Annotated in this window: 71 protein-coding genes and 2 pseudogenes (1 of these 73 only partly in view); 42 read left to right on the forward strand and 31 right to left on the reverse strand. The window is 63.5% G+C overall.

The window, feature by feature from the left end; genetic code table 11:
* From BHD07_RS28795 to lpdA, 15 genes and pseudogenes are all read left to right on the forward strand, one after another.
* On the forward strand, positions 1-785 hold the 3' portion of the coding sequence (locus BHD07_RS28795; protein WP_100672789.1) for a carbohydrate ABC transporter permease. Its footprint begins 154 nt before the window's first position; the window shows 785 of its 939 coding nt (coding positions 155-939); its start codon lies beyond the left edge, outside the window; its stop codon occupies positions 783-785.
* Complete coding sequence (locus BHD07_RS28800; protein WP_018097295.1) at positions 778-1,626, forward strand: carbohydrate ABC transporter permease; 849 nt, start codon at positions 778-780, stop codon at positions 1,624-1,626. Before BHD07_RS28795 ends, BHD07_RS28800 begins: the two co-directional genes overlap by 8 nt.
* A gap of 36 nt (positions 1,627-1,662) precedes the next feature.
* Positions 1,663-2,733, forward strand: a complete 1,071-nt coding sequence (locus BHD07_RS28805) for an ABC transporter ATP-binding protein (RefSeq protein ID WP_100672790.1) — start codon at positions 1,663-1,665, stop codon at positions 2,731-2,733.
* A 194-nt stretch (positions 2,734-2,927) separates the two neighbouring features.
* Complete coding sequence (locus BHD07_RS28810; RefSeq protein ID WP_018097293.1) at positions 2,928-3,467, forward strand: protease inhibitor Inh/omp19 family protein; 540 nt, start codon at positions 2,928-2,930, stop codon at positions 3,465-3,467.
* Between the two features lie 62 nt (positions 3,468-3,529).
* Positions 3,530-3,673 (forward strand): annotated as a pseudogene (locus BHD07_RS28815) (helix-turn-helix transcriptional regulator); the annotation flags it as partial.
* Between the two features lie 41 nt (positions 3,674-3,714).
* Positions 3,715-4,869: a cell division protein ZapE gene (gene zapE / locus BHD07_RS28820; RefSeq protein WP_100672791.1), complete on the forward strand. Its 1,155-nt coding sequence runs from the start codon at positions 3,715-3,717 to the stop codon at positions 4,867-4,869.
* Between the two features lie 183 nt (positions 4,870-5,052).
* The gene (gene mdh, locus BHD07_RS28825) at positions 5,053-6,015 is read left to right on the forward strand and encodes a malate dehydrogenase (protein WP_018097290.1); all 963 of its coding nucleotides are present in this window, start codon (positions 5,053-5,055) and stop codon (positions 6,013-6,015) included.
* Positions 6,016-6,048: 33 nt separating this feature from the next.
* A complete protein-coding gene (gene sucC, locus BHD07_RS28830; protein ID WP_018097289.1) occupies positions 6,049-7,245 on the forward strand; it encodes an ADP-forming succinate--CoA ligase subunit beta in 1,197 nt (398 codons plus the stop codon).
* A 6-nt stretch (positions 7,246-7,251) separates the two neighbouring features.
* Positions 7,252-8,154, forward strand: a complete 903-nt coding sequence (gene sucD, locus BHD07_RS28835; protein WP_003530262.1) for a succinate--CoA ligase subunit alpha — start codon at positions 7,252-7,254, stop codon at positions 8,152-8,154.
* A 279-nt stretch (positions 8,155-8,433) separates the two neighbouring features.
* On the forward strand, positions 8,434-11,430 hold the full coding sequence (locus BHD07_RS28840; protein ID WP_018097288.1) for a 2-oxoglutarate dehydrogenase E1 component: 2,997 nt from the start codon (positions 8,434-8,436) through the stop codon (positions 11,428-11,430).
* Positions 11,431-11,545: 115 nt separating this feature from the next.
* Positions 11,546-12,802, forward strand: coding sequence for a 2-oxoglutarate dehydrogenase complex dihydrolipoyllysine-residue succinyltransferase (gene odhB / locus BHD07_RS28845; RefSeq protein WP_338284020.1), 1,257 nt, complete (start codon positions 11,546-11,548; stop codon positions 12,800-12,802).
* A gap of 189 nt (positions 12,803-12,991) precedes the next feature.
* Positions 12,992-13,636, forward strand: coding sequence for a LysE family transporter (locus BHD07_RS28850; protein WP_018097286.1), 645 nt, complete (start codon positions 12,992-12,994; stop codon positions 13,634-13,636).
* Positions 13,636-14,136, forward strand: coding sequence for a hypothetical protein (locus tag BHD07_RS28855; RefSeq protein ID WP_100672792.1), 501 nt, complete (start codon positions 13,636-13,638; stop codon positions 14,134-14,136). The genes BHD07_RS28850 and BHD07_RS28855 overlap by 1 nt, the downstream gene beginning before the upstream one ends.
* Entirely contained in the window at positions 14,133-14,885 is a 753-nt protein-coding gene (locus tag BHD07_RS28860) for an SDR family oxidoreductase (RefSeq protein ID WP_100672793.1), read from the forward strand. The genes BHD07_RS28855 and BHD07_RS28860 overlap by 4 nt, the downstream gene beginning before the upstream one ends.
* 36 nt (positions 14,886-14,921) lie before the next feature.
* The gene (lpdA, locus tag BHD07_RS28865; RefSeq protein WP_100672794.1) at positions 14,922-16,328 is read left to right on the forward strand and encodes a dihydrolipoyl dehydrogenase; all 1,407 of its coding nucleotides are present in this window, start codon (positions 14,922-14,924) and stop codon (positions 16,326-16,328) included.
* A 42-nt stretch (positions 16,329-16,370) separates the two neighbouring features.
* On the opposite strand, the gene BHD07_RS28870 is transcribed toward lpdA, so the two are convergent.
* Together BHD07_RS28870 and BHD07_RS28875 are read right to left on the reverse strand one after the other, a co-directional pair.
* Entirely contained in the window at positions 16,371-17,447 is a 1,077-nt protein-coding gene (locus BHD07_RS28870; protein WP_338284021.1) for a TraB/GumN family protein, read from the reverse strand.
* A gap of 86 nt (positions 17,448-17,533) precedes the next feature.
* A complete protein-coding gene (locus BHD07_RS28875; RefSeq protein ID WP_164866960.1) occupies positions 17,534-18,469 on the reverse strand; it encodes a tyrosine recombinase XerC in 936 nt (311 codons plus the stop codon).
* 177 nt (positions 18,470-18,646) lie between these two features.
* Here BHD07_RS28875 and BHD07_RS28880 point away from each other — a divergent pair, with 177 nt between their 5' ends.
* Together BHD07_RS28880 and BHD07_RS28885 are read left to right on the forward strand one after the other, a co-directional pair.
* Positions 18,647-19,570, forward strand: coding sequence for a GNAT family N-acetyltransferase (locus BHD07_RS28880; RefSeq protein ID WP_100672795.1), 924 nt, complete (start codon positions 18,647-18,649; stop codon positions 19,568-19,570).
* Between the two features lie 9 nt (positions 19,571-19,579).
* A complete protein-coding gene (locus tag BHD07_RS28885) occupies positions 19,580-20,317 on the forward strand; it encodes an AAA family ATPase (RefSeq protein ID WP_338284022.1) in 738 nt (245 codons plus the stop codon).
* Positions 20,318-20,484: 167 nt separating this feature from the next.
* Here the strand turns inward: BHD07_RS28885 and fsa are convergent, their stop codons facing one another.
* Positions 20,485-21,138 carry a fructose-6-phosphate aldolase gene (fsa, locus tag BHD07_RS28890; protein ID WP_003530290.1) on the reverse strand — a complete coding sequence of 218 codons (654 nt, stop codon included), beginning with the start codon at positions 21,136-21,138 and terminating at the stop codon, positions 20,485-20,487.
* Between the two features lie 175 nt (positions 21,139-21,313).
* Here fsa and BHD07_RS28895 point away from each other — a divergent pair, with 175 nt between their 5' ends.
* The 7 genes from BHD07_RS28895 (at position 21,314) to BHD07_RS28925 (ending at position 29,335) form a co-directional block, all read left to right on the forward strand.
* Entirely contained in the window at positions 21,314-23,518 is a 2,205-nt protein-coding gene (locus BHD07_RS28895; RefSeq protein ID WP_100672797.1) for a primosomal protein N', read from the forward strand.
* 122 nt (positions 23,519-23,640) lie between these two features.
* The gene (locus BHD07_RS28900) at positions 23,641-24,027 is read left to right on the forward strand and encodes an AGROH133_08824 family phage infection protein (RefSeq protein ID WP_003530294.1); all 387 of its coding nucleotides are present in this window, start codon (positions 23,641-23,643) and stop codon (positions 24,025-24,027) included.
* Between the two features lie 238 nt (positions 24,028-24,265).
* Entirely contained in the window at positions 24,266-24,832 is a 567-nt protein-coding gene (locus tag BHD07_RS28905; RefSeq protein WP_010970368.1) for a F0F1 ATP synthase subunit delta, read from the forward strand.
* Positions 24,832-26,361: a F0F1 ATP synthase subunit alpha gene (gene atpA / locus BHD07_RS28910; RefSeq protein WP_018097277.1), complete on the forward strand. Its 1,530-nt coding sequence runs from the start codon at positions 24,832-24,834 to the stop codon at positions 26,359-26,361. Before BHD07_RS28905 ends, atpA begins: the two co-directional genes overlap by 1 nt.
* Before the next feature lie 27 nt (positions 26,362-26,388).
* Positions 26,389-27,270 carry a F0F1 ATP synthase subunit gamma gene (locus BHD07_RS28915; protein WP_018097276.1) on the forward strand — a complete coding sequence of 294 codons (882 nt, stop codon included), beginning with the start codon at positions 26,389-26,391 and terminating at the stop codon, positions 27,268-27,270.
* 24 nt (positions 27,271-27,294) lie between these two features.
* Positions 27,295-28,809, forward strand: coding sequence for a F0F1 ATP synthase subunit beta (gene atpD, locus BHD07_RS28920; RefSeq protein WP_018097275.1), 1,515 nt, complete (start codon positions 27,295-27,297; stop codon positions 28,807-28,809).
* 121 nt (positions 28,810-28,930) lie between these two features.
* Positions 28,931-29,335: a F0F1 ATP synthase subunit epsilon gene (locus BHD07_RS28925; RefSeq protein ID WP_026168835.1), complete on the forward strand. Its 405-nt coding sequence runs from the start codon at positions 28,931-28,933 to the stop codon at positions 29,333-29,335.
* A gap of 374 nt (positions 29,336-29,709) precedes the next feature.
* On the opposite strand, the gene BHD07_RS28930 is transcribed toward BHD07_RS28925, so the two are convergent.
* Entirely contained in the window at positions 29,710-30,813 is a 1,104-nt protein-coding gene (locus tag BHD07_RS28930; RefSeq protein WP_127710640.1) for a saccharopine dehydrogenase family protein, read from the reverse strand.
* 124 nt (positions 30,814-30,937) lie between these two features.
* On the opposite strand from BHD07_RS28930, the gene BHD07_RS28935 reads away from it, so the two are divergent.
* Positions 30,938-31,369, forward strand: coding sequence for an Lrp/AsnC family transcriptional regulator (locus tag BHD07_RS28935; protein WP_033047599.1), 432 nt, complete (start codon positions 30,938-30,940; stop codon positions 31,367-31,369).
* Between the two features lie 14 nt (positions 31,370-31,383).
* Here BHD07_RS28935 and BHD07_RS28940 read toward each other — a convergent pair whose 3' ends face one another.
* The 5 genes from BHD07_RS28940 to BHD07_RS28960 all read right to left on the reverse strand — a co-directional run bounded on the left by BHD07_RS28940 (position 31,384) and on the right by BHD07_RS28960 (position 35,940).
* Positions 31,384-32,268, reverse strand: a complete 885-nt coding sequence (locus tag BHD07_RS28940) for a DUF6030 family protein (protein ID WP_338284023.1) — start codon at positions 32,266-32,268, stop codon at positions 31,384-31,386.
* 129 nt (positions 32,269-32,397) lie between these two features.
* Positions 32,398-33,252, reverse strand: a complete 855-nt coding sequence (locus BHD07_RS28945; protein WP_338284024.1) for a metal ABC transporter permease — start codon at positions 33,250-33,252, stop codon at positions 32,398-32,400.
* Positions 33,249-34,106: a metal ABC transporter permease gene (locus tag BHD07_RS28950; RefSeq protein ID WP_338284025.1), complete on the reverse strand. Its 858-nt coding sequence runs from the start codon at positions 34,104-34,106 to the stop codon at positions 33,249-33,251. Before BHD07_RS28950 ends, BHD07_RS28945 begins: the two co-directional genes overlap by 4 nt.
* Positions 34,103-35,038 (reverse strand): manganese/iron ABC transporter ATP-binding protein, encoded by a 936-nt coding sequence (locus tag BHD07_RS28955; RefSeq protein WP_338284026.1) that lies wholly within the window; start codon positions 35,036-35,038, stop codon positions 34,103-34,105. Before BHD07_RS28955 ends, BHD07_RS28950 begins: the two co-directional genes overlap by 4 nt.
* Positions 35,035-35,940, reverse strand: coding sequence for a metal ABC transporter substrate-binding protein (locus BHD07_RS28960; RefSeq protein WP_324762446.1), 906 nt, complete (start codon positions 35,938-35,940; stop codon positions 35,035-35,037). Before BHD07_RS28960 ends, BHD07_RS28955 begins: the two co-directional genes overlap by 4 nt.
* Before the next feature lie 121 nt (positions 35,941-36,061).
* Here BHD07_RS28960 and BHD07_RS28965 point away from each other — a divergent pair, with 121 nt between their 5' ends.
* Positions 36,062-36,490 (forward strand): Fur family transcriptional regulator, encoded by a 429-nt coding sequence (locus BHD07_RS28965; protein ID WP_338284027.1) that lies wholly within the window; start codon positions 36,062-36,064, stop codon positions 36,488-36,490.
* A gap of 6 nt (positions 36,491-36,496) precedes the next feature.
* Here the strand turns inward: BHD07_RS28965 and BHD07_RS28970 are convergent, their stop codons facing one another.
* The 11 genes from BHD07_RS28970 to BHD07_RS29020 all read right to left on the reverse strand — a co-directional run bounded on the left by BHD07_RS28970 (position 36,497) and on the right by BHD07_RS29020 (position 49,477).
* Positions 36,497-37,402, reverse strand: a complete 906-nt coding sequence (locus BHD07_RS28970; protein ID WP_127710650.1) for a DMT family transporter — start codon at positions 37,400-37,402, stop codon at positions 36,497-36,499.
* Positions 37,403-37,526: 124 nt separating this feature from the next.
* On the reverse strand, positions 37,527-39,011 hold the full coding sequence (locus BHD07_RS28975) for a nucleobase:cation symporter-2 family protein (protein WP_338284028.1): 1,485 nt from the start codon (positions 39,009-39,011) through the stop codon (positions 37,527-37,529).
* A 189-nt stretch (positions 39,012-39,200) separates the two neighbouring features.
* Positions 39,201-40,673 (reverse strand): nucleobase:cation symporter-2 family protein, encoded by a 1,473-nt coding sequence (locus BHD07_RS28980; protein ID WP_338284029.1) that lies wholly within the window; start codon positions 40,671-40,673, stop codon positions 39,201-39,203.
* 258 nt (positions 40,674-40,931) lie between these two features.
* Positions 40,932-42,656 carry an ABC transporter substrate-binding protein gene (locus BHD07_RS28985; protein ID WP_018097262.1) on the reverse strand — a complete coding sequence of 575 codons (1,725 nt, stop codon included), beginning with the start codon at positions 42,654-42,656 and terminating at the stop codon, positions 40,932-40,934.
* Between the two features lie 81 nt (positions 42,657-42,737).
* Positions 42,738-43,157 (reverse strand): DUF2160 domain-containing protein, encoded by a 420-nt coding sequence (locus BHD07_RS28990; protein ID WP_003530327.1) that lies wholly within the window; start codon positions 43,155-43,157, stop codon positions 42,738-42,740.
* The gene (locus tag BHD07_RS28995; RefSeq protein WP_010970356.1) at positions 43,157-43,981 is read right to left on the reverse strand and encodes a carbohydrate ABC transporter permease; all 825 of its coding nucleotides are present in this window, start codon (positions 43,979-43,981) and stop codon (positions 43,157-43,159) included. Before BHD07_RS28995 ends, BHD07_RS28990 begins: the two co-directional genes overlap by 1 nt.
* Before the next feature lie 19 nt (positions 43,982-44,000).
* Positions 44,001-44,867: a carbohydrate ABC transporter permease gene (locus BHD07_RS29000; protein ID WP_003530331.1), complete on the reverse strand. Its 867-nt coding sequence runs from the start codon at positions 44,865-44,867 to the stop codon at positions 44,001-44,003.
* Between the two features lies 1 nt (position 44,868).
* A complete protein-coding gene (locus BHD07_RS29005) occupies positions 44,869-45,939 on the reverse strand; it encodes an ABC transporter ATP-binding protein (RefSeq protein ID WP_018097260.1) in 1,071 nt (356 codons plus the stop codon).
* A 24-nt stretch (positions 45,940-45,963) separates the two neighbouring features.
* Positions 45,964-47,034: an ABC transporter ATP-binding protein gene (locus BHD07_RS29010; RefSeq protein ID WP_338284030.1), complete on the reverse strand. Its 1,071-nt coding sequence runs from the start codon at positions 47,032-47,034 to the stop codon at positions 45,964-45,966.
* A 38-nt stretch (positions 47,035-47,072) separates the two neighbouring features.
* A complete protein-coding gene (gene glpD, locus BHD07_RS29015; protein ID WP_338284032.1) occupies positions 47,073-48,584 on the reverse strand; it encodes a glycerol-3-phosphate dehydrogenase in 1,512 nt (503 codons plus the stop codon).
* Between the two features lie 128 nt (positions 48,585-48,712).
* Positions 48,713-49,477, reverse strand: coding sequence for a DeoR/GlpR family DNA-binding transcription regulator (locus BHD07_RS29020; RefSeq protein WP_018097257.1), 765 nt, complete (start codon positions 49,475-49,477; stop codon positions 48,713-48,715).
* A 165-nt stretch (positions 49,478-49,642) separates the two neighbouring features.
* Here BHD07_RS29020 and BHD07_RS29025 point away from each other — a divergent pair, with 165 nt between their 5' ends.
* The 7 genes from BHD07_RS29025 to BHD07_RS29055 all read left to right on the forward strand — a co-directional run bounded on the left by BHD07_RS29025 (position 49,643) and on the right by BHD07_RS29055 (position 58,025).
* Entirely contained in the window at positions 49,643-50,413 is a 771-nt protein-coding gene (locus BHD07_RS29025) for an SDR family NAD(P)-dependent oxidoreductase (protein WP_338284033.1), read from the forward strand.
* A 119-nt stretch (positions 50,414-50,532) separates the two neighbouring features.
* Positions 50,533-51,429, forward strand: a complete 897-nt coding sequence (locus BHD07_RS29030; protein WP_010970351.1) for a LysR family transcriptional regulator — start codon at positions 50,533-50,535, stop codon at positions 51,427-51,429.
* A 175-nt stretch (positions 51,430-51,604) separates the two neighbouring features.
* Positions 51,605-52,084 carry a formate dehydrogenase subunit gamma gene (locus BHD07_RS29035; protein WP_100674609.1) on the forward strand — a complete coding sequence of 160 codons (480 nt, stop codon included), beginning with the start codon at positions 51,605-51,607 and terminating at the stop codon, positions 52,082-52,084.
* Entirely contained in the window at positions 52,081-53,637 is a 1,557-nt protein-coding gene (locus BHD07_RS29040) for a formate dehydrogenase beta subunit (protein WP_100674608.1), read from the forward strand. The genes BHD07_RS29035 and BHD07_RS29040 overlap by 4 nt, the downstream gene beginning before the upstream one ends.
* Before the next feature lie 376 nt (positions 53,638-54,013).
* Positions 54,014-56,893, forward strand: a complete 2,880-nt coding sequence (gene fdhF, locus BHD07_RS29045) for a formate dehydrogenase subunit alpha (protein WP_100674607.1) — start codon at positions 54,014-54,016, stop codon at positions 56,891-56,893.
* Positions 56,894-56,901: 8 nt separating this feature from the next.
* A complete protein-coding gene (gene fdhD / locus BHD07_RS29050; protein ID WP_100674606.1) occupies positions 56,902-57,774 on the forward strand; it encodes a formate dehydrogenase accessory sulfurtransferase FdhD in 873 nt (290 codons plus the stop codon).
* Positions 57,775-57,791: 17 nt separating this feature from the next.
* Positions 57,792-58,025 (forward strand): formate dehydrogenase subunit delta, encoded by a 234-nt coding sequence (locus tag BHD07_RS29055; RefSeq protein WP_018097250.1) that lies wholly within the window; start codon positions 57,792-57,794, stop codon positions 58,023-58,025.
* A 302-nt stretch (positions 58,026-58,327) separates the two neighbouring features.
* Here BHD07_RS29055 and BHD07_RS29060 read toward each other — a convergent pair whose 3' ends face one another.
* The 3 genes from BHD07_RS29060 to rocF all read right to left on the reverse strand — a co-directional run bounded on the left by BHD07_RS29060 (position 58,328) and on the right by rocF (position 61,969).
* On the reverse strand, positions 58,328-60,109 hold the full coding sequence (locus BHD07_RS29060; RefSeq protein ID WP_338284034.1) for a methyl-accepting chemotaxis protein: 1,782 nt from the start codon (positions 60,107-60,109) through the stop codon (positions 58,328-58,330).
* A gap of 282 nt (positions 60,110-60,391) precedes the next feature.
* Complete coding sequence (locus BHD07_RS29065; protein WP_003528560.1) at positions 60,392-60,871, reverse strand: chemotaxis protein CheW; 480 nt, start codon at positions 60,869-60,871, stop codon at positions 60,392-60,394.
* A gap of 174 nt (positions 60,872-61,045) precedes the next feature.
* On the reverse strand, positions 61,046-61,969 hold the full coding sequence (gene rocF, locus BHD07_RS29070; RefSeq protein WP_100674604.1) for an arginase: 924 nt from the start codon (positions 61,967-61,969) through the stop codon (positions 61,046-61,048).
* A 155-nt stretch (positions 61,970-62,124) separates the two neighbouring features.
* Here rocF and BHD07_RS29075 point away from each other — a divergent pair, with 155 nt between their 5' ends.
* Both BHD07_RS29075 and BHD07_RS29080 read left to right on the forward strand, forming a co-directional pair.
* Positions 62,125-62,559 carry an Lrp/AsnC family transcriptional regulator gene (locus tag BHD07_RS29075; RefSeq protein ID WP_100674603.1) on the forward strand — a complete coding sequence of 145 codons (435 nt, stop codon included), beginning with the start codon at positions 62,125-62,127 and terminating at the stop codon, positions 62,557-62,559.
* 205 nt (positions 62,560-62,764) lie between these two features.
* On the forward strand, positions 62,765-63,244 hold the full coding sequence (locus BHD07_RS29080) for a VOC family protein (protein ID WP_275597239.1): 480 nt from the start codon (positions 62,765-62,767) through the stop codon (positions 63,242-63,244).
* A 210-nt stretch (positions 63,245-63,454) separates the two neighbouring features.
* Here BHD07_RS29080 and BHD07_RS29085 read toward each other — a convergent pair whose 3' ends face one another.
* The 4 genes from BHD07_RS29085 to BHD07_RS29100 all read right to left on the reverse strand — a co-directional run bounded on the left by BHD07_RS29085 (position 63,455) and on the right by BHD07_RS29100 (position 72,783).
* Entirely contained in the window at positions 63,455-63,847 is a 393-nt protein-coding gene (locus tag BHD07_RS29085; RefSeq protein WP_100674601.1) for a hypothetical protein, read from the reverse strand.
* A gap of 143 nt (positions 63,848-63,990) precedes the next feature.
* Positions 63,991-69,600 (reverse strand): translocation/assembly module TamB domain-containing protein, encoded by a 5,610-nt coding sequence (locus BHD07_RS29090; protein WP_338284035.1) that lies wholly within the window; start codon positions 69,598-69,600, stop codon positions 63,991-63,993.
* A 122-nt stretch (positions 69,601-69,722) separates the two neighbouring features.
* Entirely contained in the window at positions 69,723-71,636 is a 1,914-nt protein-coding gene (locus tag BHD07_RS29095; RefSeq protein WP_338284036.1) for an autotransporter assembly complex protein TamA, read from the reverse strand.
* A 271-nt stretch (positions 71,637-71,907) separates the two neighbouring features.
* Entirely contained in the window at positions 71,908-72,783 is an 876-nt protein-coding gene (locus BHD07_RS29100; RefSeq protein ID WP_338284037.1) for an alpha/beta fold hydrolase, read from the reverse strand.
* A gap of 207 nt (positions 72,784-72,990) precedes the next feature.
* On the opposite strand from BHD07_RS29100, the gene BHD07_RS29105 reads away from it, so the two are divergent.
* Positions 72,991-74,763 carry an adenylate/guanylate cyclase domain-containing protein gene (locus BHD07_RS29105; RefSeq protein WP_324762433.1) on the forward strand — a complete coding sequence of 591 codons (1,773 nt, stop codon included), beginning with the start codon at positions 72,991-72,993 and terminating at the stop codon, positions 74,761-74,763.
* 77 nt (positions 74,764-74,840) lie between these two features.
* On the opposite strand, the gene BHD07_RS29110 is transcribed toward BHD07_RS29105, so the two are convergent.
* Positions 74,841-75,092, reverse strand: coding sequence for a glycine zipper domain-containing protein (locus BHD07_RS29110; RefSeq protein ID WP_003528572.1), 252 nt, complete (start codon positions 75,090-75,092; stop codon positions 74,841-74,843).
* Between the two features lie 421 nt (positions 75,093-75,513).
* Between BHD07_RS29110 and BHD07_RS29115 the strand changes: the two genes are divergently transcribed.
* From BHD07_RS29115 to hemA, 4 genes are all read left to right on the forward strand, one after another.
* Positions 75,514-76,002 (forward strand): (2Fe-2S)-binding protein, encoded by a 489-nt coding sequence (locus tag BHD07_RS29115; protein ID WP_338284038.1) that lies wholly within the window; start codon positions 75,514-75,516, stop codon positions 76,000-76,002.
* 101 nt (positions 76,003-76,103) lie between these two features.
* Positions 76,104-78,449 (forward strand): xanthine dehydrogenase family protein molybdopterin-binding subunit, encoded by a 2,346-nt coding sequence (locus tag BHD07_RS29120; RefSeq protein WP_100674595.1) that lies wholly within the window; start codon positions 76,104-76,106, stop codon positions 78,447-78,449.
* 15 nt (positions 78,450-78,464) lie between these two features.
* Positions 78,465-79,262, forward strand: coding sequence for an FAD binding domain-containing protein (locus tag BHD07_RS29125; RefSeq protein ID WP_338284039.1), 798 nt, complete (start codon positions 78,465-78,467; stop codon positions 79,260-79,262).
* Positions 79,263-79,613: 351 nt separating this feature from the next.
* Positions 79,614-80,828 carry a 5-aminolevulinate synthase gene (hemA, locus tag BHD07_RS29130; protein WP_338284040.1) on the forward strand — a complete coding sequence of 405 codons (1,215 nt, stop codon included), beginning with the start codon at positions 79,614-79,616 and terminating at the stop codon, positions 80,826-80,828.
* Positions 80,829-80,981: 153 nt separating this feature from the next.
* On the opposite strand, the gene dxr is transcribed toward hemA, so the two are convergent.
* Positions 80,982-82,157: a 1-deoxy-D-xylulose-5-phosphate reductoisomerase gene (dxr, locus tag BHD07_RS29135; protein ID WP_338284041.1), complete on the reverse strand. Its 1,176-nt coding sequence runs from the start codon at positions 82,155-82,157 to the stop codon at positions 80,982-80,984.
* 158 nt (positions 82,158-82,315) lie between these two features.
* On the opposite strand from dxr, the gene BHD07_RS29140 reads away from it, so the two are divergent.
* Positions 82,316-83,041, forward strand: coding sequence for an META domain-containing protein (locus BHD07_RS29140; RefSeq protein ID WP_275597248.1), 726 nt, complete (start codon positions 82,316-82,318; stop codon positions 83,039-83,041).
* A 44-nt stretch (positions 83,042-83,085) separates the two neighbouring features.
* Positions 83,086-83,247 carry a hypothetical protein gene (locus BHD07_RS29145; protein WP_338284042.1) on the forward strand — a complete coding sequence of 54 codons (162 nt, stop codon included), beginning with the start codon at positions 83,086-83,088 and terminating at the stop codon, positions 83,245-83,247.
* 210 nt (positions 83,248-83,457) lie between these two features.
* Here the strand turns inward: BHD07_RS29145 and BHD07_RS29150 are convergent, their stop codons facing one another.
* Positions 83,458-83,625: a hypothetical protein gene (locus BHD07_RS29150; RefSeq protein ID WP_018097235.1), complete on the reverse strand. Its 168-nt coding sequence runs from the start codon at positions 83,623-83,625 to the stop codon at positions 83,458-83,460.
* Positions 83,626-83,820: 195 nt separating this feature from the next.
* Positions 83,821-84,086 (reverse strand): annotated as a pseudogene (locus BHD07_RS29155) (calcium-binding protein); the annotation flags it as partial.

Here is an 84,086-nt window from a genome sequence, read left to right on the forward strand (position 1 = left end):
CGATGGGAGAGGCGGCCTGGTACAGCCTCTATCGCTGGAACGGCTACGGAACCCCGACGCAGTTCGTAGGCCTGCGCAATTTCGAGGTGCTGTTCAACAATGCGGCCTTCTCGCGGGCGCTGATCAACAACGGCATCATCATTCTCGTTTCGGTGCTCCTGCAGATTCCGCTCGCCCTCTGGCTTGCTATGATGCTCGCGCACAGGATCGCCGGCGTCGTCGCCTTCCGGCTGATCTTCTTTCTGCCCTACGTGCTGGCGGATGTCGCGGCCGGGCTCATCTGGCGTTTCGTCTATGATGGCGACTACGGGCTCGTGGCCGCGGTCGCCGGCTTCTTCGGCGTCGCCACCCCTTACGTGCTCGCCGACCGCAGCCTTGCCATCTATGCGGTGCTTGCCGTGATCATCTGGAAGTATTTCGGGTTCCACATGATGCTGTTCATCGCCGGCCTGCAGGCGGTCGACAGGAGCGTGCTCGAAGCTGCCGAGATCGACGGAGCGACCGGTTGGCAGAAATTCCGTTACGTGACCCTGCCGCTCCTCGGCTCGACCGTCAGGCTGTCGATCTTCTTCGCCGTCATCGGATCGCTGCAGCTCTTCGACCTCGTCATGCCCCTCACGGGCGGCGGGCCGTCGAACTCGACGCAGACCATGGTGACCTTCCTCTACACCTACGGCGTCACCCGCATGCAGGTGGGGCTCGGAAGCGCGGTCGGCGTGGTCCTCTTCGTCATCTGCGTCACGCTCGCTTTCGGCTACAAACGGATATTCATGCGCCATGACTGACACGACTTCTTCCGTTCGCATGACCGCAGCCACCCGCCTCTATCTCTACGTGTCGCTGTCGCTGGTGGCGATGCTGGTCCTGCTGCCCCTGGTCACCACGGCGCTCGGCGGCTTCAAGTCGCTCGGCGATCTGCGCGTCAATCCTTTCGGCCTGCCTTCCGAATGGCTGTGGTCGAACTATCTCGATATCCTTTTCGGCGACCGCTACTGGCGGCAGATGCTGAACTCGCTGTTCATCGCGGCCATAACGGTGGCGCTGACCGTCATCGTTTCGGCCATGGCCGCCTTCACCTTCGCCCATGTCAGGTTCTTCGGTTCGAACCATTTGCTGAACTACTTCCTGATCGGGCTCATGTTCCCGGCGGCAACGGCAATCCTGCCGCTCTTCATCCGCATCCGCGATCTCGGCCTGCTCGACACCTATTGGGGCGTGATCCTGCCTCAGGTGGCCTTCGGCCTCGGCATGAGCATCCTGCTTTTCCGCAATTATTTCCGGAACCTGCCGGAAGAACTCTTCCAGGCCGCCTTCGTCGACGGCTGCGGCTACATCCGCTTCTTCTGGTACATTTCCCTTCCGCTTTCCCGCCCCATCGTCTCGACGGTCGGCATCATCACCTTCGTGCATAGCTGGAACAGCTACATCCTGCCGCTGATCATGCTGAACACGGAGGCGAAATATCCCTGGCCACTCGGCATCATGGTCTATCGCGGCGAGTTCGGCACCGATTGGCAGCTCGTGCTCGCCTTCATCACGCTGACGATCCTGCCGACGGTGATCGTCTTCTTTCTCGCCCAGAAGCACATCATCGCAGGCCTGACGGCCGGCGCGGTGAAATCCTGAGCCCTTTCCTGACGCGTCGTTCCAAGGAGAAAGCACATGGCATCCGTCGAACTCAGGGACATCCGCAAGAGCTATGCTGCGCTCGAGGTGGTCCACGGCGTGTCTCTCTCGATCGCGGAGGGCGAATTCATCGCGCTCGTCGGTCCGTCCGGCTGCGGCAAATCCACGTTGCTGCGCATGATCGCCGGATTGGAAGAGATCAGCGACGGCGAGGTGCTGATCGGCGGCAAGGTGGTCAATCCGCTGACGCCGCGCGAGCGCAACATCGCCATGGTCTTCCAGTCCTACGCGCTCTACCCGCACATGTCGGTGGCCGAGAACATGGGCTTCAACCTCAAGCTCTCCGGTCTCCCGCGTCCCGAGATCGACAGAAAGGTCAGCGAGGCGGCGCGCATGCTGGCGCTGACGGAGCTTCTCGATCGCAAGCCGAGCCAGCTTTCCGGCGGCCAGCGCCAGCGCGTCGCCATGGGCCGCGCGATCGTCCGCGACCCGGCCGTCTTCCTGTTCGACGAACCGCTCTCCAATCTCGATGCCAAGCTCCGGGTGCAGATGCGCACCGAGATCAAGGCCTTGCACCAGAAGGTCGCCACCACCTCGATCTACGTGACCCACGACCAGATCGAGGCGATGACGCTCGCCGACCGCATCGTCGTCTTGAACGGCGGCAGGATCGAGCAGGTGGGCACGCCGCTGGAGCTCTATCGCACGCCCGCCAACCTCTTCGTCGCGGGTTTCATCGGTTCGCCGGCCATGAACGTGCTCGACGGAACGGTCGATGCGGATGACGGGGAGCCGGCGGTGCGCCTCGGCGACGGGTCGGCGATCCGCATCGCGCCCGAGCGCAAGGTGCGGCCCGGGCAGGCGGTCCGGATTGGACTGCGCCCGGAACATTTCGTCGCGGGCGGGGAGGGCAATGCCATTGCCGGCCAGACGCTGCTGGTCGAGCCGACCGGTGCCCAGACGCACGTGCTTTTCGAATTTGCCGGCGAACAGATAACCGCCGTCGTCGACGGCGACCACCCCGCCCGCCATGGTTCCCTCTTCAAGGCGGCGATGGACCGCAGCCAGGTCTATGTCTTCGACAGGCAGACGGGCGCGGCACTGTGAGCATTACACCCGGCTGTCCGCCGGGGCGGGCCATGTCCGTGTGAAGGCACATGCGAGCGAATCCGCCGGGCGTCTCAATCCTGCAACTGCCGGACGCGAAATGGCTTGCCTTGATTTGAAAGGTGGTTTTGCTGTAATTCGGCCTATATTATCGCGTTGCGTTATGGTTCGCGGACAATGTCGGGGGTAAAGATATGCGGGTTTCACATGCGGCGGCCGGGTTGGCGGTTGTACTTGCGCTAGCCGGATGCCAGCGGACGTCCTTCGGTGGTTTCGGGTCTCAGGATGTTTCTCGCGCTCCCGCTCCCCTGCAGGCGCAGCCCGTACCTTCCGTCTCCGCGGGGCAACTGCCGCCTCCGGCGGGGGCGTCGCAGTTCCCGGCCGCACCGACGACGGGCACCGCAGCGCCCGGCGCGGCGGCCGGCACGGAAGTGGCCGCAGCCACCAATGCCCTCGACGTAACGAAGGAGTCGATGGTCGGCAACTGGCGCGTTTCGAGCGCCGGCAGTTCCTGCGACATGTTCCTGACCCTCACCAATCTCGGCAGCGGTTCGCGCGGCGGCACGCGCGGCTGCGCCGGCGAGCTGACGGCCATGGGATCCTGGGAAGTGGCGGGCAAGCAGGTCGTGCTCAAGGACCGCAGCGGCAATCCGATCGCCCGGCTCTACAAGACGGCCGATGCGCGCTTCGACGGCTCGACCAATGGCGGGCAGCCGGTCAGCCTCAGCCGCTAGCGCGGAGGAGAAGTGTGTGCGGTTTCGCCCGCATCCCGCATCTCAACTTGCAAGAATCGATCACGACCGGCGATACGGCTCTGCGGCTTTCCAAGGCCTTTGGTACGACGCCGGAATTCTGGATTAATCTCCAAAGCCATTATGAACTGGAACGCGCGCGTGATGCCGCAGGTGATCTGAGCATTTCTCCGCTTCACGCCGCATGATGGACCAAAGCCGCAAAACCACGAAACGATAGAAGCGCATCGTGCTCAATCCCGACGACAGCATTCTTCGCAAGCTCGAGGCGCTCGTTGCCGCCGGCGAGCGGCAGCGCGACCCGGCTCAATTCGCAATCGCAAGACGGCTAGACAGCCTGACGGCAAAGCTCCTGGCGAGCCGCCCCTCGCGCAAGACCAATGCGCTCGGCTGGCTCTTTGCGGCGCGCAAAAAGGACCAGCCGCCGGTCAAGGGCCTCTATATCCACGGCGGCGTCGGGCGCGGCAAGACCATGCTGATGGACATGTTCTTCGACGCTGTACCGATCCAGCGCAAGCGCCGCGCCCATTTCCACGAATTCATGGCCGATGTGCATGAGCGCATCTACAGGCACCGACAGAAGCTCAAGAACGGCGAGACGAAGCAGGCCGATCCGATCCCGCCCGTCGCTTCCGATCTCTTCGGCGAAGCGCGGCTTCTGTGTTTCGACGAGTTCACCGTCACCGACATCGCCGATGCGATGATACTGGCGCGGCTCTTCGGCGAACTGTTCGCCAAGGGCTGCGTGCTTGTCGCGACCTCAAACGTCGAGCCGGACAATCTCTATCGCGACGGCCTCAATCGCGGTCTCTTCCTGCCGTTCATCGATCTTCTGAAGGCGAATGCCGAGATCATCTCGCTCGACACGGAAACGGATTATCGTCTGGGCAAGACCGATGGCACGCCCGTGTGGCTGTCGCCGCTCGGGCCCGAAACGGAAGCCGCCATGGATCGCGCCTGGTATCGGGAAACGGGCGGAGCGCCGGTCGCCTCGGCCGAGATCGGCCGCAAGGGGCGCACGATCCGCGTGCCGGCGGCCGCCGGCCGGGCCGCGCGATTCACCTTTGCAGACCTGTGCGCGCAGCCGCTCGGCGCCGCCGACTACCTTGCCATCGTCGCGCAGTACAGCACCATCTTCCTCGACCACGTTCCGCATCTCGGGCCGCACCTGCGCAACGAGACGAAGCGCTTCATCATCCTGGTCGACGCTCTCTATGATCAGGGCGCCCGCCTGTTCGCCTCGGCTGACGCCGAACCGCAGCATCTGCTGACCGCCAGGAAGGGCACCGAAGGCTTCGAATTCGACCGTACGGTTTCGCGTCTCATCGAGATGCAAAGCCAGGATTACGCTGCGGCTCACCCGCACAATTCAGCGGCGGAATGACGGTCAGGCGACAATAGTTCTTACGTTTACGTAAGATTTTTACGATCTAACCGATTGAATTTGCTCTGCCCAAAAGTATCGATTGATATTTTTCACTATGCCGTTTAAGGGCTTTCGGCGAAGGTTTGGCGTTTGCCGCGTTTCAGGCCTTGATCATTTTGGGATCACAAAGGAAGCACTTTCATGGCGCGCAACAAGATCGCACTTATCGGTTCGGGGATGATTGGTGGCACGCTGGCCCATCTCGCCGGCCTGAAGGAACTGGGCGACATCGTCCTCTTCGACATTGCCGACGGCATTCCCCAGGGCAAGGGCCTCGACATCGCGCAGTCCTCTCCGGTCGAGGGCTTCGATGCATCGATGACCGGTGCGAGCGACTATTCCGCGATCGAGGGCGCCGACGTCTGCATCGTCACCGCCGGCGTGCCGCGCAAGCCCGGCATGAGCCGCGACGATCTGCTCGGCATCAACCTCAAGGTCATGGAACAGGTCGGCGCCGGCATCAAGAAATACGCTCCGAACGCCTTCGTCATCTGCATCACCAACCCGCTCGACGCCATGGTCTGGGCGCTGCAGAAGTTCTCCGGCCTGCCGAAGAACAAGGTCGTCGGCATGGCCGGCGTGCTCGACTCTTCGCGCTTCCGGCTCTTCCTTGCGGAGGAGTTCAACGTCTCGGTCAAGGACGTCACCGCTTTCGTGCTCGGCGGCCATGGCGACACTATGGTGCCCCTCGCGCGTTATTCGACCGTCGCCGGCATTCCGCTGCCCGACCTGATCCAGATGGGCTGGACCACCAAGGAAAAGCTCGACCAGATCATTCAGCGCACCCGTGACGGCGGCGCCGAGATCGTCGGCTTGCTCAAGACCGGCTCGGCCTATTATGCGCCGGCCGCCTCGGCGATCGAAATGGCCGAGGCCTATCTCAAGGACAAGAAGCGCGTGCTGCCCTGTGCCGCTCATCTCTCCGGCCAGTATGGCGTCAAGGACATGTATGTCGGCGTGCCCACCGTGATCGGCGCCGGCGGCATCGAGCGCATCATCGAGATCGACCTCAACAAGGGCGAGAAGGAAGCCTTCGACAAGTCGGTTGCGGCCGTCGCCGGCCTTTGCGAAGCCTGCATCAACATCGCACCCAGCCTGAAGTAACCGCCATCCGGCCTATCAGACAGGAAAGAACCCATGAACATCCATGAATACCAGGCCAAGGCTCTGTTGAAGAGCTATGGCGCGCCGGTCGCGGAAGGCGTCGCGATCTTCTCCGCCGACGAGGCCGAAGCGGCTGCGAAGAAGCTGCCGGGACCGCTTTACGTGGTGAAGAGCCAGATTCATGCCGGCGGCCGCGGCAAGGGCAAGTTCAAGGAACTCGGCCCCGACGCCAAGGGCGGCGTGCGCCTGGCCAAGTCGGTGGACGAGGTCGTCGCCAATGCCAAGGACATGCTCGGCAACACGCTGGTGACCAAGCAGACCGGTCCGGCCGGCAAGCAGGTCAACCGCCTCTATATCGAGGACGGCGCCGATATCGACCGCGAACTCTATCTCTCGATCCTCGTCGACCGCTCCGTGGGCCGGGTGGCCTTCGTCGTTTCGACCGAGGGCGGCATGGACATCGAAGCGGTCGCCGAACATACGCCGGAGAAGATCGTCACCGTCGCGATCGATCCGGAAAAGGGTGTGACCGCTGAAAATCTGAAGACGCTCGCCGACGCGCTGAAGCTCGAAGGCGAAGCGCGCGCCGATGCCGAGAAGCTCTTCCCGATCCTCTACAAGGCATTCGTCGAAAAGGACATGAGCCTGCTCGAGGTCAATCCGCTGATCGTCATGACGAACGGCCGGATGCGCGTCCTCGACGCCAAGGTCTCCTTCGACGGCAACGCCCTCTTCCGCCATGAGGACGTGGTCGCGCTGCGCGACACGACGGAAGAGGACGACAAGGAAATCGAGGCGTCGAAATACGACCTCGCCTATGTCGCCCTGGACGGCAATATCGGCTGTATGGTCAACGGCGCCGGTCTCGCAATGGCGACGATGGACATCATCAAGCTCTACGGCGCCGAGCCTGCGAACTTCCTCGATGTCGGCGGCGGTGCCTCGAAGGAAAAGGTCACGCAGGCCTTCAAGATCATCACGGCCGATCCGGCGGTGAAGGGCATCCTCGTCAACATCTTCGGCGGCATCATGAAATGCGATGTCATCGCCGAGGGCGTGCTTGCAGCGGTCAAGGAAGTCGGCCTCAAGGTGCCGCTCGTCGTGCGCCTGGAAGGCACCAATGTCGAGCTCGGCAAGAAGATCATCAATGAATCGGGCCTCAACGTGATTTCCGCCGATGATCTGGACGACGCCGCCCAGAAGATCGTTGCAGCCGTGAAGGGAGCCTGAGGTTTCATGTCCATCCTGATCAACAAAGACACCAAGGTTCTCGTTCAGGGCCTCACCGGCAAGACCGGTACCTTCCACACCGAGCAGGCACTCGCCTATAACGGCACCAAGATGGTCGGCGGCATTCACCCGAAGAAGGGCGGCGAGACCTGGACCGGTGCCAAGGGCGAGCAACTGCCGATCTTCGCGACGGTCGCCGAAGGCCGCGATGCGACCGGCGCCAACGCTTCCGTGATCTACGTCCCGCCGGCCGGTGCCGCCGCGGCGATCATCGAAGCGATCGATGCGGAAATCCCGCTCATCGTCTGCATCACCGAGGGCATTCCCGTCGCCGACATGGTGAAGGTCAAGGCGCGGCTCGAAAAGTCGTCTTCGCGCCTCATCGGCCCGAACTGCCCGGGCGTGCTGACGCCGGACGAGTGCAAGATCGGCATCATGCCGGGCAACATCTTCCGCAAAGGTTCGGTCGGCGTGCTTTCGCGCTCCGGCACGCTGACCTACGAGGCGGTGTTCCAGACCACCAATGAAGGCCTCGGCCAGACGACCGCAGTCGGCATCGGCGGCGACCCGGTCAAGGGCACCGAGTTCATCGACGTGCTGGAAATGTTCCTCGCAGACGACGAGACCAAGTCGATCATCATGATCGGCGAGATCGGCGGCTCGGCCGAAGAGGAAGCGGCGCAGTTCCTGAAGGACGAGGCGAAGCGTGGCCGCAAGAAGCCGATGGTCGGCTTCATCGCGGGCCGTACCGCGCCTCCCGGCCGCACGATGGGCCATGCCGGCGCCGTCATCTCCGGTGGCAAGGGTGGTGCGGAAGACAAGATTGCGGCGATGGAATCGGCCGGGATCCGCGTCTCGCCTTCGCCCGCACGCCTCGGCAAGACGCTGGTCGAAGTCCTGAAGGGCTGACGAACAATCCCACGGCGCCCGCGCGTCCTGCCGGACGCATAAAGGTCGCCGTGGCACTTTGCAGCGGGGCGGCAGGCCATGCCGCCCCATTGGAGCCACGAAAGATACGATGATGAGCGTCAAGTCCGGTGCAGATGGCGAACAGCCGGAACCGGGCCGACGCAGCCGGAACGACGCGCCTGACCATTGAAGGCGCCGATCCGGCAGAAGGCAAACACGACCGGGACAACCCGGCACACCAACTTAAGTCAGGAGGCGGGCTGAAGTCCGCGATAGACCATGACAAGGCAAGAGGCCAACGAGCAATTCCAGCTCACATCCTTTCTGGACGGCGCCAATGCCGCCTATATCGAGCAGCTCCATGCGCGCTATGAAGCGGACCCTTCATCCGTTTCGGCCGAGTGGCAGTCCTTCTTCAAGGCGCTTGCCGACCGGCCCGAAGATGTGGTGAGGGCGGCCAAGGGCGCCTCCTGGAAGAAGCAGAACTGGCCGATTCCCGCCAATGGCGAACTCGTCTCGGCCCTCGACGGCGACTGGGGTACGGTCGAGAAGGTCATCGAAAAAAAGGTCAAGGCGAAGGCCGAGGAGGCCGCAGCCGCTGCCGGCGTGGCGCTCAGCGAGGCCGAGGTGCATCAGTCGACGCGCGATTCCGTCCGCGCCATCATGATGATCCGCGCCTATCGCATGCGCGGCCACCTGCACGCCAAGCTCGACCCGCTCGGCCTTGCCGATCCGGTCGAGGATTATGACGAACTCTCCCCGAAGACCTACGGCTTCGAAGAGAAGGACTACGACCGCAAGATCTTCATCGACAACGTGCTCGGCCTCGAATATGCGACCGTGCGCGAGATGGTCGAGATCCTCGAGCGGACCTATTGTTCGACGATCGGTGTCGAATTCATGCATATGTCCAACCCGGAAGAGAAGGGCTGGATACAGGAACGCATCGAAGGCCCGGACAAGGGCGTCGAATTCACCCCCGAGGGCAAGAAGGCGATCCTGCAGAAGCTCATCGAGGCGGAAGGCTTCGAGCAGTTCATCGACGTCAAGTACAAGGGCACCAAGCGCTTCGGGGTCGACGGCGGCGAATCCCTGATCCCGGCGCTCGAGCAGATCATCAAGCGCGGCGGCCAGCTCGGCCTGAAGGAGATCGTGCTGGGCATGGCGCATCGCGGCCGCCTCAACGTTCTCTCGCAGGTCATGGCCAAGCCGCACCGCGCCATCTTCCACGAGTTCAAGGGCGGCTCCTACACGCCCGATGACGTGGAAGGCTCCGGCGACGTCAAATATCACCTGGGCGCTTCCTCGGACCGCGAGTTCGACGGCAACAAGGTCCACCTGTCGCTGACGGCAAACCCGTCGCATCTGGAGATCGTCAATCCGGTCGTCATGGGCAAGGCGCGCGCCAAGCAGGACCAGATGGCAACCGTATTCGAAGGCGACATCATTCCGCTGCGCGAACGCGTCAAGGTCATGCCGCTGATCCTGCACGGCGACGCGGCCTTTGCCGGCCAGGGTGTGGTCGCCGAAATTCTCGGCCTCTCCGGCCTGCGCGGGCACCGTGTCGGCGGCACGGTGCATTTCATCATCAACAACCAGATCGGCTTCACCACGAACCCGGCCTTCTCGCGTTCCTCGCCCTATCCGTCGGACGTGGCGAAGATGATCGAGGCCCCGATATTCCACGTGAACGGTGACGATCCGGAAGCGGTGGTCTATGCGGCCAAGGTCGCGACCGAATTCCGGATGAAGTTCCACAAGCCGGTCGTCATCGACATGTTCTGCTACCGCCGCTTCGGTCACAACGAGGGCGACGAGCCGGCGTTCACGCAGCCGAAGATGTACAAGGCGATCCGTGCGCACAAGACCGTCGTCCAGCTCTATTCGGACCGGCTGATCGCCCAGGGCCTGATCAGCGAAGGCGAAGTCGAGAAGATGAAGGCCGATTGGCGCGCCCATCTCGAACAGGAATTCGAGGCGGGTCAGTCCTACAAGCCGAACAAGGCCGACTGGCTCGACGGCGCCTGGTCGGGCCTGCGCACGGCCGATAACCAGGATGAGCAGCGCCGCGGGCGCACTTCGGTGCCGATGAAGCAGTTGAAGGAGGTCGGTCGCAAGCTGTCCGAAATTCCGGCCGGCTTCAGCGCGCACCGCACCATCCAGCGCTTCATGGAAAACCGCGCCAACATGATCCAGACCGGCGAGGGCATCGACTGGGCGATGGCGGAAGCGCTCGCCTTCGGTACGCTGGTGACCGAGGGCACCAAGATCCGCCTGTCCGGTCAGGATTGCGAGCGCGGCACCTTTTCCCAGCGCCATTCGGTTCTCTACGATCAGGAGACCGAAGAGCGCTACATTCCGCTCGCCAACCTGTCGCCGACCCAGGCACGCTACGAGGTCATCAACTCGATGCTCTCGGAAGAGGCCGTCCTCGGCTTCGAATACGGCTATTCGCTCGCTCGCCCGAACGCCCTGACGCTCTGGGAAGCCCAGTTCGGCGACTTCGCCAACGGCGCGCAGGTGGTCTTCGACCAGTTCATCTCGTCGGGTGAGCGCAAGTGGCTGCGCATGTCGGGCCTCGTCTGCCTGCTGCCGCACGGCTACGAGGGTCAGGGGCCGGAGCATTCCTCCGCCCGGCTGGAACGGTTCCTGCAGCTTTGCGCGGAAGACAACATGCAGGTCGCCAACGTCACGACCCCGGCGAACTATTTCCACATCCTGCGCCGTCAGGTGAAGCGCGATTTCCGCAAGCCGCTGATCCTGATGACGCCGAAGTCGCTGCTGCGTCACAAGCGGGCGGTCTCCAGCCTGTCGGAAATGGCCGGCGAGAGCTCCTTCCACCGTCTCCTCTGGGACGATGCCGAGGTCATCAAGGACGGCCCGATCAAGCTGCAGAAGGATTCGAAGATCCGTCGCGTCGTCATGTGCTCGGGCAAGGTGTATTACGACCTTCTGGAGGAGCGCGAGAAGCGCGGCATCGACGACATCTACCTGCTGCGCGTCGAGCAGCTCTATCCGTTCCCGGCCAAGGCGCTCATTAACGAGCTCAGCCGCTTCCGCAACGCGGAGATGGTCTGGTGCCAGGAAGAGCCGAAGAACATGGGCGCCTGGGCATTCATCGATCCCTATCTGGAGTGGGTCCTTGCCCATATCGATGCCAAGTACCAGCGGGTGCGCTATACCGGCCGTCCGGCCGCCGCTTCGCCGGCGACCGGCCTGATGTCCAAGCATCTGGCTCAGCTTGCCGCCTTCCTCGAGGATGCGCTGGGGGGCTGATCAAGCCCCTCACGGTCTGCCGCTCGCTGACGCACTTTCAGCGTAGCGGTTTTCCGTCCGGGAGCGCGTAACTCAAAGAGCTAGAAACAGAAATCTGATCAACGGAACAAAACTCATGGCAACAGAAATCCGCGTTCCCACCCTTGGCGAATCCGTCAGCGAAGCGACCGTCGGCACCTGGTTCAAGAAGGTCGGCGACGCGATCAAGGCCGACGAGCCGATCCTCGAGCTCGAGACCGACAAGGTGACCATCGAAGTCCCGGCCCCGGCCGCCGGCACGCTCAGCGAAATCGTCGCGCAGGCGGGCGAAACCGTCGGCCTCGGCGCGCTGCTCGGCCAGATCTCCGAGGGCGGCGCGGGTGCTGCCACCGCTGCGCCGGCTGCGGCCGAGAAGAAGCCTGAACCTGCGGCGGCTACCGCTGCTCCGGCTGCGGCCGCACAGCCGGCCGCCGCTGCCGCGACGCAGACGTCCACGTCGATGCCGCCGGCACCGGCGGCTGCCAAGCTCATGGCCGAGAACAGTCTTTCCGCCGATCAGATCGACGGCTCGGGCAAGCGTGGCCAGGTGCTGAAGGGTGACGTGCTCGCGGCCGTCGCCAAGGGCATTTCGGCTCCGGCTGCAGCCGAGCCGGCCAAGATCCAGGCCCGCGCGCCGGCACCGGCGGAAGATGCCTCTCGCGAAGAGCGCGTGAAGATGACCCGCCTGCGGCAGACGATCGCCCGGCGCTTGAAGGACGCGCAGAACACCGCGGCTATGCTCACCACCTATAACGAGGTGGACATGAGCGCCGTCATGAGCCTGCGCTCGAAGTACAAGGACATCTTCGAGAAGAAGCACGGCGTGAAGCTCGGCTTCATGGGCTTCTTCACCAAGGCGGTGACGCATGCGCTGAAGGAGTTGCCGGCCGTCAACGCCGAGGTCGACGGCACCGAGATCATCTACAAGAACTTCTGCCACGTCGGCGTCGCCGTCGGCACCGACAAGGGCCTCGTCGTGCCGGTCGTGCGCGATGCCGACCAGATGTCGATCGCCGAAATCGAGAAGGAAATCGGCCGTCTCGGCAAGGCAGCGCGCGACGGAACGCTGGCCATGGCCGACATGCAGGGAGGCACCTTCACCATCTCCAACGGCGGCGTCTACGGTTCGCTGATGTCCTCGCCGATCCTCAACGCTCCGCAATCGGGCATCCTCGGCATGCACAAGATCCAGGACCGCCCGGTCGCGATCGGCGGTCAGGTCGTCATCCGGCCGATGATGTATCTGGCGCTCTCCTACGATCACCGCATCGTCGACGGCAAGGAAGCGGTGACCTTCCTCGTGCGCGTCAAGGAAAGCCTCGAGGATCCGGAACGCCTGGTGCTGGATCTCTAGATCACGGTGATTTAGGCCGGGTCGGCCTGAATGGCGGGGGCCGCGTGCCCCCGTTTCCATCTCCACCGATGCCCGGACCGGGACGCACGTCTGACGGGCATCGACAGCCACGGAACCAGAGGTTAGGTTTTGGGGGCACGCTATGCGCGCATCCCGGACAGTTGGGCATCGTAAGCACCGGTCGCAACCATGATGAGCTATCTGATCGAACTCGCTTCGCTAATGGCGATCTTCACCTTCGCCATCGTTTCGCCCGGCGCCGACCTCGCCATGGTGCTGCGCCAATCGCTGGTGCACGGCCGCCGCGCGGCGATCGTCACCTCCTTCGGCATCGGCGCGTCGCTGATGTTCCACGTGACCTACACCATTCTCGGCCTTGGGCTGATCATCTCGCAGTCGATCTACCTCTTCAACATCGTCAAGTGGTGCGGCGTCGCCTACCTGATCTACATCGGCATCAAAGCCCTTCGCGCCGGCCAGACGGAAATCGCGGTCGAGGCAGCGGCCGAGACCGGCGAAGCCCGCAGGCAGCAGTCGGCGCTGAAGGCCTTCGGCCTCGGCTTTGCGGCCAACGCGCTCAATCCCAAGGCGGTCTTCTTCTTCCTGTCCATCTTCTCGACGGTCGTCAGCGCCCATACGCCGATGACGGTCAAGTTCGGCTATGGCTTCGTCATGGCGAGCGCGCTGATCCTCTGGTTCGTCGGCGTCAGCCTGTTCATGACGACGCCGCGGATGCGGGCGGCCTTCACGCGCGCGAGCAAATGGATCGACCGGGCGAGTGGCATGGTCTTCATCGCTCTCGGACTGAAGCTGGCGACGGAAAAGGCCGCGTGATGATCTGCGGCCGCAACGTTCTCTTCGTTTCGCTTACGCTTTCGGCAGCACCGGCCCTTGCGGACGAGTGCACCCAGGCGCGGGCGGTCTACGCCGATCCGGCCGGAACCTATGAGCTGCGCTTCGAGCCCGTCGGATCGGAGGCAGCAGTCACCAGCAATCACTTCAAGATCAGGATCGGGGACACCGGGCTTCTGCTCGATGGGGTCGTGATGCAGTCCGGCGAACCGCTGCGGGCGAACGGGATCGTCATGAACGACTGCCCGACCGGCGACGTCACCGGCGCGGAACTCGAGGCCTGCACCGTCTGGCAGGGCCCGATCTATGCGGTCGACAAGGCCGGCCAGATCGGGCTGCTTCAGCCGGAGGACGCGCCCGCAGCCGATCGGGTCCTGCTTCCGGATTTCGGACCGTCGCTGCGTGAATCGAGTGCCTGGGGCGAAGGCAAGGGCACCACCGACAGTTCGGACGTCTTCCAGTTCAAGGGGTGTGGATCATGAGCAGCGGACCTGTGCTTCTCGTCACCGGGGGCAGCCGCGGCATCGGCGCCGCGGTCGCGCTTGCCGCGGCCAGCGAAGGCTGGCGGGTCGCCGTCAACTATGCGTCCAATCGCGATGCGGCCGAGGACGTGGTCCGCCGCATCGCGGAGGCCGGCGGCACGGCCGTTTCCGTCGAGGGCGACGTGGGCAGGGAAGAGGGGGTGAAGGCGATCTTTGCAGCCGTCGACACCGCCTTCGGCCGTCTCGACGGCCTCGTCAACAATGCCGGGATCATCGGTCCGCCGCAGCGCGTTGACGAGGTTTCGCCCGAGCGGATCGAGCGGCTGTTCCGCACCAACGTGACGGGCTCCATCCGTTGCGCCGCCGAGGCGGTGCTCCGGATGTCGACGCGCCACGGCGGGCGGGGCGGCTCGATCGTCAATCTCTCCTCCATCGCCGCCGTGCTTGGCGCGCCGGGGCAATATGTCGACTACGCCGCCACGAAGGGCGCGATCGACAGCTTCACGGTCGGCCTGGCGCGTGAAGTTGCCACCGAGGGCATACGCGTGAACGCGGTCCGGCCCGGCATCATCGATACGGAAATTCATGCCTCCGGCGGGCTGCCCGACCGCGCCCGCGACCTCGCACCCACGATCCCGATGCAGCGGCCCGGAACGGCCGGCGAAGTTGCCGATGCAATTCTCTATCTCCTGTCCGACAAGGCGACTTACGTGACGGGAACCATTCTCACCGTCAGTGGCGGGCGGTAGCCCTCCCAAGACCGTCCTCCCAAGAAGGATTATCAAATGGCCTATGATCTCATCGTTATCGGAAGCGGCCCCGGCGGCTATGTCTGCGCCATCAAGGCGGCGCAGCTCGGCATGAAGGTTGCCGTTGTCGAGAAGCGCAGCACCTATGGCGGCACATGCCTGAATATCGGCTGCATCCCCTCCAAGGCGCTGCTGCATGCTTCCGAAATGTTCCATCAGGCGCAGCACGGCCTGGAGGCGCTGGGAGTCGAGGTCGCAAGCCCGAAGCTCAACCTTCAGAAGATGATGGCCCACAAGGACGCGACCGTTAAGTCCAATGTCGACGGCGTCTCCTTCCTCTTCAAGAAGAACAAGATCGACGGATTCCAGGGTACCGGCAAGGTTCTCGGCCAGGGCAAGGTCTCGGTCACGAACGAAAGCGGAGAGGAGCAGGTGCTCGAGGCGAAGAACGTCGTCATCGCCACCGGCTCGGACGTCGCCGGCATTCCGGGCGTGGAGGTCGCGTTCGACGAAAAGGTGATCGTTTCCTCGACCGGGGCGCTCGCGCTCGAAAAGGTCCCAGCGAGCATGATCGTCGTCGGCGGAGGCGTCATCGGCCTCGAGCTCGGCTCGGTCTGGGCGCGCCTCGGCGCAAAGGTGACCGTGGTCGAATTCCTCGACACGATTCTCGGCGGCATGGACGGAGAGGTTGCCAAGCAGCTTCAGCGGATGCTGACCAAGCAGGGCATCGACTTCAAACTCGGCGCCAAGGTGACCGGTGTCGTGAAATCCGGCGACGGTGCCAAGGTCACCTTCGAACCGGTTAAGGGCGGCGAGGCCACTGCGCTCGATGCCGAGGTCGTGCTCATCGCTACCGGACGCAAGCCCTCGACGGACGGCTTGGGTCTCGCCAAGGCGGGCGTCGTCCTCGATTCGCGTGGTCGCGTCGAGATCGACCAGCATTTCCAGACCAGCATTACCGGTGTCTATGCGATCGGCGACGTCGTGCGTGGGCCGATGCTGGCGCACAAGGCCGAGGACGAAGGCGTTGCCGTCGCCGAGATCATCGCAGGCCAGGCCGGGCATGTGAATTACGACGTCATTCCAGGCGTCGTCTATACCCAGCCCGAGGTCGCCTCCGTCGGCAAGACCGAGGAAGAGCTGAAGGCCGCGGGCGTCGCCTACAAGGTCGGCAAGTTCCCCTTCACCGCCAATGGCCGCGCCCGCGCCATGCTGCAGACGGACGGTTTCGTGAAGATCCTCGCGGACAAGGAGACCGACCGCGTGCTCGGCGGCCACATCATCGGCTTCGGCGCCGGCGAAATGATCCACGAGATCGCGGTGCTGATGGAGTTCGGCGGATCGTCGGAGGATCTCGGCCGCACCTGCCACGCCCATCCGACGATGTCTGAGGCGGTCAAGGAAGCGGCGCTCGCCACCTTTGCCAAGCCGATCCACATGTGATTATCGGGAGGGCCCTGCCCTCCCACCGCATTGACCGGCCGGTCATTCCACCTGCGTCACAGTGAACCCCTGCTGACGCAGGAGTTCGACGAGGCCTTCCTTCCCGGGAAGGTGCAGCGCGCCCACGGCCATGAACACGCCGCCGCCCTTCAGGAGGGGCGCGGCGCGGTCTGCCATGATCCTGTTGCGATCGATGATGATCCGCTGCTCGAATTCGGCATAGCCGGCGTCGTCGGATGAAATCCCGGCGGAGGCGAGTTTCATCATGGGCATGATCGTGCCCGTCTCGCCGGAGAGGTAGAGATCGGTGGTCGTCGTCATCACGTCGTCGATCGTCTTGCCGAGAGCAAGCGTTTCGATCAGTGCCTTGAGATGCATTTCGACCGGCAGCGAATCCATTGCCGAAAGCTGCTCGACCAGCGTTTCAAGACCCTTGAGCGTCTTGCCCTCCCTCAGAGCGTCCTCGGCGAGCTTCTTGTCGAGGAAGGAGGCACCGGCCGCCTTGCGCGAGAACTCGCAGGCCGGCAGGGCGACGAAGCTGGCAATCATCCAGGGCTTCATCTTGGTGACGAGCGGCAGCGGGATGCCGCGCGCCTTGAGACCGCTTTCGAGTAGCGCGCGGTCCTCCGGCTTCAGGAAATCGTTGATCGTTTTGTCGCCGGTGAACATGGTCAGTTCCGGCTGCATCATGATCGCGGCGGTTGCCCTGTTCTGGTCGACGATCTCGTCGGACTCGACGATCACCGTCTCAGCCCTTGCGAAGGCCTCCGTCGCGCCGCCGGGCATCGCCAGCACGCGCGGATCGGTGACATGCATGGTGCCGAGCAGGAAGGAGGGTGCCTGACCGTGCCCTTCGATCTTCCAAAGCAGGCCCTTTCCGTTGGGCACCGCCGCCGCTTCCGCGCGCAGCGCCGCCAGGCGGGCGGGATCCGAATGTTCGAGGCCGGTCAAGATGTTGCTGCCGGCGCAGTCCGTCTCTTCCGCCCGTGCCTCCAACACATGGAGCAGGGCGGCAACGAGGCTCGCCGCCGTCAGTAGATTGAGCAGTGCCGTCAGCCACAACAGGCCGTCGGCCGCCTTGGCCGCGAGATCGCGGACGGGTCTGGTGAAAGTGTTCATGGATGCCCCCGGCATTGACGGAACCCTACTCCCCCACGGTCACGGGTTCCTTAACACGCTTGGTTAACGGCCAAGGACGTCAGATTTTAGGCGCGCGGATGGGCGCGGTCGTAGATTTCCAGAAGCCGTGCCGAATCGACGCCGGTATAGACCTGCGTGGTCGACAGGCTGGCATGGCCGAGCAGTTCCTGGATGGTGCGGAGATCCCCTCCGCCCGCCAGAAGATGCGTCGCGAAAGAGTGGCGCAGCGCGTGCGGTGTCGCCGAATCCGGCAGGCCGAGTGCGGCGCGCAGCTTCTGCATCTCGCGCTGGATGATCGCCGGCTGGAGCTTCGCGCCGCGGGCGCCGCGGAAAATCGGCTCTCCGGGCTCGATATGGTAGGGGCAGAGCTTTCGATAGGTCTCGACCGCTTCGGCGGCGGCGGCGATCATCGGCACGATCCGTGTCTTGCCGCCCTTTCCGGTGACCCTGAGCGACGTCACCGGTCCTGAGAAATCGGCGGGGGTCAGGTCCAGCGCCTCCGCTATCCGCAGGCCGCAGCCATAGAGCAGGGTCAGCACTGCGGCATTGCGCGCCGCGATCCAGGGTTCCTCGGCCAGTTGCGCGTCCGCGGTGACGACCTTCAGGGCCTCCCGGTCGGTCAATGCCTTGGGGAGAGACTTCGGCTGCTTCGGGGACCGCACCGCCCCTGCACCCGCCGCATTGGCGAGCCCGTTTCTCTCGAGATAGCGCAGGAAGGAACGCAGACCTGCCAGGCCGCGGCCGAGCGTGCGCGCGCCGGCGCCTCCCTTGCGGCGCTGCGCCAGGAAGCCGCGCAGATCCGCGGGGCGAAGGGCGCGAATATCCGAGAGCCGCGGCGGACCGGCGAGGTGCCCGGTCAGGAATGTCAGGAACTGCCGCGTGTCGCGTTCATAGGCGTCGACCGTCTTTTCGGACAACCGGCGTTCCTCGGCGAGGCTCGCAAGCCAGCGCCTTCGTTCCGCCATCACTTCGGGATGGCCTATGGCAAGAAGTTCGTTCATCATCGGGCCCGGCGGGTTCATCAGCGCGGTGCGCTCACTGATCCAGGCTCGGAGCATCGCATCGGGCGTGTTATGTTTTTGCTAACGTGCTGAAGTTTGCTGCTGCGGCCCCTTGGAATTTGTCATTGTTCGATCATATTGAACTGCAATGTTCGGCCAGCAACAGCGGATGGGACAATGTCGAGACGTGATTCGGCGAGCGCTCTGGCGCATTTTGCAGAGGCGGTTGCGCTGGTCTCGCAAGGGCGTCCCGGCCATATCGTCGATACGCTGATCGCGGAACGCGGCCAGAAGATCGTCTGCCATCCCCTGTGGCCCGTCATGCGGCCCTTTCTCTACACGCTGCTCAACTACCGCAAGGCGATCGAGTTCGCCAATGCCGTCGCCAATATGCCGGGCTTCCAGGCCTTCGAGCATCTGAGTTCGCTTCTCGCTCTCGAGATCCGCGCCGACAAGCCGGAGCGCATTCCCGAGAAGGGCGGGTTCCTGCTCGTCAGCAACCATCCGACGGGGATCGCCGACGGCATCGCCGTCTTCGATCTCCTGAAGAGCCGGCGGCCGGACATGATGTTCTTTGCGAACCGCGACGCGATCCGCGTCAATCCGCGCTTCGTGGAAATGGTCATTCCGGTGGAATGGCGCGAGGAATACAAGTCGAAGCTCAAGGCGCGCGAAACGCTGCAGGTGACGAACAGGGCCATCGAGGCGGGCAAGGCGACCGTGCTCTTCCCCTCCGGCCGCATCGCCTATTGGGCCGAGGGACGGCTCAACGAGCGCCCCTGGAAGAGCTCGGCGGTCGGCTTCGCACGCAAATACGGCCTGCCGATCCTGCCGGTGCATATGAGCGCGCGCAATTCCGGCCTCTTCTACTGGTTTGCCAAATGGTCGACGGAACTGCGCGACATGACGGTGTTCCACGAACTCCTGAACAAGAAGGGCGACCGCTTCGACTTCCGGATCGGCAATCTCATTCCGGCGGATGCGCTCGACGGCGATCCGGTGGAGGTGACGCGTGCGCTGGAGCGTCATACGGTACACGCACTGGCTGCCGACAGCGATGCGGCGTTCGAGCTGTCTGCCAGGGCGGTTGTAGCGGGCTAAGCCGTCACCATGATGCTTCGCTCGATGTTCGCCGAGAACTACCGGTCGCTGCGCTCGATCCGAATGGATTTGGCCGGCGTCAATCTTTTCATCGGAGAGAACGGCGTCGGGAAGTCCAACCTCTATCGTGCCCTGCAGCTGGTTCAGGCTGCCGTGAGAGGCCATCTCGCCCGCGAGATTGCGGAAGAAGGCGGCATGGCGTCCGCCATCTGGAGCGGCCCGCAGCGCGTCGGCAAGCCGGCGCGTATTCGGCTGGACGCCGAACTGATCGACGAGGAGCGAGCGATCACCTTCCGCTACCGGATCGATACGGTCGATCTGGATCGCGCGGTTGCCGACGCCTTTGCAGGCGCCCGCCTGCAGGTGCCCGAACCCGGCCAGTTCGCCGAATTCTCGCTCGTCTTTCCGGACTTTCCGCACCGGGCATTTTCGCCGCGCGAGCTTTCGGACGGGCAGATGCGTTTTCTGGCACTTGCGGCGGCGCTGTTGTCCTATCGCCGTCCCCGGTTCATCGCGCTCAACGAGCCCGAGACGAGCCTTCATCCCGATATGCTGCCGGCACTGGCTGCCATGGTCGCCAGTGCCGCTGGGGAGAGCCAGATCTGGATCGTCACGCATTCCGAACGCCTGGCCGAGCTGGTCCGGCAGCAGTGTGGCGTTCGTCCGCGTCGTGTGATTCGCAAGGACGGAGCCACCTGGATCGACGGCATGCGGCTTACCGGCGCGGTCGAAGAGGAGGACGAATAAGGGCTCTCTCATCTGGCCTGCCGGCCACCCTGCAGGCAGGGCAACATGACGGCCGCGTACTCGGCCCCTCGCCCGCCTGCAGAGCGACCTTTAGAAGACGGGCGAACTCGGAAAAAAGGCCCCGCATCACTGCGAGGCCCCTGGTCAATTCCGTTCGATGCGGAGGATCAGGCGATCTTCTGGCCGGTCTTGGCCCAGTCGGCGAGGAACATTTCGAGGCCCTTGTCGGTCAGCGGGTGCTTGACCAGGGCCTTCAGCGTTGCCGGCGGGGCGGTGACGACGTCGGCGCCGATGAGGGCGGCCTCCTTGACGTGGTTGACCGTGCGCACCGAGGCGGCGAGGATCTCCGTCTCGTAGCCGTAATTGTCGAAGATCTGGCGGATTTCGCGGATCAGGTCCATGCCGTCGACGGCGATATCGTCGAGGCGGCCGATGAACGGCGAGACGAAGGTCGCGCCGGCCTTGGCGGCGAGCAGCGCCTGGTTTGCCGAGAAGCACAGCGTCACATTGGTCTGGTGACCGTCCGAGGTCAGCGCCTTGCAGGCCTTGAGGCCGTCGAGCGTCAGCGGCAGCTTGATGCAGATATTGTCGGCGATCTTCGAAAGCGCGGCCGCTTCCTTCATCATCGCGCTGTATTCGGTCGCGGTCACTTCGGCCGAAACCGGTCCTTCGACGATCGAGCAGATTTCCTTGGTAACCTCGACGATGTCGCGGCCCGCCTTCAGGATCAATGACGGATTTGTGGTGACGCCGTCGAGCAGGCCGAGATCGTTCAGTTCCCGGATGTCCTTCACATCGGCGGTATCAACGAAAAATTTCATCGGAGTCTTCCTTTGGCACTCAGCCGTTTCGGGCGCATCTCCACAGCAGGAAATTCCATGGCGGATATCGCGCGCGTTGAAACTCGGTTGGAACCGTGACAAACCCTGCTTTCCGCAAGGCAGCGGTTCGCTGCGAGTTTTCTTTAACTGAAAGCGGTGGCAAGGTCACGGCAAAATGACTCTTGATTCAACCGATTTATTCGGCCCCGTACTCGACCGCCGGGTGGTGCCCGTCCTGGTGCCCATGCCGGCGCCGAGGGCCTATTCCTACGCGGTGCCCGACGGCATGGCGGTCGAGCCGGGATCGATCGTCCAGGTGCCGCTCGGCCCCCGTTTCGTCGTCGGCGTCGTGTGGGACGGCGAAGATGACGGCGGCGTCGATCCGAAAAAGCTGAAGCAGATCGAGAAGGTCTTCGACTGCCCGCCGCTCGGCCCGGACATGCGCGCCTTTCTTGACTGGGTGGCGAGCTACACGCTGACGCCGCCGGGCCTCGTCGCCCGGATGGCACTCCGGGCGCCGACCGCGTTCGATCCGGAGCCGATGGTGGAAGCCCTGCGCCTGACCGAGATGCGGCCGGAACGGATGACTGCGGCGCGCGAGCGCGTCCTCGCCACCGCGAGCGACGGGCTTTCCTGGACCCGCTCGGGGCTCGCCCATGCCGCGGGCGTCTCGTCCAGCGTCATCGACGGCCTGACGTCGCAGGGCGTGTTCGAAACCGTCTTCATGCCGCCGCCGCCGGTCGTCGCCGCGCCGGATCCGGCTTTCGCCGCGCCGCGCCTCGAAGGCCCGCAGAGACAGGCGGCTGCCGACCTGCTGGTCGCCGTCGAGGAGCGGAAATTCTCGGTATCGCTGATCGACGGCATTACCGGTTCCGGCAAGACGGAGGTCTATTTCGAGGCGATAGCGGCGACGTTGCGCGCCGGCAAGCAGGTCCTGATCCTGCTGCCGGAGATCGCGCTGACCGCAAGCTTCCTCGAACGCTTCCAGGAGCGCTTCGGCGCGAAGCCCGCGGAGTGGCATTCCGATCTCGCGCCGCGCACGCGGGAAAAGGTCTGGCGGCAGGTGACGACCGGCCAGGTGCGCGTCGTCGCCGGCGCCCGCTCGGCGCTGTTCCTGCCCTTCGAGGATCTCGGCCTCATCATCGTCGACGAGGAGCACGACCCCGCCTACAAGCAGGAGGACCGCGTCTTCTATAATGCGCGCGATATGGCCGTGGTGCGCGGGCGGATCGGCAATTTTCCGGTCGTGCTCGTCTCCGCCACGCCGTCGGTCGAGAGCCGGGTGAACGGCGAGGTGGGGCGTTACCGGCCGATTCATCTGCCCACCCGCTTCGGCGATGCGGCGCTCCCCGATCTCGGCATAGTCGACATGCGCCGCCATCCGCCGGAACGCGGCGGCTTTCTCTCGCCGGTGCTCGTGAACCAGATCGGCAAGACGATCGGCCGGCGCGAGCAGGCGCTCCTGTTCCTGAACCGGCGCGGCTATGCGCCGCTGACGCTCTGCCGCGTCTGCGGCCATCGCTTTCAGTGCCCGGACTGCTCGAGCTGGCTGGTCGAGCACCGTTTCCGCGGGCAGATCCAGTGCCATCATTGCGGCTATTCGGAGAGGACGCCGGAAGCCTGCCCGGAATGCGGCACGCTCGATCATCTCGTTGCCTGCGGCCCAGGGGTGGAGCGCATCGCCGAAGAGGTCGAGCGGCATTTCCCCGACGCGCGCACCATTGTGCTCTCCTCCGACCTGATGGGCGTCAAGCGGCTGCGGCTGGAGCTCGAGGCGATCGCCCGCGGGGAGGCGGACATCGTCATCGGCACCCAACTCGTCGCCAAGGGGCACAATTTCCCGAACATGACGCTCGTCGGCATCGTCGATGCGGATCTGGGTCTTGCCAACGGCGACCCGCGCGCTGCGGAACGGACGTTCCAGCTCCTTTCCCAGGTGACGGGGCGTGCCGGCCGGACGGGCCTCAAGAGCCTCGGGCTTCTGCAGACCTATCAGCCGCAGCATCCGGTCATGCAGGCGATCGTGTCCGGCGATTCCGACGCTTTCTACGAACGCGAGATCCATGAGCGGGAAAGGGCGGTGCTGCCCCCTTTCGGCCGGCTCGCCTCGATCATCGTTTCGGCCGATACGCGCGGCGATGCCGAGGGCCATGCCCGCGGACTGCGCAATGCCGCGCCGCGCGTCGACGGCATAGCGATCCTCGGACCGGCGGAAGCGCCGCTCGCGCTCATCCGCGGCCGACATCGCTTCCGGCTTCTCGTCCACGGGCGGCGCAACAGCGACATGCAGTCCTTCGTCCGGGCGATGATCGCCGCCGGCCCCAAGGAGCGCGGATCGATCAGCGTCCAGCTCGACATCGATCCGCAGAGTTTTTTGTGATCACTGTCGGATCTTCGTCCTTCGACCGATTCACATCCGGAAGGACATAGGCTAGACCTCTTTCACGCATCGCGTCGGCTCGGCGCGAGGCGGAGGGTCCACAGCAACGGGCGGGGACGGAGATGGAGTTCTACATACCGACGGAAACCGGGGAGCTGCTGGCTTTTTGTGCGGCCGCGCTCGCGGCGCTGATCGGGCTCGTCATGCTCTTTGCGCCGCGCCTGACCTTTCGTGCCGCCGGAATCGGCATCGCCGAGGGGCGGCGGGGAGGGCTGGCGGAGGCCCGCTCCACCATGGGCGGCATGCATCTCGGCCTGGGCCTCGGCGCCATCCTGCTTGCCCAGCCAATGGTCTATCTCGCCGTCGGCGCGGCTTTCGCACTCGCGGCGTTCGGTCGCATCCTGTCGATCATGAGCGACAACGGCGCGACCCTCTTCAACTGGCTCGCGCTCCTGGTCCAGGCGGCGCTCGCGATCCTGCCTCTTGCCTATGTTTTCGGGCTGATCTGATCGCCGACAAGGGCCTGCGACACTATTTACGGCAAAATTCGGCCGAAGCGGCCGGGTAATGCCGCATTCCTGCCGTTGGCGTGTTGCGAGTCCAAACATCCTATGCTAGACGAACCGCGAACTGCGGGGGAAGTGGGTCGACCGGCCTCGATATCCTGCGAGTTATTGCAGCAAATTCAAGATGTTAGGTCGACGGTTCGCCTGTCCTGGCATTCCTGGATGATTTTGAGAGAAGCTTGTGCCCGTGGCAGACACATCCCAGCTCATTTCCGGTGTTGCAGAAAGATATGCCTCCTCGCTTTTCGAGCTTGCCCTTGATGCCGGGTCGATCGAAGCAGTCGGCGCCGATCTGACGCGCATCCAGGCGCTGATCGACGGCAGCGACGATTTGAAGCGGCTGATCGTAAGCCCGGTCTTTTCCGCCGACGACCAGTTCAAGGCCATTTCCGCCCTCGTCGAGAAGTTCGGCTTCTCCGGGCTGGTCGGCAACTTCCTGAAGGTCGTCGCGCGCAATCGCCGCCTCTTCGTGCTGCCGGGCATCATCAAGGCGTTCCGTCTGCTCGCTGCCCGTCACAAGGGCGAAATCACCGCCGACGTCACGTCGGCACATGCGCTGACGCTGGCGCAGGAAATCGAATTGAAGGCGGCGCTGAAAGGCGTCACCGGCAAAGACGTGGCGGTAAACGTCACCGTCGACCCGTCTATTCTTGGAGGTCTGATCGTGAAGGTCGGGTCCCGCCAGATTGACACCTCCCTTCGCACCAAACTCTCTACCCTTAAGCTTGCACTGAAAGAGGTCGGCTGATGGATATCCGCGCCGCGGAAATTTCCGCAATTCTTAAAGATCAGATCAAAAATTTCGGCCAGGAAGCGGAAGTTTCCGAAGTCGGCCAGGTGCTTTCCGTCGGTGACGGTATCGCCCGCGTCTACGGCCTCGACAACGTCCAGGCAGGCGAGATGGTCGAATTCCCAGGCGGAATTCGCGGCATGGCGCTGAACCTCGAAGCCGACAATGTCGGTGTGGTTATCTTCGGCTCGGACCGGGACATCAAGGAAGGCGACACGGTCAAGCGGACCGGCGCCATCGTGGACGTTCCCGTAGGTCCGGAGCTGCTCGGCCGCGTCGTGGACGCGCTCGGCAATCCGATCGACGGCAAGGGCCCGATCAATGCCAAGCAGCGCGCCCGCGTCGACGTCAAGGCGCCCGGCATCATTCCGCGCAAGTCGGTCCATGAGCCGATGTCGACCGGCCTCAAGGCCATCGACGCTCTCATCCCGGTCGGCCGCGGCCAGCGCGAGCTCGTCATCGGCGACCGCCAGACCGGCAAGACCGCGATCATTCTCGATACGATCCTCAACCAAAAAGCCATTCACGACAATGGCCCGGAAGGGGATAAGCTCTATTGCGTCTACGTCGCTATCGGCCAGAAGCGCTCGACGGTCGCTCAGTTCGTCAAGGTGCTCGAAGAGCGCGGCGCGCTGCAGTATTCGATCATCGTCGCTGCAACGGCTTCCGATCCGGCGCCGATGCAGTATCTGGCTCCGTTCGCCGGCTGCGCGATGGGCGAATATTTCCGCGACAACGGCAAGCACGCCCTGATCGGCTATGACGACCTTTCCAAGCAGGCCGTCGCTTACCGTCAGATGTCTCTGCTGCTGCGCCGCCCGCCGGGCCGTGAAGCCTATCCGGGCGACGTTTTCTACCTGCATTCGCGCCTTCTGGAGCGCGCCGCCAAGCTCTCCGACGAGCGTGGCGCCGGCTCGCTGACGGCTCTGCCGGTCATCGAGACGCAGGGCAACGACGTGTCCGCGTTCATTCCGACCAACGTGATCTCGATCACCGACGGCCAGATCTTCCTCGAAACCGACCTATTCTACCAGGGTATCCGCCCGGCCGTTAACGTCGGTCTGTCGGTTTCGCGCGTCGGCTCCTCCGCCCAGATCAAGGCGATGAAGCAGGTCGCCGGCTCGATCAAGGGCGAGCTCGCCCAGTACCGCGAAATGGCGGCCTTCGCACAGTTCGGCTCGGACCTCGATGCCGCGACGCAGCGTCTGCTCAACCGCGGTGCCCGCCTGACCGAACTTCTGAAGCAGCCGCAGTTCTCGCCGCTGAAGACGGAAGAGCAGGTCGCGGTCATCTTCGCCGGCGTCAACGGCTATCTCGACAAGCTGCCGGTCAGCGAGGTCGGCAAGTTCGAGCACGGTCTCCTTTCCTACCTCCGTTCGGAAGGCAAGGCCGTTCTGGATACCATCCGTACGGAAAAGGCTATCTCGGACGACACCAAGGCCAAGCTGAAGGGCGCAATCGACAGCTTCGCCAAATCCTTCGCCTGAGCGGACCTCAACTAGGACGGACAACGGATGCCTTCACTTAAGGATCTGAAGAACCGGATCGCCTCCGTCAAGGCGACGCAGAAGATCACCAAGGCGATGAAGATGGTCGCCGCGGCGAAGCTTCGGCGTGCGCAGGAGGCGGCCGAGGCCGCCCGGCCCTATTCGCAGCGCATGGCTGCCGTTCTCGCCAATATCGCCCAGGCGGTCGGCGCGGACGACAGCGCGCCGCGGCTGATGACGGGAACCGGCAAGGACGACACGCACCTGGTGATCGTCTGCACGGCCGAGCGCGGTCTTTGCGGCGGCTTCAACTCGCAGATCGCCCGATTTGCCCGAGACCATGTGCGCAAGCTTCTGGCCCAGGGCAAGACGGTCAAGATCATCTGCGTCGGGAAGAAGGGCTTCGACATGCTTCGGCGCGACTTCGCGTCGCTGATCATCGACCGTGTCGACCTGCGTGAAGTCAAGAAGATCGGTTTCGAGAACGCGGACCGGATCGGCCACAAGGTCATCGAGCTCTTCGACAACGGCGAGTTCGACGTCTGCACGCTGTTCTATTCCGAGTTCAAGTCCGTCATTTCCCAGATCCCGACCGCCCAGCAGCTCATCCCGGCATCGGCTGGCGAAGTGGCCGCCGAAGGCGAAGGGGCATCGGCGATCTACGAATACGAGCCGGAAGCCGGCGCGATCCTCAGCGATCTCATCCCGCGCAATATCTCCGTGCAGATCTTCCGGGCCCTGCTCGAGAACGTCGCGGGTGAAATGGGCGCGAAGATGAGTGCCATGGACAATGCGACGCGCAACGCGGGTGAGATGATCGACAAGCTGACGCTCAGCTACAACCGTCAGCGGCAGGCGCAGATCACCAAGGAACTCATTGAAATCATCTCTGGCGCGGAAGCGCTCTAAGGTTACGAGAAGAGGGTAAGAATTATGGCTAAGGCAGCTACCCCGAAAGAAACCGCAGCGGCGAAGAAGCCGGCTGCTCCGAAGAAGGCAGCTTCCGCCAAGACAGTCGTTGCGGCTACGGGTGCTGTCGGCCGCGTGACGCAGGTCATCGGCGCCGTCGTCGACGTCGCATTCGAAGAAGGCCAGCTCCCGCAGATCCTGAACGCGCTGGAAACCGACAACAACGGCAACCGCCTCGTTCTCGAAGTCGCACAGCATCTCGGCGAAAACTCCGTCCGCACGATCGCCATGGACTCGACCGAAGGTCTCGTACGCGGCCAGAAGGTCGCCGACACGGGCGGCCCGATCGCGGTTCCGGTCGGCAAGGAAACGCTCGGCCGCATCATGAACGTCATCGGCGAGCCGGTCGACGAAGCCGGTCCGCTGAAGACTTCCGCCCGCCGCGCCATTCACCAGGACGCTCCGGCCTATGTGGAGCAGTCGACCGAAGCGCAGATTCTCGTCACCGGCATCAAGGTCGTCGACCTGCTCGCTCCCTATGCCAAGGGCGGCAAGATCGGCCTCTTCGGCGGCGCGGGCGTCGGCAAGACCGTTCTGATCATGGAACTGATCAACAACGTCGCCAAGGCGCACGGCGGTTACTCCGTCTTCGCAGGCGTCGGCGAGCGGACCCGCGAAGGCAACGACCTCTATCACGAAATGATCGAATCCGGCGTGAACAAGCACGGCGGCGGCGAAGGTTCCAAGGCCGCACTCGTCTATGGCCAGATGAACGAGCCGCCGGGCGCCCGCGCACGCGTCGCGCTGACCGGCCTGACGGTCGCCGAACAGTTCCGTGACGAAGGCCAGGACGTTCTCTTCTTCGTCGACAACATCTTCCGCTTCACCCAGGCGGGCTCGGAAGTGTCGGCTCTGCTCGGCCGTATCCCTTCGGCCGTGGGCTATCAGCCGACGCTTGCAACCGACATGGGCCAGATGCAGGAGCGCATCACCACGACGACCAAGGGCTCGATCACCTCGGTTCAGGCGATTTACGTTCCCGCCGACGACTTGACCGACCCTGCACCGGCGACCTCGTTCGCGCACCTCGATGCGACGACGGTTCTGTCGCGCTCGATCGCCGAAAAGGGCATTTACCCGGCGGTGGATCCGCTGGATTCGACCTCGCGCATGCTGGACCCGATGATCGTCGGCGAAGAGCATTACGAAGTGTCGCGCAAAGTGCAGTCGACCCTGCAGCGCTACAAGGCCCTCCAGGACATCATCGCGATCCTGGGCATGGACGAGCTTTCCGAAGAGGACAAGATCGCCGTCGCCCGCGCCCGTAAGATCGAGCGTTTCCTGTCGCAGCCGTTCTTCGTCGCCGAAGTCTTCACCGGCTCGCCGGGCAAGCTGGTTGCGCTCGAAGACACGATCAAGGGCTTCAAGGGCCTCGTCAACGGCGAGTACGACCACCTGCCGGAAGCTGCCTTCTACATGGTCGGCTCCATCGAGGAAGCCGTCGAGAAGGCCAAGAAGCTGGCTGCCGAAGCCGCCTGATCTGCATCAGGAACCGTGGCGCGGAGTTCCTTGCGCCACGGCTTTCATCCCGCCTGACAGTTGAGGCGGAGAACGTGCACAGCCCGCCGACCAGCGGCGCGCTCACCAGAAGTGAATGGTCATGGCCGAAAGTTTCAATTTTGAGCTTGTTTCCCCCGAGCGTCTGCTTGTCTCGGAGAAGGTGACCGAAGTCGTCATTCCGGCGACCGAGGGCGAGATGACCGTGATGGCCAATCACGCGCCGACCATGACGACCGTCAAGCCGGGCGTGGTCGCGGTCAAGACCGCCGCCGGCAAGACCGAGCGCTACGCCGTCTTCGGCGGTTTCGCCGATATCCTGCCTTCCGGCTGCACGCTTTTGGCCGAATCCGCCGTCCACGTCGACGAACTGGACAGCACGGTTCTCGAAAACCGCATCGAAGCGGCACGCGCCGAACTCGAAGGCGCCGGTGACGAGAAGAAGACGCGTCTGGAACAATTCATCGCCGAACTCACGAAGCTCGGGGAGATCGTGATCCCGGCCTGAAAGGGACATCCCGATAAGGGATAATGCCTATCGAACCCCGCCTCGAGCGGGGTTTTTCGTCTCCGCGAGTTCGTTTCTCCCCGCAAGCGGCCGATAGAGCGTCTCAAGACACCCGGTACTCTCCGTCCCTTGCCGCCCCTCATCCCGCTGCCGCGACCTTCTCCCCGCAGACGGGGAGAAGGGGCAAGCCGCGAGGGCCCCGCCCCATCCCGCCACTCGCTTCGAGGAAAGAGAACGGGCCGCCGCGTGTATCTCGCCCCGCTTGCGGGGAGAAGGCGCCGGCAGGCGGATGAGGGGGCGCTGCAAGCAGAAACGAAAATGCCCGGACGAAAGGTCCGGGCATTTCGGTAATCAACCTAGCCTCGGCCTCGGCCTCAGCTCGCGGCGCGTTCCGTCTCGTGCTTCTGGGCGTAGTAGTGGCCGAAGCGGTTGGCGAGGAAGGCGTCGAGCGCGATGTCTTCCTGGCGCACGAAGCCCTTGGTGGGGATCTTGCCTTGGGCGAGCATGTCGAGAACGGCGCAGATGCTGCCGGCGGTGGTGATCTGGATGCCGCTCTGCATGCGTCCTGCAACGACGCCGCTATAGACCTTGTTGGCGTAGGTCTCCTGCACCAGGCGACCTTCGCGGAAGCCCGAAACGGTGACGAAGATCACGACCACGTCCTGGGTGGTGGTCGGCAGGGCGTTTTCGAGGATGTCCTTCAGTACCTCGCGGCGATGACGCAGGCCGAGGTCGTTCAGGAGCGCCTTGAAGATCGCGGCATGGCCGGGATAACGGATCGTCTTGTAATTGAGCGTCCGGACCTTGCCCTTCAGCGTCTCGCAAAGCGTGCCGAGGCCGCCGGAAGTGTTGAAGGCCTCGTAGGTGACGCCGTCGAGCGAGAACTCCTCGCGCTCTTCCATCGCGGGAACTTCGATCAGCGAACCTTCGACGATCGCCTCGCAGGGCTCGATATATTCGTTGATGACGCCGTCGGTGCTCCAGGTGAGATTATAGTTCAAAGCGTTCGACGGGTATTGCGGCAGGGCGCCGACGCGCATGCGCACGCTTTCGAGCGTATCGAAATGCCGGCTGAGATCGTTGGCGACGATCGAAATGAAGCCCGGTGCGAGGCCGCATTGCGGAATGAAGGCGGTGTCGGCCTCAGCTGCGATCGCCTTGACCTGGCGGGTGGATTCGACGTCTTCCGTCAGGTCGAGATAGTGGATTTTCGCCTCGGCTGCGGCTTCTGCGATCGCGACCGTCAGATGGAACGGCGCGGCGCTGAGCACGGCGAATTTTCCGGAGAGCAGGGCGACGAGCGCCTTTCTGTCGGCAATGTCGACGACTGCGGTCGAGACGGCGTCGTGCTTCTCGACCTGCTGCAACTGCTCGGCGCTGCGATCGGCGACGCAGACGCGGTAGTCGCCGCTATGTGCCAGCATGCGCGCGATGGTGGAGCCGATCTTGCCGGCACCGATGACGACGATGTCTTTCATTTTGTATCCCCGGGGTATGAGCCTCTTTCACCACCATTGTCTCGCGGCCGAATATTGATTTGAAGCGTCGATATGGCTAAATCGTCGGTCTGTATTCGGCATTTTGCCGATCAAGGTCGACGATATGCATGTAACGGACAAGGATCGCGAACTCCTCGCCATACTGAGCGAGAACGCCCGCATGCCGACGGCGACGATCGCTCGCCGGCTCGGCCTGTCCCGCACCACGGTGCAGGCGCGCATCGAGCGGCTGGAGCGCGAGGGGGTGATCGCAGGCTATGGCGTGCGCCTCTCGGAAAACTACGAGAAAGGCCTCGTGCGAGCGCATGTTCTGATCACGATTGCACCGCGGGCGCTCGGTCGGGTCACGCCCGAGCTCGCCGCCATTCGCGAAATCCGCATGCTGCATTCCGTCAGCGGCAGCTTTGATCTGATCGCGGTCGTCGCTGCAGCCTCGATCAGCGAGCTGGACCTGTTGATCGACCGGATCGGCGAAATCGAGGGGGTCGAAAAGACCCTGTCCTCCATCATTCTCTCGACGCGCATCGATCGCTGATATGCAGGTTCGCATCAATGCTCGGGCGTTGAGCCCCGCCCGGCAGGCTGCCCCGCTGCACTTTGCGGTTCTGTCGATTGGACCGGCCGCGTCCAGGCGCTCGGGCCCCTGATATAGGAAACACTCGCGCCGTCGCCCGGGACCAGCCATTTTTCGCGGTCGAAATAGAGCTCGGCGATGCTCTTCGGCCGCGCGCGTGCGGCCTGATTGGCAAGAAAGTTGTAGCGGGGCGTGTCCCCCATCTCCCGCTTGAACTGGATACGACTGCCGAAGCGCTTGAGGTCGAATTCCTGGAGACCCTGGATCTGGAGAGTGACGCTTGCGCTCCCCGCCCAACGAACCTCCCTCAAGAAGACGGATGCCGCCTTGGCAGCAGCGCTGGTGACGACCGGTGTGTCCCCGCTGTGCTCGATGTTGAGTTTTACGCGAAAGGAGGTGATCTCCTCCTCGCCACGGCCCTTGACCAGGATGAAGATGGACGAGCTCGGCTCCTGGCCCGGGCGGGCAAAGGGAACGAGCGACGAGCACTCCCAGCGGCCGCTCTCGGCTGATTTCCATTCGAGGTCGCGGAAGCCGGCTTCCCTTAGTCCCTCGCAAAGCGCCCGCGGGTCGCTGCGGATCTGACGGATGAATTGCTGTTCCGGCGTTGCAAGATCCGCGAAGATGTGGGCGGGCAGGAGTGCCTTTGGCGGTTCGGGCTTTTTGCGTGGACCGCGGGCAGTCTCCGGCGGCCGCTCCGCTTGCGGCGGCGTCATCGTGAAACCCAGCCCCGCCAGCAGCTGCTTCAGGTGGCGCTGTTCGTTGGCCAGGAGCACGGTCGCGGCGATCGCCGTAAAGACGAGCCCCACGGCGACGAAGAAGAAAGCGATGCCGGAACGGCTTTGCTGTTTCCTCTCCATCTTGCGCCGTCGCTCCGCCACGGGAAGATCACGGCATTCCACCGGACCGCTCCAAACCTTCAGTCGTGGCGCACCATAAGGGATCATGGCGCCGGCGTCCAAGAGGTGAAAGAGAGGTCTTCCTTCCTTCTATTCCACGCTTGTCCGCTGCGCTTCGGCGCGTGCCACCGTCCAGGTGGAATAGGCGAAGGCGAGCAGGAATATCGCCGTCATCAGAAGGACGATGGTGGGTGCCGGTGCGCTGTCGATGAAGAAGGAGAGATAGACGCCGCAGAAGGAGGCGGCGACGGCGACGATCACCGCGACCGCCAGCATGTGGCCAAACGTCCGCGTGACGAGATAGGCGATCGCGCCGGGGGCAATGAGCATGGCGATGGCCAGGATCAGCCCGACGGCCTTGAGGGCGCCGACGATCGTCAGCGACAGGATCGCCAGCAGTCCGTAGTGCAGCCAACCGACCCTCAGACCGATCGCGCGTGCCTGAGCCGGATCGAAGGCGTGCAGCAGCAGATCGCGCCACTTCAGGCCGAGAATGCCGGCGGCGAGAAGCGCGATGAGGCCCGTCTCCAGAATGTCGCCCCAGCCGATGCCGAGCATGTCGCCGAAGAGGATGTGATCGAGATGCACGTCGCTCTGGATCTTGGTGTAGAGCACAAGGCCAAGGCCGAACATGCCGGAAAAGACGACGCCCATCACCGTGTCCTGCTTGATGCGGCTGTTTTCCTTCAGATAGCCGGTCAAGAGTGCGCAGCACATGCCGGCCGTAAAGGCGCCGACGGCGAGCGGCAGGCCGACAATGTAGGAGACGACGACGCCGGGAAAGACCGCATGCGAGATCGCGTCGCCCATCAGCGACCAACCCTTGAGGACCAGGAAACAGGAGAGCATCGCCGTCGGAATCGCGACCAGGACCGAGATCAGGAGCGCATTGCGCATGAACTCGAACTCGAAAACGGCAAGGAGCATGTCGAGCGAAGGCATCATGCGGTCTCCAGAGCCTCGGATGCGCGGCGGCGTGCAGCGAGCAGCCCGTGTTTCGGGGCAAATACGAAGGCGAACAGAAAGATCGCAGTCTGCAGGACGATGATGATTCCCCCGGTTGCACCGTCGAGGAAGTAGCTCGCATAGGCGCCGACGAAGCTCGTCAGGGCCCCGATCGCGACGCTGATCACGATCAGCCGCGGAAAACGATCGGTCAGGAGATAGGCGGTGGCGCCGGGGGTCACGACCATGGCGATGACCAGGAAGGCGCCGACCGTCTGCAGCGCCGCCACGGTCGAGGCCGAAAGGAGCGTGAAGAAGAGCACCTTCAGGAACGTGGTGTTGATGCCGATCGAGCGGGCGTGGCTTTCGTCGAAGAAGGTCACCATCAGGTCCTTCCACTTCGCGGACAGGATCAGCAGCGAGACGATGCCGATGATGGCGAGCTGCAACGTGTCGGCCGGCGTGATGGCGAGGATATTGCCGAGCACGATCGTCTGGATGTTCACCGAGGTCGGCGACAGAGACACCATGAACAGGCCGAGGCCGAAGAAGGAGGTGAAGATCAGGCCGATGATCGTGTCTTCCTTCAGCCGCGTGCGCTGGTTGAGGAACAGCATGGCACCGGCGGCAAGCGCACCGGAAAAGAAGGCGCCCAGCGAGAAGGGAAGCCCGAGCATGTAGGCCCCGGCGACGCCCGGCACGATCGAGTGAGAGAGCGCATCGCCGATCAGCGACCAGCCCTTCAGCATGAGATAGGCCGAAAGGAACGCGCAGACTGCGCCCACGAGTGCGCTTACCCACATGGCATTCACCATGTAGCTATAGGCGAACGGCTCGATGAGCGTGGCGGTCATTCGGAGTCCGCCTCGGAATCCGATTCCGGTTTGGCCGGCTGCGCAACCATGCGGTCGCGGGCGCCATACATGACGAGCGGACGCTCGTCGTCGCTGATGACAGAGAGCTGGCGTGGATCGGCATCGTCATGGAGGTTCTCTCCGCCGAGCACGAAGTGACGCAGGACGCCCCCGAAGGCGAGCTCCAGGTTTTCGCGGGTGAAGGTGGTTTCCGTCGGACCGTAGGCGAGCACCGTATTTTTCAGAAGGATGGTGCGGTCGCAGAATTCCGGCACGCTTCCGAGATTATGGGTGGAGACGAGCATCACGCGACCCTCTTCGCGAAGCGCGACGAGCAGGCGGATGATAGCGTCCTCCGTCTTCACGTCGACCCCGGTGAAAGGCTCGTCGAGCAGGATGACGCGGCCGTTCTGGGCAAGTGCCCGGGCCAGGAAGACCCGCTTCTTCTGGCCTCCGGAAAGCTCGCCGATCTGGCGCTTGCGGAACTCGCTCATGCCGACCCGTGCCAGCGCCGTCTCGACCGCCTCGTAATCGGCCTTTTTGGGGATGCGCAGCATGTTCATATGGCCGTAACGGCCCATCATCACCACGTCTTCGACCAGGACGGGAAAATTCCAGTCGACCTCTTCGGCCTGCGGGACATAGGCGACGAGGTTCTGTTTCAATGCCTGCGTCACGGTGAGGCCCAGGATCGAGATGTCGCCCTTGGCCAGTCGGACGAAGCCCATGATCGCTTTGAACAGCGTCGACTTGCCGCTGCCGTTTACGCCGACGAGGGCCGCGATGGTGCCCGTCGGGATTTCGAAGGAGGCGTCGCGCAGCGCCCGGTGGCCGTTGCGGTAGGTCACCGTAGCACCGCTGACGCGAATGCCGCCATCCTCGTCTTGCGGAGCAGCTCCCGGATAGGCGCGGGCCTTTTCCTGAAGGTTCATTGCGACAAGCCTTTCGCAATCGTTTCCGATGTAACGCGCAGCAGATCGATATAGGTCGGAACGGGGCCGTCGGCCTCGCTCAAGGAGTCGACATAGAGCACGCCTCCGTATTTTGCACCCGTCTCCCGCGCGACCTGCTCAGCGGGGTCCGGCGAAATGGTGCTTTCGGAGAAGACGACGGGTATCCGATTCGCTCGAACGACGTCGATCACCTTGCGCACCTGCTGCGGCGTGCCTTGCTGATCGGCATTTATCGGCCAAAGATAAAGCTCCTTCATGCCGAAATCGCGGGCGAGATAGCTGAAGGCGCCCTCGCTCGAAACGAGCCATCGCCTTTCCGCCGGGATCCTTTCGAGCTCGGCGCGGATGGGTGCGACCGCCGCCTCGATCTTCTTCTTGTAGGCCTCGGCATTGGCCTTGTAGACCTCGGCATTGGGGGGATCGTGTTGCACGAAGGCGTCGCGAATATTGTCGACATAGATCAGGGCGGCCGATGGCGACATCCAGGCATGCGGGTTGGGTTTGCCGGTATAGGGGCCCTCGGCGATGCCCATCGGCTCGATGCCTTCGGAGACGACGACGCCGGGAACGCCGTCGAAGTTCTGGAAGAACCTTTCGAACCAGAGCTCGAGGTTCAGCCCGTTCCAGAGAATGAGGTCGGCATCATGCGCCTTGAGGATATCGCGGGGCGTCGGCTGGTAATTGTGGATCTCGGCGCCCGGCTTGGTAATCGATTCGACCACCGCGGCGTCGCCCGCGACGTTCTGCGCCATATCGGCGATGACCGTGAAGGTGGTGACGGCCTTGAGCTTTTCCGCCGCCCGGGCGGCCGCCGGCAGAAGCGATAGAGCAGCCATCGCCGCTGCGGCCGCCACGATCATGCGCCTCGTTGGATGGATCATCCGGCTCTCCTCTTTGCGAACCATAATATGGGTAGGCGAATGGTCTGCATAAGTCAATGCAAATGAGAAGCATTTGCAACTAGCTATTTCCAAAAGGCGTCCGCTTGGCTAGTGTCGCGGGATGAGCGAGAGCAAGAATCGGATCGAGGAACTGGAAGGAATCCTGCGGGAAGGCGGCGTCCGTGTGACGCGCCAGCGCGCCGCGATCCTCAAGATCCTGGCCGAGGCCGCGGACCACCCGGATGCCAGCGAACTTCACCGGCGCGCGAAGGAAATCGACGCGACGGTGTCGCTCTCGACGGTATACCGGACGCTTTCCGCGCTGGAGCAGCAAGGGGTGGTGCAACGGCATGCCTTCGAGAATGCGACTGCCCGCTTCGAGACGGCGGATGCGCCCCACCACGATCACCTGATCGATATCGAAACGGGTGCGGTGATCGAGTTTCGCTCCGACAAGATCGAGCAGTTGCAGGCGGAGATCGCTGCCGAACTCGGCTACGACCTGGTGCGCCACCGGCTGGAGCTCTATTGCCGGAAGCGCAAGGACTGAGCGGAATTACCCTCCGACAGCCGCAATCTTGGGGCGCGTCGGCATGGTCATGGCGGCGACGCCGGCGATGACGCAGCCGAGGCCGAGCCATGCGGTGGTCGAAAGCGTTTCCCCGAGAAACACCACTCCGATCGCAACGCCGATCGGAACGCGTACATAGGCCTGTGCCGTCGCGCCGACGGAACCGAGCGTGTGGATCAGGCGGAAATAGATGACGAAGGCGAGCGCGGTCGAGAAGACGGACAGGCAGAGGAGCGCGATCAGCGATTCCGGCGAGGGATCGAGCGTCCAGGGCCGATCGACGACGAGGCTTGCCGGGATGAGCAGGGCCGCACCCGCGAGAAGCGATCCGCAAGCGGGCATCATCGGATCGAGACCCCTGAAGCCCTTCCCGAAAATCGCCGCGCCGGCATAGCAAACCGTCGCAAGAACGACCGCAAGCTGCGGGATGAGCTGATTGCCGATGCCGCGGAAGGCCTCGAGACCGATGATCAGCGCGATTCCGGCGAGGCCCGCAAGGACGCCCAGGAACTTGCGGGCGGTAACGGGCTCGTGCCGGGTGATCAGGGCCGTCAGGAGAAAGGCGAAGATCGGCGTCGTGGAGTTGAGGATGGCCGCGACGCCGGCATCGATCGTACGCTCCGACCAGGCGATCAAGGTGAATGGGACGACGCTGTTGAGGCAGGCCTGGAACAGGAACCGCCGCCACATCGCCCCGTCCCGCGGCAATGTCAGGCCGCGCCATGCGATCAGCGCCAGAAGAACCATGCCGGCAAGCAGCGTTCGCGCGGCGATCAGCGTCACCGGGGGAATGGTTTCGACGCCGATCTTGATGAAGGTGTAGGAGGCGCCCCAGAGCGTTGCCAGGGCGACAAGCAGAAGCAGTTCGAGAGCGAGACGTGGCCTGTCCATAAATGCGGTCCTTGTGAATCGTTGTTCATCGGACCATTCCTAGCGTCCGGAGCCCCTGCGATGCTTCGGTGCCGATCGAAGTATGGCGCATACCCCGCGGGTCTTCGCCCGCGGGGTATGCGGTTCAATGGCCGTCTGCCAGCCGCGCGGCCTCGACGCATGCGGAACGCTCGATGCTGAGGCCGTTGAAGAAGGCATTGAGCACGACGGCCGAGGCCGCGGCCAGCACTATGCCGGACTCGATGATGGGATGGATCGCATGCGGCATCCACATCAGGAAGTTGGGTGCGATCATCGGAATGAGGCCGAAGCCGACGGAGACGGCGACCACGAACAGGTTGTTTCGCGAGGACTTGAAGTCGACCGTCGAGAGTATCCTGACGCCGGTTGCCGCCACCATGCCGAACATCACGAGCCCCGCGCCGCCGAGAACGAAGGTCGGAACCGCCTCGACCAGCGCGCCCATCTTCGGGACAACGCCCAGCAGGATCATGATGACGCCGCCCATCACGCAGACGTAGCGGCTCTTGACGCCGGTGACGCCGACGAGGCCGACATTCTGCGAAAAGCTCGTATAGGGAAATGTATTGAAGAGACCGCCGATGATGGTGCCGAGACCGTCCACCCGAAGTCCGGCGGTCAATTGCTGTTGCTTGACCTCGCGGTTCGTCATCTCGCCGAGTGCCAGGAACATGCCGGTCGATTCGATCATCACGACGATCATGACAAGCGACATGGTGGCGATCAGCACCGGATCGAAGATCGGCATGCCGAAGCGCAATGGGGTCACGACGGCGAACCAGCCGGCGCTCGCCACGCGATCGAAATGCATCATGCCGAGCATGGCTGCCGCGACGCATCCGATCACGATGCCGATCAGAACCGCGATGTTGCTGATGAGCCCCTTGCCGAAACGGGCTACTACGAGAATGGAGACCAGCACGAAGGCGGCAAGCGCCACATGGCCCGGTTCAGCATAGATCGGGTTCGGAACCGTGGCACCCAGGACCAGCCCGTCCGGCACGGCCGGACCGCCGGTTGCGGCGAGCTGCTTCAAATCGGCGAGCCATTGCGCGTGAGCCGGATCGACGAGTTTCGGCGCCGTCGGACCGAAGGGGTTGCCGAATATCCAGTTGACGCCGACGCGCATCAGGGTCACCCCGATGACGAGAATGATGGTGCCTGTGACGACGGGCGGGAAGAACTTCAGCAGGCGTCCCATGATGGGCGCGATGAGAAGCGCGACGAGGCCGGCGCCGATGATCGCGCCGAAGATCGTCCTTGCTCCGTCGATGCCGGGCGTCATGGCGGCCATGGAGACCATCGGGCCGACGGCGGCAAAGGTGACGCCCATCATCACGGGAAGGCGGATGCCTATACCCCTGGTCAGCCCGAGCGACTGAATGATGGTGACGATGCCGCAGACGAACAGGTCCGCCGAGATCAGGAAGGCGACGTCCTCCGGGCTCAGCTGCAGCGCCCGGCCGACGATCAGGGGCACTGCGACGGCGCCGCCATACATGACAAGAACATGCTGTATCCCGAGGGTCGCCAGCCTGCCGATCGGCAGGCGCTCGTCCACGGGATGTATGCTGGATGCGTCGTTCATGGTTCCTCCTCCATCGCCGCCACCGTCCGTTCCCGTCCTCCAACGGGGAGGGGAATTTTTCGCGCCGCAGGAGCATGCCGCAAGGGTGCAGGAAGTGAAAACACTTTCGGATTTTCGAGGGTAATCGGGCGCATCGCGGGCGATCCGGACAGCGCCCGGATCGCGTTCAGGGGAACGGCTTGCCGGCCGTCAATGCGCTTCCGCGGCAAGCACGCGCACTTCCGTGCCGTTGGCGTCGTAGAGCTTGCCGTTGAGGAAATAGTCGCCGTCGTGCAGTCGCGCGATGTCCTGGTAGCGGAGCGTCCGCTCCGTCCCGGCGACGAATACCGATTGCTGGTCCGAGTTCCCGGCGGTCATATGGTTGAAGATCAGGTTGAGGCCGATCGCCATCAGCGCGGCGGAGCTGATGCCGGAATGGAAGATCGTCTCGACCCAGGCCGGGAAATGCTCGTAGAAGGTCGGCGAGGCGATCGGGATCATGCCGAAGCCGATCGAGGTCGCGACGATGACGAGGTTCATGTTGTTGGCGTAGTCCACCTTCGACAGGGTGCGGATGCCGCTCGCGGCGACCGTGCCGAAGAGCACGATGCCGGCGCCGCCGAGCACCGAACTCGGAACCGCCGCGACGATGCGGCCCATGACCGGCAGAAGACCGAGCGTGACGAGAAACAGGCCGCCGGTTGCAACGACATAGCGGCTCTTGACCCTGGTGACCGCTACCAGCCCGACATTCTGGGCAAAGGCGCTCTGGGTGAAGGAGCCGAAGATCGGAGCGAGCAGGCTCGACAGCATGTCGGCCCTGAGTCCGTCGCCGAGCCGGCGCGAATCCACCTTCGTTTCGATGATCTCGCCGACCGCCAGAATGTCCGCCGAAGTCTCGACCAGCGTCACCATGATGACGATGAACATCGAGGCGATCGCCGCGACTTCGAAGGTCGGATAGCCGAAGTGGAAAACCAGCGGAAGCGCGAAGAAAGGCCCTTCGGTTACCTGCGAGAAATCAGCCATGCCGGCGAAATAGGCTATCACCGTACCGATGATCAGGGCGAGCAGGATCGAGAGCCGCGAGATCGCGGCGCTTCCGAGCTTGCTGAGCAGGAGCACGATGACGAGCGTGACCGCTGCAAGCTGGATATTGGCGGGACTGCCGAAATCGGGGGCACTGCTGTTACCGCCCATGGCCCAGCGCGCGGCCACCGGCATCAGCGTCAGTCCTATGGTGGTGATCACGATTCCGGTGACGAGCGGCGGAAAGAAGCGGGTGATCCGCGAAAATACAGGCGTTATCAGCAGGCCGATCAGCGAGGCGGCAATGACGGCGCCGAGCACCGACTGAAGCCCCCCATTGCCGGAAATGGCGATCATCGTCGCCACGCCGGAAAAGGAAACGCCCTGGACCAGCGGCAACTGGCTTCCGAAGAAGGGCAGGCCGATGGTTTGCAATATGGTGGCGAGGCCGCCGGCAAATAAGGATGCCGTGATGAGCAGGCCGATGTCGCCGGGGCCGAGGCCTGCGGCCTGGCCCAGTATCAGGGGCACGGCGACGATGCCTCCATACATCGTCAGCACGTGTTGCAGGCCATAGGCCAGATTGGCGCCGATTCCGAGCTTCTCATCCTCCGGACGCGTTGGTGATAGGGTTTCCTCTGCACTGTTTGCCAAGGTAATCTCCTCCAATACCTTTGCATGTCATCCACTTCTTACGAAGAAGGTGGCGAATAATGTCAGCGACGATGAGGCGCTGCCTTACCGAAATAGGGGAAACAGTTTTCGCCTGGCGGGCGGTAATGCTGCGGTGATCGCAGCGGCGAGCGTGGGGTGGCCCCCTCGATTCGAAACGAAAAAACCGGGGCCGTTTCCAGCCCCGGTGCCGCATCTCCTTTTAACAACGCCGCCGACGGATCGGGCAGCGTCTGTCGATCAGTTCGTCTGCCAGCTCTTGACCAGCTCGTCGTAGTTGACGGTGGTCGGCTTTTCCTTCTCGTTCTCGATCTTGAGCTGCGGTGCGAGGTTGCCGGCCTTGACGGCTTCGGCGTTCCAGTATTCCAGATCGTGCTCTTCGGCGAGCTTCGGACCGATGTCGCCCTGGACGCCGGCACGTTCCAGGCGCTGCAGCACCTTTTCCTGCTCGGCGCAGAGCGAGTCCATGGCTTCCTGGGCGGTTTTCGCGCCGGAGGAAGCGTCGCCGATCGCCTGCCACCAGAGCTGTGCCAGCTTCGGATAGTCGGGCACGTTCGTTCCGGTCGGCGACCACTGCAGGCGGGCCGGTGAACGGTAGAACTCGATCAGGCCGCCGAGCTTCGGGGCGCGGTCGGTGAAGCTCTGATGGTCGAGCGTCGACTGGCGGATGAAGGTCAGGCCGACATGGCTCTTCTTAACGTCCACCGTCTTCGACGTCACGAACTGCGCGTAGAGCCACGCAGCCTTGGCCCTATCGTCCGGCGTCGATTTCAGGAGTGTCCAGGACCCGGCGTCCTGGTAGCCGAGCTTCATGCCGTCCTTCCAGTAGACGCCGTGCGGGCTCGGGGCAAAACGCCACTTCGGTGTGCCGTCCTCGTTCACGACCGGCAGGCCTTCCTTCACGAAGTCGGCGGTGAAGGCCGTATAGGTGAACATCTGCTGGGCGACCTCGCCCTGCGATGGTACCGGGCCGGATTCCGAGAAGGTCATGCCCTGGGCAGCAGCCGGCGCATAGGCCTTCATCCAGTCGAGATATTTCTGGATGGCGTAGACCGAGGCCGGACCGTTGGTGTCGCCGCCGCGCGCGACGCAGGATCCGACGGGCCGCGAGTTCTCGTCGACCTTGATGCCCCACTCGTCGACCGGCTTGCCGTTCGGGATGCCCTTGTCGCCGTTGCCGGCCATCGACAGCCAGGCATCGGTAAAGCGCCAGCCCAGCGACGGGTCCTTCTTGCCGTAGTCCATGTGGCCATAGACCTTCTTGCCGTCGATCTCGCGCCCGGTGAAGAACTCGGCGATGTCCTCATAGGCCGACCAGTTGACCGGAACGCCGAGTTCGTAGCCGTACTTGGCCTTGAAGTCCGCCTTGTTCTTCTCGTCGTTGAACCAGTCGTAGCGGAACCAATAGAGGTTTGCGAACTGCTGATCGGGAAGCTGGTAGAGCTTGCCGTCCGGCGCGGTCGTGAAGGATTTGCCGATGAAGTCGTCTATGTCGAGGTTGGGGTTGGTGACATCCTTGCCCTCGTTCGCCATGAAGTCGGTCAGGCTGCGGGCCTGCTGGTAGCGCCAATGCGTGCCGATCAGGTCAGAGTCGTTGATATAGGCGTCATAGACGTTCTCGCCCGACTGCATCTGCGTCTGCAGTTTTTCGACCACGTCGCCTTCGCCGATCAGGTCATGGGTGATCTTGATGCCGGTGATCGCGGTAAAGGCGGGTGCCAGAACCTTCGATTCGTATTCATGCGTGGTGATCGTTTCGGAAACGACCTTGATCTCCATGCCGGCAAAAGGCTTTGCCGCATCGACGAACCATTGCATTTCCGCTTCCTGGGCGGCGCGGTCGAGCGAGGACATATCGCCGACTTCCTTGTCCAGGAACTGCTTTGCCTCGTCCATCCCGGCAAATGCCGAGCCGGTAAATGCCAGCAGCATAGCCGCCGTCGTTGTCAAAAGGTGCCTTCGCATTAAATCCTCCCTTGGGTTTTGCGATTGCGTTCACTTGCAGTTTCAAAGGGCGCCCGCGGTGAGCGCCCTTCGTTTGGTTCCTCAGACGTAGCGGAATACGCCGACCGCGTAGATCACCGACAGGGCGACCGCCCACCAGAGATTTGCGCCGACCAGCCCCAGCCAGGCGAGGTGAATGAATGCGCTTCCGAGCAGCGACACGAAGAGCCGGTCGCCGCGGGTCGTCTCGAAGCGCAGGATGCCGACGCGCGGGTTTCCGCCCGGCCGGGCATATTCCCAGACGGCCATCAGCGACAGGAGCGCGAAGATCGTCAGAAAGAACATGGCGGTAGGGAAAGACCAGGCCATCCAGCCGCCGGGGATCAGCGGGGCGAACCAGTCGGTCTTGCCGTCCTTGGCCGGCAGAACGGAAAAAAGCAGGCCGGCCGCGGTGAGATAGACGACGAGCACGGCGGCAAGCGCGACGGGCCAGCGGTTCTTGCGAGTGGCGATGGTTGCCATCAGACCCTCCCCAGGGCGAAGCCCTTGGCGATGTAGTTGCGAACGAAATAGATGACGAGCGCGCCGGGGATGATCGTCAGCACGCCGGCGGCGGCGAGCACGCCCCAGTCCAGACCGGAGGCGGAAACCGTGCGCGTCATCGTCGCGGCGATCGGCTTGGCGTCGGTCGTCGTCAGGGTGCGGGCGATCAGCAGCTCGACCCACGAGAACATGAAGCAGAAGAAGGCGGCCACGCCGATGCCGGACGCGATCAGGGGCACGAAGATCTTCACGAAGAAACGCGGGAAGGAGTAGCCGTCGATATAGGCGGTCTCGTCGATCTCCTTCGGCACGCCGGACATGAAGCCTTCCAGGATCCACACGGCGAGCGGCACGTTGAACAGGCAATGCGCGATCGCCACCGCGATGTGCGTGTCGATGAGACCGAAGGCGGAATAGAGCTGGAAGAAGGGCAGCGCGAAAACCGCCGGCGGCGCCATCCGGTTGGTGAGCAGCCAGAAGAACAGGTGCTTGTCGCCGAGGAAGCGGTAGCGTGAAAAGGCGTAGGCTGCCGGCAGCGCCACCGTCACCGAGATCAGCGTGTTCAGGACCACATAGGTGATCGAGTTGATGTAGCCGTTGTACCAGGAGGGATCGGTAAAGATCACCGCATAGTTCCGAAGCGTCGGATTCTGCGGCCACAGCGAGAAGGTGCTGAGGATCTCGCTCGTCTCCTTGAAGCTCATATTGACGAGCCAGTAGATCGGCAGGAGCAGGAAGACGATGTAGATCGTCGGCACCAGCCAGGAGAGGCGCTGCGAAAGTGGTTGCTTGTTGGTCATCATGATGTCTCCTCCCTCCTTCTCAGCCTTGCGCGTCGCTCGTGGTCATCACCGTGTAGAAGATCCACGAGAGGAGCAGGATGATGAGGAAGTAGATGATCGAGAGGGCTGCGGCCGGGCCGAGGTCGAACTGGCCGATTGCCGTCTTGACGAGATCGATCGACAGGAAGGTCGTCGAATTGCCCGGGCCGCCGCCGGTCACGACGAAAGGTTCGGTATAGATCATGAAGCTGTCCATGAAGCGCAGCAGGAAGGCGATCAGGAGCACGCGCTTCATCTTCGGAAGCTGGATGTAGCGGAAGACCGACCAGCGCGAGGCGCCGTCGATCTTGGCGGCCTGGTAGTAGGCGTCCGGGATCGAGACGAGGCCGGCATAGCAGAGCAGCACGACGAGGCTCGTCCAGTGCCAGACATCCATGACGATCAGAGTGACCCAGGCGTCGAGCGGATTCTGAACGTAATTATAGTTGATGCCGAGCGAGGCGAGCGTGCGCCCGAGCAGGCCGATGTCGACCCGGCCGAAAACCTGCCAGATGGTGCCGACGACGTTCCACGGAATGAGCAGCGGCAGCGCCATCAGAACGAGGCAGATCGGCACGCCGATGCCTCTCTTCGGCATGTTGAGCGCGATGACGATGCCGAGCGGGATCTCGATCGCGAGAATGATCGCCGAGAAGATCAGATTGCGGGTGAGCGCATCCCAGAAACGGTCGGATTCGAGCACGTCCAGGAACCAGTCGGTGCCGGCCCAGAAGAACTCGTTATTGCCGAAGGTGTCCTGTACCGAATAGTTGACGACGGTCATCAGCGGGATCACCGCCGAGAAGGCGACGAGCACCAGTACCGGCAGGACCATGAACCAGGCCTTGTTGTTCCAGGTCTTTTCCATATCAGGCCTCCCCGCCGACGCGCCAGGAATCGGCGTAGATGTTGATTGCCTTCGGATCGAAGGTCACGCGCGGCTCGGCGGGGATCTCGCCGTCCTCGTCGACGATGATCGAGATCGGCCGGTCGGCGAAGCGGGCGCGTACGACCTTGTGGCGGCCGATATCCTCGACCTTCGTGACAGCGACCGGCATGCCTTCGCGGCCGAGGGAAATGAATTCCGGACGGATGCCGAGTTCGGTTCTGGCGCCCGGCTTGATCTGCGGCTGGAAATCGAGTGCGATCCTCTGGTCGCCGACGGCGGCCGTGTTGCCGGCGATCTCGGCCGGCAGGACGTTCATGCCCGGCGAGCCGATGAAGTAGCCGACGAAGGTGTGACGCGGCCGCTCGAAGAGCTCGGCCGGCGTGCCGATCTGGACGATCTGGCCGTCATACATGACGACGACCTTGTCGGCGAAGGTGAGCGCCTCGGTCTGGTCGTGCGTCACATAGACCATGGTGAAGCCGAACTGCTTGTGCAGCCGCTTGATCTGCGAGCGCAGGACCCATTTCATTTCCGGATCGATGACGGTCAGCGGCTCGTCGAAGAGGATGGCGCTGACGTCCGAGCGCACGAGGCCGCGGCCGAGCGAGATCTTCTGCTTCTGGTCGGCGGTCAGCCCGCGCGCAGTCTTCCTGGCCCAGCTGCCGAGTCCGGTCATCTCGAGGATTTCCTTCACGCGGCGGTCGACCTCGGTTTCGGGCACATGCCGGTTGCGCAGCGGAAAGGCGAGATTGTCGTAGACGGTCATCGTGTCGTAGATGACCGGGAACTGGAACACCTGGGCGATGTTGCGCTGTTGCGTCGTCAGATGCGTGACGTCGGTGCCGTCGAAGAGAATGCGCCCTTCGGAAGGGTTGATCAGCCCCGAAATGATGTTGAGCAGCGTGGTCTTGCCGCAGCCGGAGGGCCCGAGCAGAGCGTAGGCGCCACCGTCGTTCCACTCGTGATGCACTTCCTTCAGCGCGTAGTCCGCTTCCGATTTCGGCCTGGCGCCGTAGGCGTGGCGGATATGTTCGAGATTGATGCGTGCCATGGTTTCCTCCCCGACGCCCTTTCCTCAGGCCGTCCCGCCGACCGCCCTGCCGTCCGGCCCGAAGGCCATGAGGTGGCGTGTGTCGACGAAGACATTGAGCGTTGCGTCCGGTTCGATCTCGTGAATGCCGGGTGCGAGCATGACCCAGCGTGCGCCCGCGAAGGCGACGTGAATGAAGCTTTCGGACCCGGTGATTTCCGAGATCGCCGTCTTGACCGTCAGCGGTTCGTTGCTGCCGTTCGGCTGGCCGAAAGAAAGATGGTGCGGCTGAAAGGCCACCGTGCAGGGGCCATCCCCGAGGGAACGAAGATGTGCGGGAACGGGAAGCACCGGTTTGCCTTCGAGCGCAAAATGCGTTCCCGCCTTCACGAGGCCGATGGTGTTCAGCGGCGGATCGGCGAATGTGCGTGCCGTGACGATGTCGACCGGGCGGCGATAGACATCGATGGTGCGGCCGAACTGGGTGATCCTTCCCTCGCTCAGCGTGGCGGTGTTGCCGCCGAGCAGAAGCGCTTCCGACGGCTCTGTCGTGGCGTAGACGAAGATCGCGCCGGATGCGGCGAAGATCTTCGGCAGTTCCTCGCGCAATTCCTCCCGAAGCTTATAGTCGAGATTGGCAAGCGGCTCGTCGAGCAGCACCAGATCGGCATTCTTGACGATGGCGCGGGCGAGCGCGGTGCGTTGCTGCTGACCGCCGGACAGGTTGAGAGGCGTGCGGTCGAGATAGGGCGTGAGCTTCAGGAGTTCCGCCGCCTTGCGCACTTCGCGGTCGACGGCGGCGCTGTCGGCGCGCTTGATCCGCATCGGCGAGGCGATGTTCTCGTAGACCGTCATCGCCGGATAGTTGATGAACTGCTGATAAACCATGGCGACCGAGCGTTTCTGCACGGGAACGCCGGTCACGTCGGCACCGTCGAGATGGATCGAACCGGAGGCGGGCTTGTCGAGACCGGCCATCAGCCGCATCAGCGACGTCTTGCCGGAGAGCGTCGGGCCGAGCAGCACATTGAGCGACCCCCTCTCCAGCACAAGGTCGGTCGGGTGGATGTGCGTCTCTCCACCCACGACCTTGGATATCTTCTTCATTTCAAGCATTGAATTCTCCACCCCAACGGCAGTTCGGCCGTGGTACCTCAGGCGGCCGCGTTGACCGCGCCCCGCATATATTCCTCCAGTTCCGCGGTTTGCGCCCGCGAAAACTTCAGTCCCAGTTTCGTGCGGCGCCAAAGCACGTCGTCCGCGCGCAATGCCCATTCCTGGCCGATCAGCCAATCCACTTCCGCCGCATAGAGATCCGCCCCGAAGTGCTTTCCGAGGTCGGCCTCGCTCGCGGCGTTGCCGAGAAGCTGCGCCGCCCGCGTGCCGTAGAGCCGTACCAGCCGGCGGGCGTGGGAGGCGGCCAGGAAAGGATAGCGCGTCTTGAGCTTCGCGACCTCGTCGTCATAGCCGCCGGTCGGAAAATCGCCCCCCGGAAGCTGCGATCCGGCCGTCCACTTCCTGCCCTTTTCCCCGATGGTCTCGCCGATCTTCTCGAGCGCCGATTCCGCAAGCCGCCTGTAGGTGGTGAGCTTGCCGCCGAAGACGTTGAGCAGGGGCGCATCGCCGTTCTCGACACGCAGCACATAGTCGCGGGTCGCCTCCTGCGCCTTGCTCGCGCCGTCATCGAAAAGGGGGCGCACGGCGGAATAGGTCCACACGATATCCTCTCTGCCGACCGGGTCGCTGAAATATTCGCTCGCCGCTTTGCAGAGATAATCGATCTCTGCATCGCTGATGCGCACGTCAGCCGGATTGCCGGTGAAATCGCGATCGGTGGTTCCGATCAGCGTGAACTCGTCCTGGTAAGGAATGGCGAACATGATCCGCCCGTCCGGGTTCTGGAAGAAATAGGCGCGCGGATCGTCGAACTTCTTCTTAACGACGATATGGCTGCCCTGGACCAGGCGGACATTGCGGACGTCGTTGTTGCCGACCGTCTCGGAGAGAACCCGGTCGACCCAGGGGCCCGCGGCATTGACGAGCATGCGGGCGCGTATCGTCTCGCGCGCGCCTGTCGCCGTATTCTCGATTTCGATCGCCCAACGGCCGCTCTCACGGCGCGCCGAGACGACGCGGGTGCGCGCCATGATCCTGGCGCCGCGGTCGGCGGCGTCGCGCGCGTTCAGCACCACGAGGCGAGCATCGTCGACCCAGCCGTCCGAATATTCGAATGCTTTGGTGAAGAGGCGCTTCAGCGGTGCGCCTGCGGGATCGCGCGTCATGTCGAGCGTCTTCGTCGCCGGCAGAAGCTTGCGGCCGCCTATGTGATCGTAAAGAAAGAGGCCGAGGCGGATCAGCCAGGCCGGCCGCGGACCACCCTTGTGGAAGGGCAGCACGAAGCGCATCGGCCAGATAACGTGCGGCGCCATCGCCCAGAGGACTTCGCGCTCCATCAGGGCTTCGCGCACCAGGCGGAATTCATAATGTTCGAGATAGCGCAAGCCGCCATGGATGAGCTTGGTCGAGCCTGAGGATGTTCCGGAGGCGAAATCGCTCATCTCCGCAAGCGCGACGGAATATCCGCGGCCAGCCGCATCACGCGCGATGCCGCATCCGTTAATGCCGCCGCCTATGACGAAGACGTCGAATATCGTCTGCTCTGACACTCTTGTTTTCCCCTCCACACTCCGCGACGCAGAATTTGTGCAATCGCGAAAGTGAAAGCAGTTAAAGCGAAAATATTTCGAATGTCAAACGAATGTTCCGGCTTCACGCTTGGGAATCGGGGACCGGATCACACCTCGGTCTCGACCAGCCTCACATCCTGGTCGGCACAGATTTTGCGAACGTTTTCAACGATGCAGCGGTCGGTGATGAATGTCTGCACCTGCGAGATATGGCCGATACGCACCGGCGCGGTGCGTTCGAATTTCGTCGAATCCGAAACGAGGATGACATGGCGCGCATTGGCGATGATCGCCTGCGCAACTTTCACTTCGCGATAATCGAAATCGAGCAGGGCCCCGTCAGGGTCGATCGCCGAGGCGCCGATCACCGCGAAATCCACCTTGAACTGCTTGATGAAGTCGACGGCGGCCTCTCCGACGATGCCGCCGTCGGAGCCGCGGACGACCCCGCCGGCGATCACCACCTCGATCGAGGGGAAGACCCGCAACCTGTTGGCTACGTTGATGTTGTTGGTGATGATCATCAGTTCCCGGTGGTCGAGGAGCGCCTCTCCCACCGCTTCCGTCGTGGTGCCGATATTGATGAAGAGCGAAGAATTGTCCGGGATGAGCGCGGCCGCGGCCCGGCCGATCGCCTGCTTTTCCGCCGCGGCGATCTGGCGGCGGGATTCGTATCTGACGTTTTCCTTGCCGCTCGGAAAAATGGCGCCGCCGTGAATGCGGTTCAAAACCCTGGCGTCGCAGAGATCGTTCAGGTCCTTGCGGATCGTCTGCGGCGTAACGGAAAAGCGCTGGGCGAGATCCTCGACCAGCACGCGGCCTTCCGTTTTCGCCAGTTCCAAAATCTCCGCCTGTCGTCCGGTCAGATACATCCGCCCCTCGCGTTTCGTTTTCTTTCATAATATGCAAAAACGAAAGCGGCGCAATTTCAGATTAGAAATATCCAGCGCGTTCGATTTTCGTTGCGGCTCGCGCCCGATCTGCGCTGTAATCGGTGGGGGCACGCCAGTCTGACGTTATCGGGAGGAAGAAAGCGCATGTATCATCCGGCCTTGTTCCAGGGCATGAACGTGGTGGTTACCGGCGGCGGAAGGGGCATCGGCCTCGAGGTCGTGCGGCTGTTCCTCGATTGCGGTGCGCGCGTGGTTGTGCATATGGGGCGGACGATCGCCGCCGACCGCCCCGAATTTCTCGACCTTGCAGCGGCCGAGGGCAGGGCGTTCCTCGCGGCGGCGGATTTCGTTGCCGACGGAGGCGTCGAGAGCCTCGCCGATGTGGTGAGGAGCCGCTTCGACAGCGTCGATGTCCTCGTCAACAATGCCGGCACGATGGTTGGCCGCTTTCCGGCGTCCGATCTCACCGATGAGCAATACCGCACGGTCGTGCAGCTCAACCAGACCTCGGTCGTCGAGATGACCCGGACGATGCTGCCGCTCCTGCGCAAGGGCAGACATCCTGCGATCGTCAACACGGTTTCGATCTCGGCGCGCATGGGCGGCAGTCCCGGCTCCTCGATCTACTCTGCCACCAAAGCTTTCGTCGCAACCTATTCGAAGGCGCTGGCGCGTGAACTTGCGCCGGACGGCATCCGTGTCAACTGCGTCTCGCCCGGCACGATCACGACGGATTTCCACGAGCGCTATTCGACGCCGGAGAAGCTGGAGGCGACGCGCAAGACCATCCCGCTCGGCCGGCTCGGGACGGCGGAGGATTGCGCGCCGGCCTATCTCTTCCTCGCCGCACACGCGCTTTCGGGCTATATCACCGGACAGGTCCTGGAGGTGAATGGCGGGCAGCTCATCGCTTAAGCGCGCGTCCGCCCCTCATCCGCCTGCCGGCACCTTCTCCCCGCTTGGCGGGGAGAAGGCCAGTCCTCGGGTCAAACTCGAGGAGAGGCGCAAAAACGTGTGCACTGAGTGATCCGGATATGATCGACAAGCTGGAATTTTTTCTCGCACTGGCCCGCGAACGGCATTTCGGCCGGGCGGCGGAGGAGTGCGGGGTAACGCAGCCGACGCTTTCGGCAGCGATCCGGCAGCTCGAAGAGCAGCTCGGCGTTATTCTGGTCAATCGCGGATCACGCTTCCAGGGACTGACGCCCGAAGGGCAGCGGGTGCTGGAATGGGCACGGCGGATCGTCAGTGACAGCCGTACGATGCGCGAGGAGATGCGTGCAGCGCGAAAAGGTCTTTCGGGGCATATGCGCCTCGCCGCGGTGCCGACGACGCTCTCCATGGTGCCGCTCATCACCGCGCCCTTCCAGGAGAAGCATCCGGACGTCACCTTCTCGGTGCTTTCGACCACCTCGCTGCAGATCCTCGCGCTTCTCGAAAACCTGGAGATCGATGCCGGTCTGACCTATCTGGAGAACGAGCCGCTCGGCCGGGTGACGAGCGTGCCCTTGCAGATCGAGCAATATCATCTGGTTACGGCCGCCGGTACGGCGCTATCGGATCGCGAAAGCGTGACCTGGAAGGAAGTGAGCGACATTCGGCTTTGTCTATTGACGGCCGACATGCAGAACCGGCGCATCATCAATCAGCACTTTGCCGAGGCGGGCGCGGTCCCGAAGCCGACCCTCGAATCGAATTCGATGATCGTGCTCTTTTCCCACGTCCGGACCGGCCGGTGGGCGAGCATCATGCCGTATAACGTCGCGAAATCATTCGGTTTTCACGAAGACATACGGATGATTCCGATCGTCGATCCGGACGTCCGCCATACGGTCGGCCTGGTCGCCACCTATCGTGAGCCGTTCACGCCGCTCGTCTCCGCGCTGTTGCACGAGGCGCGTATCCTCGGTGAGCGCAACCAGGTTCAATAGAAATTTTCTATCGATCGACGGAACAGCCATATTGACCCATGGAAGCATAAGCGCGAAGCTTGTTTCATGGGCAAAGAGCGTGAAATCTCCGATCTTTGCCAACTGGTTGAGACAGCGGCACGACGACGGTCGGGAGATCCTGGCGGCGCGGCCGCGAGCCGGGAGGGCTCCTTCAGTGAATATCCATCTGCCGCGCGCAGACGTGACCGAACGGACGCTGGCGATCGTCGGCGAGCTCAAGGGGCTCGAAGGCCCGCTTATTCCCATCCTGCACGAAATCCAGGACGAGTTCGGCTATGTGCCGGAGGAGAGCCTGCCGGTGATCGCGCGGGAACTCAATCTTTCGCGCGCCGAAGTCTATGGCGTGGTTACCTTCTATCACGATTTTCGCGAGCACCCGGCCGGGCGCCATGTGCTGAAGCTCTGTCGCGCCGAGGCCTGCCAGTCGATGGGCGGCGACCGGCTTGCGGAGCGCGCCAAGGCGCTTCTCGGGATCGATTTCCATGAGACGACGCCGGACGGCGCCGTGACGCTTGAGCCGGTCTACTGTCTCGGACTCTGTTCCTGCTCGCCGTCGGCGATGCTCGACGGCGAGGTTCATGCGCGCCTCGACGAAACAGAGCTCGAGGCGCTGGTTGCGGAGGCGCGCCGATGACCGTCAGGATCTACATTCCCCGGGATGCGGCGGCCATTGCGCTAGGCGCCGAAAAGGTGGTGGAGGCGATGGCCGGCGAGATCGCCGCACGCGGGCTCGACGCCACGATCGTGCGCAACGGCTCGCGCGGCATGCACTGGCTGGAGCCGCTGGTCGAAGTCGAAACGGCCGCAGGGCGCGTCGCCTACGGTCCGGTGAAGGCGCGCGACGTCGCCTCTCTTCTCGATGCCGGGCTGATTTCGGGTGGCGCGCATCCTCTCTGCCTCGGCAAGACCGAGGAAATTCCGTTTCTCAAGCGACAGACCCGGCTTACCTTCGCCCGTTGCGGCGTCATCGATCCTCTCTCGCTCGAAGACTATCGCGCCCATCGGGGCTTGCTCGGTCTCGAGCGGGCAATCGCAATGCAACCGGCGGCGATCGTTGCCGAGGTCACGGAAAGCGGCCTTCGCGGCCGCGGCGGCGCCGGCTTCCCGACCGGCATCAAATGGAAGACCGTCCTGGAAGCACGAGGGCCGCGCAAATACATCGTCTGCAATGCCGACGAGGGCGACAGCGGGACCTTTGCGGACCGGATGATCATGGAAGGCGATCCCTTCGTGCTGATCGAGGGTATGGCGATCGCCGGTATCGCGACCGGTGCGACCAAGGGCTACATCTATACCCGTTCGGAATATCCGCATGCGATCGCGGTGATGAGCGCGGCGATCGAGATCGCCCGTGCCGCCGGTGTGCTCGGTGCTTCGGTGCTCGGGTCGGCGCACGCCTTCGACATGGAAGTGCGCACCGGCGCCGGCGCCTATGTCTGCGGCGAGGAGACCTCGCTCCTGAACAGCCTCGAAGGCAAGCGCGGGCTTGTGCGCGCCAAGCCGCCGCTGCCGGCACACAAGGGCCTTTTCGACCGCCCGACCGTCATCAACAACGTCATCTCGCTCGCTTCCGTGCCGGTGATCCTCGACAGGGGCGCCGATTACTATCGCGATTTCGGCATGGGCCGGTCGCGCGGAACGATCCCGCTGCAGATCGCCGGCAACGTCAAGCATGGCGGCCTCTTCGAGACCGCGTTCGGCCTGACGCTCGGCGAGATCGTCGACGAGATCGGCGGCGGCACGGCGAGCGCCCGGCCGGTCAAGGCCGTCCAGGTTGGCGGCCCGCTCGGTGCCTATTTCCCGCGGGCGCTGTTCGATACGCCTTTCGACTACGAGGCATTTGCCGCCAGAGACGGGCTCATCGGTCATGCCGGCATCGTCGTCTTCGACGACACGGCCGACATGTTGAAACAGGCGCGTTTCGCCATGGAGTTCTGTGCGGTCGAAAGCTGCGGCAAGTGCACCCCATGCCGTATCGGTTCGACGCGCGGCGTCGAGGTGGCCGACAGGATCGCCGCCGGCATCGAGCCGGAGAAGAACCGCGAACTGCTCGCCGATCTCTGCAACACGATGAAGTTCGGCTCCCTCTGCGCCCTTGGCGGCTTCACGCCCTATCCGGTGATGAGCGCCATGACGCATTTTCCGGAGGATTTTTCACCGGTGCCGGTCGTGGAGGCTGCGGAATGATGGCTGCGATGGCACTTGAATTTTTGCCCCTCACCCTAACCCTCTCCCCGCAGGCGGGGAGAGGGGACCGGAAGGGCACGGCATATCCCTTCTACCCGCGAGCGGGGAGAAGGTGGCGGCAGCCGGATGAGGGGCGGAAGCCGGTATCGGCGGCGGCGCGTACCCCCCTCTGGCCTGCCGGCCATCTCCCCCCCAAGGGGGGAGAATGGATGCGGCGCGCTCGGCGTCTTGACCGGAGCGCCCCACGTGCAGAAGCGTTTGTTTTGGAGCGAGTGGCCGGCCACGATTCGATCTCCCCGCTTGTGGGGGAGATGCCCGGCAGGGCAAAGGGGGGTGAAGCCGCCCCCTTGAACGCAATTTCTCAGGAGGCCCGCTAATGTCTCTCATTCACGAAATCGACTACGGCACCCCTGCCTCCAAGTCCGAGAAGACGGTGACGCTGACGATAGACGGGCGCGAGATCACGGTTCCGGAAGGCACGTCGATCATGCGTGCGGCAATGGAAGCGGGCATCGAGGTGCCGAAGCTTTGCGCTTCCGACATGATGGATGCCTTCGGCTCCTGCCGGCTCTGTCTCGTAGAGATCGAGGGACGCGCCGGCATGCCGGCCTCCTGCACGACGCCGGTGGCGGCAGGCATCAGCGTTTCGACGCAGACGCAGCGGCTGAAGGATGTCCGCCGCGGCGTCATGGAGCTCTATATTTCCGACCATCCGCTCGACTGCCTCACCTGCGCAGCCAATGGCGATTGCGAGCTGCAGGACATGGCCGGTGCCGTGGGCCTGCGCGACGTGCGCTACGGCTATGACGGCGAGAACCATGTGGCGGCGCGCAACAATGGCGAGATCAACGCAAAATGGGCGCCGAAGGACGAGTCGAATCCGTATTTCACCTATGATCCGGCGAAGTGCATCGTCTGTTCGCGCTGCGTGCGGGCCTGCGAGGAAGTGCAGGGCACCTTCGCGCTGACGATCAGCGGCCGCGGCTTCGATTCGCGCGTCTCCGCCGGCATGAACGAGGATTTCGTTTCCTCCGAATGCGTCTCCTGCGGCGCCTGCGTGCAGGCTTGCCCCACGGCGACGCTGACGGAAAAATCGGTGATCGAGATCGGCCAGCCGGAGCACTCGGTCGTCACCACCTGCGCCTATTGCGGCGTGGGCTGCTCGTTCAAGGCGGAGATGCGCGGCGAGGAGCTGGTGCGCATGGTGCCCTGGAAGGACGGCCAGGCGAATCGCGGCCATTCCTGCGTCAAGGGCCGCTTCGCCTATGGTTACTCCAACCACAGGGACCGCATCCTCAATCCGATGGTCCGCGAGAAGGTCACCGATCCCTGGCGCGAGGTCACCTGGGAAGAGGCTTTCGCGCATATCGCCTCCGAGTTCCGCCGCATCCAGTATCAGTACGGCCGCGATTCGGTCGGCGGCATCACGTCTTCGCGCTGCACCAATGAGGAAACCTTTCTGGTGCAGAAGCTGGTGCGCGCCGGCTTCGGCAACAACAATGTCGACACCTGCGCCCGCGTCTGCCATTCGCCAACCGGTTACGGCCTCAACCAGACCTTCGGCACCTCCGCCGGTACGCAGGATTTCGACAGTGTCGAACACACGGATGTTGCGGTCATCATCGGTGCCAACCCGACCGACGGCCACCCGGTCTTCGCCTCGCGGCTGAAGAAGCGGCTGCGCCAGGGCGCCAAGCTGATCGTCATCGATCCGCGCCGAATCGACCTCGTCCGCTCCGCCCATGTCGAAGCGTCGTACCACCTGCCGCTGAAGCCCGGCACCAACGTTGCCATCCTGACGGCGATTGCGCATGTCATCGTCACGGAAGGCCTTGCCAACGAAGCCTTCATTCGCGAGCGCTGCGACTGGTCGGAATTCGAGGATTGGGCGGCCTTCGTGGCAGAGCCCCATCACAGCCCGGAAGCAACCGAAGCCTATACCGGCGTTTCACCGGAACTTGTGCGCAGGGCTGCGCGGCTTTACGCCACCGGCGGCAACGGCGCGATCTATTACGGCCTTGGCGTCACGGAGCACAGCCAGGGCTCGACGACGGTGATGGCGATCGCCAACCTCGCCATGCTCACCGGCAACATCGGCCGGCCGGGCGTCGGCGTCAATCCGCTGCGCGGCCAGAACAACGTCCAGGGCTCCTGCGACATGGGCTCCTTCCCGCACGAGCTTCCCGGCTACCGACATATTTCCGACGATGCGACGCGCGAGATCTTCGAGAAGCTCTGGGGCGTGACGCTCAATCACGAGCCGGGCCTGCGCATCCCCAATATGCTCGATGCCGCCGTCGAGGGCACCTTCAAGGGCCTCTACGTGCAGGGCGAGGACATCCTGCAGTCGGATCCGGACACCAAGCACGTCGCCGCCGGCCTTGCGGCGATGGAATGCGTCGTGGTGCACGATCTCTTCCTCAACGAGACGGCCAACTACGCCCATGTCTTCCTGCCCGGATCGACCTTCCTCGAAAAGGACGGAACCTTCACCAATGCCGAGCGCCGCATCAACCGCGTCCGGCGCGTCATGCGGCCGAAGAACGGCTATGCCGATTGGGAGGTGACGCAGAAGATGGCGCAAGCCATGGGGCTTGCCTGGAACTATCGCCATCCGTCCGAGATCATGGACGAGATCGCGGCGACGACGCCGAGCTTTGCCATGGTCTCCTACGACTATCTGGACAAGATGGGCTCGGTGCAGTGGCCGTGCAATGAGAAGGCGCCGCTCGGCTCGCCCATCATGCATGTCGACGGTTTCGTGCGCGGCAAGGGCAAGTTCATCCGCACCGAATACGTGGCGACCGACGAAAGGACCGGTCCGCGCTTCCCGCTGCTTCTGACGACCGGCCGTATTCTCAGTCAGTACAATGTCGGCGCCCAGACGCGTCGCACGGAGAACGTCGTCTGGCATGCGGAAGACCGGCTGGAAATTCACCCGCATGACGCCGAGCAGCGCGGCATCCGCGACGGCGACTGGGTCAGGCTCGCCAGCCGCTCGGGCGATACGACGCTCCGCGCGTTGATCACCGATCGCGTCGCGCCGGGTGTCGTCTATACGACCTTCCATCACCCCTCGACTCAGGCGAACGTCATCACCACCGACTTTACCGATTGGGCGACCAACTGCCCGGAATACAAGGTGACCGCGGTGCAGGTCTCGCCGTCGAACGGTCCTTCCGACTGGCAGCGCGACTATGACGAGCAGGCTCGCCGGTCGCGTCGCATTTCCGGCAAGCTGGAGGCGGCGGAATAGGAGCGAGAATGGCGGGCAAGCGAGTTTCGTCCTCTCCATCCGGAACGACGGCGACGGTGCCGGAGGCTGCACGGCGCGGCGGCATCCTCGTCGCGCAGTCGCGCGTCGTGCCCGAGGAAACGCCGGTCGCCTTCACCTATGGCGGTTCGACGCATGCGGTGATGATGGCGACACCTGCCGATCTCGAGGATTTCGCCACCGGCTTCAGCCTGACCGAAGGGATCATCACCCGTCCAGAACAGATCGACGACATAGACATCGTCGTCGAGGACAAGGGCATCGATCTGCAGATCAGTCTCGAGGACGAACAGAACGATATTCTGCGCCTCAGACGTCGCCACATGGCCGGGCCGGTCGGTTGCGGTCTCTGCGGTATAGAGTCGATCGAGGAGGCCGTTCGCCCGACGCCCGACGTCTCCGCCTCGCTGCTTCGCCTTTCCGATCAGGACGTGGTGGACGCAGTTGCGCTTCTCAATGGACAACAGCCGCTGCATTTCGAGACACGGGCGGTGCACGGTGCCGCTTTCTACGTGCCCGGACGCGGACTGATCGCGGTCCGCGAGGATGTCGGGCGTCACAACGCGCTGGACAAGCTGACCGGAGCGGCCGCGCGCGCCGGGTTCAGGGGCGCTCAGGGCGCGGTTGTCGTCACGTCCCGCGTATCGGTCGAGATGGTGCAGAAAACCGCGATCGTCGGGAGCCCTGTGATCATTGCCATTTCTGCGCCGACGGCGCTCGCCATCCGCACGGCGGAAGGGGCGGGCATGACCCTCATCGCACTTGTCCGCGGCGACGAGTTTGAAATCTTCACCCATGCGGAGCGCATCATCCGGAATGACGAGGAGCCTGCGTCCTTGTCCGCCCGCGTGCCGCTATTCTGAATGCGGAGCAATCTTCCATGTCTGAAAACCACCCCAACGCCAAGCTCGTCTATATGGCGAACCAGATTGCCACCTTCTTCCTGACCCAGCCGGCGGAGGGGGCGGCCGAGGGCGTGGCCACGCATATCAACAAATATTGGGAGCCGCGCATGCGCCGCAAGCTCTTCGAGCATATCGCGCATGGCGGTGAAGGGTTGAACCCGCTGGTGCTCGAGGCGGCTGAGAAGATCCGCCGTCCGGAGGCGGTTTAAGGCCTGTTGGTCTGGCTGGATTCCTGTGACAAGCACAGGAATGAGGAAATCAAACAAGCGGCGGCGGGTGGCCCGAATCTCGACACGCCCTTAGAGCGCTTCCAGGAAGTTTGTCCTTCGATCCTCGTTCCTGTGCCTTCACAGGAATCGAGCCAGCCCAAGTCCCTGGGCTGGAAAAGACCCTTTCCGCCCCGCAGGCGCGTCGCTGCCCTCATCCCGGTGACAGGTAGAGGAGGGAGAAGCTTATGCTCTTCCCCACCGGGCGCCGTTGCGTTCGAAGAAGAGCGCGGGTGGGAGTGCGGTCAGAAATTCTCCCAGTTGTCCGAGGCGGGAGCGAGCGCGAGATTGGACCTCGTGCCGCTACGCAGCGCCTTTGCAGTTGCGTGCAGCCGCGTGGGCGAATGGGGCGCTTCCATCCTGTTGTCGCTTGCGGGTGAAGCGTCCCGTCCGATGCGGAACTGACGCAGCAGGGCGTGCAACGCGTCCGCCTCCTGCGACATCCGATGGCTCGCGGCCGTGCTTTCCTCCACCATGGCGGCGTTCTGCTGCGTCGTCTGATCCATCGCATTGACCGCCTGGTTGATTTCCTTGAGACCGGTCGACTGTTCGCGGGCGGCTTCCACGATCGCCGAGACGTTGTGATTTATCTCCTGCACCTGCGCCAGGATGGTTTCCAGGGCGGTGCCGGTCTGGCCGACCAGCGATACGCCGTTCCTCACATGCTCGCCTGAAGCGGTGATCAGGGATTTGATGTCCTTTGCCGCGCTGGCCGATCGCTGCGCCAGTTCGCGGACCTCCTGGGCCACGACGGCGAAGCCCTTGCCGGCTTCTCCGGCACGCGCCGCCTCGACACCGGCATTGAGGGCCAGCAGGTTCGTCTGGAAGGCGATGTCGTCGATGACGCCGATGATGTTGCTGATTTCGCGCGAGGATTGCTCGATCTGGCCCATGGCGCCGATCGCGCTTTTGACGACAAGTCCGGAGCGCTCGGCGCCATCCTTCGTCTTTGCGACCAGATTGCCCGCTTCCTCGGCTCGGCGGCTGGAATCCGCGACGGTCGTGGTGATCTCGTCCAGCGCTGCGGCCGTTTCTTCGACGGAGGCCGCCTGCTGTTCTGTACGTTTCGACAGATCGTCGGCTGCAGACCGGATCTCGCGTGCGCCGCCGGCGATCGCGCTTGCATTTTCGCCGACCGTCTGCATGGCCCGACAGAGGCGGACAAGCGCTTCGTTGAAGTCCTTGCGCACCGTTTCCATGCTGGGAACGAAGGGCGTGTCGAGCGATTGAGCCAGATCGCCGTCGGCAAGCGCTCGCAAGCCGGCTCCGAGCGCATTGATCGCGGCCATACGTTCGGTCACGTCTGTCGCGAATTTGACCACCTTGTAAACCCGGCCGTTCGGATCGCGAATGGGGTTGTAGGCGGCCTGGATCCAGACCTCCTTGCCGGCCTTGCCATAGCGCACGAATTCGTTGGCGATGAATTCGCCCTGGGCCAGGCGCTTCCAGAAATCGGCATATTCGGCCGTGCCGGTATAACCGGGCTCGCAGAACATGCTGTGGTGTCGGCCCTGGATTTCGGAGAGCTGATAGCCGAGCGTGTTGCAGAAGTTCTCGTTGGCTGTGAGCACCTCGCCGGCGGGCGTGAACTCGATCATCGCCTGCGAGCGGGAAATGGCGTCCAGCTTGCCGGCATCTTCCGTGGCCCTCATCTTGACTGCGGTGATGTCGGTTGCGAACTTGACCACCTTGTAGGGCTTGCCGTTTCGGCAGACCGGGTTGTAACTCGCCTGGATCCAGATTTCCCGTCCGCCCTTGGCGAGGCGCCGGTAGCTGTTGCTGTCGAATTCGCCGCGGCCGAGGCGTGCCCAGAACTCACGATACTCCTCAGTCGCCACGAATTCCGGCGCGCAGAAGATGCGATGGTGCTGTCCCACGATTTCCTGCAGACTATAGCCGAGCGCCTTGCAGAAGTTCTCGTTGGCGTCGAGGACGTTGCCGGCGAGGTCGAATTGAATGATGGCCTGCGATTTGGACAAGGCTTCGATGATCTGCCGTGCGTCACGGCTTCTGGTAAAAGAAAACATGATCCCCTCTGAAATTTTCGCGAAAAAACGGCCGCGGAGCGGACGTTTGTGATCTGCTTCGCCGTCCTTCAGGAAAGGGCGGCTGGCGGTTGCTGGGGAGATTTCGAAATCACGAAGGGCTTCATGCCGCTGTGCGATCTAAATTAGTAAAGCGAGCTTAAAATCGCGTTAAAATAGAATTTTTGCTTACATACTCGTAAAAAGATGTAGTCCTTTGCCACGCAGAGCGACTCACTGTTTCAAGGAAATAGTGAATCGCTCCCGATATGCAGATGCGCAGGCTCAGGCCGCCAGTTCTTCGGTTTCCCGCTCCTTGAACATGCGGGCGAGATTGAGGAAGCAGATCATGCCCGATTCATTGGCGATGATGCCTTCCGCAAAGCTCTTGTCGAAGGATGCAGTGACTTCAGGCACAGGCTGTACCTGACTGCCCTGCACGGTCAGAATGTCGGAAACGCGATCGACGACGAGACCGATGACCATGTTGTGGACCTCGGCGACGACGATCGCGCTGCGTTCGTTGGTGACGGTCGATTTCATGCCGAGCTTATGGGCGAGATCGATGATCGGGATCACCGTCCCGCGCAGGTTCATCACGCCGATCACTTCCGGCGGGGCATGCGGGATGGGCGTCGACGGGGCCCAGCCGCGTATCTCGCGGATCGTCGTGGTCTTGACGCAAAATTCCTGATCGTGGAGGCGAAACGCTATGATTTCGAGCGTCTCGCCGTCGAATCCGGCTGCTCTCTGCGTGCTTGTCATCGAAGGTCCTTCCAGCTTTCCGGTCGTGGTGGTCCGCCGATGACATCCGGCGAGGCGCAAGCCGCTTCATGCGCGGAAAATCCGCCTTGCGCTCTGTATGCCTATACTAGGCGCGGATTCGTTAAGCCTTTGCTGAACGTTCCCCCCTCGCAGGAGAGCAGGCGGAGCGTGGCCTCAGGCCGCGCGCGTCGGGCGGTCGAGGATACGGCGTCCGAAGAGGCTTGCCGTCAGTTCGACCAGAATGCGTGCGCTCTTGCCCCGGTCGTCGAGGAACGGGTTGAGCTCGACCACGTCGAGGGAAGAGACGAGGCCGCTGTCGCACAGCACTTCCATGATGAGGTGAGCCTCGCGGAAGGTCGCGCCGCCCGGGACCGTCGTCCCCACGCCGGGGGCCAGTTCCGGATCCATAAAATCGACGTCGAGGCTCACATGCAGCAGGCCGTTAGCGGCGCGAACCTCATCGACGATCTGGCGGATGATATGGGCCATGCCCATCTCGTCGATGGTCCGCATATCGAAGACATTGACGCCGTGCTCGGCAATTTCCTCGCGCTCACGCGCGTCGACCGAGCGGATTCCGACCTGATAGACCTTCTTCGGGTCGACCAGCGGCCGGTCCTTCGGGAGGATCGGAGCGAACTCCGCTTCGCCGCAGAAGAAGGCGACGGGCATGCCGTGCATGTTGCCGGAGGGCGAGGTCGCCGGCGAGTTGAAGTCGGCATGCGCGTCCAGCCATAGGACGAAGAGGGGCCGGCCGACGTCCTGGGCGTGACGCGCCATGCCGGAGACGCTGCCCATCGAGAGCGCGTGGTCGCCGCCGAGAATGATGGGGAAATGTCCCTTGCGCGCGGTTTCATGCACGGCTTCGTCGAGCGCGCGCGCGAAAGCTGCGACGGATTGCAGATTGTTGGCGCCGGGATGGTTGGCGAGATCGCGTGCCGGCAGCGGCCTCAGATCCCCCTCGTCATTGACCGTATGGCCGAGTTCGGCGAGAACCGTGTCTATTCCGGCGATTCTGAGCGCCGTCGGCCCCATGGCTGCGCCGCGGCGGCCCGAGCCTTCCTCGATGGGTGCGCCGATCAATGTGATGGTTTTCATGTCCGCCTCGTCCCTTGGCCCGGTTGCCGGGAAGCTCGGTTCCCGTGAAGTCCGGCGGATTATCGTCAAAAAGCGTGGCGGCAAAAAGATGGAAAACTGTCGATTGGGAAGATAAGATGCGCAAAGTGTAAAGTCCCCTTTGACGAAGTGATAAGATGGATGATCTCGATCAGGCGCTCATCGGCGCTCTCCGGCAAAATTCCCGCATGCCCGTCTCCGCGCTTTCGGCGATGACCGGCGTCTCGCGTGCCACGGTTGCTGCGCGCATCGACCGGCTCGTCGCGAATGGGACCATTGCCGCTTTTACCATCCGCACGGGCGCGGAAATCCCCGCCTCCGGCGTCAGGGCCGTGGTGATGATCGAGGTTCACGGAAAGATGGCGGACCGTGTCGCCGAACAATTGCGCGGGCTGCCGCAGGTGCGGGCGCTGCACAGCACCAATGGAAGGTGGGATTTCATTGCCGAACTCGAGGACCGGGATCTCGCGAGCTTCGATGAGACCTTGCGGCGCATCCGTTTGATCGACGGCATCAACGTGACCGAAACGAACATTCTGCTGAAGACCAGCAAGTTGACCGGGTCTTCGTGAGGCGATCGCCGCGGCGTGAATTGGCGACGCACGGCTGTTTTTGTTCTTGATTTGTTCTCACCTTCGGATAAGATGTTCCTCTCAGCAAACAAGAGAGGCATGAGCACGGGCGCGGTCTCCGCGGCATGCGGTCTCATTTTGAACGATGGCGTATTTGATCGCGGGTTCCACCCGCTCGACATCATTGCGATCCAGGGAGATTGCCATGGCTAGTTATTCCGGCGGCCCGTCGGTACGGCAGATCTGCATAAAGCTCTTCGTCCGGCATGGTGACGAGGAGCGGGCGATTGCGTTCTACCGCGATGTCTTCGGCGCCGAGCTGCTGCAGCGGCACGAGTGGAGCGGCATTCTGACGAGTGCCGACCTCTGCATCGGCGACTCGGTCTTCCGGGTGGCCGGCGCCAATCCACGCCGGGACGCCGAACCGAGGCTCGGCGGCCCGCGATCGCCGCACGCGCTCGGAACAACGGCGGCGATCCTGGAACTGCACGTCGACGACGTGGACCGCGTGCTCGAAAGGGCGATGGGCTCCGGCGCCAGTCTGCGCAATGTCGCCGAAACGCTGCCGACCGGCGACCGGGTCGGCGCCCTCATCGATCCGTTCGGTCATATCTGGGCGCTGTTCACGGCAACGGACGAGAGCGAGGTACTGGATGCGTTCGGGGTCGATCGCAACGCGGCGTGAAGGGGCGCTCCTTCACGCCTGACCCGAGCTCCCCTGTTCGCTTCAGAAAAATTCGTCCCGCAGCCGGTAAAGGGCGAATTGGATCATTTCACTGAAACAGCGAGATGATCCAGCCCTTGAGACTACGCACTTTCGGACGGAAAACCGTTATACACTTTTCCTGGAAGTGCTCTGACCATTTGATCCAACGCACTTCCGGACGGAAAACCGTTATACACTTTTCCTGGAAGTGCTTTGGAAGCGGGTGAATCCCGCAAGTGGTTTCATGATGTGTCCGCGGCCGTCGCCGAAGAATTGGGATAGGCCGGCTGCGACCTCGTCGCTCGGATTGCCGTAAACCTCGAACTTCTCGACGCTGCAATGCTCCGATACCGCTCGGATGTGAGGGTCCGATATTTCCCAATGGCGCAGAACGTCTTCGCTATTCCGGTAGAGCTGAAAGCTGACCGCACGCATTTCCTGCTCGTCGATGAATGTCTGGACCATGAGTTGAGGTCCGTTTCGCTCGACGAACTCGATCGCTTGCTTCACCGCTTCGCGAAAGGGTTCCAGGCTGCCTTCCGTGACCTTCATCACGTTCCGGAAGAGTATCTGCTCAGTCATGTCGTACCTCCGTGTCCGTTACACGGAGTGATTTCTGCAACCTCAACCGTGCTTGAGGTCAAGACTCCGGTTCGAAAAATAATGGGACGGCCGAAACGATGAACCCGTCCGCCGGATCGGCCGGCGGGCGGCATCGTCAGGCATCAATATTCCCTCTCGAAGAAGATGCCTCCGGCGGCCGAGCCGTCGCCTGCCGCTTCTCCCTTCAGCTTCACGCCGCGGCCGATGTCGAGGTTGATGACCGCCTTGCTGGAAGCGGAGTCCGATCCCTGCTGCAATTCGAGATAGGTGCGGTCGTTGAGATATTTGCCGGCGCGGACCTGGGCGCCGCCGCTCTCGTCGGTCGTGATGTCGAGATCGTCGACGCCGAGCTTGTTGCGCAGGCCGTCGAGCAGCGACGTCGATCCGCCGCCGGCAAGCTGGCCCACGGCCGAGGCGAGCTGCGCGATCTGGAAGGCGGAGAGATTGTTCAGCGACCGATTGAAGATGAGCTGCGCCAGGATCTCGTCCTGCGGCAGCGCCGGCGACGAGGAGAAGGTCACCGTCGGGTTGTTGGCCGGGCCTGCAACGTTGACCGTGATCGTCGTCGATCCGGCGCTCGAGGTCGCGTCGAGATCGAGCGTCGGGATGAGGTCGCCGCCGAAGCCGATGTGACCGTCGGTGAAGGTCAGGCGCTTGCCGAGAATCTCCAGGCGCCCGCGACGCATGTCGAATCCACCGGAAACGATCGGCTGGACGGCGGTGCCGCGGATGGTCAGATCGCCGCCGAGTTCGGCATCGATGCCGCGACCGCGTACGAAGAACTGGCCCGGGGAACTGACGGCGAGGTCGAAGGCGATCGCGCCGCTTGCCTCGGCGCCGGCGGACGTATCCCGGCGCAGATCTTTCGTCATCCGCTGCACGCGTGCCGGGGCGTTGCGGTGCTTGATGTCGATCTGCGAGAGCGAGGCCGGCAGCTTCTCCGGTATGGTGATCGCGGCCCTGCGGATCGTCAGCCTTCCGCCAAGCACGGGCGTCGAGACGAGCGGCCCGTTGAGCGTCAGGTCGCCCGCAAGGTTGGCGGTGAACAGCGTGCCGTCCACATAGGTCGCATCGTTGAGCCGGATTCTGAGATCCGCCGGGAAGCCGGAATCGGGAACGATGCCCACGGTGCCGCTCGCCTCGATCGATCCGCCGCTTGCCAGATTGGCCGAGAGCCGAGAGATCGTCGCCTGCCTGCCGTCCAGTGCGACATTGGCGGTGAGGTCGTTGAGGGCGAGATTGCGGCGAACGTCCACGAGCCGGGCGCCGGCGGTCGAGACCGTGCCGGCGATCTGCGGCGCCTTGGCCGGGCCGGAGAGCGAAAGGTCGACCTTGGCCGATCCGGTCAGGGTGAAGCCCTGTTGCGCCATGATATTGGCGAGCAGCGCGAAAGGGACGTCGCCGGCGAATTTCATCGAGATCGGCATGTCGCCGCCAAGCTCGACATTGCCGCCGCCCCGGAAGGAAAGGTCTCCGGGGCCGGAGACCGTGGCATCGACGGTGACCCGGTTGTCGGCGAAGCGCCCGTTTGCAGCAATCGCCAGCGACGATACGCCGGCGCCGCGCGCCGCTGCGACCGAGGCGTTGCTCCATCTGAGGTCGTAGACGACGACCGGAGCCGCCGCAGTTCCGTCCACGTCCACCGTCCCGGCGATCGTGCCTTCCGCCCCGAGCGTCGGGGCGAAGGTGTTGATCAGTGCGGCAGGCAGCGCGTTGAGTCTTGCTGAAATATCAAGCTTCGGTCCCGCAGAGCCGGCGACCGTGATCGTTCCCTTCGAAGCCTCGATGGTCAGGGCATCGAGGAGCACCGTGCCGTTCTCGATCGCGACGACGGTCGGGCGTGCAAGCTTCAGCGGTATCCGCTTGGGCGTTGCCGCGAAGGAGGCGAGGCGGACTTCGGTGCGGCCGCCGCTTGCGACCATGTCGCCTTTGGCCGAAAGAGGACCGCCGTCATATCCGCCGTCGACGGTAAAGCCGGTCCTGCCGCCCTGCTGATCGAAGGTGAGATTGAGACCGGTGAGACGGTTTTGACCCTGAGCGACGTTTTCCGCCTTGACGCTTCCCCGGATCGCGAGTGCCGCCACATCGGCGACGCTGATATCGGCGACCGGCTTTGTGATCGTCAGATCGCCGCGCTTGATTCCGCTGCCGTTCGCTTTCAGCGTAAGGGAGGTCACACCGCCCACCGTTCTGATCGCTGCCGAGCCGGAGAGGTCTCCCGAGACCTTCTCGCCGGCCATGGCGGCAAGAAGGCCGAGATCGGGCAGATTGAAGTCGACCGTGCCCTCGGGCTTGAAGTCTGCCGTCAGATCGATCGCACCCGTCAATCTGTTGTCGCCGACCTTCGCCTCCAGGGTCGGGATCGAAGTGCGGCCGTCCTTCGAGACCACCTCGGCCTTCACGTCGATCGCCTGGCCGTCCAAAGCTCCCGTCGCCGTCAGCTTCGCCTGCGGACTGCCGGCTTTCGCCGTCGCATCGGCTGTGATCACGAAATCCGAAAGCGTGCGTCCCGCGAGGACCGCGCCGCTGGAGGTCACTTCCGCCTTGACGCCGAGCGCGTCGAGCGGTCCGGACAGGTCGGCGGTGAAAGCGGCCTTGCCTTCTGCCTCGGCGAGCAGCTTGCCGAGATCCGGTAACGCGCCCTCTATCTTGGCCGTCAACGCGCCCTCGGCAAGGGCGGCCGACCCGGTGGCGTTGACCGTCCCGGATTTGACTTCGAGTGCGCTCAGTTCGACGGCGCCGCCGGCCCCCGTCGCGACCTTGCCGGAGACGGTGATCGGCGCATCGAATTTTGCGCCGATGCCGGGCGGCAGCGCGGCGGGTTCGGCAACGAACTGGAAATTCGCCTCGGCCGCGTTTCCGGCGCGGTCGAGGCTAGCCGTCACATCGCCGCGAAAGCCGGCGCGTTCGATGGCCAAGGGGTCGAGGCGGATGCTGTCGTCGGAGACGGTCACGGTTCCCTTCGCCGACAGGTCTTCCGCCGTTATGCCGGCCGACCGCACGGAGGCGATCGAGGCGCCGCTCCAGGTGAGATCGTAGCGGACGACCGGTGCCGCGCCGTTCCCGGCAATGTCCACCTTGCCCGCAATCGTGCCCTCGGCCCCGAGCGTCGGCGCGACGGTGTGGATCAAGGTGGCTGGCAGCTCGCTGATATCCGCCGAAATATCAAGCGTCTCGCCTGCCGTACCGGTGACGGCGACCGTACCTGTCGATGCCTGGATCGTCAGCCCGTCGATATGCACGACGCCGTTCTCGATGGCGATGACGGTCGGCCGGGCAAGCTGCAAGGGGATGCGCTTGGCTGTCGTCGAGGCCGATGCAAGGCTTATCTCGGTCCGGCCGTCACGGCTCGCGAGATCGCCGGTCGCTGCGAGCGGAGAGCCCTCATATTCGGCACCGACCGAGAAGCCGGTTCTTTCCGCCTGTTGCTCGAAGGCGATATCGATGTCCGTCAGGCGGTTTTCGCCTTGGATGACGCTTTCGGCCCTGACACTGCCCTTGATCGCGAGGCTGGCAAGATCGGCGACGTCGACGTCGACCACGGGCTTGGCAATGGTCAATGCGTCCCGCCTGATGCTTTCGCCGCGGGCCGTCAGCGCGAGCGACGTGACGCCGTCGGCGGTCCGGATTGTCGCGGAGCCGGCAAGGTCGCCCGATGCCTGCTGCCCGGCCATGGCGGCAAGGAGGCCGAGATCGGGCAGGTTGAAGTCGATCGTCCCATTCGGCTTGAAGTCGGCTGTAAGCTCCATCGCACCGGTCAGCCGGTTTTCGCCGATCTTTGCCTCGAGGGCGGGGATCGAGGTGCGGCCATCCCGGGTGACGACGTCGGCGCGGACGTCGATCGCCTGGCCGTCGAGGGTACCGGTTGCCGTCAGCTTCGCTTCGGGGCTCCCCGGCGTCACGGTAGCGTCGGCATTGACGACGAGATCGTCCAGTGTGCGGCCAGCGAGCGTCGCTCCGCTTGAGGTTATCTCTGCTTCGATACCGAGCTTGTTCAGAGGACCGGAGGCGACCGCGTGGAAGGCGGCCGAGCCCTTCGCATCGGCGAGCAGCCGTCCGAGATCGGGCAGCGTCCCCTGGATGTCCGCAGTCAATGTGCTTCCGGCAAGCGCAACGGAGCCGGAGGCGTCGACCGCACCGGACTTTATGTCGAGTTCGCTCAACCGGACGCTGCCGTCCTGTTCCACGACCGCATTGCCCGCAAGGGCGATGGTCCTGTCGAACTTGTCGGCGAGCCCCGGCGGCAGGACCTCTCTGACGGCAAAGGCCTTGAATGCCGCCTCGAGCGTCGTTTCGACGCGATCGAAGCTGCCGGTGACCGTGCCGCCGATGCTCGCGCTTTCGATCTCCAGCGGGTCGAAACGGATGTCTTCCGGAGTAACGGCGATGGTGCCGTCGAGCTTCAGGGGCGCCTGCACCGCCCGATCGAGATCGGCATTTGCAAAGCGGCTCTCGGCGATTTCTACGGTCGTCTTCAGGGGACCGGACCGGGTCGCCAGATTGAAGGCGTCGCTCTGTGCCGACAGCCGGATGCCGCCCAATCGTCCCTGCGGCAGGTTCACGGACGGCACATTGGCGGCGATGTCGAGGATTGCCGACTGCCCGTCGCCGATCAGCGACAGGTTTGCGGTGTCGACGAGCGCCTGCAACTCGCCGTCTTTCAGCGGCCAGCGGAAATCGAATGGCCCGCTCGTACCGGCGAGCCTTGCCTGGAGGTTGTTCTCGCCGCGGCTGTCGACCGTGCCGGAGACATCGAGCGTCATGGCGCCGGTCGAAATCTTGCCCGCATCGATCCGGACCTTGCTCGTGCCGTCGAAGGCGGCCCTCAGGTCGATCCTGCTCTCGCCTTCGAAGAGCGGCCTGAAGGCCGGCGGCGTCAGCGTGGCGAAAGCGCCGCCGCCGGATACGGTAAGCATGTGCATTCCGTCGGCCGCGAGCACGTGCTGCCCGTCGAGCCGAAGGATCTCGCTTCCGTCGAGCGTAACCGTACCCGAGCCCGCCCAATCGGAAAGCGGTCCCTGTCCGGTTACGGTCATGTTGACGGCAGGTTCTCCCGGCAGGCGGAGCAGCCTCGCCAGAAGGCCGCCCTTCGGCTCCGCAAGCTCGGCTTCAAGCTTCAGCTGGTTGCCGGCCGGGTTGAAGACGAGATCGGCTGTCGCGCGCGCATCAGGGCGGTCCCGTTCGGCGGCATCGAGCTCGAGAGCGATGCTGGAATTCGTCGCGTAGAGCTTGCCCTTGGCCGTCAGGAAATGATCTTCGCCTGCGATCTGTTTGCCGAGCACGATTTCCTTGAGGTCGAAGGTATCGATCTTCACGTCCACCGGAAGGGCAAATGTCGAGCGAACTTCCTGGGTCTCGGTCGAGGGGACGGGCAACCGTTCGACGCGGACCGTGCCGGCCGAAATCCTGCTGGCGTCGAAGCGAAGCGAGAATAGTTCTGCGGGCGACCAGTCCACCGAAAGGTCGCGGACCTCCGCATAAATGCCTTCGCCATCGAAGAGCGTAATGGTGCCGGCCGTGAAGTCGCCGGTCAGAAGCGCGCCCGGGTCGGCGATGCGTACGATCTGGTCGGGGGTTGCCGCATATTTCTCGATCGCCCAGGCGACGACGCGGGCGCCGGGCACCGTGAAGCCCAGAAAGCCGACGAGCAGGAGGAGCACGACCACGAGCGTGCCGAGGGCGGCGAAGAAGTACCGCAGCGCAGATCGAAGGAAAAAGGTGACCTGATTCATGTCCTATCCATAGTCCATGTTGCGCCGCTCTGGAATCGGTAGAGTGCCGGCACATCGCCCGGCAGGCGGGACTTCGCTCATCTTACCACGGTGTCGCGCGCATGCAGCAAACAGTCCGGGCATTAGAAGGACTGGCCGATACCGGCATAGATTCCGTAAGTGGTGCCCCCCGGATATTTGTTGAGCGGCACGGCGAAGTCGAGCCGGATCGGGCCGAAGGGCGTCGCATAGCGCAGACCGATGCCCGCGCCGGCCCGGATGTCGGAGAAATTGGGCGCCGTGTTTTCCGAAACGGTGCCGGCGTCGATGAACGGCACGATGCCGATCGTATCGGTGACGGCGATGCGGGCTTCGAGGGAGCCGCTCACATAGGAGCGTCCGCCGGTCAGTTCGTCATCGGCGTCGCGGGGGCTGATCTCCTGATAGGAATAGCCGCGCACCGACCCGCCACCGCCGAGGAAAAACCGCCGGGTCGCGGGAATATCGGAGAGTTCGTCGCCACCGACGAGCACGCCGGCGCCGAGCTTGCCGGCCAGCACGAAGCGCTTTTCCGTTCCAAACGCGTAATAGCCGGACGCGGAAGCTTCGAAGGAGCTGAAAAAGGTCTTTCCTTCGATTTCGTAGCTCGGTTTGGCATTGATCAGCGCCCGGTAACCCTCCGTCGGGTTCAGCTTATCGTCGCGTGCGTCGCGGACATATTCGAACGGGAGGGCGGCGGTGATATAGGAATTCGAACCGAAAGCGTCGTCGACATCCGCCCAGCCCACTTCCGCGCCGACGGAGAACGTGTCTTCGGGCGAAAGCTCGAAAGCGGCGCCAGCCGCCGCGGTAACCGTTTTGGCACTATAGGCGTCCGGATCGACGATCGCGGCCTTGACGCTTGCGGTAAAGGTCGATGCCGGCCCGAAGGCGCCGGGTTTCGCAAAGAGAATGCCGGCCGAATAATCGAGTCCGGCGACATCCCTGGTCTCGCCGAGGCGGTCGACCGAGCCTTCGATCCGAAGCGATTCTGCGCGTCCGAAGAGATTGCGGTGTCCCCAATAGCCCTGAAGTCCAAGGCCGTCCGTGGTCGAGACCTGTCCGCCGAATCCGAAATAGCGGTGCTTGCCTTCGGACACCTGGATGTTCATCGGGATCGTGCCGTCGGGCGCGAGCCCGTCGGCTTCGTTGATGGTGACGCTGGAAAACACGTTCAACTGCCGCAGCCGCTCGGCGGCCTTGCGAATATTCTCCGGCGAATATGGGCGGCCGTGGTTCAGGCGGGAATAATCCTTGACGAATTCCGGGTCGACCGTTCTGGCGCCGCTGACGGTCAGGTCGCCGACGGGCGCGACCGGCCCGCCATCGGCACGGATCGTTACATCGACCGTGGAAGTCGCGTGATCGGCAACGACGCTGCGCTCGGCGAGCTTTGCCAGCGGCCTGCTCTGTTCCTTGAGGTCGTTCACGATCTGCTCGCCCGCCTTGATAATCAAGGTCGAGTCGGCGCGGGCGCCACGCTTGAGGTCGTAGGCGGCTGGGTCGAGCCGCGCGGCGTCTCCCTCGAGCCTGACCGAGCCCAGCGTGAATGCCGGCCCGGGAGCAACGCGAACCACGACCGGTACGGGTTGGCCGTCGGGGAAAGACGGGTCCGGGGGGAGGCTGTCGATGTCCTGGCCGTCGACCAGAATGCTGACCGTGCCGCCGTAACGCGCCTTTTCGTAGAGGACGGCGAGGAGCCGATCGCGGTCGTCGCGCGCCTTGATCGCCAGGCCAAGATCGCCCGAGACCGGTTCTTCCTGATCCTGAACGAGCCGCGAGCCGTTTTCCAGCGCCTCCCGGAGCTCCTCGTCATCCGTTCCCGCATCGAAAGTCAGCGTATAGCGAACCGGGTCTATGACCTGAACTTCTTCTTCCGCGCTTTCGAAGAAGCGCATGCCGAAGATCTTGAACGCGTGGGCCTGCTCGACGGAAACCGGGCCGAGCACGGCCGATGCCACGATTGTGAGCGCGGTCGCTGTCTTCCAGTGCGCAATACTCGATCGTGGTGGAGACATTCCTCTCCGCATCCCGTTTCAGGCGACTCTGTACCAACTGCCTGCATACGCGGCGTCGGCCAAGCTAGCAGGACATAGTTTTCCATCTGTTAACGATGACCGCTCGCCGCATCCACCCCGAAGCGGCGATTCGAAGACGATTTTTTGGCAGAAAGGACTCCCCTGTGGTGCTTCAGGCACAACGGAAATGCTTTTAAGCGGCAAGCGGCTTCTGCCACGAAGCAGGCCGGTCGACGCTCAGCTTAAGTAGCGACCGGTGGAAGCGAGGGCGTCATTTTGCCGAAGCGCGCGAGAGGAAATCTCGGCAGAGGGAGACGACCTCGGACAGGTTGGTCTCCAGCAACCAATGGCCCCCGTCGATGAGATGCAGTTCGGCATTCGGCAGGTCGCGGAGATAGGCTCGGGCGGAGCCCTCGGGCATGTAGCCGTCCTGCGGACCCCAGACGATCAGCGTCGGCGGTCGATGTTCGCGCAGGTATCTCTGGTAGCGATCGAACCAGGCGAGATTTTCCCGCAACCCCGCGATCACGTCTATGGCGATCTCACGCCGCTTGGCCGTTGTCATGGACCAATGGAGCTTCCACAGGTCGGGAGAAATCCGCTCGGCAAGCTCGGGCCGGACGTCGTTGAGGTATTCGTCGCGGTATCCTTCCTCGCTTACGGCTTCGCCGAGTTTGGCCCGGCCCTCCGGCGTGGGATTGCGGAAATACTCCTGCAACGGTGCGTATTTAGGTCCGAACTCATCCTCGTAGATGTCGCCGTTTTGAATGATCAGTGCGGAAATGCGCTCCGGCCGGCGGATGGCTAGCCGAAGGCCGATCTGAGAGCCGAAGTCATGTAGATAAAGTGCGAAACGATCGAGGCCCAGGCGCCGGATGAAGGCTTCGAGAAAATCTGCGAAGCCGTCGAAGCCGTAGGCGAAGTCGTCCGGCGTGTCGCTGTATCCGGATCCGGGGAAATCCGGAGCGACAAGCCTCCACCGGTCGGCCAGCAGCGGCATGAAATTGCGAAACTCGTAGGATGAGCACGGGTAGCCGTGGGGAAGGAGCACGATCGGCGCGTCCGGCGGTCCTGCCTCCCGGTAGAAGACCCGGATGCCGTCCAGATCGAGGAAGCGGTGTTTCACGGAGCCTGGCGAATCGATCATAGGAGCACCTCACATGCGCTGACCAGTGCCGAACAATGAGCGCATGCGATGGTTCCATGCCTGTCGGCAGGCTGCTCCGCAGCTTCTTTTCAAGTGGCTGCTAATTTAGATAGGCGATCACGTCGGGGTGCTATAGAATCGCCCTGGACCGCTTGAACCCGGGAGTCCGGAAGAAGGTGCTCCCGCCAAACGTTTGTTGGCAAACCGATGGAACAGAGACTAGCCGCAGTGCTGGCAGCCGATATGGCAGGCTATAGCCGCCTGATGGAGGCCGATGAAGCCGGTACGATCGCCCGCCTCAGGACTCATCGGATAGAACTGATCGATCCGGCCATTGCAAAGAACAAGGGCCACCTCATCAAGACCACGGGCGACGGTATGCTGGTCGAATTCCAGAGCGTGACCGACGCGGTAAAATGCGCCGTCGAGATCCAGAGCCGCATGAAGCGGCGCAATGCCGACGTGGCGCAGGACCGGCGGATCGAATTCAGGATCGGCATCAATCTCGGCGACATCATCTTCGAGGAGGACGACATCTTCGGCGACGGCGTGAACATCGCCGCCCGTATTGAGCAGCTGGCCGATGTGGGCGGCATCTGCGTGACGGCTGCGGTGGCGACGCAGGTCGCCGACCGGATCGATGTCCCCATCGAGGATCTGGGCGAGAAGATGCTGAAGAACATCAGCCGCCCGATTCATCTCTTCCGAGTCGGGATCGAGGGGCCTGTCCTGCCATCCTTCCCGGAGGCTACGGATGCGCCGCGCTCCGTTTCCAAACCTTCGATCGTGGTGCTGCCGTTCGACAATATGAGCGGCGATCCCGACCAGGAGTTTTTCGCAGACGGCCTGACGGAGGACATCATCACCGAGCTGTCCCGCCGGCACGAGCTGTTCGTCATCTCGCGCAACTCCAGCTTCGTCTACAAGAACCAGCCGGTAAACGTGCGCGAGGCGGCCGAGAAGCTCGGAGCGCAATATCTGGTGGAGGGCAGCGTCCGCAAGATCGGCGACCGGGTGCGCGTGACGGTCCAGCTCATCGACGCGGTCAACGACGCTCATATCTGGGCAGACAAATACGACCGGAGACTGGACGACATCTTCGCCATCCAGGACGAGGTGACGGCGGCGATAGCGGCAACGCTTCCGGGGCGCGTCGAGGCCGCGCAGCGGGACCTGCTCGCCCGCACGAAGCCGGCCAATATGGCGGCCTACGAATGTGCCCTTGCCGCCAAGGTGCTGCATCACCGGAGCACCGTCGCGGATAACGAGCAGGCCCGGGCCCTCATCGACAGGGCTGTCGCGCTCGATCCCGACTATGCGCATGCCCATGCCTGGCGGGCCTGCATCCTCGGGCAAGCCTGGGTCCACGGCTGGTGCGAAGACAAGGATGCGGTCTGGGCCGAGATCGTTGCGGAGCTGGACCGGGCGCTGGCGCTCGACGACAACGACGCCGACGTGCATCGCATCCTCGCGGCGGTAAACGTGAACAACAATGCGCTGACGACGGCGCGCTACCATCAGGAGCGTGCCCTTTCCCTCAATCCCAATTACGACCTGGTTGTGGTCCAGCAGGGCGAACTGCTGACCTGGCTGGGGCGACCGGAAGAGGGGGTCGAGTGGATCCGCAAGGCCATGCAGCTCAATCCTCATCATCCGGAACGCTTCTGGAGCCACCTCGGCAAGGCTCATTTCGCCGCCCGGCAGTATGGAGAGGCGGTCGAGGCCTTCATGCACCTCTCGGTGATGGACCACGTCCAGCATGCATTCGTCGCGGCCTGCTACGGCTGGCTCGGGGATGACATTGCGGCTCACGCCCATATGGAGAAGGTCCGGGCGCTCGCCCCGGATTTCGACCTCGACGCGTTCCTCGCCACGCAGCACTACGTCCAGGAATCGGACCTGCAACACCTCAGCGAAGGGCTTGTCAAAGCGGGAGCGAAGGGCGGATCGGCGGCGGCGAACGGGATCGCAGCGCAATAGCGCACCTTCGGCAACATTCCGGCGGACATGAAGGGCCCCGGATCGTTCCGGGGCCGTCGATCCGGCCGTTGCGGCACTCAGCAGCGGTCGATGTAGCGGCGGCCGTAGCGGTCGCGGTAGTAGCACTGGCCCGGCTGGTCGGTGACGTGGCCGATCACGGCGCCGGATACGCCGCCGATCGCCGCGCCGACAGCCGCGCCGCGGACGTCACCGGTGACCGCGCCCCCGATGATTGCCCCCGATACGGCGCCGATACCGGCACCCTTTTCGGTTTGCGTGCAGCTCGCGACCGACAGGGCGACCAACACAAGCGCGATGGCTTTCTTCATGATGTCCTCTCCGATTCCGACGGATTCAGCGTCCGCCTCGTCCGTCCTATAGTGATGGGAGGGTGCGAACCGCGGCCCTCCACTTGAACTTGCATTCGGAACATAACCCGCCGCCGAGGAAAATGCACGGATACGGCGAGATCGTTCTTATGCCACATAATGCGATCTTTCCTGAACGGAACATGAAGGCGCTGTTGCCGGGGTTACATACGCGCTCGCATTTTTTTGCCCCTTGTGGCGCGAAACGGTTGCGGCAGCCCGAAAAAAAGACAAATGTTACAACGTCGCCACGCGGGCTCGGGAGGAGTGGACCGCTGGCGGAAGGGCAATCGATATCGGTCGGCGCGTACTTCGAGTCGCGTGAACGCATCTCACCCGATTTGAAGCCGCGCTCGACTCTGGACCGACCCGGAGGAGCGAAATGGCGAAAATAACGATGACGGTCAACGGCCGCCAGGTAAGTGGCACCTGCGACGACCGAACGCTGCTGGTGCACTTTATCCGCGAAAATCTCGGCCTGACCGGGACGCATGTCGGCTGCGACACGACGCAGTGCGGCGCTTGCGTCGTTCACATGGACGGGCAATCGGTGAAAAGCTGTTCCATCCTTGCCGCCCAGGCGGCCGGCTCGACGATCACGACGATCGAGGGCCTGGCGTCGAACGGCGAGCTTCACCCGGTCCAGGAGGCTTTCAAGACGTATCACGGACTGCAATGCGGCTTCTGCACGCCGGGCATGGTCATGACCGCCGTCGACATGATCCGTCGACATGGCGGCAATCTTGACGAGGCGACGGTCCGCGCCGAGCTGGAAGGCAACATCTGTCGCTGCACCGGCTATCACAACATCGTTCAGGCGATCCTGGCCGCCGCGGCCGGGACGGACGGCGTTCGCCAGGCGGCAGAATGAGGAAACCCAAAGGGAGCGCGATGCCAGGCAAGCATCGCACGTGATTTTCGTCATTCCGCTCGAGCGGAAATTCGTTGCAGGACTTCGGGAGGAGATAGGCAATGGGCGTTGAAGGCATCGGCGCGCGGGTGGCGCGCAAGGAAGACAAGCGCTTTCTGACCGGCAAGGGGCGTTATACGGACGACATGGTCGTGCCCGGCATGAAGTATGCGGTTTTCGTGCGGAGCCCGCATGCGCATGCGACCATCAGGAGCATCGACGCGACGTCGGCCAAGGCGATGCCGGGCGTGATCGACGTGCTCGACGGCAAGCAACTGCTGGCGGATGGGATCGGCAATCTCATCTGCGGTTGGATGATCCACTCGAAGGACGGCTCACCGATGCGCATGGGCGCATGGCGGCCGCTTGCCCACGAGACCGTGCGCTATGTCGGCGACGCGGTGGCGATCGTCGTCGCCGACAGTGTCGCGCAAGCCCGCGACGCGGCGGAAGCGGTGGTCGTGGATTACGAAACCCTGCCGGTCGTCACCGATACGCTCCAGGCACTGGGCGAGGGCGAGCCGCAGATCCATCCGGAAGCGCCGGGCAATCTGATCTTTGATTGGGAGCTTGGCGACGCGGGTGCGGCCGACCAGGCGATCGCTGCTGCGGCGCATGTCACGGAACTGAAGATCATCAACAACCGCCTGTCGCCGAATGCGATGGAGCCGCGCGCGACACTCGGTATCTATGATGCCGGCGACGACCATTTCACCTGCTATACCACCAGCCAGAACCCGCATCTTGCCCGGCTGGTGATGAGCGCCTTCTACAATGTCGCGCCCGAGAACAAGCTCCGGGTGATCGCTCCGGACGTCGGCGGTGGCTTCGGCTCCAAGATTTTCATCTATCCGGAAGAGATCGTCTGTCTGTGGGCCTCGAAGCGTACCGGCGTGCCGGTGAAATGGACCGCGGACCGCACCGAGGCCTTCCTGACGGACGCGCACGGCCGCGACCATGTGTCGACGGTGAAGATGGCATTCGACAGCAGCAATCGGATCACCGCGCTGAAGGTCGACACCATCGCCAATCTCGGCGCGTATATGTCTCTCTTCTCCTCCTGCGTGCCGACCTATCTCTATGCGACGCTCCTCTCCGGGCAGTATGCGATCCCGGCGATCCATGCCAATGTCCGCACCGTCTATACCAATACGGCGCCGGTCGACGCCTATCGCGGCGCCGGGCGGCCGGAGGCCACATACCTGCTGGAGCGCACGATCGAGACGGCCGCGCGCGAGCTCGGCGTTTCCCCTGCGGAACTCAGGCGCATCAACTTCATCCGCACCTTCCCCCATCAGACGCCGGTGATCATGAACTACGATGCGGGCGATTACGAAGCGTCGCTCAAGGGGGCGATGGAGGCGGCCGATTGGGACGGTTTCGCCGCGCGCAAGGCGGAAGCCGAGCGGCGGGGAATGAAGCGCGGCATCGGCATGAGCTGCTATATCGAAGCCTGCGGACTGGCGCCTTCCGCCGCCGTCGGATCGCTCGGCGCCGGCGTCGGCCTGTGGGAATCGGCCGAAGTCAGGGTCAACGCGGTCGGCACGATCGAGGTGATGACCGGCTCGCACAGCCACGGCCAGGGACACGAAACGACCTTCGCCCAGGTGGTTGCGGAGCGTTTCGGCGTACCGATCGACAGCGTCAATATCGTCCATGGCGATACCGACAAGGTGCAGATGGGCATGGGAACCTATGGTTCCCGCTCCGGTGCCGTCGGAATGTCGGCCGTCTTCAAGGCGCTCGACAAGGTCGAGGCCAAGGCCAAAAGGATTGCGGCCCATCTGATGGAGGCGGACGAGAGCGACATCGTCATCGAGGACGGCGCGCTCAAGGTGGCCGGCACCGACAGGTCGGTCCCCTGGTCGCAGGTGGCGCTTGCTTCCTATACGGCCCATAACCTGCCGCCCGGCATGGAGCCGGGCCTCAAGGAGGGCGCCTTCTACGATCCCAGCAACTTCACCTTCCCGGCGGGTTGCTATATCTGCGAAGTGGAGGTGGATCCGGAAACCGGCCAGACGAAGATCGTGCAGTTCGTCGCGGCGGACGATTTCGGAAATATCATCAATCCGCTGATCGTCGAGGGCCAGGTGCATGGCGGGCTGGCGCAGGGCATAGGCCAGGCGCTGCTCGAAGGGGTGCATTACGACCAGAGCGGGCAGCTGCTGACGGCGAGCTACATGGACTACGCCATGCCGCGCGCCGACGACCTGCCTTCGTTCACGGTGACGACCTCGAACACGCCCTGCCCGAGCAACCCGCTCGGCGTCAAGGGCTGCGGCGAGGCGGGGGCGATCGGCTCGCCGCCGGCGCTGATCAACGCCATCACGGACGCGATCGGCACCAACGAGCTCACCATGCCGGCGACCTCGCAAAAGGTCTGGGCGGCGGTGCATAGCGCGCATTGATCGGGAGGACTTGAGATGTATGAGACCAACTATCATCGGGCCTCCTCGGTCGAAGAGGCAGCGAAGCTGATGGGGACCGCCGCGGAGGGAAAATATCTCTCCGGCGGCATGACGCTCATCCCGACGATGAAGCAGCGGCTCGCCGCCCCGAGCGACCTTGTCGATCTCAGGCATATTGCCGAGATGAAGGGCACCACCGTCGACGGCCGGTCGGTCAGGATCGGCGCGGCGACGACGCATGAGGAGGTCGCGACCTCCGCCGCGCTTGCCGCGGTCTGTCCGGCCATTTGCGGGCTTGCCAGCCACATAGGTGATCCGCATGTCCGCCACATGGGTACGATCGGCGGCTCCATCGCCAACAACGATCCGGCGGCGGACTATCCGGCCGCGATGCTGGCGCTCGATGCGGTGATCGTCACCGACAGGCGCGAGGTCAAGGCTGAAGACTTCTTCACCGGTCTCTTCGAAACGGCGCTCGAAGACGGTGAGATCGTGACGGCCGTCCGCTTCGAAGCGCCGGCGAAAGCGGCCTATCGAAAGTTCCCCAATCCGGCATCGCGCTATGCGATGACCGGCGTCTTCGTCGTCCGTCGTGACGATGGCGCAGTGCGCGTTGGCGTGACCGGAGCCGGGTCGGACGGCGTCTTCCGCCATCCGGACCTCGAGGCGGCGCTTGCCGCCAACTGGTCGCCGGGTGCCGTCGACAATGTGAAGGTGGACGATTCGAACCTGCTTTCCGATATTCATGCAAGCGCTGCCTATCGCGCCAATCTCGTCAAGGTGATGACGAAACGCGCCGTGGCGGCCGCCTGACGGACCAACTTTGGTATCGAAAAAGGGCGGCAGCGGCCGTCCTTTTTCCGCAATTGCTTGACTTCGATCGATGTTCGGGAGAATGAAGTTTTGCTAGCCATTTTGGAATGGTTCAAAACTGGACTCTCGGACTCCGTGTCGAGGTCGAGCCTGATTACCGCGGAAAGGTTTGAAAATGTGTCGTCATTTTCCATCGCCTTTCCCGCTTGCCAGGCACGACACGCGCCGCGCAGAATAACCGGGGTCTGGGGGCCGAGAGGCCTTTTGCCGCAGCCCGCGCGTCGGAGCCTGTCCGGGGTTGACCACTGATCGCTTTGTAGGAAGAAAGGCGACAGGGCACTGGAGATGATGATGGATTTCGAGAGTTTCTTCAAAAACGAGCTGGATGGGCTGCATCAGGAAGGCCGTTACCGGGTTTTCGCCGATCTCGCCCGCCATCGCGGCAGCTTCCCCAAGGCGACGCGCTACACGGCCGATGGCGCCCAGGAAGTGACCGTATGGTGCTCGAACGACTATCTCGGCATGGGCCAGTGTCCCATCGTCACCGAGGCGATGAAGAGCGCGATCGACGAATGCGGCGCCGGCGCCGGCGGCACCCGCAACATCTCCGGCACCAACCATTACCATGTGCTGCTCGAGCGCGAGCTGGCCGACCTGCACGGCAAGGAATCGGCTCTTCTGTTCACCTCCGGTTACGTTTCGAACTGGGCCGCGCTCGGGACGCTCTGTTCCAAAGTTCCCGGCGTTATCGTCTTTTCGGATGCCGGCAACCACGCTTCGATGATCGAGGGCATCCGCCACTCGAAATGCGAGCGGGTCATCTTCAAGCACAATTCGGTGGCGGACCTCGAGGCCAAGCTTGCAGCCGCCGACCCGCGCGCGCCTAAAATCATTGCCTTCGAATCCGTCTATTCGATGGATGGCGACATCGCGCCGATCGAGGCATTCTGCGATCTCGCCGACAAATACGGCGCGATGACCTATCTGGACGAAGTTCATGCGGTCGGCATGTACGGCCCGCGCGGCGGCGGCATTGCCGAGCGCGAGGGGCTGATGCACCGGCTGACGGTCATCGAAGGCACGCTCGGCAAGGCCTTCGGCGTCATGGGCGGCTACATCACCGGATCGGCGGCGCTTTGCGACTTCATCCGCTCCTTCGCTTCCGGTTTCATCTTCACCACGGCGCTGCCGCCGGCGCTCGCCGCCGGGGCGCTCGCCTCCATTCGCCACCTGAAGGAAAGCCAGGTCGAACGCTTCGCGCATCAGGAGCGCGTGCGCCGGCTTCGTTCGCTGCTCGACCAGCGCGGTATTCCGCATATGGTCAATCCGAGCCATATCGTGCCGGTCATCGTCGGCGACGCCGCCAAGTGCAAGTGGATATCCGACCTGCTGCTCGACAATTTCGGCATCTACGTCCAGCCGATCAATTACCCGACCGTGCCGAAGAAGACCGAGCGCCTGCGCATCACGCCGACCCCCCTGCATTCTGACGCCGATATCGACCATCTGGTCGGCGCGCTGCATTCGCTCTGGTCGCGCTGTGCGCTGGCGAGGGCCGTGGCGTAAGCTCCGGCGAGCTCTGGCGGGGAGAGGGACTTCCTCGCCCGAACCTCTGTTTCGTAGCAGCGCTCGTGTAGTGCAAGGAGCTGCCACTTGTCCCCTTCGCCCCGCCTACGGGCCAGCAGGCTGGATGAGGGCGGATTCACCCCCAACAACTCTCTACCGGATCAACCCGGCAGCCGCCCGCCGCGCTTTTTCATCCGCGGCAAAGACGTCGTCCATGTTCGCCGCAGCCGGCAGGCCGGCAAGCGCGTCCATCACTCTCTCGACGATTTCCGCCATGGCCAGGAAGCCGACGTGGCCTTTGATGAACGCCTCGAGTGCGGTCTCCTTGGCGCCGTTCAGCACGGCACCCTGGACGCCGCCTTCCTCCATGGCGCGGCGCGCGAGCCTCAGCGCCGGGAAGCGGACTTCGTCCGGGGCTTCGAAATCGAGCCGGGCGAGCCTGGCGAAGTCCAGGCGCTCGACCGGCAGACTGCAGCGCTCGGGGTAGGAAAGCGCATAGCCGATGGCCGTGCGCATGTCGGGGCAGCCGAGCTGGGCGAGGACGGACCCGTCCGTATAGCCGACCATCGAGTGGATCACGGATTGCGGGTGGACGATCACCTCGATCTGGTCCGGCCTCAGGCGGAAGAGGTGGCGCGCCTCGATCATCTCGAGCGCCTTGTTGAACATGGAGGCGCTGTCGATCGAGATCTTGAGGCCCATCGACCAGTTCGGATGGGCGCGGGCCGTATCCGCCGTCACATGCCGCATTTCGTCGAGGGTGCTGGTGCGGAACGGACCGCCGGAGGCGGTAAGCACGATGCGCTCGACGGCATGGCGCTGGTCGTTCTCCAGCACCTGGAAGATCGCATTGTGCTCGCTGTCGACCGGCAGCAGCCGTCCGCCGCCCGCGCTGACGGCTTCGATGAAAAGGCTGCCGGCGGAAACGAGGCATTCCTTGTTGGCGAGTGCGATGTCGGCGCCGCGGCGGGCGGCGGCAAGTGTCGGGCCAAGACCGGCATTGCCGACGATCGCCGCCATAACCCAGCCTGCGTCCCGTTCGGCCGCCTCGATCAGGCCGCTGCGCCCGGCGGCGACGTCGATACCGCTGCCGCTCAGCGCCTCCCTGAGTTCGCCGTAGCGATGCTCGTCGGCGGTGACTGCGAGCTCCGCGCCGACGCGGCGGGCCTGCTCCGCAAGCAACGGGATGTTGCCGTTGCCGGTCAGCGCGGCGATGGCGAATCGATCGCGCCCGCCGAGCCGTTCGACCACGTCGAGCGTATTGGTCCCGATCGATCCGGTGGAACCCAGTATCGTCAGACGGCGCTTGAAATCATCGCCGGATGCCATGCCAAAATCCCGTATTCTTCTCGTTCTAATGATTTTACTAGGCTCTACAGCCGAATACTGCCGGCAACAAGGGTGAAGTCATCGCCCTTCTCCAAGAGGCAGCGCTCGGGTAAGAATCGTTAACACCGTCGAACGATGATTTGTCTGAGGAGTTTTCGATGCTGCAAGCCCTGACCGCCGCATCTTGCGCCTGCGTGCTGATCGAGCTTGCCTCCATGCAGACGGTGGCTGCCGAAAAGGTGCCGGAGGCGCTCGTCGGCTCGTGGCTTGCCGAGGACATAGGCGGCCGGGGCGTGATCGATGATCTTCAGACGACGCTCGAGATTCGTGAGGACGGCACCTATGGCGGCATGGCCGGCTGCAATCACTTCACCGGAACGTTCGGCCTCTCCGGCGCGACGATCACCTTCGGGCCGGCTGCCGCCACCCGCAAGATGTGCGTACCGGCGGTCATGGACCAGGAGCGGAAGTTCTTCGAAGCGCTGAAGACGGAGCTTACCTGGCGAATAGAGGGAACCAAGCTCTTTCTCGGCGGGCGAAACGAGAAGAGCGTGCTGCAGCTAACCTCGATGCAGTCGCGGAACGGCAACCGGGCAGAACTGACGATCGAAATTCCCGACGTCGGCACAGTCGACCGGCGGACGGTTCTCTATGCCTGCGGCGACAAGACGATCGAGGTCGAATACATCGACGCCGGGTCCGCGTCGCTCGCGACCTTCACTATCGAGGGCACGTTCATCGTGGCATCGAACGTGATTTCCGGATCGGGCGCCAGATATGCCGGCGGCCGATATGTCTGGTGGACGAAGGATGGCGAGGCGACGCTTTTCGATACGATGAAGGGCGAGGAGGACCCGGGGATAGCGTGCAAGGAAGTAGAATAGCGGGGCCGCTCGACACAGGCCGGACGGGATTGTACGTCTGAACCATGCTGCATTGGCTCGACATCGATTACCGCACGCTATTTCGCTTGGGAGATGGAGGCCGGATAGAAGGGGAGAACGATCCGGAGGGATCGGGCAACGGCGACGGCCTTCAGGGGGCAGGGCTTCGGAGCAGCCGCTACCGCCGGCTGGTCGGGCTCGCCTGAACTGCGCTCTCGTACCCTGTTCTACAGCACGGATCGAGAAAATCACGCATCGCAGCGCATTGCCGCCCGCCTCGGCCTCCGCCTTCGAGGAGCAAGCTTGAGGGTAGGGTAGAGCATTTCCGCTTTTCTGCGAATCGCGGGAACTCTTTAACCCCTTGTTTTCCGCAATGCCGGGCGGAAAGCCGCTACGTACGGGGCATCATGCGGAACTCACGCGCTGCTGTTTGTGTCGCTACCTTCGTCCAATTCATGGAATTGGATAAAGCCATATTGCTCCAGCCACTCGCGAAGGATGAGACGGATTATTTCGTCCCGAGTCATCTGGAGTTCTTCGCAGGCCAGAGCGAGGGCCAACTCAACGTCATCCGCGAAGATCATCGCTTCACCTGCATAGTACAACCACGAGATAGAAGGGTCTCACAGCATAGGTTGCAGTCAAGGATTACGGAGCGTGCTCAATGGGGTAAGCCAAAATGGGCTAAGACTATCGCCCATTTAATATCGGACTTAAGTCTCAAAAGAACGCACCGCGCGTCGGGATACGCGCGGTGCTCGAACTTTCATCCGCTTCGATCAGGCGAAGAGAAAATCGGCGCTGCTGAAGTGGGAGGCGGCGAGGGTATTCGTCGGATCGTCGACATGGATCGACAGCGCATTGCCCGTCGAATCGTAGCCTTTCAACATCACGTCTCCGCTGGCGTCATCATACGCGAAAATCGTACCGGCCGTGCCGGAGCTCGAATATTGCTTGATTCCGAGGTTCTCCAGGACAAGCAGATCGGTGCCGTCCTGAAAGTCCATCACGGAGTCCCGTCCGACGAGCGAACCCGCGCCCTTGA

Source organism: Sinorhizobium sp. KGO-5 (assembly GCF_036245905.1).
Lineage (GTDB): Bacteria > Pseudomonadota > Alphaproteobacteria > Rhizobiales > Rhizobiaceae > Sinorhizobium > Sinorhizobium meliloti_A.

Coding starts and splice junctions, on each gene's coding strand:
- BHD07_RS28800 (WP_018097295.1), top strand. CDS start 778: ATGACTGACACGACTTCTTCCGTTCGCATGACCGCAGCCACCCGCCTC.
- BHD07_RS28805 (WP_100672790.1), top strand. CDS start 1,663: ATGGCATCCGTCGAACTCAGGGACATCCGCAAGAGCTATGCTGCGCTC.
- BHD07_RS28810 (WP_018097293.1), top strand. CDS start 2,928: ATGCGGGTTTCACATGCGGCGGCCGGGTTGGCGGTTGTACTTGCGCTA.
- mdh (WP_018097290.1), top strand. CDS start 5,053: ATGGCGCGCAACAAGATCGCACTTATCGGTTCGGGGATGATTGGTGGC.
- sucC (WP_018097289.1), top strand. CDS start 6,049: ATGAACATCCATGAATACCAGGCCAAGGCTCTGTTGAAGAGCTATGGC.
- sucD (WP_003530262.1), top strand. CDS start 7,252: ATGTCCATCCTGATCAACAAAGACACCAAGGTTCTCGTTCAGGGCCTC.
- BHD07_RS28840 (WP_018097288.1), top strand. CDS start 8,434: ATGACAAGGCAAGAGGCCAACGAGCAATTCCAGCTCACATCCTTTCTG.
- odhB (WP_338284020.1), top strand. CDS start 11,546: ATGGCAACAGAAATCCGCGTTCCCACCCTTGGCGAATCCGTCAGCGAA.
- BHD07_RS28850 (WP_018097286.1), top strand. CDS start 12,992: ATGATGAGCTATCTGATCGAACTCGCTTCGCTAATGGCGATCTTCACC.
- BHD07_RS28855 (WP_100672792.1), top strand. CDS start 13,636: ATGATCTGCGGCCGCAACGTTCTCTTCGTTTCGCTTACGCTTTCGGCA.
- BHD07_RS28860 (WP_100672793.1), top strand. CDS start 14,133: ATGAGCAGCGGACCTGTGCTTCTCGTCACCGGGGGCAGCCGCGGCATC.
- lpdA (WP_100672794.1), top strand. CDS start 14,922: ATGGCCTATGATCTCATCGTTATCGGAAGCGGCCCCGGCGGCTATGTC.
- BHD07_RS28870 (WP_338284021.1), bottom strand. CDS start 17,447: ATGAACACTTTCACCAGACCCGTCCGCGATCTCGCGGCCAAGGCGGCC.
- BHD07_RS28875 (WP_164866960.1), bottom strand. CDS start 18,469: ATGAACGAACTTCTTGCCATAGGCCATCCCGAAGTGATGGCGGAACGA.
- BHD07_RS28880 (WP_100672795.1), top strand. CDS start 18,647: ATGTCGAGACGTGATTCGGCGAGCGCTCTGGCGCATTTTGCAGAGGCG.
- BHD07_RS28885 (WP_338284022.1), top strand. CDS start 19,580: ATGATGCTTCGCTCGATGTTCGCCGAGAACTACCGGTCGCTGCGCTCG.
- fsa (WP_003530290.1), bottom strand. CDS start 21,138: ATGAAATTTTTCGTTGATACCGCCGATGTGAAGGACATCCGGGAACTG.
- BHD07_RS28895 (WP_100672797.1), top strand. CDS start 21,314: ATGACTCTTGATTCAACCGATTTATTCGGCCCCGTACTCGACCGCCGG.
- BHD07_RS28900 (WP_003530294.1), top strand. CDS start 23,641: ATGGAGTTCTACATACCGACGGAAACCGGGGAGCTGCTGGCTTTTTGT.
- atpA (WP_018097277.1), top strand. CDS start 24,832: ATGGATATCCGCGCCGCGGAAATTTCCGCAATTCTTAAAGATCAGATC.
- BHD07_RS28915 (WP_018097276.1), top strand. CDS start 26,389: ATGCCTTCACTTAAGGATCTGAAGAACCGGATCGCCTCCGTCAAGGCG.
- atpD (WP_018097275.1), top strand. CDS start 27,295: ATGGCTAAGGCAGCTACCCCGAAAGAAACCGCAGCGGCGAAGAAGCCG.
- BHD07_RS28925 (WP_026168835.1), top strand. CDS start 28,931: ATGGCCGAAAGTTTCAATTTTGAGCTTGTTTCCCCCGAGCGTCTGCTT.
- BHD07_RS28930 (WP_127710640.1), bottom strand. CDS start 30,813: ATGAAAGACATCGTCGTCATCGGTGCCGGCAAGATCGGCTCCACCATC.
- BHD07_RS28935 (WP_033047599.1), top strand. CDS start 30,938: ATGCATGTAACGGACAAGGATCGCGAACTCCTCGCCATACTGAGCGAG.
- BHD07_RS28940 (WP_338284023.1), bottom strand. CDS start 32,268: ATGGAGAGGAAACAGCAAAGCCGTTCCGGCATCGCTTTCTTCTTCGTC.
- BHD07_RS28945 (WP_338284024.1), bottom strand. CDS start 33,252: ATGATGCCTTCGCTCGACATGCTCCTTGCCGTTTTCGAGTTCGAGTTC.
- BHD07_RS28950 (WP_338284025.1), bottom strand. CDS start 34,106: ATGACCGCCACGCTCATCGAGCCGTTCGCCTATAGCTACATGGTGAAT.
- BHD07_RS28955 (WP_338284026.1), bottom strand. CDS start 35,038: ATGAACCTTCAGGAAAAGGCCCGCGCCTATCCGGGAGCTGCTCCGCAA.
- BHD07_RS28960 (WP_324762446.1), bottom strand. CDS start 35,940: ATGATCCATCCAACGAGGCGCATGATCGTGGCGGCCGCAGCGGCGATG.
- BHD07_RS28965 (WP_338284027.1), top strand. CDS start 36,062: ATGAGCGAGAGCAAGAATCGGATCGAGGAACTGGAAGGAATCCTGCGG.
- BHD07_RS28970 (WP_127710650.1), bottom strand. CDS start 37,402: ATGGACAGGCCACGTCTCGCTCTCGAACTGCTTCTGCTTGTCGCCCTG.
- BHD07_RS28975 (WP_338284028.1), bottom strand. CDS start 39,011: ATGAACGACGCATCCAGCATACATCCCGTGGACGAGCGCCTGCCGATC.
- BHD07_RS28985 (WP_018097262.1), bottom strand. CDS start 42,656: ATGCGAAGGCACCTTTTGACAACGACGGCGGCTATGCTGCTGGCATTT.
- BHD07_RS28990 (WP_003530327.1), bottom strand. CDS start 43,157: ATGGCAACCATCGCCACTCGCAAGAACCGCTGGCCCGTCGCGCTTGCC.
- BHD07_RS28995 (WP_010970356.1), bottom strand. CDS start 43,981: ATGATGACCAACAAGCAACCACTTTCGCAGCGCCTCTCCTGGCTGGTG.
- BHD07_RS29000 (WP_003530331.1), bottom strand. CDS start 44,867: ATGGAAAAGACCTGGAACAACAAGGCCTGGTTCATGGTCCTGCCGGTA.
- BHD07_RS29005 (WP_018097260.1), bottom strand. CDS start 45,939: ATGGCACGCATCAATCTCGAACATATCCGCCACGCCTACGGCGCCAGG.
- BHD07_RS29010 (WP_338284030.1), bottom strand. CDS start 47,034: ATGCTTGAAATGAAGAAGATATCCAAGGTCGTGGGTGGAGAGACGCAC.
- BHD07_RS29020 (WP_018097257.1), bottom strand. CDS start 49,477: ATGTATCTGACCGGACGACAGGCGGAGATTTTGGAACTGGCGAAAACG.
- BHD07_RS29025 (WP_338284033.1), top strand. CDS start 49,643: ATGTATCATCCGGCCTTGTTCCAGGGCATGAACGTGGTGGTTACCGGC.
- BHD07_RS29030 (WP_010970351.1), top strand. CDS start 50,533: ATGATCGACAAGCTGGAATTTTTTCTCGCACTGGCCCGCGAACGGCAT.
- BHD07_RS29040 (WP_100674608.1), top strand. CDS start 52,081: ATGACCGTCAGGATCTACATTCCCCGGGATGCGGCGGCCATTGCGCTA.
- fdhF (WP_100674607.1), top strand. CDS start 54,014: ATGTCTCTCATTCACGAAATCGACTACGGCACCCCTGCCTCCAAGTCC.
- fdhD (WP_100674606.1), top strand. CDS start 56,902: ATGGCGGGCAAGCGAGTTTCGTCCTCTCCATCCGGAACGACGGCGACG.
- BHD07_RS29055 (WP_018097250.1), top strand. CDS start 57,792: ATGTCTGAAAACCACCCCAACGCCAAGCTCGTCTATATGGCGAACCAG.
- BHD07_RS29060 (WP_338284034.1), bottom strand. CDS start 60,109: ATGTTTTCTTTTACCAGAAGCCGTGACGCACGGCAGATCATCGAAGCC.
- BHD07_RS29065 (WP_003528560.1), bottom strand. CDS start 60,871: ATGACAAGCACGCAGAGAGCAGCCGGATTCGACGGCGAGACGCTCGAA.
- rocF (WP_100674604.1), bottom strand. CDS start 61,969: ATGAAAACCATCACATTGATCGGCGCACCCATCGAGGAAGGCTCGGGC.
- BHD07_RS29075 (WP_100674603.1), top strand. CDS start 62,125: ATGGATGATCTCGATCAGGCGCTCATCGGCGCTCTCCGGCAAAATTCC.
- BHD07_RS29080 (WP_275597239.1), top strand. CDS start 62,765: ATGGCTAGTTATTCCGGCGGCCCGTCGGTACGGCAGATCTGCATAAAG.
- BHD07_RS29085 (WP_100674601.1), bottom strand. CDS start 63,847: ATGACTGAGCAGATACTCTTCCGGAACGTGATGAAGGTCACGGAAGGC.
- BHD07_RS29090 (WP_338284035.1), bottom strand. CDS start 69,600: ATGAATCAGGTCACCTTTTTCCTTCGATCTGCGCTGCGGTACTTCTTC.
- BHD07_RS29095 (WP_338284036.1), bottom strand. CDS start 71,636: ATGTCTCCACCACGATCGAGTATTGCGCACTGGAAGACAGCGACCGCG.
- BHD07_RS29100 (WP_338284037.1), bottom strand. CDS start 72,783: ATGATCGATTCGCCAGGCTCCGTGAAACACCGCTTCCTCGATCTGGAC.
- BHD07_RS29105 (WP_324762433.1), top strand. CDS start 72,991: ATGGAACAGAGACTAGCCGCAGTGCTGGCAGCCGATATGGCAGGCTAT.
- BHD07_RS29110 (WP_003528572.1), bottom strand. CDS start 75,092: ATGAAGAAAGCCATCGCGCTTGTGTTGGTCGCCCTGTCGGTCGCGAGC.
- BHD07_RS29115 (WP_338284038.1), top strand. CDS start 75,514: ATGGCGAAAATAACGATGACGGTCAACGGCCGCCAGGTAAGTGGCACC.
- BHD07_RS29120 (WP_100674595.1), top strand. CDS start 76,104: ATGGGCGTTGAAGGCATCGGCGCGCGGGTGGCGCGCAAGGAAGACAAG.
- BHD07_RS29125 (WP_338284039.1), top strand. CDS start 78,465: ATGTATGAGACCAACTATCATCGGGCCTCCTCGGTCGAAGAGGCAGCG.
- hemA (WP_338284040.1), top strand. CDS start 79,614: ATGGATTTCGAGAGTTTCTTCAAAAACGAGCTGGATGGGCTGCATCAG.
- dxr (WP_338284041.1), bottom strand. CDS start 82,157: ATGGCATCCGGCGATGATTTCAAGCGCCGTCTGACGATACTGGGTTCC.
- BHD07_RS29140 (WP_275597248.1), top strand. CDS start 82,316: ATGCTGCAAGCCCTGACCGCCGCATCTTGCGCCTGCGTGCTGATCGAG.
- BHD07_RS29145 (WP_338284042.1), top strand. CDS start 83,086: ATGCTGCATTGGCTCGACATCGATTACCGCACGCTATTTCGCTTGGGA.
- BHD07_RS29150 (WP_018097235.1), bottom strand. CDS start 83,625: ATGATCTTCGCGGATGACGTTGAGTTGGCCCTCGCTCTGGCCTGCGAA.